The organism is Azomonas agilis (assembly GCF_007830255.1).
GTDB lineage: Bacteria > Pseudomonadota > Gammaproteobacteria > Pseudomonadales > Pseudomonadaceae > Azomonas > Azomonas agilis.
Genome location: NZ_VLKG01000006.1, coordinates 1 through 114,722 on the forward strand (window position 1 = coordinate 1; position 114,722 = coordinate 114,722).

The following is a 114,722-nucleotide window of genomic DNA, read 5'->3' on the forward strand; positions in this document are numbered from 1 at the left end:
CGCTGTGCCGGTGTTTGGACACGCCAGCTTGAGCGGCATAAAACCTGTTTGAGCGCTCAGCCATGATGCGTCTTGGCTTGTATCTCTCTGTGGCGTTGGCCCTTGTGGGGGCAGGCTGGACGCTTAAAAGCTGGAAGGTGGAGAGCGATGCCGCCTTAGCTTTGCGTCACCAACTGGAGCAGCAAGCGCACGACCGCCAGCTCATTGCTGAGATCACGGATAAGACGCTGGCTGCCATTAGCCAAATCCGCGTCACCAACACCACGATTTATCAGAAAACTCGCCATGAAATTACCAAAGAGCCTATGCCTGCTGATTGCCGGATTCCTGCTAGCTGGATGCAGCAGCTCAATACCGCCCGCGCCGCCAAGGCCGATTGAGCAAGTGTGGAATTAGCGGGGCAGTACCGTGAGTGTCAGAGGCTGCATCAGGGGTTGGTGGATGCGCTTAACGCTGGTCGTTACGATTAACAGAAGACGGGATGGAACAAGAGGGACACTTTTTAGTTTTTGGCTGTTACGCCAAATTTACGCCATCTAAACCTGAAAGCCGCTGTATGTATGGGCTTTCAGGTATTTAATGGTGCCCGGAGCCGGAATCGAACCGGCACGGTGTTACCACCGAGGGATTTTAAGTCCCTTGCGTCTACCTATTCCGCCATCCGGGCAAAGGAGGCTAGTTAGCGGGCGTGAAATATAACGATCTATAAGCTTAGGTGCAAGTTTTTTATCCTTATTTTCAAACAGTTCTGGAAAATTGCCCTTTGCCTTTGCTCTCTAGGTAGGCATCAAAAGCCATGGCGATGTTACGCATCATCAGTTGTCCTTGAGGTTGTAAAACCAGAGCCTCTGATTGACGTATTACAAGACCATCCTGCACCGCTTCATCCAATTTAGCTAATGTATTGGAAAAATAGTCTTTAAATACAATCTGATGTCTACGCTCAATCTCCGCATAATCCACGCGGCCATGGCACATCAGCGCAATAATGACATCTCGACGCACGCAGTCATCCTTGGATAAGCGATAGCCTCGATGAATGGGCAATGCATCAGTTTTCAGGCTGGCATAGTAGCCCGAAAGTTCTTTAAGGTTTTGGCTATAACTTTCCCCGACTTTGCTAATGGCCGAAGAACCTAAACCGATCAGATCGCAGTCGGCATGGGTAGAATAACCTTGGAAGTTGCGCTGTAAGGTGCCTTGGGTTCTCGCTTGAGCCAATTCATCTTCAGGCAAAGAAAAGTGATCCATCCCGATATAAACGTACCCGGCAGTGGTTAAATGCTCAATCGTTAGCTCTAAAAGCTCTAGTTTGCGCTCAGGCGGCGGCATATCTTCAGGGCGAATTAAGGTTTGAGCACGAATCAGATCCGGCAGATGAGCATAGCTATAGGTAGCAATACGATCAGGGCGCAGAGCAATGATTTTGTCCAGTGTTACCTTAAAGCTGTCTCTGGTTTGCAAAGGTAGGCCGTAGATCAAATCCACACTGATGGATTTAAAACCTGTTTGCCGAGCCGCGTGCATCAGACTGATGACTTGCTCTTCGCTTTGTACGCGGTTAACGGCCGCCTGTACCTGAGGATCAAAATCCTGAATACCAAAACTCAGACGATTAAAACCTAGGTCATATAAACCTTGGATACGCTCAGGCGTTACCGTGCGCGGGTCAACTTCCAACGAGAACTCGCGCTCATCGCTGCGTTCTAGGGTAAAGGCTTGGTTCAAAGCTTCCATTAAGTCCGCAAGCTGATCTTGAGTGAGGTAGGTTGGCGTTCCTCCGCCCAGATGCAATTGGGTTAATGTGCGGCGGCGGTCAAACAAAGCACCTTGCAAGGCGATTTCACGCTTGAGGTAGGTTAAATACTCAGCGGCGCGCTCGGTTTTATGGGTAACGATTTTATTGCAACCGCAGTAGTAGCACAGGCTGCGGCAGAAGGGGATATGTACATACACCGATAGCGGCTTAGGTTTGGCCTCTTGATTGGTAGCCTGAGCGATTTGGCGATAATCCTCAGCGGTAAATTGCGTATGAAATTGAGGGGCCGTCGGGTAGGAGGTGTACCGAGGGCCGGGACGGTCATACTTTTTCACCAGTGCACGGTCAAAACGGGGCAATTGCAGCATGCAGGGTCACCTTATAAGAATCGTTCTAGCTGGCTGGCATTATCCCTGATTCTGAACCTCTGTGCTGAGGCTATGGCTATCTACTAGGGTTGCCAGATGGGCGTTCCCCCCGTTTGCGGTGGTATTAATGGTCTGCACGCGCTCAACCAGCAGCCATTCCAAAGCAATATCGGTGCAGCCTGACGGGTAATGCTGAGGATTTAAGACAGCACCTTTATACCTAGCAGCTTGCGCACTGGCTTGTTGTATGAAGGCAGTGTCTCCATGCACCAGCAATGCATCCAAAGGAGTCGTTTCCTCAAACCAATTCGCAACCAATTGGATTTGTCCCTGTACTTCGATCGGTAGGATTTCGTACTGCTGGCTGCTGTGTTCACAGGCAGGCCAAACCACCTGTCCGCCACAAGCTAAAACGGCAGCTAATTGGAGCCAACGGTCTTCCGGTTGCTCTGCCAGACACAGGATTTGAGATCTAGGCTGTAGCTCGTAGCGATTGTCTTCCCCTGTTGCGCCTTGTAGCAAGAAAGAGGCTCCAGCAAGGCTGTGGTGTGCATAGCGCTCACAACAGGCCGCAAGTTCGGTTCGTGCTGAGCTTATAGCCCAAGCCTGTAAGCTTTTTAATGCGGTATCGGTGGTTACTGCTGAGGGATAACCCAGTCTATGATGAGTTTTTAAGCCGTCTAAAGGGGCTCCCCAAGGATAACCCGCTAAAAGACGATACAGATATAAGGGGCCACCAGCTTTAGGGCCAGTTCCTGAGCGCCGTTCTCCGCCAAAAGGCTGAACCCCAACGACAGCACCAATTTGGCTACGGTTTACATACAGATTGCCCACAACAGCCCGCTGAGTAATGCGTTGGCAGGTGGTTTCCAGACGGCTTTGAACCCCTAACGTCAAGCCATACCCCAACGCATTAATCTGTGCCACTAATGCGTCTAAATCCTTGGATTTATAACGCACCCAGTGTAATACCGGCCCAAATACCTCTTGTTGCAGCTCTGCCGGGTACTTTAGTTCAATCAGTGTCGGGGGGATGAAATAGCCATCGGCATACTCAAGGCTGTGGTGTTGGAATACAGAGCGCCCCAGATAGCTCTGCTGGTTGATGTAGTCTTCCAATCGTTGTTTGGCCATCGGGTCAATCACTGGGCCGATATCGGTGGTAGCCTGTTCAGGGTTTCCCAGCTCCAGTTGAGCCATAGCCCCCATCAGTTGCTGAATAATCAGATCAGCAACTTCCTCCTGTAAACACAGCAAACGTAACGCCGAGCAGCGTTGGCCAGCGCTGTCGAAAGCTGACAGCACCACATCTTTGACAACTTGTTCGGGCAATGCCGATGAGTCAACAATCATGGCGTTAATCCCTCCTGTCTCTGCAATCAGAGGGATAGGTTTACCATGAGCCCCTAAACGACCTGCCAAAGCTCTTTGAATGCCATAGGCCGTTTGAGTTGAGCCCGTAAAGAGCACGCCCGCAATACACGCATCATTGACTAAAGCGGCTCCAACTTCTGCCCCTGAGCCTGGCAACAATTGCACAGCGGCACGAGGTACGCCTGCCCGATACAGAAGACGTATAGCTTGATCAGCAATCAGATTTGTTTGTTCGGCGGGCTTAGCTAAAACCCGATTACCCGCCGCTAAAGCAGCACTGATTTGGCCTAGGAAGATCGCCAAGGGAAAATTCCAAGGGCTGATACAGACCACAATCCCCAAAGGGGGATGTGTCTCTGAGTTCAGAAAGACAGAGCCTTGTGCGTAATAACGTAGAAAGTCCACCGCTTCACGGGTTTCAGCTACGGCAGCAGCTAAGGTTTTTCCGGCTTCACGCACCAGCAAAGCAATAAAGTTGGGCTGTTCCTGCTCTAAAAGATTGGCGGCACGATTTAATAATGCGGCCCGTACTTTAGGGGCAGGAGGCCACAATCTTTCTAACGGGGTAAGCACTTGAATAGCTTGTGCAATATCGGTTGGAGTGGCTGCTTGATAGTGTCCTAGCAACTCTGTTGTGTTAGCAGGGTTCATGCAGGTGAAGACAGGTGACAGACTGGCACAATGCGCCAAACGAGTCGAGGGCCGAGCACCACAGTAGCTTTGCTTACTGCGCTCAATGACAAACCCTAGCTGGGTACGCACTTCAATATGGCTAAGATCGTACCCTCGCGCGGTGTAACGCCCCTGTGGGCCTTGCAGCAGACGAGGCTTTGGAATCTGTGGATGGGGTAATCCCACACAACCCTCTGTGCTCGCCCGCTGTTGAATCAGATGCAAAGGATCAGCCAGTACCTCGGACAGGGGGCAATCAGCATTGGCTACTCGATTAATAAAGCCCGTGTTAGCGCCATTTTCCAACAAGCGGCGCGCTAGGTAGGCGAGTAGGGCCGTTTGTGGCCCAACGGGTGTATAACGGCGACAAGGACGCTTTAGTTGAGGCAATAGTGATTGATACAGTGGTTCCCCCATGCCATATAAACACTGAAACTCATAAGCTGCTTCTGGGCTGCCTGTGGCCAGATAATGGATTGCTGCGATGCTTTGGGTGTTATGGGTGGCAAACTGTGGATAGATACAATCCGAAGCGGCCAGTAACTGTTGGGCACAGACTAAGTACGATAAATCCGTATGGTATTTGCGGGTATAAACAGGGTACTGAGCTAAGCCCAATACCTGAGCGCGTTTGATTTCGGCATCCCAATAAGCACCTTTAACTAAGCGAATCGTCAAGGGGCGTTGATAGGTTCGAGACCAAGCAATTAGCCGCGCGATGACTTGAGGAGCACATTTTAAATAAGCCTGAACCGCCACACCTAAACCGGCCCAATCCTGTAATGAATCCTCTTGGCACAGACGCTCTACCAGACTCAATGATAGAGCCAGATGTTCGTATTCTTCGGCATCCAGCGTTAAACCAATACCGTAGTGCTTAGCCAGCACCGCTAGCTCCAGCAGCCGAGGGTAAAGCTCTTGATGTACACGCTCTAACTTCCAAGAACTGTACTTAGGATGTAGCGCCGACAGTTTAATGGAAATACCCGGCCGTTCAGATAAATGCTCTGTCGTATCCTGTACGGATTGCCCCACTGTTTGGATCGCCTGTTCATAAGCGGCCCTATAGCAGTCTGCATCTTGTTGCGTCAGTGCCGACTCTCCCAGCATATCGTAGGAGTGCAAAAATACGCGCTCCTGAGCTTGTTGGGTACGCCGTAAGGCTTGCTCAATGGAAGCCCCCGCAATGAACTGTTGGCCTAACAAAACAACCGCGTGTTCTACAGCATACCCCACCAAGGGCTCTAACAGACTTTTGACAGGCTTTGGAATCACTGAGGTTTCCAACAGCCGACTGCTCAGTACCAACCCAAACAGAGCGATATGAGCAGAAAAGGGCCGCTTATGTTCTGAGTCAAAGGTCCATTGTCCTTGACCGAGTTTATCCCGAATCAGTTGTAAGCGCGTCGATGTGTCTGGAATGCGTAGCAGGGCTTCAGCCAAGGCCATCAGTGCTACACCTTCACGGGTGGATAAAGGAAAGCTGTGCAGCAGCACCTGAGTCAAACCTGCTTGATGGCGGCCTAGCTGTTGACGCAAAAGCTCTGTCCAACGTCGAGCATCTTGCTGTACCTGTTCAGGTAATTGTTCCCAAGGGCATTGGTCAACTAGGTAGGAAACGGCTTCAGACTCTGGTTGATCGCCTGCTTGTCGGATGTCGGCATACTGGGCTGCGTTAAAAAACATAATTTATCCACCCCGCAAGGAAACCCTTTGAGCTTAGCCTCGTCTGACTAAAGGTGAAACTAGGAGCAACCCAAGTTACACTCCCCACGGGCCTAAGCCCCAGCCCCGACCTGAATTGGTTTTTAGAAACGAACAGGATTATTCAAGGACTCACATGATCAAGAAATGCCTCTTTCCGGCCGCCGGTTACGGCACCCGCTTCCTGCCGGCGACCAAAGCCATGCCCAAGGAAATGTTGCCTATCGTTAACAAGCCCCTGATTCAATACGGGGTTGAAGAGGCTTTAGAAGCAGGACTGCCCCAAATTGCGATGGTGACAGGTCGTGGCAAACGCTCATTGGAAGATCATTTTGACATCAGTTACGAATTAGAAAATCAGATTCGTAATACCGACAAAGAAAAATATTTGGTCGGTATTCGTAAGCTGATTAACGAATGCACCTTTGCCTATACACGCCAGATCGAAATGAAAGGTTTGGGCCATGCTATTTTGTGCGGTCGCCCCTTGATCGGCGACGAGCCCTTTGCCGTAGTATTAGCCGACGATCTGTGCTTAAACATGGAAGGTGATGGTGTACTGACGCAAATGGTCAAACTGTACAATCAGTTCCGCTGCTCCATCGTAGCCATTCAAGAAGTACCACCCGAAGAAACCAGCAAATACGGCGTTATTGCCGGTGATATGATTCGTGAAGATATCTTCCGGGTAACCAACATGGTAGAAAAACCCAAACCCGAAGACGCGCCTTCCAATCTAGCCATTATTGGTCGCTACATTTTAACGCCAGATATTTTCGACCTGATTGAGCAAACCGAGCCCGGTAAGGGCGGAGAAATCCAAATTACCGACGCCTTGATGAAGCAAGCCAAGCAAGGCTGTGTCATGGCGTATAAATTTAAAGGTCGTCGTTTTGATTGCGGTAGTGCAGAGGGTTATATTCAAGCCACGAATTACTGCTATGAAAATCTGTATCTGACGGGTAAAACCTTTTGATCTGAGTTGATCAACGTATTAAAGGCCACTCTCAGAGTGGCCTTTTGCATTTCAGGGAGGGCATTATGGAATACGATTTTGATTTATTGGTCATTGGCGCCGGTTCGGGCGGGGTTCGGGCGGCCCGTTTTGCAGCCAATTTTGGGGCCAAGGTCGCGGTTGCTGAGAGCCGTTATCTGGGCGGAACCTGCGTTAATGTGGGTTGTGTTCCGAAAAAACTCCTAGTGTATGGCGCTCACTATGCTGAAGAGCTTGGACAGGCAGCAGGCTACGGTTGGACAGTAAAAGGCGCTCAGTTTGACTGGGCGACCTTAATCACCAATAAGGATCAAGAAATCCAGCGTCTCAACGGTATCTACGAAAAACTGTTGCTAGATTCTGGGGTGACACTCTTAAACGGACATGCTCGTTTAGTGGATGAACACAGTGTCAGCGTATCCGATCAAACCTACACCGCTAAACACATTCTGATTGCTACCGGAGGCTGGCCCAAGGTTCCTGATATCCCCGGACGTGAACACATCATCACCTCGAATGAAGCCTTTCATCTGGAGTCTTTGCCTGAGCGCGTTATCGTCGTAGGCGGTGGCTACATTGCGGTGGAGTTTGCCTCCATCTTCCACGGTTGTGGCGCTAAAACCCATTTAGTGTATCGCGGCGATCTGTTCTTACGGGGTTTTGACGGAGGTTTGCGTCAACACCTTAAGGATGAGTTGTTCCGCAAAGGTATGGATCTGCAATTTAATGCTGATATTGAGCGTATTGACCCACTGGCTGAGGGTGGTTTTAAGGCCACACTGGTTGATGGTCGAACCTTAGAGGCCGATTGCATCTTCTACGCGACCGGCCGCCGACCCATGCTGGATGATTTAGGACTAGACTCAGTCGGCATTGAGCTGGATAAGCGTGGGCACATTGCCGTTGACGAGCATTTTAGAACCTCAGTGCCTTCTATTTTGGCCATTGGTGATGTCATCGGGCGGGTGCAATTAACCCCGGTTGCTTTGGCCGAGGGTATGGCAGTAGCGCGTTCTCTATTCCAACCTGAAACCTATCGTCCCGTTAATTATCAGCTTATTCCCACGGCTATTTTCAGCCTGCCTAATATGGCCAGTGTGGGCTTGAGTGAGGAAGAGGCGCGGGTTAAAGGGCATCGGTTGGCCATTTATGAAAGCCGTTTCCGCCCCATGAAGTTGACACTTACTGCAACTCAAGAGCGCACTTTAATTAAGCTCGTGGTTGATGCTGATACAGATATCGTTTTGGGCTGCCATATGGCTGGCCCTGATTCTGGGGAGATCATCCAAGGTTTGGCCGTGGCCATTAAGGCAGGGGCGACCAAGCGGATCTTTGACGACACCTTAGGGATTCATCCCACAGCGGCTGAAGAGTTTGTCACCCTGCGCACGCCAACCCGTGTAGATTCTTAGTGGTTATGCAAAGCTCCGGGCGCTCCTGAAAGGCTTGGAGCTTGCTCTAAAATCGGTACGGATATCTGCTGCTCTGGGGTATGGGCAAATTTCAAGCTCAAGGGGAACTGACTACCCGCAGTAAGCGACTGTTTGAGCCCATTGAGCATCACATGATAACTCCCCGGTTCGAACAACACCTGAGCATGAGCCGGGAGCTCAAGTGAAGTGATTGCCTGCATACGCAGCATATCTTTATGTTGTACATGGGTATGTATCTCTGCGGTTTCAGCAATGGGCGTACTCACCGCTAATAGCTGGTCGGCTGCTCCATGATTATCCAGTTGAAAATAGACCACTCCCGTCGTAGCTGTTGCAGGCATGGCCCGTGACCAGACTTTAGAAATCTGTATGCCGGTTTCAGATTCGGCAGCCATAGCGATAGCGGTTGAAACCCCAATACACAGCCCTAACATCATTAAAGTCATCAAGCGAGATGGCATCATCAGAGGACTCCTCGTATCAGAGATTAGAAAATATTAATCTGTAGTTCTGTATGTCGCTGTTTTTATTTATAAGCATTGAGGGATAAAGTATGTCTGCCCAAGTTACCGAAGAGCAAATTGCTCAACTGGTTCAAACTTTTTACGCTAAAGCGAGGGCCCATAAGGATTTGGGTAAAGTGTTCAACGCAGTGGTCTCTGACTGGGATCACCACTTAGCTTTGGTGCAGGACTTTTGGTCGCATATTCTGTTGGAGTCGGGCCGCTATAAGGGACATCCTTTCCCAGTACATCTAAGCCTCCCCATTCAGCGTCAACACTTTGAGCAATGGTTGGCTTTGTTTAGGGAAACTGCTTTAGAAACCCTACCGGAAGCAGCCGCTCAAAAGGCTATTGATCGGGCAGAGCACATGGCTAAGAGTTTTAAAGCGGGCGTATTCCCGTTTGATCGCTAGCCTGTGGAGGAGTGGGGGCAGCTCATGCGAACTGCCAAGCCACCCGTTTTTAATTGAGCACCAGCAATACTAAAACTTGGCCAATAGCTTGCGGACTTCGTCACGTCTAAAATCGTCCACTTTGGTTTGTCCGGGGCGACTGGGAGCTTTGAGGGCTTTTTCAAGCATGGTGCGTGCTTCTCCATAGCGTTTTTCCTCCATCAGGAAATAGCCATAAAAGTAGTTAGACTCAAAACCATCAGGGTTCATGCTCAGCGCTTGCTTTAGCAGTGCTTCGGCTTTTTTGTCACTTCCAAAGCTTAATGGCCAACTGGGTGTTTGATGGTACAGCCTGCCTAAGCTAGCATATCCGAGCCCCTCTAAAGCTTTGGGGTTAGTACTGATGGATTGTTCTAAAGTGGCTTTGGCTCGCTCTGCTAAAGCCCAGCCATCCGTACCGCCTTGAGCATCGGCCCAACTGGTTAAAATCGTTCCTTTTAAAATCAGCAGTCCTGCGGATGTTGGGTATTGAGCAACAGCCTGTTCCGTTTCTTTGGAAAGCACCTCAAAAGCCGCTAACTTTTCTTTTTTCTCCATGTCGGTGGATTGGTAACTCAAGATAACCCAGCGATTCTGGAGTTCTTGCAAGAGTTGCTCTTGGCTAGCTGCTAGGCTGATAGCGGGTGACAGTAGAAGGCTTAGCAAAGAAGTAATAATCAGTCGATGCATAAGAGACTCTAATTTATGTGATTTAACATAATATATATTATGCGTTAATCGAAAATGGGTAAGGACAGGCAATGGCTAAACCTTGAAAGACTAAGTCCGGTACAGATTGAACGGCAGGCAAATCAGCAACAATTTCCAGATCACCGCCTGTTACTAGAATGGAACACTGAGCACCCAGTTGAGCTTGGGCTGAACCTATTTGTTTTTCTATGTACGCCCTTAACATAAGTAGGCAGCCGCGCTCTACAGCCTGTCCGGTACTGGTTCCCGGTTCAAGACTATGCAAGGCCTGCTGGGCTTCCTCTACAGAATAACGTACTCGACGTGTGTGGAGCTGCAATTGCGTCCGCAACATAGGCAATCCGGGCGTAATAAAACCACCGAGGTGCTGCCCCTGTGGGTCAACCCAATCCACGGTGACTGCTGTGCCTAGATCAATCACCAAGCACGGGCCTTGAGTGTGATGATAAGCCCCCAGTACTGCTAACCAACGATCCATTCCTAAGCGCTGTGGCTCCTGATAACCGTTAGTAACGCCTGCTAATTGTGCAGCCGGTTTAGCCACTGCCATAGCAATGCCTAGTTGCTGGTGCATGGCTTGGATGATGGCTTGAGTTTCCTCATCAGAGCGCACACTGACTAAGCGGCCCCAGTCTAATGAGGTGAGTAGGATGTCCTGCTGTGTTACTTGTGGCAATAATTCTTCAATGCCCCGAATCACTTGCACCGAAGTGGCTTTATGGGTTTTAGGGTTCAGTACACGCCACTTAATCAAGGTATTACCGCAGTCCAGCTCAAGAATCATGATCTAACCTCAAGCTAAGCTCTCCAGCACAAAAACTTTGCTCTTGTCCATTCACCAGCAAACGTAGTGAACCTTCATCATTCACTCCTAGGGCAACCCCTGAAATCTCTTGGTTCGGTGTGCTCAGAATGCAGCGCTGACCTTGCCAAAGATGGTGTTGCTCCCATTCATGACGCAGCCCTTGAAAACCCATCTGCGCTTGCTGAGCCAAATAGTGATGTAGGTTTTGCATCAAGCATATCGCCAATGCAGTACGGTCAATCCGTTGGCCGGTTTCGTAGCGCAAGGAAGTCCAAGGCTGCTCTATGGAGGATTGCGTGTGAGGCATCATATTGAGGTTAATGCCAATCCCAATGACCAAATGGCAAATATCGGTAGGATTTCCGGTCAACTCCAATAAAATGCCTGAGATTTTTCGGTTATTGGTGTACACATCGTTAGGCCACTTTAGACCTGCCTGAGTGAGACCAAAGTAGCGTAATGTGGCTAATACGGCTAATCCCACCACCAAACTTAAACCGGTAAGGCAACGAGTATCCGCTTGCAGACGTAGCCCCAAGCTAAACAGCAGGTTTTGGGCAATGACAGGGCTGACCCACTGTCGCCCTCTTCGTCCACGTCCTGCGGTTTGCCATTCAGCCATCACCACCTGAGGTCTTACATAGTCAGCCTGTTGGATTAACTGCATACAATAGGTATTGGTTGAGTTTAGGCGTTCATGCAACACAAAATTCCAACCCAACTCATTGGCTGTTTGAGTCAGAGGTATGGGGTCTAGCAAGGATAAGGGTTCAGATAAGCGATAACCTCGTCCAGAGATACGCTGAATACTTAAACCATACTCAGCTTCTAAGGATTTTATTTTTTTCCAAACAGCGCTACGACTGATGCCCAGTCGTAACCCTAGGGCTTGGCCCGAGTGGAACTGGCCATCCATGAGCATCAATAAAAGGCTATTCATCACAAGTCCAGCCGAAAACACGCATGTTAGCCAAACCCAGTATGGCTTCCAAGCTGAGAACCTGGAAATTCTTAAGATCTATGGATGGCTTGATCTTTCGACAAGCTCTCTAGGTTGCTTGATATAGAAACTTATACTCATGGAGAATACAGTAGCTTCTTGCTTTAACCTTGCTCAGCCAATAAACAACAAGAATGAGGAATACAATTTTGTATAAGATTTTGATCGCGGATGATCACCCCCTCTTTCGTGAAGCCATTCACAACGTGATTTGTGATGGCTTTTCTCAAGTGGATATTCTGGAAACCTCTAATTTAGAGGATACCCTCAGCTTTGCCTTAACACCTGAACACGAAGATTTAGATCTGATTCTTTTGGATCTGAATATGCCGGGTATGCATGGACTAAATGGATTAATCAGTCTGCGCAACGAAGCCCCGACAATTCCTGTGGTCATCATTTCGGCAGAACAGGACAAACAGATTGTGTTACAGGCCATATCCTGTGGTGCCGTGGGTTTTATCACTAAGTCTTCCCCGCGCCGGCAAATGATTGAGGCGATTGAGCAAATTTTAAAGGGTAACGTTTACCTGCCCTCAGACATTATCCGTACTACAAACCCTTCAGGGCGTAAGACGGCTGCTGAGAGCTCCTCTATTGCCCCTGAGCTACTGCAAGCCCTGACCCGCAAGCAGTTGTTGGTGCTTGAGCGCATGACCCGTGGCGAGTCCAATAAGCAAATCGCGTACAATTTGGACATCGCTGAAACAACGGTGAAGGCTCATGTATCGGCCATCTTACGCAAGCTCAATGTGCATAATCGCGTACAGGCTATTTTGTCGGCCAGTGATATAGATTTCAGCACCTACTTGCGTCGTTGAATCCGTCTAAAGCTTCTAAATAGCTGATCACTAATTGCAGGGTTTCACGACCTCTAAACAGATTAACGTCCAACTGATAGGCCAAGCGCACCTTATTCACCTTGGGCGCTGGCCAGTGGAGGCGATCAACATTGAAGGCGATGCCCTCAATCTGCGCTTGGCCACACTCGGTGGCTAACAAAAGTTTTAAATGACGCTCACCAATGGGGCGTTGCTCCATAATCTGAAAGGTACCGTGAAACACAGGTTCTGGGAAATGCTGTCCCCAAGGCCCTGCGCTACGTAGTGTTTTGGCTAAATCGAGGTTGAACTCATGGGGTTTTAAGTCGCCATCCGAGTACAGATGCCCGCCTAAGTCTTGTTCTGTTAAGTGTCGACGGACTTCTTGATCAAAGGCTTGCGTAAACTCAGACAGATGCTCGGCCGCTAAAGAAAGACCGGCGGCCATCGCATGTCCTCCGAAATGGCGAATTAACCCCGGATGGCGCGTAGCAATGGCATCAATCGCATCACGGATATGCAGCCCTGATACAGAGCGCGCCGACCCCTTTACTAGCCCCTCATTGGCTGTCGCAAAGGCAATGACAGGCCGGTGGTAACGCTCTTTAAGGCGTGAAGCCAAGATCCCAATCACACCCTGATGCCAATGAGGATCAAATAAGCAAAGCCCGAGAGGTAAATGTTCCAGTGAAAGCTCCTGCATTTGGTTCAGCGCTTCTTGCTGCATACCCTGTTCGATCGTTTTGCGCTCTCGGTTAAGCTGCTCCAATTGCGTGGCTATTAAACGTGCTTGATGTAAATCCTCACACAACAGGCATTCAATGCCCAGGGAGATATCGTCGAGACGACCGGCTGCGTTCAAACGCGGGCCAACAATAAACCCCAGATCGGTAGCCGTAAGACGCTGATAATCCCGTCCAGCCACTTCAAGAATGGCTTGAATACCAGGCCGCAATCGCCCTGCTTTCATGCGGGCTAAGCCTTGATGTACCAAAATGCGGTTATTGGCATCCAAGGGAACCACGTCGGCAACACTGCCTAAAGCGACTAAATCCAAGAGCTCTGCTAAGTTGGGTTCAGAGCGTTGTTGAAACCAACCCAGCTTGCGCAACTGAGCTCTAAGGGCCAAGAGCACATAAAAAATCACTCCCACTCCGGCAATGCACTTGCTAGGGAAATCACACCCCTGCTGGTTTGGATTAACCAGTGCATCGGCCTGAGGTATTTGTGCTCCCGGCACATGGTGATCGGTGATTAGCACCTTAATGCCAGCAGCTTGCGCTGCCTCAACGCCTTCAAAGCTGGAAATTCCGTTATCTACTGTGATCAGTAAGTCAGGCTGCCGCTCTAAAGCTACTTGGACAATTTCTGGAGTTAAGCCATAACCGTATTCAAAGCGGTTGGGAACCAAATAATCGACATGGGCCGCTCCCAAGCTACGCAGCCCTAAGACCCCTACTGCACTGGCCGTTGCCCCATCCGCATCAAAATCCCCAATGAATAAGATGCGCTGCTTTTGCGCTAAAGCCTCAACCAGTAACTGAACTGCAGGCTCAATTCCTTTTAGCCATTGATAGGGCAATAATCGGCTTAAACTACGATCTAACTCTATCGCGCTCTGAACGCCCCGAGCGGCATAGAGTCGAGTCAATAAAGGAGGAATATCGCCAAGATTGGGTAAGGGATGAGGCACATCACGCAGGCTAATACGCATAACACATAGGATTTTTTAGAAAAATGAGAAGAGTTTAGAGAGCTTATCAAGCAAAACCTGAGACTAGTAACGCGCACCGAGCAGCCAATGCAAAGGGATTTCGTGTTGCCCCTGTTCATCGGTTACAAAGAGTGTTCCATCACTCAACATGATGTCCCATTGGATACTACGAGGCAGGTTCTGTGTCAGCTTAGCCAGTGCCTCCACATCCAATGCGGCCACCGAAAGATTTTTCAGGGTCTTAACGTTGGGTAAAACCCGATCTTGCCAAACACGAGTAGAACCATACATCAGTAAGCTAAGTCGCTCGGTGCGACGAGAGCACCACTGTAAACGATCAGCATCTGGCTGCCCTACTTCGATCCAGTGCAGAATGCGATCATCCAAGCTTTTTTCCCATACGGCGGCTTCGTCTACATCAGAAAGTCCCCGACCAAATTTAAGCAACTCGCTGTACCATAACGCATAGGCAATTAGACGAGTACCTAGGCGCTCTTCTGTTTCCGAAGGATGTCGTGCCAGAGTAAAACGTAAATGCTCGTAAACTCCACGATCCATATCAGTTAAATTGCAATCCACTTTATAAGGTGTTGCTTGTAAAGCCATATTTAGAGTCCCGTAAAAACCCTTAGTCTACTCTAATCTTGGCTGTAATCCTGAAAAGCCCCAATCAAATTCGGGGCCTTTTTGCTCACAAAAACTCACAAGGTGTTTAAACCATTAGCTCTACATCTGCCTGCGCGCATCGATGGTGTACTGGGTGAGCAATACTACGCTCTAAATAAATCCGCATCGTTTTTGCTGTAGAGAGCAGCTTCATATTTAAATTACGCTCTGTTTCTGTTTCCAAAACAGACAGTAAATGTTGCACTTCATTGGCTGAGTGAATCTCAGAACGTCCTAAAGCAATTAGGACTAATAACTCCTGCTTTTGAGCTTTAGATAGACTGTCAATTTCCTCAGTAAATGCAATTTCTTCGGGAGTTACATCAAAATAATTATACAGGTCATGACTGGTGAAATCGGCACCCTCTGAACGTCCAGCTCTAATGGATTTGGATAAAGAAATAATGCTTTTTATTTGCCCCATAGATAAGTGGCTTAGCTTATAAAACATAGTAAACTCCTTTTAATTATCCTATTCTATTTCTAATTTAGTCTTTGCAACTAAATCAACTTAGCCCGTATCAAAGCCTGATATAAATCAAAAATATTTTACCTAAGCCAATCGCAATAAGTTAACCACGCCTAGTGCATGAAGCCGGGTATGACCGTTACCCTTGAGAATACATACCCACTTTAGTGTAGTACCTAAGGCTGCCTCAATCCTCATTTAAATATCAACTAATCGTTAATCCTTTCTTTTTATTCAAAAAAACGAATTATTTATAAATAAATATTTCTTTTTCTTATAAGAGTTACCTGATATCTTTTCAAGTATTCTGGCCCATTTTGTTAAGCAATTTAGTCGCTCGTGTGTCAGAAAACGCAGCACTCCCTACCTTTATTAAGACTGGGATGACGTTAAGACAGGATCATTCATGTATCAATACGACCAGTACGACCAAAAAATCGTAGATGAGCGCGTCCAACAATTCCGTGATCAGACTCGCCGTTACCTAGCCGGTGAGCTGCCAGAAGAAGAGTTTCGCCCTCTACGCCTCCAAAACGGCCTTTATGTACAGCGCCATGCCCCTATGCTGCGGGTAGCGGTTCCTTATGGACTTTTGTCCTCAGCTCAGGTGCGCGTACTGGCCAAAATCGCCCGTGATTACGATAAAGGCTACGCCCACATCAGTACACGTCAAAACGTCCAATTCAACTGGCCTAAGCTAGAGGACGTTCCTGATATTTTGGCGGAGCTAGCCAAAGTACAGATGCATGCTATTCAGACCAGCGGTAACTGTTTGCGTAATACCACCTCGGATCAGTTTGCCGGGGTTGCCCGTGATGAGCTGGTTGATCCGCGCCCTTGGTGTGAAATTATTCGTCAGTGGACTACTCTGCACCCTGAGTTCGCCTACCTACCGCGTAAATTCAAAATTGCGGTTAATGGCGCTCAGCAAGACCGGGCGGCGATTGAGGTGCATGACATTGGCCTAGAAGTCGTTAAGGACTCTGCTGGCCAAACCGCGTTCCAAGTGATTATTGGTGGAGGCTTAGGTCGTACTCCCATCGTTGGTAGCCTGATTAAAGAAAACCTGCCTTGGCAACATTTACTCAGCTATCTGGAGGCTGTACTACGGGTTTATAACCGTTTAGGTCGCCGTGATAACAAGTACAAAGCCCGGATTAAGATTCTGGTTAAAGCCTTAACGCCCGAAGTCTTTGCAGAGCGCGTAGATGCCGAATGGGCTCACCTAAAAGATGGGCCTCTGACGCTGACTGAGGCTGAAGTAGAGCGTGTTGCCCAGCACTTCATCGATCCTGATTATAAAGTGTTGGCTGATGAGGATTTTAGCGCTCTGGATGCGCAATATCCTGACTTTGCCCAATGGCGCTCCCGTAACGTCATGCTGCATAAAAAGCCGGGATACGCAGCCCTCACCCTGTCGCTAAAAACCAACACGCGCGCTCCAGGTGATGTCACCCATGAGCAACTGGATGCCATCGCCGGATTAGCCGATCGCTACAGTTTTGGCGAGGTGCGTAACAGCCACAATCAGAACATGATTCTGGCAGATGTAGAGCAGGCTCAGTTGCTGACTTTATGGCAAGAGCTTAAAGCCCTTGAGTTAGCAACCCCCAATATTGGCTTGCTGACCAACATCATCTGCTGCCCCGGCGGGGATTACTGCTCTTTGGCCAATGCTAAATCCATCCCGGTGGCTCAGGCTATTCAGCAGCGCTTTGATGATTTGGACTATCTGTTCGATATTGGCGACTTGGATCTGAATATCTCCGGCTGCATGAATGCTTGTGGTCATCACCACGTAGGGCATATCGGCATTCTAGGCGTCGATAAAAAAGGCGCTGAGTTTTACCAAGTCTGCTTGGGTGGTAACTCAGAGCGCAATGCCAGCTTAGGGGACATCCTAGGCCCATCCTTTGCTCAGGATGAAATGCCTGAAGTGATCAGTAAAATCATTCAGGTCTATTTGGATCAGCGTATAGAAGAGGAGCGCTTCATTGACACCTACCGCCGCATCGGCATTGACCCCTTCAAGGAGCGCGTCTATGCAGCAGATCATTAAGGACGGTGCGTTAGTACCAGAGTCTTGGCATCTGTTACCTAAAGAAGCCACGCTCGAACACTTACCTAACAGCGATGACATCATCATCCCTCTGGGTTTGTGGTTAGAGCATAGCCATGCCCTAAAGGCTCGCGATGGTGGTTTAGGCGTTTGGTTGGACAGTGACGAAGAAATCGAAGCGATACAGGAAGATTTAACCTTATTTCAAGTGATTGCCTTAAACTTCCCTGCCTTTACCGATGGTCGCCACTACTCCACAGCACGTTTGCTGCGGGAGCGCTACGGTTATCAAGGTGAAATTCGGGCCATTGGTGACGTGCTGCGCGATCAGTTGTTTTATATGCAGCGTTGCGGCTTTGATGCCTTTGCTGTTCGTCCAGATCGTGACCCACAGGCTGCGTTGGCAGGTCTAAAAGACTTTAGCCTTGCTTATCAAGGGGCCGCAGACAATCCTCTACCGCTGTTTCGCCGCCGCTAAACAGCTCAGTTGCCGCATGGAGTAGAATCCGTGCGGCTCGGCTCCTTACCCTCATTGTTCTGATACTTAAGATGAAAGCGTTGACATCCTCCCCGCCCTAAAGGACGGGGATTCCCACTACTGGACGGCCATGCCCGACCGCAAGCATGTTCTTAGCCGCGTTGATATCGCGGTCGTGCCTGACACCACAGGCACTGCATGTCCATTCTCTTATTCCAAGCCCTGCGATACCTTTCGGCCTTGAATCGGGCAATGCGCCACAATTCGAGCAGGTTTGGGTGGTGTACGCCTCGTTCACTGCTTTAAAAACAATGCCTGCGCCCGCGCACTTGTATTCCAACATGGTTTTGAGCAGGCCCCATCCCGCATCCAGTACGGATTTGGCCATCTTGGTTTGAGTGAGTGAGGAAGATTTCACATTACCAACGTAGATTGCACCGGCACGGTTCACCAGTTGCCGCGTGAATTTGTGTAATGCATCTTTACGTCGGTTGGCGATTTTGACGTGGATCGCCTTCACGCGCTTTTTATTTCTGGCGCGTTGGGCAATGGCTAGCTTGGGCTCTAAGTCACGATAGAAACGGCCCGCTTCCAATTTTGTACCATCGGAACAGGTAGCCGTATCTTTTAAGCCCAGATCAATCCCAATTTTGTCCTGACCCGCTGGAACAACAGCCTCTACTTCAACCACCACATTGAAATACCAGCGGCCTCGGGCATCTTCGTTAAAACTGCCTGAACGAAAAGAGTACTGGCTCAGGCCATAGGAGTCCCACACTTTGAAGTAATGGCCGTTGTGGTAGACCTGCCCGTTCTTCCAGCGTGCCGCGCCGGTATTGATCGGTATCCAGCCCAGTGAACGCCGAACCCCGCCCGATTTGCGCCAATTCAGGCGAGACTTTTTAAACTGCTTACGGCGTGTGACGTATTCGCGGGTGATTTCTTGCAGCGTTTGAGAGTGCAACCCCAATTCTTTGTTCGCGCCTTTGGTGTAAGGATGCAGGTCAAAAGCAGACAAAAACCGACCCCGCTCCCGAATGGATCGGGCGCTGAGTTCGTTCAGGTAGTTCCAGACACAGTTCACACTCCGAGCCATCTGTTGCAGGAGCGCAGCATGCTTATCTCGAACCCGAACTTTGAGGGTCTTGGTCTGTTTCATAAGTCACTGCTAACTGAATTAAAGCCACTTTAGGGAGGCCTCGCCTCCCGCGCTATCCATCCCCGTATTAGAAGTACGGGGTTTTTCGCGCAAGACTGATAAAGGGGCTTTGACAATAATTATCATTGGTATTATCTTCGACATCAGGCAAGCGTTCGGAGTAGCTGAGATGTATGTCTGTTTGTGTCATGGTATTACTGATGGGCAAATCCGTGAAGCCATTACGGACGGCTGTTACAGCTTTAGAGACGTACGCGTCACCCTTGGGGTAGCAACACAGTGTGGCAAATGCGCCTGTGCTGCCAAAGCTTTGGTTCATGAAACCCTAAACAACGGTTGTTCTGCACAAGCGGTTACTAACAATTGTCCGGCGAGCTGCCCCGCAGCTTGAAGCTAGTTACTAAATAAATATCGAGTAGTAAGCCTAGAAATGCGAATACACCCGTTTTAGATTACGGGTGTATAGGGTTTAATTGCCTTCAATAAGGGTTTGACAGTTGTTATTGAACTGGCCAGACTTTAGGGTATCTTTACCCTATCAGGCAGATAGAACATGAAAGGCGACAAGCAAGTCATCCAACATTTAAATAAAGTTCTTGCTAATGAACTGATTGCAATCAATCAATACTTTTTACATGCCCGTATGTATGAAGATTGGGGACTTGAGAAGCTAGGAAAACACGAATACAAAGAATCCATTGATGAAATGAAACACGCTGACAAAATCGTTAAGCGTATTTTGTTTCTTGAGGGACTACCCAATCTGCAAGAGTTAGGCAAGCTCTTGATCGGTGAAAACACCAAAGAAATGCTAGAGTGCGATTTAGCCTTAGAAAACAAGGCTATTCCAGATTTACGCACTGCTATCGCCTACTGTGAATCGGTTAGTGACTACGCTACTCGCGAGCTACTGGAAGATATCCTAGAGTCAGAAGAAGAGCATGTTGATTGGTTGGAAACTCAACTAAGCCTTATTGATAAAATTGGCATTGAGAATTACCTGCAGTCACAAATGGAAAGCGCTGATTAAATCTAAACCTTTGCTGCCCATATAAGGATAAAAAGAAGCCCTAGTTATTAGGGCTTCTTTTTTTATCGCTTATTAACAAAGCAAAATCCGCACTTATACTGATTTTTCGACAGCAGCTTTAATAAGCGGTTGTAACTCACCTTTTTCAAAGAGCTCCAACATAATATCGCTACCACCCACTAATTCGCCATCAACCCAAAGTTGCGGAAAGGTAGGCCAGTTAGCATAGGTAGGCAAAGCAGCGCGAATGTCTGGATTTTGCAGAATATCTACATAAGCAAAACGAGCGTCACATTCCACCAGTATCTTGGCCGCCCGAGCAGAGAAACCGCATTGGGGGGCATTAGGCGATCCTTTCATGTACAGCAGCACTGGATTTTTAGCAATTTGATCTTTAATGGTTTCAATAATTTCCATGACAACCTCTATCAGCACTGGGATGAATGCTTGGATTGTAGCGAAAGCCCTAACATGGAGCACTTAAAATTCAGTAATTCAGCATGGCACAAAGCGGGTATTTGCACCTTAGAAGTATTTCCCGATAAGATCGGAGTTTTCCGTCCAATTGCTTACCAAACGACCTACTTTGTCGATTGGCTGGTTTTTTCTTACTTACTCAAGAGATGACCTCAGTTGGCGGCCATTAACAAGGTATTCAAAGAATGAGCGTCAGACACTTTCTTTCTCTGATGGACTGCACACCCCAGGAGCTAAATACCCTGATCCGTCGCGGCATCGAGCTGAAGGAACTGCGCAAACGAGGCGACTTATTTGAGCCGCTCAAAAATCGCATCCTTGGGATGATTTTCGAAAAAGCTTCGACAAGAACCCGTCTTTCCTTCGAGGCGGGAATGATTCAGTTAGGCGGCCAAGCTATTTTCTTGTCTCCCCGTGACAGTCAATTGGGGCGCGGAGAACCCTTAGCTGATACTGCTATTGTGATGTCGAGCATGCTAGACGCGGTGATGATCCGTACCTTTTCACATTCAACACTCACCACCTTTGCAGCCCACGCTCAGGTTCCCGTCATTAATGGGCTATCGGATGATCTGCATCCCTGCCAAGTCTTAGCGGATATGCAGACGTTTTACGAGTTACGCGGTGACATTACCTCCAAAACAGTGGCATGGGTCGGTGATGGGAATAATATGTGTAACACCTACATCGAAGCGGCAATACAGTTTGGTTTTCAGTTGAATATTGCCTGCCCTGACGGCTATGGCCCCAATGCGGCTTTAATGGCTAAAGCAGGTGATCGGGTTCACTTGATGACTGACCCTAAACAAGCTGTTGCAGGAGCTCATTTAGTCAGTACTGATGTTTGGGTTTCCATGGGGCAAGAGGAAGAGCAAAAGTCACGTTTGGCGCTCTTTGCTCCCTATCAAGTCAATGCCGAACTGTTGGATTTGGCGCATCCAGATGTTTTGTTTATGCACTGCTTACCCGCCCATCGCGGTGAAGAAATCAGTGACACCTTGATTGATGAGGATCCGCGCTCTGTCGTTTGGACACAAGCAGAGAACCGTTTGCACGTGCAAAAAGCTTTACTGGAGTTTTTAGTACCACACTAAGAAGTAGCTTTATTTTTGCGGCGCTGTTGGAAAAATTGACTCAATAAAGCGCCGCTTTCCTCAGCCAATAACCCGCCCTCTAAAATCACTCTATGGTTAAGGAAGTTTTGGCTAAAAAATTGGCCCTGACTGACAACCGCCCCTGCCCTTGGTTCAGCAGCCCCATAAACCACACGCTGGATGCGCGCATGCACAATAAGTCCTGCACACATGCTGCAGGGTTCTAAGGTAACGTAGAGGACAGTGCCTGGTAGCCGATAATTGGCACAGTGTTGGGCGGCGGCTCGGATGGCTATCATTTCAGCATGGGCACTGGGGTCTTGCGTCGAAATGGGACAGTTGAAGCCCTCTCCAATCACCGCTCCTGCCTGAACTAAGACCGCCCCAACCGGAACCTCTCCTAAGCTAGCACCTTGTCGAGCTTGCTCTAATGCTCGTCGCATGAAGTATTCATCCTGAGTGCGATCAATAATCAGAGGTTTCATGCTAGAGCTCGTTCTTGGATATAGCAGAGATTGTGGCATTTTGCCGGATAATTTGCTCTGTCCATATCACATCGGTATACACTCTAGGTTCAGTAGCATGTGCGGGATTATAGAACATATGGATAGAGACAATTACATTACCTATGATCATACGCTGGAAACAATAGTCAAGCCCCTCAAGGTTCAGGTTCGATACCAGCATAAACATGCAACTTAAGCACAAAATCGTCGCTCTTAGCGTAACGCCTTTGTTATTGGCGGTTACTCTTATTTGTGTTCTTGTTCTGACTCAAAACCAACGTCTTGGAGAGCAACAAGCTGCTTTGCTGGAGTCTGCCATTTTGTCCAGCAAACGAGCGGAACTTAAGAATTATGTGGCTCTGGCTCTGAGGGTTATAGAGCCCATGCGCAATAATCTAAAACTGCCCCAAGAGACTTTGCATCAACAGACGTTGGCCGCGCTTGCCCGTCTCGATTTCGGTAAGGACAACTACTTTTTTGTATACGACAAACAGGGGCGCAATTTAATGCACCCCCGCCAGCCTGATTTGGTGGGTAAGAGCCTCTGGGATATGACCGATGCCGATGGCTTTCCCATCGTACAAGCTTTGGTGTCCGCCGCTACTCAGGGCGATGGCTTTCAACGCTATCGTTGGCTGAAACCCTCGACCCAACAAACCACCGATAAGCTGGCCTATGTAGTGATGTTAGAACCTTGGGGTTGGCTATTGGGGATTGGGCTGTATTTAGAGGACGTGGATCAGGCTTTACAGCAAGTGCGTACTGAAGTGACCACTGGAATTCATACTACGATGGTGGCAATTACCAGCATTGTTTTAGTCGCGGTATTACTGGTTTTTATTGCAGGTTTAGCATTAAACGTCCGGGAGCATCGACTGGCCGATACTAAATTACAGACCCTAAATCGCCGCTTACTAAATTTACAAGAAGAAGAGCGCTCACGGGTTTCCCGAGAATTACATGATGGCATTAGCCAACTTTTGGTATCCATAAAGTTTCAGTTTGAGTTGGCCAGCCATCAATTAGAAACGGGAGCACCTGCAGGACAGATCAGTCTGAACCGTGCTATTCAACAACTGGGTGAGGCCATTGGGGAAATACGTCGAATATCCCACGATTTACACCCTTCTCTATTGGATACCCTTGGCTTAGCCGCAGCCATCGGACAACTCACGAGTGAGTTTGAGCAGCGCTGCAAACTCAGCCTAGATTACACCAATGATCTGGGTAGCATCTTGCTTCCCAATACCTTAGCCGTCGCTCTATTTCGCATTGTCCAAGAAGCACTGACCAACATTGAACGGCATGCCCAAGCAGATCAGGTCATATTGAACCTATCGTGCGTTGATGAAGGCATACAGCTTATCGTAGAAGACAACGGAATAGGTTTTAATCCAAAGGCTCTGGAACAGGGTCAAGAGGGCATTGGACTGCGCAATATCCGGGATCGAGTGGAACACCTTAGCGGGCGCTTTGAGCTATCGTCCAATGCGAAAGGGACACAGATCCGTGTAGTATTGCCTCTTCACGAAGCGGCCTAGAATAATAAGCATGACCTCTGCGTCCCCTATCCGTCTGGCACTGATTGATGACCATGCTCTAGTTCGGGATGGTTTGCGGGCTTTACTCAGTGTCATGCCGCAAATTGAAATTGTGGGTGAGGCTGAAGACGGAGCCAGTGCACTCAAGCTGATGCGTGACCAACTCTGCCCCGACCTGATTCTGATGGATATCGGTCTTAAAGATACCAATGGTTTGGAGTTAACCCGCCAGCTCTGTCAGCAATATCCGGGAATTCGGATCTTAATTTTAAGTATGTACAATAATGACGAATACGTGCGCACCTCTATTCGGGCGGGTGCCTGCGGCTATGTGCTTAAAGATGCTTCTGCTCGCGAAATCGTAGCAGCTATTGAGGCTGTAGCAGCGGGAGGCAGTTTTTACAGCACTGAAATCGCCCGCAAGCTGGCAGAGCGCTCCGCCCAGTCTGACCCTTTAACCCCACGTGAAACGGATATTTTGCACAGTTTGGCTAAGGGGCTGGATAATAAAACCATTGCTCGTGATCTCAACATCAGCGTGCGTACTGTGGAAACCCATCGCTTGAGCATCAGACGTAAGTTAAAACTGGAGAGTACATCCGCTTTAATCAAATATGCTCTGGATCACTTCAAGACCTAAATGCAAATGGGTAAGCAGCTACTACTTACCCAGTATACGGGTATAAGAGCTAGAGATTGATCGCCTCAAAATCCGCTACGGTTGTGTGTCCTTCTAAGATGCCACCTTGTCGGGCTAGACCTATGGTCTGCATACCGGCTTGCCGAGCGGCATCAAGTTCTTCTTTAATATCAGAAAGAAACAAAATTTCACTCGCCGCAAACCCTATGGCTTTAGCAATCCCTTGATAAGAGGTAGTGTCGCGTTTTCCGCCGCTGGTGGTATCAAAATACCCCGAAAATAACGGCGTTAAGTCACCGACTTCAGCGTAACCAAAAATCAATTTTTGCGCTTGGATGGAGCCGGAGGAGTAAACATACAAGCTATAACCCGCAGTTTTCCAACGCCTTAATGCCCTTACTGCATCGGGGTATACGTGGCCCTTTAGTTGGCCCGCCTCATAACCCTGCTGCCAAACCATACCTTGCAGCACTTTCAAGGGTGTTGCTTTACGGTCAGCCTCAATCCAGTCCAGCAGAATGCTGATGACATGTTCCACATCTGCTTGTGTCTCACCCGTTTCCTGCCGTACAGCTTCTAACTGTAGGGCTACTTCAGGTTGCTCAGCATGGGTGCGAACAAAATCTGGTAGATGAGCACGGGCATAGGGAAAAAGTACATCAAATACAAAGCTGACCGCACTGGTAGTACCTTCAATATCGGTGAGGATGGCCTTGAGGGTCACACCAAATCCTCCAGTCGAGGAAAATTATCTGCAATAGGGTCGCCCGTGTACTGAGCTACCCAGCCTTCAGGGTTATTGAACAGGCGGATGGCAATGAATTCTGGATGTTCGCCCATATCAAACCAGTGGCGGGTTCCTGCGGGTACTGAAATCAGGTCGTTACGCTCGCAGAGAATGCAATAAACGTATTCATTAATATGTACGGAAAACAGGCCACGACCTGCTACGAAGAAACGTACTTCATCTTCGCCGTGGGTGTGCTCCATCAAAAATTTATCGCGCAACTCATCCTTTTGTGGGTGCTTACGATCCATGCTGATCACATCGACCGTAATGTAACCGCGTTCTGTTTTCAAACGATCAATCTGGGTTTGAAAGGCAGCAATGACTTCCTCAGCCGGAGTACCTGCCACCAAACGACGTTCAGCAGGCCAGCGCTCATAACCAATACCTGTGGTTGCCAAGGTCGCACTGATGTCTTCTGCATGGGTCAAAAGCTTGATGGGCTGTAAAGGCGCATCCGCACGATACACGGCTAAAATGGTCATACATTCTCCTCAAAACAGGCATCAATCAGGAATTAGCGGGGCTGTACGGCTTTTAGTTTTAGCTCGCACTCAAATAAGAACTCAAAAGCTTCCACTTGGCGTAAAACGTCGTTCATCTTAGCGCCCCAAGTGTAAAGACCATGTCCGCGAATGAGGTAGCCTACGCATTCTGAATGGTTTTCAAGCCAAGGTTGAACTTTAGCTGCTAAGCGCTCGATATTCTGATCGTTATCAAAAATCGGGACGCAGACTTGGGATTCATGGGTGGTAATACCGGTGAATGCCTTTTGTAGCTCGTAATCTGCAAACACCAAGGAGTCGCTCAAGGTTAGGCGGGATAACACCGTTGCACCCACGGAATGGGTATGTAATACGGCTCCTACTTCGGGCTGCCAACGGTAAATTTGCAGATGAAGTCCTGTTTCTGCGGAAGGCTTTTTACCGGGCTCTAGGCTGTTCCCGTCCATATCTACGGCCAGCAAATCTTCGGTAGTTAGCTGTCCTTTATGCTTACCCGATACGGTGAGCAGCACTTCTGAACTGGTTAAGCGTGCGGAGTAGTTGCTACTGGTGGCCGGTGACCAACCCCGTCCATATAGAAAACGCCCTGCCTCAATGATGGTTTGAGATAAGTGCTCGCGTGTGGCTGTCATGCTGGCTCCTCCTGCAATCGGGCCCACATGATAACGGCTGCAATCAAGGTTGCCAGCGCTGCAAGAGCAAAAGTCACCGCAGGCCCGAGGGTATTCCAACTATAACCCGCGTAGAGTGCCCCCAGGGCCCCTCCTATACCCGATACAGAGGCATAAAAGGCTTGGCCTTGACCTTGGTATTTAGCTCCCACGCGATGCTGTATAAAATGTACTGCTGCAATATGGAAACTGCCAAACGTAGCAGCATGGAGTATCTGAATAACCAGAAGCCACAGCAAGTTATCAGCGGCAGACGACCCTAACAGCAGCCACCGTACAGTAGCCAATACAAAGCTAGCCAGTAGGATCTGACGCAAACTAAAGCGCTCCAATACGCTAGACATGACCCAAAACAGCACAATTTCTGCAATGACTCCTAATGACCACAGTAAGCCCACAGCGGTTCGGCTATAACCCAACGACTCCAGATAAAGGCTTAAAAAGGTGTAATAAGGCCCGTGGGATAACTGCATCAATCCGGCACATAGGTAAAAAGCTAACAAGCTGGGTTGTTGGAGTTGCTGCCAAAAACTGTCGCTAGAGTATTGGACTTTAGGCGTTACAGGCCGTGCATTAGGTACCCAAAGACTGGCCAAAACAATGCCGCTCATAATAAGCACTATGGCCACAGGCCAAGCATCCAGACTCAGATGTTCAAAAAGTCCGCCCAACCCCACCACGGCCACAATAAAACCAATGCTGCCCCACAGTCGTATGCGGCTGTATCCTGAGGCTCGGTCTCGTAAATGCGCTAGGGTGATGACCTCAAATTGAGGGAGCACGGCATGCCAAAAAAAAGCATGCAGCGCCATGACCATGACAAGCCAGCCATAATTCTGATCAACAAAAATCAGCAGGAAAGCCAACAGGGTAGCTAAAGCCCCTAGACGCACGATAAGCAGCCGTTGCCCCGTAATATCGCCCAGCCAACCCCATAAATTGGGTGCCACGCAACGCATAAGCATTGGGATGGCTACTAGCTCGCCAATGCGTTCCGCCGAGAACCCTAAATGGGCAAAATACAGCCCAAAGAAAGGTGCAGTACCTCCCAGCAGGGCGAAATAGAAAAAGTAAAAACTGGACAGCCGCCAGTAGGGTAAGGCCGCAGTCATTACTACAAGGCTCCGGCTACTAAAGCACAGTCAGTCACAATTGCGGCAGTACGGGGGTGGTTACGCGTACTTCAGCATTTTGGGCTCTATGGCGCAGTAAGTGATCCATTAACACTAAGGCCATCATCGCTTCAGCGATGGGCGTGGCACGAATGCCAACACAAGGATCATGACGACCTTTAGTCACCACCTCCACCGGATTGCCATGTACATCAATAGAACGACCGGGCGTGGTGATACTGGGTGTAGGCTTTAAAGCCAAATGAGCCACAATAGGTTGACCCGAGGAAATACCGCCCAAAATTCCGCCCGCATGGTTGGAGACAAAGCCCTCTGGCGTTAGTTCATCGCGGTATTGGGTACAGCGTTGGGAAACAGCCGCAAAACCATCACCAATTTCCACCCCTTTCACCGCATTAATGCTCATCAAAGCGTGGGCTAAATCGGCATCCAGTCGGTCAAAAATGGGCTCACCCAACCCAGGCAATACACCTTCAGCGACTACAGTGATTTTAGCGCCTACGGAGTCTTGATCGCGGCGTAGTTCATCCATATAGGCTTCCAGCTCCAATACCTTGGCAGGATCAGGGCAGAAGAACGCATTTTGTCCCACGCTTTCCCAGCTTTGGAAGGGAATTTCAATGGGGCCAAGCTGGCTCATATAGCCCCGCACTTTAATACCTTGGGTTGCCAAATACTTTTTAGCAATAGCTCCAGCAGCCACGCGCATGGCTGTTTCTCGTGCAGAGCTGCGCCCACCACCACGATAATCCCGAACTCCATATTTATGGTGGTAGCTGTAATCCGCGTGGGATGGACGGAATAAGTCCTTGATGGCGGAGTAATCCTTAGATTTTTGATCAGTATTGCGGATCAATAACCCAATAGGACAGCCTGTGGTTTTACCTTCAAAAACGCCGGACAGAATTTCGACGGCATCCTCTTCCTGACGTTGGGTTGTGTGGCGGCTGGTGCCGGGTTTACGACGATCCAAATCCTGTTGCAAATCTTCAGAACTTAGGGGCAATCCCGGTGGACAACCATCCACGATGGCCACTAGGGCTGGGCCATGACTCTCGCCGGCCGTGGTGACAGTAAACAGCTTGCCAAAGGAGTTACCGGACATGCACATGCTCCGCTGATAGGCCTGGAATAGAGAGGGATTATACCTGAGCCGCCTTTGTGTCCGCTGAACATCCTAAACCTCAGCACATTTTTTAAAATTTTAGACCTAGCTCACTAATTGATAATTTGTTGCATTTCTTGTGGCGCTATTTAACTACTTAAGCCATTATCATCCAGTATCCAGCCCTAGATTGATTGAGATCTATGCCCTCCATAAAAAAATGTGCATTAGCACTTGGTGGTATCACTGGGCTTTTAAGCGCTGCCTTATTGAGTGAGGCTCACGTCTTAAAGTCTGCTCCCCAAGAACAATCCATTCAAACCCTTGTATTTTTGCGTCATGCCGAAAAGCCAGCGGAGGGCTTGGGGCAACTGAACTGCCAAGGACTCAATCGAGCCATCAGCCTGTCACACATGCTGCCGGAGCGTTTTGGAGCGGCGCACTATATCTTTGCTGCAAACCCCACGCGCAAAGTTGAAGAAGGCCCGAAAGATGAGTCTTACCATTATATTCGTCCTTTAATGACTATTGCACCGACAGCCATTCGCCTCGGATTGCCCATCAACATTGAGTTTGAGGCCGATGAGGTCGATGACTTTGTGGATGAAATACTTGAGTCTAAATACCGCGATAAGACCATTTATACCGCGTGGTCCAGAGGTTATTTGCCTGATGTAATCAATGAATTGCTGTCGGAAACTAAGGCCGACTCTAATCTGAATGTAGGTCATTGGTCACGGGATGACTTCGACAGTATTTTTATGGTCAAGCTGCATTGGAATGGGCATGGAAAACCCAGCGTTACCCTATTGGATAGCGACCAAAAGCTTGATGGCGGAGAGCGTGATTGCCCAACTCCTGAAGTTTCTCAGTCAGGTTTATCCATTGATTCTGAAGCTTAAGGCAGACTCCCCTGCTTGTGTGTGTATTAAGCAGGGGAAATTTACTGAACTACTAGGCGTTACCTGCTAACTTCAAGCGGGCTGACTGGGTAAAGTTCAGCATCCGTTGCAAAGGCTTAATTGCTCGGGGAATTAGAGCAGGATCTACAAAAACCTCGTTCTGCCCTGTGCGTAAGGTCTGAAGCACAGACTCTAGGGTATTCATCGCCATCCAAGGACAATGGGCACAACTGCGGCATGTAGCTCCCTGTCCTGCGGTAGGTGCTTCAATAAACTGTTTATTGGGGCAGAGTTGCTGCATTTTATAGAAGATGCCGCGATCCGTAGCTACGATGAATAAAGGATTGGGCAAGGTCTGGGCTGCTTTTATCAGTTGGCTGGTAGAGCCCACTGCATCGGCTAATTCAATTATCGACTCTGGCGACTCTGGGTGTACTAATACAGCCGCTTCAGGGTACAAGGCTTTCATGTCCGCCAATTGCTTAGCTTTAAACTCTTCGTGAACGATGCAAGCACTGTCCCACAACAACATATCGGCCCCAGTCTCGCGCTGAACATAGCGGCCTAAGTGCTGGTCTGGAGCCCAAATGATTTTTTCGCCATTATCCATTAGGCTTTCTACAACCTCTACGGCGCAGCTGGAGGTCACGACCCAATCAGCTCTAGCCTTCACAGCGGCTGAGGTATTGGCATAAACCACTACTGTGCGGTCAGGATGTTGGTCACAAAAAGCGGAAAACTCATCCACGGGGCAACCTAAGTCCAAGGAGCAAGTGGCCTCCAGAGTTGGCATTAGAATGCGCTTTTCCGGGCTGAGGATCTTAGCTGTCTCACCCATAAAACGTACCCCCGCTACCAGCAGGGTACTAGCCTTGTGATTTTTACCAAAGCGGGCCATTTCTAGGGAGTCAGCCACACAGCCGCCGGTCTGCTCTGCTAAAGCCTGAATCACCGGATCTGTGTAGTAGTGGGCTACCAGTACAGCTTTTTGGCGGGCTAATTCTTGGGCTATTTCATGACGCAACTGAGCCTCCTGCTCTGGGGACAACAGTCTAGGCTGCTGAGCAGCCAGATGCGCCTGGACAAGAATGCGTTCGGGAATCTGCGACATGTCTATTCTTTCAACCTATCTGGGACGCTATTGCGAGCCGTGATTATACACAGCCGCCTCTTTTCTGTTCGTTGGTTACCGCTAAAGAACAAGATTACTCAAACCGAAGTGCTATAGACAAAAGCACCACCCATAAAAAAGGGATGACACGAGGTCATCCCTTTGAAATCAGCACACCCTGAGTAGATAAAACTCAGGATGCTAGTGCCTTATTTCTTCAGCATGTGACCGTTTTTCTCAAGGTTCACGTGCCAAGATAGGGCTTCTTCAATAATGTGCGGAGTTTGGCCGCCACGAGCACAGGCGCGCTCGAAGTAGTCATTCATGGCATCACGGTAGGAAGGATGCACGCACTTGTCGATGATCAGGCGGGCGCGCTCACGAGGAGCCAGACCACGCAGGTCAGCCAGACCTTGCTCGGTAACTACCACGTCAACGTCGTGCTCGGTGTGGTCAACGTGGCCGACCATAGGCACTACGCTGGAGATCGCACCGTCTTTGGCTAGAGACTTGGTCACGAAGATGCCGATTTGGGCGTTACGGGCGAAGTCACCGGAACCACCGATACCGTTCATCATCTTGGTGCCACCCACGTGTGTGGAGTTGACGTTACCGTAGATGTCGAATTCCAGCGCAGTGTTGATACCGATGATGCCCAGACGGCGAATCAGCTCAGGATGGTTGGAGATTTCCTGAGGACGTAGAACCAGCTTGTCTTTGTACTTCTCGATGTTGCCGTAAACGCGCGCACCACACTCTTCAGACAGAGTCATGGAGCTGGCGGAAGCGAACTTCAGCTTACCGGCATCCATCAGTTCGAAGGTGGAGTCTTGCAGCACTTCGGAGTACTGAACCAGATCCGTAAACGGAGAGTTCAGAAAGCCACTGGTTACTGCGTTGGCGATAGTACCGATACCTACTTGCAGCGGGGCCAAGCTGTTGGGCAAACGGCCAGCGGCTACTTCTGCGAGGAAGAAGTCTTTCAGGTGGTCAGCGATGGCTTGGGTTTCATCGTCTGGCGGCAGAATAGTAGAGGGAGAGTCTGGGATGTCGCACAGCACGATGGCCGCGATCTTAGCCGGATCGACTTTGATGTAAGGGGTGCCGATGCGGTCATCTGGGTTGATGAGTGGAATAGGGCCACGACCGGGACGGGCAGCAGGGACATAGATGTCGTGCAGACCTTCTAGGTTAGTGCTGTGGGTGCTGTTGATTTCAACAATCACTGCATCCGCAAATTCAACCAAGTTTGCCGAGTTACCTACTGAGGTACTGGGAACAATGTAGCCTTCTTCGGTGATGGCAACCGCTTCCACGATGGTGACGTTCGGCTTTTTCAGTTGGCCGCAACGCATCATTTCCATAGTGTGGGACAGGTGTTGGTCAATAAACATGACCTTGCCAGCGTTGATGGCTTTACGCAGAGTGGCATCGGCTTGGAACGGCATACGGCGAGCCAGTACACCGGCTTCAGTCATCAGCTTGTCCAGATCGTTACCCAAGCTGGCACCAGTGATCAGAGTGATGTGAACAGGCTCTTTCTTAGCGCGCTCAACCAGAGCCAAAGGCACAGCTTTGGCTTCACCGGCACGGGTAAAACCACTCATGCCGACAGTCATACCATCTTTGATCAAGGATGCGGCTTCTTCAGCGCTTTTTATTTTGCTCTGCAAAGATGCCAGCCGAATGCGGTCAGAACTCATAGGGGCCTCGGTACTAGTTACTACAGCCTGTAGGAGGCCACAGTCTAGTCGCTTCTGATTACGCCGTTGCTCCTACATAGGTCGTATGGGCGAACGGATATTAAGAATATCTTGCATCTTATTGAGATCCTTTTAGGCGGATGAAGATTTTCCCAAACCATTCTGGTCTTTTCTTGGCACCTTTGACCTTAGATCACTGCCGTACCTCTCGTTTCTATTTGTATCACCTTAAAAGCACTTTTTAGATTGAGCGCTAAAGTCAATCTCATTGCCTTGAGTATTTGTAACAAATTATGTATTTTTGTTACAAATACTCACAGTCAATCAGGGCGTTTAAGTCAGTTAATTAGCCCGATGGAGATGACTAAACCATGCGTAGTCTGATTGTAAGAAGCTTTTCTCTAGCTCTACTTGTAGCGCCTGTATTAAGCCAAGCAGCATTTTTAGAAGACTCTAAGACATCTCTTGAGCTTAGGAACTTTTACTTCAATCGGGATTTCCGGCAACCGGGAGGGTCAGCAGGTCAGTCCAAGCAAGACGAATGGGCACAGGGTTTTATCATGCGTTACAGCTCGGGATTTACTGAAGGCCCAGTGGGATTAGGTATTGATGCCTTAGGACTTTGGGGTGTGAAACTGGATTCTGGGCGTGGAGAACGTGGGACAGGTCTATTACCCGTGCACAATAACGGCGATGTTCCTGATGAATACGGCAAATTGGGTGCTACCTTAAAGATGCGCCTTTCCCAAACGACGTTTCGTTATGGCACTTTAATACCTGATTTGCCTACGGTCTCCTCCAGTGACTTGCGCCTTCTCCCCCAGACTTTTCGTGGTGGCCAAATTACTTCCAATGAAATTGCTGGGCTTACCCTTAATACGGGACGTTTAACGCGCAATGTACAACGTAACTCTAGTAGCACTGAAAAAATTACTCTGACTAATAAAGGTATGACGGGGCTAACTCCTGACGATCAGTTTGATTTTTTTAGTGTTAGTTATAAGTGGTTTGATAATTTAACTGTTTCTTATAATTATGCGAATTTAGAGGATAACTACCGCCAAAATTATTTCACCCTGCTGCATAACCTTGACCTGGGGACTGGCAGGTTCTTAAAAACAGACGTGCGCTATGCAAGATCCAGCGATGATGGTCGCACCAACGTAGATAACCACGCTATGCAAGGTATGTTCACCTACCGAGTGGACTATCAAGCCTTTGGTCTTGGCCTGCAAAAAATGACCGGAGATACGGGTTTTGCTTACCTAGCGGGTACCAATCCCTATCTAGTCAACTTCGTTCAAATTAACGACTTTGCTAACCCCAACGAAAAATCCTGGCAAGCTCGTTATGACTACGATTTCGCGGGTATGGGGATTCCGGGGCTTAGTTTCATGACCCGCTATGCCAAAGGCTGGGATTTTAAACGCAGCCTTACTGGCACAGACAACGGTACTGAATGGGAGCGCGATATGGACATTGGCTACGTGGTGCAAGAAGGTGTTGCTAAAAATCTGGGACTGAAGTGGAGAAATGCCACTTTTAGAAGTAATAAAAGTGGCAATGACTTAGACGAAAACCGAGTGATTTTGAGCTATAGCATTCCGCTGTTGTAGTTATTTTAAGTAGGGTGGAAACGCTACACATAGCGGTATTCCGTCCTACTATCGCCCTATCCAAAAACATGATTTATTACGAGCCCCGCAATACACAAACCATTTCAATTTTCGTGACTACTTTGCCGTCTACCCCCTCAAAACCTTCTGCCTGAAGCTCATCCACAACTATGAACCCTAGTTTTGCAAAAACAGCGGGATTGCCAGTTTCTTTAATGGTGTGCAAAACAAGCTTTAACCGTTCACGCTGAATCGCTATATCCTTAACAGAACTTATCAGTGCCCTCGCAACTCCAAACCGCCGCCATAATGGATGAACGGCAAGCCCCTGCACATATATCGAATCAGACCCTATAAAATACTCAACAGTCCCAACAAGCTCCTCACCGATAATAGCTACCAATATTTCTGGTTCACGCTCATTGGTCTGATTGACTGGTCTTATTCCCCTAGAGCGCCGATAAACTGATCTAAGATCAGCCGTTGCAAGGGCAATCACATCAGCGACTTTACTGTGATCACTTACTTTTTTCTCCCGAATCCTGATCACACTCAACTCCATATTTTCTCTATTTAATTGCTGCCAGCTTCTCCACTGCCTTTGCTGCCGCAGCCATACCAAAACTGGCAGTAACCATCGTCACTGCCCCAAAACCTCCAGCGCAATCCAGCTTAACGCCCTCCCCAACAAAGCTTTTGTTCTGACACACAGTGCCATCGGGTTTGGGGTAACGCAGTTGCTCGCTAGAGAACACACAGGGCACGCTGTAGTGGCGGCCCGGTGTGCGGGAGAAATTGTAATCACGGCGCAAGGTGGCCCGCACTTTAGCCGCCAAGGGATCATTAAACGTCTTATTTAGATCAAGGATTTGGATTTTAGTGGGATCAATTTGCCCGCCTGCTCCGCCGGTGGTGACAATGCCAATCTTGCGCCTTTTGCACCAAGCAATCAGCGCCGCTTTGGCCGCTACGCTGTCGATGCAGTCGATAACAAAATTCAATCGCTCGGTAATGAGTTCGGGCAGAGTTTCACGGGTCACAAAATCGGCAATGGCATGTACGGTGCAGTGCGGGTTGATGGCCCGCAGCCGCTCGGCCATCACTTCTACCTTAGGGCGGCCAATGTTGTCGCACAGGGTATGCAGTTGACGGTTGGTATTGGTGACGCAGATGTCGTCCAGATCAAACAGGGAAATTTCGCCCACCCCTGTGCGTACTAGTGCTTCCGCGGCCCAAGAACCTACCCCACCGATGCCCACCACCGCTACATGGGAAGCTGCTAGGCGTTCTAAGGCTTGCCGTCCGTACAAACGGGCAATGCCGCCAAAGCGTTGTTCGTCAATGGTCATCATGGGGCGCACTCCTCGTCAGCAAGGAGCGGATTATAGGAGATGCCCGCCCTTCTGTGCCGCCATCCAGTAAACTGTAGGTCGCGTTTTTACCTCTGTGAGCCTCCCATGCCCATTCACCATTGCATCCTGCACTTTATCGACAAAAAACCTGATGGCAGCCCTGCTATCCTGCATCGCCGTGAAGCCGAGCTGGCCCAATCTGAGGCCATCGAATATCTGTTAGCTGATCTGAACGACAGCTACAACGCCAAACCGGGCAAGGGTTGGGGTTACTTTCAGGAAGAAAGCCAAACTTATCCCTTTAAGGGCTGGCTGGAAGCTTATTTAGCTCAGTCGCAGGACTTTCCCGCTTTTACCACTCAAGCAGTGCAGCATTTACAGGCTTTAATGGAACAATCCAACCTCGCCACCGGTGGCCATGTGTTGTTTGCCCACTACCTGCAAGGGATGACCGAGTACCTAATCACTGCCCTTTTGCATCAAACACAGGGCATCGGCATCAGCGAGTCCTTAGAATTGGTAACGGGCGAGCATCTGGACTTATCCCAACTGCACTTAGCGGCGCGGATTAACCTGTCCGAATGGCAAAACAACGCCCAATCCAAGCAGTACATCTCCTTTATTAAGGGCCGTAACGGGCGCAAGGTATCGGACTACTTCCGCGACTTTATCGGCTGTCAGGAAGGTGTGGATGCACCCACGGAAACCCAAACCCTGCTCAAAGCGTTCAGCGATTATGTGGACAGCAGCGACCTTCCCGAGCAACAGGTACGGGAAAAAACCGAGGCTTTGATGGATTACGCCAGTACTCAAGCGCGCCTTGGCCAGCCCATTAGCCTAGAGGAACTGTCCGAGGTATTGGACGAGGAACAGCCACGGGGCTTTTACCAGCACATCCGCAACAGCGATTACGGATTGGCTCCAGAAATCCCAGCCGATAAGCGCACTCTAAGCCAATTTAGGCGCATCAGCGGGCGGGCTGATGGCCTATCCATCAGCTTTGAAGCTCACCTGCTCGGGTCACAGGTGGAGTACGACGACAGCCGTGAGGTGCTAATCATCCGTCAATTACCCAGCCAACTGCGTGAGCAGCTTAAAAAGCGCAAAAGCTAGCTGATCTCACGGCGAAACGGCGGCAGACTGTCCAAAATGACTCGGCCATAACGCTGAGTCACCACCCGCCGATCCAATAGCGTGATGGTTCCGCGATCCTGCTCCGAACGCAGTAAACGACCGCAGGCTTGCACCAGCTTTAATGAGGCATCGGGTACAGTAATCTCCATAAAGGGATTACCACCCCGCGCCTCAATCCATTCGGCCAAAGCAGCCTCGACCGGATCATCAGGTACCGCAAAAGGAATGCGGGCAATTACCACATGCTCACAATAAGCCCCCGGTAAGTCGATACCTTCGGCAAAGCTGGCTAATCCAAAAAGCACGCTCGGTTCATGGTTATCTACACGGGCTTTATGGCGGTTCAGGGTTTCTTGCTTGGACAGGTCGCCCTGCACCAGCACTCGTTTACGCCAAACCTCATTTAGCCCTGTGAACACCTCTTGCATCTGCCGCCGTGAGGAAAACAGCACCAGCGCGCCACGCGCTTCCTCCAACAACTTGGGCAACTCACGGATAATGGCCGCACTATGGGCAACCTGATCACGCGGATCGGCTTGCAGATCAGGCACACGCAATAGACCCGCTTCCGCATGCTGAAAAGGACTGGGCACCGCCAAACTAGCAGCCATGCTGGGTAAACCCGCTCGCTGATACAGCCGATCAAAACGGTTTAACGCCGTCAAAGTCGCCGAGGTGATGACCGCACCATGTGCCGGTAGCCACAAACTACGGCGTAGAGTTTCAGCGGCTAAAATGGGGCTGGCGTGTATCTCAAGGTCTTGATGTTCGGTTTGAGTCAGCCAACGAGCCATCGGTGGCCCCTGTTCGGAATCCTCTGCTACAAAGGCTCCCCAAAGCTCCGTATTCGCTTGCGCGCGGGTGAGCATCCCACCAAATAAGGGATACCACTGCTCTGCCTGATAGCTATTAATTCCAGAACTGATATCGCCGTTCATGGCTTGGCGCAAAATATCGGTGAGACGGTTAAGGTTGTCCGCACTGCGCTGAAAATGCCCTTTCAGCTCTTGACCTATAACCTTTAAAGGATCGGGAATTACTCCCCCGACAAAACGGTGACTGGGCCGCTCTTGGGTTTCAGGAGACTCTGGAGGCCTAAAATTTGCTAACTGCTCACAGAGACTCAGTAAAGTCTGTTGCACCGTCCGGCCTTCTTTAAGCTGCTCAATCAAGCGCTCCAATATCCGCCCCGTTTCCCCCGGAAAGGCATGTTGGGCCAACAGTCGGCTCAGTTGTTTTTCAGACTGGCCCATCCAATCCGCTGTGGCCCGAATACGAGCACTGTGGGCAAAGTGATTAATGGCTTTATCCGGCAGATGATGCCCTTCATCGAAGACATAAAAGGTTTCCGCAGGGTTTGGCAAAATCGCTCCACCACCCAAGGCCAAGTCAGCAAGCACCATATCGTGGTTGGTGACAATAACATCCGCCTTAGTCATGCCCTCCCGTGCTTTATAAAAGGGGCATTGCTGAATATTAGGACAGTAACGCCCTGTACATTGCCCATGATCTACAGTGACCAGCGACCAAACCCCATCTTCAATACTCTGTGGCCAGCTATCGCGGTCACCATCCCAACGGTTAGTAGAGAGCTGTTCTAACATTTGAGTAAACAGCTCAAGGCGTTTCTCATCCACCTCTAAGCGAAATCCTTCCTCCAGAAAAAGCTGGGCGGTCGCATTTTGGGCTTGGGAGTCTTGCAACAGCACATCCAGTCGCGACACGCACAGATAACGCCCGCGCCCCTTGGCCAAGGTAAAGCTAAAGCTTAAACCGCTGTGTTGCATCAGGTCGGGTAAGTCCTTATGCACAATCTGTTCTTGCAAGGCCACGGTAGCAGTAGAAATTACTAGCCGTTTTTCGGCCGCTTGGGCAATGGGGATGGCGGCTAATCCGTAGGCTACGGTTTTACCCGTACCTGTACCGGCTTCCACAGCAACGATGGCAGGGTCACTGGTTCGCTGACCTTCCTCGTCGGTTTCTATACCCCCCAAGGTTTTTGCGATCTCGGCAATCATCAGCCGTTGACCATAACGAGGCCGTAATCCCTTGGACTCTAAAAAATGACGATAAGCGCCTTGAATACAGGCTTTAAGTTCGGAGCTGAGCATGTACGCCAACAGAGTCCCAAGGGTTAAAAGATTCCTATGATAGCCTGTGAATCATCAGGACGAAAAAAACCCGATGTATAAACACCGGGCTTAGATCAGTTGCCTATCTAAAAGAAACTAGCGCTGTACGTCGATTTCTACTCGACGGTTATAAAGACGGCCTTCGTGCGTAGAGTTATCCGCGATGGGACGAGCTTCACCCATGCCCCCCACATGCACGATACTGGCCCTTGGAATCCCCACTTGGATTAGGTAATCCGCAACGGCTTGAGCTCGGCGTTCTGAGAGTTTCTGGTTATAAACCTCAGCTCCCGTATTATCCGTGTGCCCCGTAATAACTAAACGGGTTGAGGTGGCTTCATTACGCAAACGACTGGCAGCCTCATCCAGAATCAGCATATCTTTTGGAGAAAGCTTGGCCGAATCCACCGCAAACAACAGATTGTGGATGACAATGCGCTCTTGGGCGGGTAATGGCGCAGGTGGTGGTACAGGCGCTGGAACCACAGGGACAATCACAGGACAGCCCGTAGCATCAACGAGTTGGCCTTTTGGGGTATCAGGGCATTGATCATGCCGATCCAGTACGCCATCGCCATCACTGTCCGCGTAGAACCAGCAATATCCCCCCGCAATTGCTGCTAGACCTACACCACCCCAAGCCGCTGACTTGCTGTCATCTAATGCCCCCAACAAAGCCCCTGTACCACCACCAATAGCAGCACAGGTAGGCCAACTGGGTTTTTGCACCGCACAGCCGCTTAACACAAGACTTGCTAGGAGCAAGGGAGCGGCCATTTTCATAGTTTGAATCTTCATCTGTATTTCTCCATCCATGCTGGGCACAAAAGCTACCCCTTAGGGCCCTCAAGAGGGGCAAACCAATGGATTAGACCTAAACATCAACAACTTGTTCTTTTCTTTATAGCCAACCCCCTGTGAAAATAAGGAGATTATTTTGTATCTACCGTTACAATTCTCCATCTCTAAATAACGCCACAGCAGTATTTATTGCGCTCTGTTAACTTAGCATAGACGCAAAAACCTCCTCTGCGGCTCATTTCCTATTCGCATTTACCTTGAGGATGAACTGAGTGAGCAATACGGCCTGTACCCCGCAGCAAGCAGTAGCTACCCTGCTGGAGCAATACGCCCCAAAACACTTGCTGTATGTGGGCCACAGTAACCTTCCCGCCTTAAGTGCTTTTTGTCAGACCCACGATGATTGTCATCTCGATCAGACTACCGAAGTCCCCCTTCCTGCGGCGTTAAACAGCCAACGCTATGACCTTGCCCTAGTCGCAGACTGCCTTGAGCACATCCCCAAACGCACAGGACTAGAACTGTTGGGAGGACTGCGTAATCTCAACAGCCGTCGCCTGATCGTACTGGTTGATCTACAAGCTACCGAGTGGCAGGCTACTGATTTTTACGCGCTCGCCTTACACAATGCAGGAGAGTTCCAGCGTGATGAGCAGAAACTGACCCTATTCAGTTACGATCTACTGGATTACAAGCAAGCTCCAGACTGGCTCAATGCAAAGTTTTGGGCCAATCCTTCCTTGTTCGGTAAGTTTTGGTGGTAGCTATGTCGGAGATACCCTGCCCTTGTGGGCAACCACTCCTGCTTACTCAATGTTGCGGCCTACTGCATGCAGGGCAAACAGCCGCCAGCGCTGAGCTTTTAATGCGCTCACGCTACACCGCCTATGTGTTAGGTAATGTCGATTACCTAATACGCACCACATTGCCCATTCAGCAATCTGCTTTGGATTTAGAGGCTATACGAACTTGGAGCCAAACCAGCCAGTGGTTGGGGTTACAGGTCGAGTCCGTTCAAAAGCTGGGGGAACAACACGCTCGCATAAGTTTTCGAGTCAACTGGATGGATGCTCAGGGTAACTCACACCAACATGCGGAAACCTCCCTCTTTGTGCATCTGGCTCAGGGTTGGTTCTTTATTGATCCATCTTATCCACTTAAAGCCAGCCGTAACGATCCATGCCCTTGCAACAGCGGCCAAAAGTTTAAAAAGTGCTGCGCGCCTTATCTGTAAACTTATGAACTCAGGTACTCAATCTCAGCTCCAAACGGGTATTTTCCGTACCAACTCCCTTAGATTTTCCTGCGGACTACTCCTACTGGCAGTGGGCATTTTTTTGAGTCTACAACTGGGGCTTAAATGGCCTGCTCAGGAAGCATTCTGGGAGCTGGGTCTTTGGGCTCATCAAGCCTCATCTCAAGAGTTACTTAACACGCTACGCTACCTTCTCCCAGCGCTGGGCTCTGGCCTGACACTGTATGGACTGCAACAAAGCCTACAGGGTAAGACCTGCTTTGTACCTTGGTGGCTCAGTTTGGGCTTAACCATCGGCAGCTATTGGCTATTGGAGCAATTGATCCAAATACCCCAAGAGCAGCTCATAGACCTTCGCGTCTTCGCATCTACACTGCAACAGCCAAAGCTCAGCCGATGGTTAGAACCTTTATCCTACATTCTGCCCCTAGTGCTGATTGTTTTAGCCTTCATACGCCGCCCCCATTTAGGCGATCCAGTACACGCCGCACTTTTTGATTCCATAGCCAACCCCAAAACCGGTAAAACCCTCGAAAACATCACATGGCAAGAGTTTGAACAGCTTGTGGGGGAAACCTTTCGACGGCGCGGATTTTCCGTAGCGCCCACTCAAGTTGGAGCCGATGGCGGCGTGGATTTGGTACTACGTCAACGAGGCAAAACCTACCTTGTGCAATGTAAACAATGGCGGGCGTTCAAAGTGAGCGTCAATGTAGTCCGCGAACTGTACGGCGTGATGGCCGCAGAAGGGGCTATTGGTGGCTATGTGGTTACCTGTGGCACCTTCACAGAACAAGCCTATACCTTTGCTAAGGGGTTAAATTTACACCTCATAGATGGGGCACAACTCAATCAGTGGATCACAGGAACCACTGAGGCCCCCCAACCCTCAACAAAGGCTAGAAAGACCACCAAGCCAGCCGATCAAATAACGCAAACCACCCCAAAATGCCCAAGTTGCGGAGCCTCCATGCAAAAGCGCCAAGCCAAACGGGGTAATAACCTCGGTAAAAAATTTTGGGGTTGTTCTCAGTACCCACAGTGCCGAGGAACACGACCGCTATAGCTTTAACTTCATAAATTTTGTATGAATGAAAAGGATTTTCACTGCACTAGGTATGAGCTGAGATGAAACTGGTCATAGACCGTCCCTATGTCGAAGCCTTGGTCGAGCGTTTTCCCGACCTTGCCTTCTTAGGGCAACAACTTAAATTCGGCAATCGCGTCGAAATACAGCTAGAGCAACTGTCTTTGGCACAACTGGACTTCCTGCGCCAAAGCTACGAAAACGTAGGCCCAAGTATGAGAACACGGGCCGCACAACTGTCCACCATTCAAAAAGCCCTAGCTGATGGTGGACGGCGTTTTGATGAGGATGATCTTGAACACCTAGTCCCCGGCATTGCAGAGTTTTTGATTCAAAACGCCGTGCGCGGTTGGCTGTTCAAGCTCAACATCTCTGGCAAACCGATTGCGTACTTAGTCTCACGCATCGACTTTACCCCACCCAGTGACGAAGAAACCGGGCGGATTTTGTTGGATCTTAAAGCCAACTCCATGGCAAAGATCACCACCCTGACCCTCACCTTATTTGAGCGAGACATCGTCGGCAAAACCTTACCCGAAATTTTATTGGCCAAGGGTTTTGTTAAAGAAACTCCCGAACTGATTCAAGCCTACGACTACTCAACCCAACGTTTTTTTGAGCTACGGGCAGAGTATGGCCGTCAATTCTCAGGGCGAGGCACAGGGATTTTTGCTGAAGACCCAACCGCCACCCACCGCAATACCGACTGGGGCCGTAAAGAGCTGATCGTGCTCTCCTCCTCAGGCGGCTGGGCCAAATTGGTGAATGATGAAGAAATCATCAAAGACCGCGATCTGGTATTAGAGGTTACGGGAGACGTACTCGCCAAATATCTGCGCAAAGCAGATCGCAGCGTCAAATACAATGATCGGGTGGAAAAAGAGGTCGCCAAAGTTCGGGACAATATGCCCGAAGGAGCCTTCTCAGCCTTACCCATCCACGGCTATATCTTGATGTTCCACCTCGATCTGCATCATCACTTATGGGTGCATGTGGATGACGTGAAACCTTACCTTTACCAGCCTGAACTTAAACAAAAACTGATTCTTCCTCCTGAGCAAACCGACCTGATCGACATTCTGACCGCCGAAATGGATGTGCTGATGGACGATATTGTGGACGGTAAATCCGGTGGCACCACCGTACTCTGTGCAGGCCCACCCGGCGTAGGTAAAACCCTAACTGCCGAAGTGTATTCAGAGATTATCAAACGGCCCCTGTACCGCGTTCACTCAGGACAATTGGGGCTAAATGTTGGAGAAATGGAACAAATCCTCAAAAAAACCCTGACCCGCGCTCAACGTTGGGGTGCGGTGATGCTGATTGACGAGGCTGATGTCTACATCCGTCGCCGTGACGACAATATGACAGCGAATGCCGTTGTAGGCGTATTCTTGCGGGTTTTAGAGTATTTCAACGGCCTACTCTTCCTCACCACCAACCGCATGGACGATATTGACGAGGCCGTTGTGTCGCGTTGTATTGCCTTGATTCGCTATCACCAACCAGACCTAGAGGATCGGCGCAAAATATGGGCGGTGATGACGGAACAATTCGGCCTATCCATCGAACCCAAGATGGTCGACACCTTAGCTGAGCTATTCCCTAAGGCCAGTGGCCGTGACATCAAAGGCTTAGCAAAATTAGTGTCTAAATACTGCCATCACAAATCTGTCCTACCCACCCTAGAGGTTTTTGAGCGGTGCAGTATGTTCCGAGGTATGGATATGGGTAGTCTGATTAGCACCCACCAAGACACCTGATCTAACCCGAACTGTCAGAGCCTTAAACCAGGCTCTGACAATTCGCGAACCACCTTACTTAACGAGCACAACCGGAACCGGTACTTCGTGAATCACCTGAGTGGCCACAGAGCCAAGCAACAGACCTTTCAGACTTCCCAAACCTCGTGTTCCCATTACCACCGTATCGCAGCCTAACTGAGTCACTGTTTCCCGCACTTTTTCTGGCACATTCCCCAGCATCACATGGGTTTTGCAGGACAGACCGGCGGACTCAACATAATTGCTAGCTTCTTTCACGATCTCAGAGCCCTTAGATAAAAACCCCTGAGTCATTTGATCAATCATTTCCACGGTAACGTATTCACCGAACATCACTGGCTCTTGCTGCACATTCAGCACATGCACCTCTAGGCTGGCTTTATGTTCTTTAGCAAAGTCGATCACATACTGGAGTGCCCGATGAGCACTGGCTGAACCATCAAATGCAATCAATACGTTGCGCATCTTTTTCTCTCCTTTGAACCAGAGTCTGCCAATGTAACATCTCTATGGATTGAACGCCTTCTCTAACGCTAGAAAACTCAACTGCCTAGAACCACAGATGCTTGCCGTACATATAGAGTAACGACTAAGCTGAATGACGCTTCAGTAAAGCTTTTTGAGACTCTTGCGCATAAGAATTTCGCTCTTTCCCGTTCCTATCATGCCAAAAGTATAGCTTATAAGCTGATGACTGCTTAACAGACTTGTCTATGTCTGCTGATTCTGGCCCCTTAGTTTTAGTGCAAGCAATCTGAATTCTCTTAATAAAACGTCGTACATATCCTATGGGAGTACGAACTCGGATAAACCAACGCCGCACCAGTAACAAACGGCTTTGAACCTGTGTTAAAGGTTGTGTCGATATTTGCTTCTTTAACTTAACGATACGTGCCAAATTAAGCGCACGTAATGCGCGCCGCACTGGAGAGCATATTTTCCAGTTCGGTACAATTAACGAGGCACCATAGTCAATAAGAACTAATCGTCCTTGATCACTAATCAAAATATTGGTACTACGCAGATCATTGTGAAATACACCTTTGCGGTGTAACTCACCAACAACCCGTAGCAAGGTAACGAAATGAGCCGGATAAGAGGGCTCTACACGGTTAACTCTACGCCCCTCAACATATTCCATGCTAAAAGCGTACTGGCCATTGAAACTAAGAAAGTCAGGTACATGAGCCCAACCTTTTAACTTTTGAAGCACTTTGGCTTCTCTTCGCATTAAATACCGTGCGACAGGAGCCCAAATAGTTCCTGCATAATGACTATAATCTTTAATAATTATAGTTTTATTCTGTTTTCTCTCTATACGTACTTCTGCTTTTAAAAAAGGTTGTGCAGATTGCAGGATAGTAACAGTATCTTCGGTAGGCTCGTTTTTATTTTTTTTATCAGACCCATGCTCAAATTGCCGTTTTACTTTGGCTAATGACATGTTTAATTATCTCTTAATGACAGCAAAGGCAAGAAAAACAACTTTTATATAAAACCAATTTAGAGAGTTGCTTTTCGTCTTTTGAGTATCCGTTCTCGAGCTTTTATCTCCTCACGGTTATAAAAAATTTATACTAAGATAATAACTCATAAATCAATTTGCAACATTGGGCATCAAAAGTGCTCCTAAGCTTTTACAGTACCCACTCCCACCAGCAAGGTTAAATCGAAACAAATACGAACAAAAAGACATAAAAAAACAAAGCAATGTCAAAAAAATAATATATAAATACCAGCAAATGAGATTATTTCTCACAAAAAACCGGAAACTCCACTAAAGTATGCCGATGGCGACCTCGCTCATTAATTATCCCGTCAGATAGACCCAGCAACAAAAAAAAGCCCGGATCTTTACGAGATCCGGGCTTTTTGTTTAAGCCGAAAATTGATTCAATTTAGAGCAAAGGCACTGTGTAACTGACAATCACACGGTTTTCGTCGATATCATTACCGGTCATATTGCTACGGAAAGTAGCATTACGCCATTTGAAACCTAGGTTTTTCAGCACACCATCCTGGAAGACATAGCCGATATCGGTGTCACGTTCCCACTCTTTTCCCTTACGACTAACACCGCGATCAATATCATGACCACTGAGGTAACGAGTCATGAAGGTCAAACCGGGAATACCCAAAGCAGCAAAGTCGTAGTCATAGCGCAGCTGCCAAGATTTTTCATCCGCGTTGGCGAAATCACCAATTTGAACGTAGTTGACCAAGTAGGGATCTGAAATCCCTAGATAGGCAAAACCAGTATCTCCGGTCATTTTTTGCAAGCCTAAGCTGAACTTATGGCTGTACATTTGGTAGGTAAACATAGCGCCCATGGCATCGTTATCCACGTTGGTACGGCCATCATCCGTAGAACGTGCGTAGCGCAAATCTGTCTTAATGGAATGCCCCGCCATGATAGGCCAAGTGTGAATTAAGTTCAGCAAGTCTTGGCGATAGTTACCATCCAACTTAGCGTAGCTGTAAGAGGTTGATAAATTGCTGGTCCATTTATAATTGAAGCTAGCAAAGTCAAAACGGTCAGAAGGGTTAGCTCCTGTCACTCGCTTGCCTGCATTGTTCATATTAATTTTTTCAGAGCTGCTCTTATCGCGAGGAACCTCACGGTTTAAACGTCCGATATTGATAGTAAGGTCTTTAATGTCTGTAGAGGTTAATTGAGCACCACGCCACATTTGCGGTAACAGACGACTATCGTTTGACATTAAAACCGGTACTTTAGGTATCAGTGTACCCACACGGAATATACTATTGGCATAACGCGCTTTCAGCGTTGCACCAAACTTACCGTATTCGTCTTTAGGATCACCGTCATTATCTACCTGTAATAGACCTGTGCCCGTATCCCCACGACCACTGTCTAACTTGACCCCTAATAGGCCGATAGCATCAATACCAAAGCCAACTGGGCCTTCAGTAAAGCCTGACTCATAGCGCAACAGGAAACCTTGCGCCCACTCAGCCGCTTTATTTTTAGTGGCTGTATCCTGACGAAAATCACGGTTGAAATAGAAATTGCGTAACTCTAGTGTTGCTTTGCTGTCTTCAAAAAACGCAGCTTGAGATACAGAGGGAACGGCTAGAGTCATTCCCAAAGTCGCTAAAGCGATACCTCGGGCGATAGGGGTCTCGAGCATTTATATACTCCTATTATTATGATGAATTCTCGTTGTCGCTCAAAACGAGCTAGGGAGAATGAATAAAATCTGATAACGAAACAAGCTTTTTCAGACTTTAGTATTTATACCCTGCTCGATAGATAGTAGCACTTATTTAGTAATACCATCTAAAAATAGCACTGCTTAAGTCACTCATGATTAACATGTTGATTTTAAAGGATATCCACCAAAAGATCAAAAATTGATCAACCAAAATGGTTTTTATATGAATAAAAAACAACAATACTTCATCTGCTCTAAATCAGTAGATAGAGCCAATATTTAGGGCTTAACGAACATATAAATCAACTCAAACCCATAACAAGAGTTAAAAGTCAATTCTGCAAAGGATTCAAGCAAAGAACATGTACCGACATATACCCATAGACCCTATGTGTCCCAGAAGCTAATCCTATAGTCCGGTAACGAGGATCAAAGACATTCTTGCGATGTCCGCGTCCTGAAACACCGTCATCAATCAGTAATTGAATAACGATGTCACGTACATTTTGGGGGCCATAACTGATATTTTCCCCACAATAGGGCAGCACTCCGACTAAGAACTTTTGGGCTCGCTCAGTTGCCTGACTACCGTCCTTACCCTGATGACCCACCGCCCCTGTTTTGCTTTGATCTTGAACATGATACAAGGCCGATAAGGACAAACAGCGCGATAAACTCAAGGGCATGACGGGTTTAACCTGTTTTAAAAATGCTAAGGTTTCCTCAATAACTGCCCGGCCCTCTTGAATTTTATAGAGCTTACCTGAACTGCGATAAAGGCCATCTGCCCCCAAATTAGAAAATTTATCCGCTACAATTTGCGCATAACTCATCGGCTGAGTTCTTGCTAGATTCAATTCAGCTAACATTTCCTGCTGTTGCTTATTGATAATTGCAGAGCACTGAGGATGTTGATCCTGAATAGGAGATAATGCGGCCTGCGCACCAAAGGCAACCCATGCCAACAAGAACAGCCAGAAAACGCTCAAACAATGCATAAAATCAGCAAAGGTCGGTTAAACAAGCGGCTTACTGTACTGGGCTTTAACTGTAAAATACAGTTATAAAGCAATGAGTTACACTTAAACCCTAGCTCTACGCCGGTACGAGGCATCCTATCAGCCTCTAGCACCCAAGCTACATCGTTCATTCGCTCCAGTCTGAGGTTGGAACATGACACACCGCGAAGCGGTCATTGCGCTTAAGCTCCAGTTATCCAATCGAATTTTAGGCCAAGAGCGGCTGGTGGAGCGTTTACTGATTGCACTATTGGCGGATGGCCATTTGTTGGTGGAAGGAGCTCCCGGATTAGCCAAAACCCGTGCGATTAAAGAATTAGCCGAAGGAGTTGAAGCTGAGTTTCACCGCATCCAATTCACCCCGGACTTGCTGCCTGCCGACATCACTGGCACCGAAATCTATCGGCAGGAAACCGGTAGTTTTGTCTTTCAGCCGGGGCCCATCTTTCATAACTTGCTGCTGGCGGATGAAATCAACCGCGCTCCTGCTAAGGTACAATCTGCACTCTTAGAAGCTATGGCAGAGCGGCAAGTCAGTGTAGGGCGCACCACCTATAACCTCTCGCCCTTATTCTTAGTCATGGCTACCCAAAACCCCATTGAGCAGGAAGGAACCTACCCCCTGCCCGAAGCACAGATGGATCGGTTTCTATTACACGTCAAAATCAGTTATCCCGATGCCAGTGTAGAACGACGTATTTTGCAGCAAGCCCGTCAAGAAGCCTTGCAAGCGTCCAAGACCTCCGAGCCACTGCTGAGCCAATCCACCATCTTTGCCGCCCGCCACGAGGTGCTGAATTTGTATATGGCCGATGCCGTGGAAGAATATTTAGTGCAACTGATTATGGCCACTCGCACCCCTTCAAAATTCGATGCTGAATTAGCCGAATGGATTGATTACGGAGCCAGCCCACGCGCTAGTATTGCTTTAGATCGCTGCGCTCGTGCCCACGCTTGGCTAGCTGGTCGTGACTTTGTCAGTCCTGAAGACATTCAGGCGATGCTGTTTGACGTACTCCGCCACCGTTTGATCTTATCCTTTGAAGCCGAAGCTTCTGGTATAGATCAAGACCGAGTGGTGCAACGCATTTTGGACGTGGTTGCCGTGGCATGATGACTCCCTGCATTGAGGGTGTTACCACCAACTTGAGTGAACTCATTGCCCTACGCCAACACATACATAAGATTCCTCTGTTTTCCACCCCGCAGCGCCGTAGTCTGCTGCTGGGCCATCACCATGCACGTTTACGCGGACGAGGGGTAGATTTTGATCAGGTTCGACCCTATCAGGTGGGGGATGATGTTCGTCACGTTGATTGGCGTGTTACAGCCAGAACCCGTGAACCCCATACCAAAATCTTCCATGAAGAGCGGGAGCGCCCTATTTATTTGCTGGTGGAACAAAGCCCTCGTTTATTTTTTGGGACGCAACGGCAGTTTAAGTCAGTCTTAGCTGCCCAAGCCGCAGCGCTCATCGGTTGGGTTGCTTTAGAGCACTGTGATCGTGTCGGCGGGCTGGTATTTTCTCAGCACCAGCATCAGGAGGTTCGCCCTCGTCGTCGCCAACACAGCTTATTGCAGTTTCTGCAATGTCTGGCCCAAGCAAATCAGCAGTTAGCCCAACCGCTCTCCTCCACTACAGCATCCAGTACAACGGATAGCCTAAGCTTTGCCCTGCATCGCACCCGGGAAGTGTTACGTCCCGGCAGTTTGGTCGTTCTTTTGTGTGACGAAAGAGCATTAACAGATTTGGCAGAACAACAACTCAAACTGCTTGGCCGACACCTTGATCTTTTGCTATTGCCCTTATCCGATCCTCTGGATCACAGATTACCTAGAGCCGGTCTCTTAGACTTCACCGAGCAGGATTCTTACCTATCTTTAAATACACATGATCGTAGTGTACGCAACCGCTACCGCCGATACGCAGAAGCGCGTCAGCAGCGTTGGGTACAACTGGCCCACCAACTCAATACGCCCCATCTGCCCCTAAGTACCCAAAGAGGTGTCATTGAGCAGCTACACGACTATCTAACCTCTACTTTGGGAGCCTAACGCTTGGACAGGACGACCCAATTAGCGCCCCTGATCATACCTGCTCCACCTGGCTTTTGGCCTTTAGCGCCCGGTTGGTGGCTATTAATTTGCATTGCGCTGTTTAGCGTGGCTGGGTTAGGTATGATTTATTATCGAAAACGGCATAGGGATACACTGCTGGTTGAGACAACCTCAGAGGCTCAAACGCTCGTTGACCCCTTAGAGCAACTACGCCAAACCGCCCTAGAGGAATTCCACCAACTTGATCGCCCCTTGGCTGGAGCACCAGCCAGTCAGTGGCTACAACAGATTAATGCCCTATTAAAACGCATCAGCCGTATCCGTTACCCCAATGCTAACCCCCATACCCTCAGCGGGCGTGCTTGGTTGGCATTCCTAGATAGCCGCTGCCCTGCGGCAGGTTTAACCCGTTGGATGATTTTGGTTGAAGGCGCTTATCGCACCGAATGTCGCCTCGATCAACGATCTATTGATGGGTTGTCACAAGCAATCTGCACTTGGATACAGAAACATGCTTGAGTTCGCTTGGCCTTGGATATTGTGTGCCCTGCCGCTACCTTGGATACTGCGAACACTGCTTCCTGCAGCTCAGGAAAGACAGGCCGCACTACGCATCAGCTTTTTAGCTGAGCTGGAGCATATCAGTAGGCACAATAAGCAGCGTCGATCCTCATTTCGTTATCTATGGCGTAAACACCTGCCTTTCATATTGGTTTGGACTCTGCTCGTACTGGCAGCAGCTCGACCTCAAATTTTAGGCGAATGGTTACCGCGCAACACCACAGGACGGGATTTGCTACTGGCTGTTGATATCTCTGGCTCAATGGATACTCCGGATCTGCTGTGGCAAGGAGAGTCGATTACGCGCCTAGAATGGGTTAAGCAACTTTTTGGGGACTTTATTGAAAGTCGCTTAGGAGATCGAATCGGTCTTATCCTGTTTGGCAGTCAAGCCTACGTACAAGCTCCCTTAACTTTTGACCATACAACCCTGCGGCGTTGGTTGAGTGAAGTTCAAGTGGGATTAGCAGGGCAGAATACGGCTATTGGTGAGGCTATTGGTTTAACCGTTAAAAGATTACGCGAAGTATCAGAACATCAGCGCTTAGTTATTTTGATCAGTGATGGAGCCAATAACGCTGGTCAAGTAGATCCTATACGAGCCGCTCGATTCGCAGCCGCAGAACAAATACGCATCTATTGCATCAATATTCTGCCCCCTGCCGCTCCTAACGATGAGTCATATCTGGATGAGGCTTTATTACAGAACATAGCCACTTTAACGGGTGGTCAGTACTTTAGCGTTCAATCCACTGAAGATTTACAAGATGTCAATGCCCTCCTCAATCAATTAGAACCCGTCCTTAAGCAAAGTTTAAATCAACGGGCTATTCAGCCTTTGTATCACTGGCCTTTAGCGATTGCTTTCCTGAGCAGTATGCTATTAGCAGCTCAGTACCTTTGGCTTCGGCGAATTAAGACCTCATCAAAAATATGATCAATCTTGGCTATTCATTCAGTCGCCCAGAGTGGTTGCTGATGTTACCTCCGAGCCTATGGCTACTCTGGCATCTGAACCAAGCTAAACCCCAGAACAGCCCTTGGTATCAGTTGTTACCTCCCCACAGCCAAGTCATGCTATTAACGGGGGCAACAGACCAGAATCATCGCCGCTGGTCTGTACTTTTACTGGGTTTAAGCTGGTTGCTGAGCCTAATTGCACTGGCAGGCCCAAGCCAACAGCAAGCAAATTCCGGACAAAAGGTTAGCCAAGCTGATCCTTTAGTCGTGATTTTAGAAATGACTCCTGAACTGTACGCCACTGATACCCTGCCAACCCGTTTACAACGAGCACAGCATAAGCTGTTGGATATACTGCGTCTTCGTCAGGGGGCTCAAACAGGCATTGTCGTGTTTGCTGGAAGTGCCCATACCCTAGTTCCACTCTCCAACGACATCGCAACCATCCAAAACTTGCTGGAAGGCCTAACCCCTGAACTGATGCCTGTCCCTGGGCATCAGGCTGATTTGGGCATACAAAAGGCCCTCGAATTGCTGGATCAGACACAACTAGGGCAAGGACGTTTGCTATTAGTAACGACAAGCTTGAACAGCCAAGAGCGTAACCAGATTCGCAAACTACTCAAAAACCGCCCCGAGTCCTTGAGTATTTTAGGAGTAGGTACTGAGCAAGGAGCGCCCATCCTAGCCAAAAAAGAGGGACATTTTCAGCTAGACCCTCAGGGAAATGTCCTAGTTTCCCGTTTAGATGCTCAGGGGTTGGAACGCTTTGCCCAAGAGCATCAGGGCCGCTATCAAAGCCTATCCCTAGATGATCGTGATCTACAGGGGCTTAATGTCTTATCCAGCTCTCCCTTAAGCGCAGCACCCCAAAAGACTTCAGGGAGTGGATGGCAAGATCAAGGGCACTGGCTGCTCTTACCTCTATTGGTCATCGCCGCTTTGGGGGCACGCAAAGGTTGGCTGTTTTGCCTCCTGCCGCTGTGTGTACTGATGCCAGCCTCTGCTAAAGCTTCCGAATGGTCTTGGCAGCACCTATGGCAACATCCTGATCAACAGGCATACCAACTACTGCAACAGCACCAACCTGAGGCAGCCGCCTCAGTATTTGAAAATAGCCAATGGCGAGGAATCGCTTATTACCAAGCTGGACTCTATGCCCAAGCAGCGGCTGCTTTTGCCCAAATGGATACAACTGATGCCCATTACAATCGTGGTAACGCCCTAGCCCTAAGTGGACAACTGGAAGCGGCGTTGACAGCCTATGACCAAGCCTTAGCACAACAACCTGATCTAATACCCGCTCGCTACAACCGCAAAATAGTGGAGCAATGGATTCAAGTGTCTGCTGACCCCGCCAATCAAATGGCTTTAGAGTCGCCTATAGAGTCTGTCAGCAACAGCCCAAATACCCTCTTTCCTTCAACCCAAAGGTCAATCAGCCAAGCTCAAGCCTCAGACTCAAGCTTGACTGCTCAGACTAAATCCGCACAGCTCGCCCTTGGCCTCATGGATGGCCCAGTCAATAGCCTAAACGCAGAAACACCTCTCTATTCCTCTGAATCGCAATTGCCACAACAGCAACAGAGTTTGGAACAGTGGCTACGCCGTATTCCCGATAACCCCAGTGAACTGCTGCGGAGAAAATTTTTGTATGAGCAGCAAGAACGCCAACATCCTTAATAGCCTCTTGCTCACGCTGATCTTGGCTATAAGCACAGACTCCAGCATAGCGGCCAGCCCGCCAGAAACACAGGACACCAAGTCCAGTGCTGCGAAGCACGATACGCCCCAAAGCCCAATCTGGATGGAGCGGGATTTAGATCTAACCTCGGTGTATGTACAACAACAGGCGATTTTGCGGGTCAGGGTTTACCATGCCATTCCTCTATACGATGACAGCCAACTCAGCCCTTTGCGCCTTGATCATGCAGAGATTGAACCTCTAGGCTCAGCCATAGCCTCAGAAACCCTAGTCAATGGGCAGCGCTATGGCATGATCGAGACCCGTTACAGTATTTTTCCACAGGAGCCGGGTGTACTGAACATCAAGGCCCAAACCTTTACCGGCACAACTCCAGACAGCACCCGCAATACATTACAGCGTATTCAGCTTAATAGCAGTGACTTAAAGCTTATCGTACGACCTAAACCTACAGAGTATCCAGCCCAAGCCCCTTGGCTTCCTGCACGCCACATCACATTGGAAGAAGCATGGAGCCCGACCCAAGAGTCTCAGATATTGGGGACAGCTTTTAGCCGCCGCTTACGCCTTCAAGCACAAGGGTTAACAGCAGCTCAATTGCCGAGTTTAGATACTCCCGAACTGCCCGGTGTTCGTTACTACCCCGATCAACCGCGTCTAACTAATCAGGTCACAGAATACGGAGTACTCGGTGCGCGGGAAATGCGCTCGCTCCTGATTCCGATTCGAGCAGGCTCTTTCAGTACCCCAGCCACTGAATTAATCTGGTGGAATACTCAAGAAGATCGCTTAGAACGCATCCAAATCCCCAACCGCCACTGGAATATCCGCGACAACAATCCCGTTGTAGCACAGACTATTGTGCCCCCCCCCACTCCTCAAGCACTGGCCACTTCTAAAGGATCTGGCTTGGCAGAGAACACTCAGATTTGGATGTGGCAACTAAGTACATTGCTTTTTGCCTGCACCAGCATTTTAGGATTTGGACTGTGGTGGCGGGCACGCCATCAACCCGCCATCAGTACCCGATTGATCTCCGATGAGGCACCTAAGCAACTGCTGTTGGAGGCACTGCGCTTAGCCTGTCTGCGTAATGATCCCCAAGGTTCACGACAGGCTTTGGATGCTTGGGCACGGCAACAGCCAGAAACCTTAGCCAATATGGCCGCCCGCTTTAGCCCACTGTCTGAGGCATTGAACGCCTTAAATGGCGCACTCTACAGTGAAGCTGGACAGCGTTGGCAGGGGGATGCCTTATGGGAAGCCATCAACGGCCTTCCCCCTAGACTTCAAGAAGGGCAGGAGCAAACTCAAAGCACCCTCCCCCCCCTGTATCCCCAATAGGCTCAAGCCAGACTTTTGGTCACTACTTCATAAACATCCGGTGATAAATTCCCGGAGTTTAAAATCCGCTCCAGTTCGGCTTTCATTTGTTGCTGGCGCTCTGGAGCATACTTGCGCCACTTGGTTAAGGGTGTCAGTTGACGAGCAGCAATTTGTGGATTAGAGCCATTCAACTCAATCACCCGATCGGCCAAGAAACGATAGCCCGCACCATCAACACGATGGAAACCGGCATGATTCTGCCCAGCGAAAGCACCGATCAGCGCCCGCACCTTGTTGGGATTTTTTAACGTAAAGGCTGAATGGCCCATCAAACTCTGCACCCGCTCCAAAGCTCTAGCCAAGGGAGAAGTCGCTTGCACACTGAACCACTGATCCATAACCAAAGGATTGTCTTTAAACTCATGGGCAAAATCAGCCAAGGCGGTTTCACGCTCCGCCTCAAAGGGTGATTGAACCAGTGCAGCCAAGGCGGCAAAACGCTCAGTCATGTTATCAGCCGTTTGGAACTGTACCAGACAAGCCGCCAGTACCTCTGGCCGCTCGGTCAGCATCAGATAAGAGAGCGCGGCATTTTGCAACGCACGGCGGGCAAAGTGCTCAGACTCCGCCACATAAGGCGTTTGGCGCGACACTTCGCGATTGTGCTGATAACGCAACCATAGAGAGTCAAATAGTGCCTCAGCAATCGCCTGACGCGCCGCCTGACGCGCTGCATGAATGGCCAAAGGATCAGCCACCGTAGCGATTTCAGCCAAATAGGCTTCAGCGGGTAAATTCAGCATTTCCGCCAACATCGCCTGATCCAACGAGGTATCTTGGAGCAAGGCATCATAAGCCTGAATCAAACGCTGATTGAGGATAGGCGTTTCCTTGCGCTGCACCTGCGCAATCATGGTCTGTAAAGACTGCACTGCCAATTGCTGGCCCGCCTCCCAACGATTAAAACCATCGCTGTCCTGCTGCATCAAAAACAGTAGTTGGTCTTGAGTATAGGGAAAGCTAAGCTTAATCGGGGCCGAAAAACCACGCAGCAGCGAAGGTACAGGCTCCTCGGGGATATTGATAAACACCAAGGACTGCTCCGCCTGATCAATACTGAACACAGCATGACCGCCTCGTGGAGCGGATTCCCCCGCCAAGTGCAGCGGCAATTCTTGACCTTGAGCATCCAAAAGCCCCAGAGCAACAGGAATCACAAAGGGGAGCTTTTCTGGTTGACCGGGCGTTGCGGGGCAGCTTTGGCTAAAATTCAGGGTATAGGTTTTAGTCTGAGCATCGTATTGTCCCGTAACCGCTAGTCTTGGGGTTCCCGCCTGACTGTACCAGCGCTTGAACTGGGTTAAATCTAAGCCGCTGCTGTCTTCCATCGCCTTGACGAAATCATCACAGGTCACGGCCTGTCCATCGTGGCGCTCAAAATACAAATCCGTTCCCTTGCGGAAGGCTTTTGGGCCAAGCAGGGTATGCAGCATCCCCACCACCTCTGAGCCTTTCTCATACACGGTCAGGGTATAGAAGTTGGAGATCTCAATAAAGGACTCAGGGCGTACTGCATGGGCCATGGGGCCTGCATCCTCAGCAAACTGATGAGTACGCAGAAAAGCTACATCCTCTATACGCTTCACCGTGGCGGAGTTCATATCCGCTGAGAAAGCAGCATCCCGAAATACGGTAAAGCCCTCTTTTAGGGAAAGTTGGAACCAATCCCGGCAAGTCACGCGATTGCCCGACCAATTGTGGAAGTATTCGTGGGCAACAATAGCCTCCACCCGCTGGTGAGCGGCATCAGTGGCGGTTTCTGCCTTAGCCAACACGGCACTGGAGTTGAAAATATTGAGGCCTTTATTTTCCATTGCCCCCATGTTGAAGTCATTTACCGCCACGATCATGAAGATATCCAGATCGTATTCGCGGCCATAAACTTCTTCGTCCCAACGCATGGATTTTTTCAGGCTATCCATCGCATGCTGGCACTTGTCGATGTTTTCCGGCTCAACATAGATGCGCAGAGCCACCTTGCGGCCACTGCACGTAGTAAAGCTATCCTCCACACACCAGAGATCACCGGCTACCAAGGCAAATAAGTACGCAGGCTTTTTGAACGGATCTTCCCAAGTGACCCAATGACGACTGCCTTCTTCGCCTTGAGCAATGGGATTGCCGTTAGATAGCAGCACCGGATAACGCTTACGCTCGCCTTTTACCTTGGTGGTAAACAGGCTCATCACATCGGGGCGATCCAGATAGTAGGTAATCTTACGGAAACCCTCTGCCTCGCACTGAGTACAGAACATGCTACCTGATTGATACAGCCCTTCCAGCGCTGTATTGCTCTCAGGGTGAATGCGTACCTGAGTTTCTAAGGTAAAAGCTTCGGCATTAGGCTGTAGACTGAGATGATCTTCATCCAACTGGTAATCCAGAAACGGCTTACCATCCAAGACCACTGAGAGTAACTCAAGGTCTTGCCCGTCCAGCATCAGCACGGGTAATCCATCACCTGCAGCCGGGTTGCGGCGCATCACCAACCGAGCCTGCACGAGGGTGTGGTCTTCGTGCAGATCAAAACTGAGATGGGTTTCATCAATCAGGTAATCAGGTACCTGATAATCCGCAAGGTGGATCACTCGTGGCTGTTTAGTAGACATGATAGGCCTCGCTGGGGCCCATAGATGGCCCGTTACGGACTGCAAAAAAAGAAAAGGAATGACTCCTACCCATCACATCAATGGCGGGTTTCTGAAGTCTCAGTCAAAAACAGATCAGGAAACTCGCGGCGCTTATTTTTTGAAGAGGAGCAAGTCTGCCCTCCCATATAGCCTGTGCGCTGCTCTTCAGGTAAGTTTTTGTTTTCCCATGCGATCATTGCTTGCATGCATAGGTCGCGCTGCTCTGGAGTCAGTTTATTGCCGTTTTCCCACTTACCCAGCTCAACCGCCTGCTTCAGACTCTCGTAAATTTCTGGGGTGATCTGTTCGATCGCAGTTAAAAATGACGACATGGACAACACCTCAATACCTTAGATGCCTTGTTTTCGCACAGCCTAGCTTCAGCCTGCTCGGTAAAGCTTCTGCATCGAGCTCCTGATAACCATATCACAAGCGTCCCGAGTGTCTGCGGCCTGTTTTACCAAGATACGCTGAAAGTCGATATCTAATTATTTATAGGTATAATCCATAAGGAAAGCAGGGATACACAAACTAGGCATAGACAACCAGAAACAACAAAGCCCGCACAGGGCGGGCTTTTGCGGCTGTTTCTGGTACTACTTGAAACTACCAGAAACAAGGGTCTGGTCGGAGCGACTGGATTCGAACCAGCGACCTTCTCGTCCCGAACGAGACGCGCTACCAAGCTGCGCTACGCTCCGAATTTGGCGCGCATTTTACACAAACTGCAATCCGTCACAAGATATCAAGCTGAATTTTTACCCCGATCAAATGCCCTAATCGCTTAAAAACATCCGCAATTGCCGTGCATCAAAAGGCCAATCTAGCTCAGCCCCTGTATCCAGACGTTGCAGTACAGGAATGCGCTGTTCATAGCGCTCATAGTGAGCGAGTATCTCAGTAATATCGACACACTCAACCTGTAATCCATAAGCAACCCAAGGCATCAACAGAGCCTCCGCCTGCTCACACAGATGGCAGCCCACAGTGCCCAATAATTGGCAATTAGGCCATGCCTGATTAACCCAACCCGAAACCATCATCTCACTCCTCAAATCGGTACACTGACCCGAATAAACCGATCAGGAGCCCAACTGATGCTACGCTGCATCCTTGTATTCATTTTACTATTCCTCAGCCTATCTACTCAGGCCGACAGCTTTATCAATCGCCTACTCAACAAACCTGTTCCCGGCGGAGTTGCGGTTATTCCCCTACCTGAAGGGCCTGCACCCAGTGTCCAGTATCAAGGTAAGCCCGTATTAGTAATTTCAGATAGCGCAGGCTGGTTGGCCATCGTAGGGATTCCACTGTCTGTACAAGCAGGCAGTCAAAACATCTCCGTGACCCAAGGAAGTCAGCAACAGCAACTCGCTTTTAACGTGCAACCTCGTACCTATAAGGCACAGCACATTACCCTCAAAAACCAGCAGCAAGTTAGCCCAAACCCTGAAAACCTTAAACGTATTGAGCGGGAATTAGCGCTACAAAACCAAGCCTACCGCCAGTTTGACCCACGCCAACCTAGCAATCTACTGTTCGACAAGCCAGTGGATGGCCCCCTATCCAGTCCTTTTGGATTGCGGCGTTTCTTTAACGGCGAAGAACGCAATCCACACTCAGGCTTAGATTTTGCGGTTCCTCAAGGCACTCCGATTAAAGCACCCGCAGCGGGACGAGTGACGTTAATCGGCGACTTCTTCTTTAACGGCAAAACGGTATTTGTCGATCACGGCCAAGGCTTAATTAGCATGTTCTGCCACCTATCACGCATTGATGTGCAACAGGGTGATGAGCTAATCCGAGGCGCTGTAGTGGGCCAAGTAGGCGCAACCGGACGGGCCACAGGGCCACATTTGCACTGGAATATCAGCCTAAACGATGCCCGTGTAGATCCAAGCATTTTCATCGGAGCCTTCAAGCCCTAACCCAAAATGCACGGCCCTAAATAGATTCCCTGTGTTCGGCAGGGATCTCTAAAAACCCCATAACAATTTATCTGAAGCTTTCTTCAGATCATCAGCATAAAATTTCAAAAAATTAACAATTTGTGAGTTAAAATTGCTTTTTTAAATAACAAGTTGAAATTTTTATCCAATAAAAATAATGTTTCCAGCATAAATACTCAATTAATCCTCAGTTGGAGCAATGTTTAACCAACTCCAACGACCTGATTAAGGATTGACCTCATGTCTATGCTCAAAGATCCATCGCGTAAATACCAAGCCTTCCCCCCGATTCGTCTCACCGATCGGACTTGGCCTGATAAAACCATCACCCAAGCCCCCATTTGGGCCAGTTCAGACCTGCGCGATGGCAATCAGTCTCTGATTGAGCCTATGGACACTGAGAAAAAGTTACGCCTGTTCAAAACCTTGGTGCAGGTAGGTTTTAAGCAGATTGAGGTAGGCTTCCCATCCGCTTCCCAGACCGATTTTGACTTTATTCGTACCCTGATCGACGACAAGTTAATCCCTGATGATGTAACCATTCAGGTATTGACCCAAGCCCGTGAGGACTTAATCAGCCGTACTTTTGAGTCTTTAAAGGGCAGCAAACAAGCCATCGTCCATGTCTACAACGCGGTTGCCCCTGCGTTTCGGCGCATCGTTTTTAACCAAGAAAAACAGGGTGTGGTACAGATTGCCGTTAAAGCAGCGCAATTAATGAAGCAACAAGCGGCTGCCTATCCAGATACGCACTGGACGTTCCAATATTCACCCGAGGTCTTTAGCTCTACCGAGTTGGATTTCGCAGTGGAAGTGTGTAATGCCGTGCTGGATGTCTGGCAACCAACGCCAGAACATCGAGTGATTTTGAACCTGCCCGCCACCATTGAGGCAGCTACGCCCAATGTATACGCCGATCAGATCGAATGGTTCTGCCGCCATATCAGCCGGCGTGACAGTGTGTGGATCAGTTTGCACACCCACAATGATCGTGGTACAGGCGTAGCCGCTAGCGAACTGGGCTTAATGGCCGGTGGCGATCGTGTCGAGGGATGTTTGTTTGGTAACGGTGAGCGCACAGGTAACGTCGATCTGGTGACGATGGCCCTGAACCTCTACACCCAAGGCATTGATCCTAAACTGGATTTTTCTGACATCGACGGCTTGCGCAAAATTGTGGAGGACTGCAATCAGTTGCCCGTACACCCACGCCATCCTTACGTGGGCGATTTGGTACACACAGCCTTCTCAGGCTCACACCAGGATGCGATTCGCAAAGGCTTCACCCTGCAACGTACTAATCCAGAAGGCCTTTGGGAAGTTCCTTACTTACCCATTGACCCCGCTGATATTGGGCGCAGTTATGAGGCGGTAATTCGGGTCAACAGCCAATCCGGGAAAGGCGGCATCACCTATTTGCTGGAACAAGAGTATGGCATCAGCTTACCCCGTCGCCTGCAAATTGAGTTCAGCCAAGTGGTACAAAAAGAAACCGACCGCTGCGGCTTAGAGATGACCGCGCCTCAAATTTACGCCTTATTGGAGCAAGAATACCTGCAAGCCAACAGCCCTTATCAACTGAAAAGCCACCGCTTACAGGAAGAAAACGCGCGCTGCTCTGTCGATGTGGAAGTAGGCTTTAATAGCGATTTGTGCCATTGGCAAGGTGTAGGCCAAGGCCCCTTGGAGGCTTTAGTCGCTAGCCTGCCAGTTCAAGTAGAAATTATGGACTACAGCGAGCACGCCATTGGCAGTGGTACTCAAGCAAAAGCAGCCGCTTACATTGAGTTGCGCGTAGAGGGTGGTCGGGCGATACACGGCATTGGTATTGACTCTAACATCACCACAGCCAGCTTCCGGGCTCTGTTTAGCGCTCTGAACCGTACCTCACACCAACAATAATGAGTTAGCCCAAGGCCGTACTGCCACCCAGTACGGCCTTGTTTGGCCTAAAGCATCCGTTTGTGCTTTTCTTCTAACATGGCATCCATCTCTTTCAACAGCACATAACTCTCTTCTTCAGCTTTGGACATTGCCTTAATAATTTCGTCTTTGATACTAGCGTTGTGTACCCAGTCTTCATGACGCAGGCCAACTGCCTTTTGTACTGCTTCATGAACGCGAATATGCGGTGCTTCCATCGCTTTATAGCCTTGGGTCTGGCTGAAGGTTTTACTGCCTGCTCCCTCGTAATACCATTTACCCAATCGACACTGGTGATGAGTCACTCCAACAGCCTGCACAGCCTCATCCTGTTTGATGGACGTATCTAGGGACACATAGCCATTTTGTTTGTAGATGATGTGATCCACCTTAACCAAGGCATTCAGCGCCTGATCCTTAGCCACAGTCACCAGCTTACTGGTCTGCTGCGAGCGCCCTGAAAACACATCGAACTGCTCTCTAAAACCCGAAATCATCTCTCCCACTTTTTGGGCCGAATCATTCGAGTGATTGGCTTGTACCACCATGTCATCCACTCGACTGCTAAAGCTGTTAATGGTGCTGGTCACTTCAATGGCGGCATCCTTGGTACGACGTGAAAGGGCTTTTACCTCATCGGCTACTACAGCAAACCCACGCCCTTGATCCCCGGCCCGAGCCGCTTCAATGGCGGCATTTAGGGCCAACAGATTAGTCTGATCAGCAATGTCTGTGATGATGGATAAGGCTTCTTGCACTTTACGGCTGTCTTGCCCTAATTGCGCGACCGCATCCGTCACGGTCTGAATCGTGCGGGAAATCACCTCTAAGGAAGAGACAATCTGCTGTACCCCCTGCCGACTCTCTTGCGCTGCTTGCCCTGTCTCAAGCGTGATGGACTCGACTTGAGCCATCCGCTCGCCAATTTGAACTAAGTTAGTCTGAGTATCACGTAAATTAAGGATTAAATTACGGCTATTGAGCGAATGCAGCGCAGAGTGCATTTCATTGGCTGCCAGCAAGCTGACGTTTCTGCTCATGGTTTGTATCGAGTGATTAATATTGACCAAGGATTGCCGCAGTAGACCTGGCATACCACTGAGCATTGCAAACCGTTGATATTTCCCTTGGGCAACATTATCAAAGCAGGAGTTAACCTCTTTAAAATAGGACTCGACCTTATCCAAAAAGTCGTTGATTTCCCAAGCGATCTTACCCACCTCTCCCAGTTTTTTGGTGTTAGTGATCCGGCGGTCAAAAGCCCCTGTATTAGCCTCATGCACCGTTTCAAAAATAACCTTTAGGGTCAGCAACACCCGCTCAGCACGCTGCAATAAGATCAGTAGAGGAATGAGCATCAAAGCGGGATTGAGCAGCCACCAAAAACTGGCATCGTATAACCCAATCCCAATCCCCGTGGTTAGCACAGCAATAGCCAACATACTGACCGCTAAAATCTTGATACCTGTCGCTAAAAATGGCGCTCCTGCGCTTACACCCTGCGTCTGAGATTGATGGGCGCTCATGATGAAATATCCTTACGAACCAAGTCCAAAACAAAGGAGGTGTAATCAGTATTTTTAGTCTTCAACAATTCAGCCAAATAGGTTTGTGAGCGCTGTATCGCCTCTTGTCCCTTAGCTTGTTGCTCCAAAGCCGCCATCTGTTGGTATATGGGAATCAAAATAGCCAAGTTTTCGGGAGAGGGTTTACGGCGTACCGAGTAGTAACCACGCAAGTGGCCTGCGGCATCCCGATCTGGCGTAACGTTGGCCAAAACCCAGTAAAAAGACCCGTCTTTACACAGGTTTTTAACGTAACCAAAAAACTCTTCGCCGGCTTGTAGGGTGCTCCACATCAACTTAAACACCCCACGCGGCATATCCGCATGCCGCACAATATTATGGGGCATACCCAATAACTCTAACTCCGAATAGCCCGCGATCTTCATAAAGGTGCGGTTCGCGTAGGTGATCACGCCTCTAGTATCTGTTTTAGAGACGATAAACTCGCTTGCATCCAGCCTAATCTCACGATTGTTAGGCACAATCTCTCGCCTCATGCTACCTCCGGCCTGCTTTAGAGCACTAACCATCGTTGTATGGTATTGATACCGATCTGTATACGAAGTCTGTGTCCGAAAAAGGCACCGTAACGGAGGACTAAGCCATCGGTATTCTGATTATTTTCCTTGAACGTCATAATCACACAAGCCCGGTTTTAAGGTAAAAAACATGAACATAGCCATCCTTGACGACTATCAACAAGTCGTCCAGCACCTTCCTTGCTTCAATCTGCTTAAAGGGCACAAAGTTCAAATCTTTAGCGATACGCCCGATACACGCGAACAACTCATAGCGCGCTTACAGAATCAAGAAGCCTTAGTCTTGATTCGTGAGCGCACCCTCATTGATCGAGCTTTGCTGGAGCAACTGCCTAATCTGCGCCTCATCAGCCAGACGGGCCGGATCAGCGGTCATATTGATGTCGAAGCCTGCACAGAATTGGGGGTTGCCATTGCCGAGGGACAGGGTTCTCCCGTCGCCCCGGCTGAACTTTGCTGGGCGCTGGTGATGGCCGCTAGCCGACATATTGTACCCTACGCCATGCACCTACAAGCAGGCATGTGGCAAAACAATGGCACACTAGGTCTAGGTCGCAGCGTACAGGGGCTGACCTTTGGCATCTGGGGCTACGGAAAAATTGGTCAGCGGGTCGCCCGTTATGCTCAGGCCTTTGGCATGCAGGTTGTTATCTGGGGCAGTGAACAATCCAGAAATCAAGCCGTACAAGATGGCTTTACAGCCGCTCCAAGCCGATCTGCCTTCTTTGAGCAGTCTGACATTTTATCCTTGCATTTACGACTCAACGAGGCCACTCGTGGGCTGATCACCCAAGAAGATCTACTGCTGATGAAAAAAGATGCCCTATTAGTCAATGTCAGCCGCGCTGAACTCATAGCCCCCGGTGCATTGATCGCATCTTTGGATCAAGGACATCCCGGATTTGCAGCCTTGGATGTATTTGAATCCGAGCCTGCGAACCTAGACAATGACCCCTTGCTTAACCGACATAACGTGCTCTGCACGCCCCATATTGGTTATGTAGAACACAACAGCTATGAGCTGTACTTCAGAACAGCTTTTGAAAACCTGCTCTCCTTTACTCAAGGGCAGCCACAAAATATTGCCAACCCTCTAGCGCTTTAGTCAGCCCGTTAAACTCCGAGCCACAAGCGTGATAAGGATCGTCCAAAACCCTGATACAGTGCGATGAGTACGGAGGATATTCATGCAAGACGATGATTTTGATCTGTTTCGCGCCAATGTGCGGGGCATTAAGCCGATCTCAATTGACCGAGCAGACACAGGCAAACCCCGCCAAGACCGGCAACAAGTTACCTATAAAAGAACACAAGCCTCTAGCCCCACGGCACAACAGCGCATACAGGTAGATGGGCTGTCTGATCAATTTGTCATTGATGTTGCTGCCGAAGAAGAGCTGTTCTGGGCCCGTGAAGGTGTTCAAGAGGGACAGATGCGCAAGATGAAGGCCGGTCAAATCCCTTTTGAAGGCAACCTTGACCTGCACGGTCTGAGTGTAGAAAAAGCTCGCGAACAACTCTGGGCCTTTTTAGCGGAAGCCCTACGCTTCGAAATTCGCTGTACCCGTGTTACCCACGGTAAAGCCGCTCGAACCGATGGTAAACGCCCTATGCTTAAAAGCCACGTCAACACTTGGTTGCGCCAGCATCCTCAGGTACTGGGCTTTACCTCATGCCAAGCGAAGCACGGAGGCACAGGCGCTGTTTATGTACTGCTCAAACGTACTATGTTAGAGGGCCGTGATGAAGATTAACCGCACCTCTCTCACTGCTATAAGCACCCTGAGCCTCTTTTCTCGTCTGCATACTTATGGGCAGACTTTTTCTCAGACAGGTTTACCCCATGTCTCTTGAACAACATTACTCCGCAATCCTCCAACACCTTGGCGAAGACATTACCCGCGAAGGATTGATTGATACGCCCAAACGGGCAGCCAAAGCCATGCAGTACCTCTGCAAAGGCTACCAACAGACTTTAGAGGAAGTCACCAACGGGGCACTCTTTAGCTCAGATACCAGCGAAATGGTTCTGATCAAAGATATAGAGCTGTATTCACTGTGCGAACACCACATTTTGCCCTTTATTGGTAAAGCCCATGTCGCCTACTTACCCGCCGGGAAAGTGCTGGGACTGTCTAAAGTGGCACGCATTGTTGATATGTACGCTCGACGCTTACAAATTCAAGAAAATCTGACCCGACAAATTGCCGAAGCCATACAGCAAGTTACCGAGGCTGCTGGCGTTGCTGTGGTTATAGAAGCACAGCATATGTGCATGATGATGCGTGGTGTGGAAAAGCAAAACTCCTCCATGGTCACTTCGGTCATGTTGGGACAGTTTCGCGAAAATACTGCAACCCGCAGTGAGTTTCTCAGCCTAGTGCGGGCTCGCTGATCTCCTGCAATTAAATTACCCGGCCTCGGTATCGTGCCGGGTAATGCCGTATTTGCGCATTTTTTCAACCAAAGTGGTACGCCGAATCCGTAAGCGCTCCGCGGCATGGGCAACAATGCCTTCCGCCTCGTTCAAAGCTTGCTGAATCAGCCCCTGCTCCAATTGGTTTAGGTATTCCTTTAAATCCAAACCCTCTTCGGGTAATGGCTTTAACTTATGACTTATGAGCGACTCGTCTTCAACGGACTCATCCTCCTCGCTGAAGAAGGTATCAAATAAGGCTTGCTGCTCCTGCTCCAACTCATCCAAAACCCCTTGCACATCCTCCTGCACACAGGATTCCTCCTGACGAAATTTCCAAGGTAACTCAGCGACACCCACGACACGCCCTGGATACATAATGGCCATACGCTCAACCAAATTAGCCAGTTCGCGCACATTACCAGGCCAAGGGTAACGACTCAGAGCGCTTACTGCCGCCGGATTAAAACGTACAGAGCCGCGTTTATCCCGCTCAAGTCGCACCAGCAGGTCACAGATGAGGGCGGGAATATCCTCGGCGCGCTCCCGTAAGGGGGGCATTTCAATGGGGAATACGTTTAGCCGATAATACAGATCCTCCCGAAAGCTGCTTTGAGTAATCATCTGCTCCAGATCTTTATGGGTAGCGGCGATAATACGCACGTCTACATTCTGAGTTCGATTACTCCCCACCCGCTCAAAGGTACGCTCTTGTAACACGCGCAACAGTTTGACTTGCATGAATAAAGGCATATCGCCGATTTCATCCAAAAACAGCGTACCACCTTGGGCTAACTCAAAACGCCCAGCTCTTGAGGTAATAGCTCCGGTAAAGGCTCCTTTTTCGTGGCCAAACAGCTCGCTTTCTAAAAGCTCACTCGGAATAGCACCGCAGTTAACCGGCACAAAGGGGGCTTCTGAACGGCGAGAGTGCAAATGCAGATTACGGGCAACCACCTCCTTCCCGGTTCCAGACTCGCCCAAGATCAGTACATTAGCCTCAGTATCTGCCACTTGGTACATCATTTGCCGGATGACCTGCATAGGGCGGCTGTTGCCCACTAAAGAGCGAAACAGCAAAGGATCACGCCCACCCAAAGAGGGACGGATGGACTGTGTACTCCAATAAGTATGGCTCTGATAGAGGGCATCCCAAAGACTGGCATACCCAAAAGGCGTTTCTAATTGAGCCAACACACGCAACCGCAGAGCCTCTGGCCAATAACTAGGTGCGGGCTCTAAAAGAATAATGGGGAGAATACGACCTTGCTTTTGTAAAAACTCAGATAACCCCCTAAAACTGTCTAAATCAAGGCAGCCTAGAATCAAGGTTGTAGGTATTGGATGAGTAGCCCAATGATTCATCCATACCGACCAATCCCAACTCCCAAGGCTCTGACAGGACTCGCCTAAAAAAGCCAGAATAGCTGATAAGTCACGACAGCGATTTTCATTGTCGTCGATCAATAAAACGTTACTTTCATGCCTCATTAAACTTTTTACCCATGCATCTTCAAAGGGCATCTCTTTTTAAAATGCACACTAGTTAAAAAAAGAATGCAGGATCAAACACAATATAACAAGTTTAGTACCTAAGCTAAGATTTAACGCCACGATAACAATCTATACCTTGTTGAGCGTGATTCATCTGTATCAATTCTATAGCCAGTTGCTTTCGCTCAGCTTCACAGACTGGAATAAGCTTTTGATACACCGCTTGTAGTTGTTGTAAAGCGGCAACCAAGTCTAAATCCCTAGAGTAGTCTGATGACAAACTGGCTACCAGCATACGACAATCTTCGTCTAAAACCTTGATCTGATCCCAATTTTGAACGGCCATCGCTTCATTGAACGCCTGAGTCAAACGAATAATCTGATTCGCAGATACCGCCATAGCAAACAGCCTCATCAGCTCATTGGGTTTTAGACTGAAACTAGTCAGTTTTCTTACTGTAACCGATAAAACTCAAATTAACGCATGTATTTATCAAGGTTAGTCTATTTGTTTCCTCTAATTAAGTGTCCTTAATTAGAGGCTGCCCTAGACTGTTCAATCAATAAATGCTGCGTCAGCTTTGAACCTTTATTAAGCGATAATTCCGAAGTTTCTACCGCCCAATCACCCTGTAAAGCATTTCCTGAACGGGAGATACGAGCGACTAAGATAACTTTTTCAAACCCTGACAGCCGCAACTGAGGCAACATGGCATCGGCATCACTTAATACCACCTCAGCGGGCAAGTCCGCTAGGGTGAGACGTTTAACCGCTAGGGGCATTGGCATAGGTAATTGGGCACCCGAAGCCTTGGCAAATATGAATACACTGTCTTCCGGCTTGGCTTGAGCCCGTACTTCAGGGGTGACATCTACTGTTACTCGAATGCCTACAGTCTGAGCGCCGCCTGTGGAACTTTGGTGTTGCAGTTCTGCTTTAGCCCGAGCAATGCCACCTAAAATAGCAGCCCGTGATGGATTCTGCTCCGGCAGTAAGACTTCCATCCGTGTCCAAAAATACACCGCATCTTGAAAACGCTTGGCTTCAAATGCAACAGCTCCTAGCAACCCTAAGGTCGTTAACTCCTTGGGATCAGCCCGTAATACCTCTTCAGCCGTCTGTTGCATTTCTTCAGACCAAGTGCGTCCCGGAGAGAAATAACGCGCCTGAAGCCATTGCCCTAATAACTCTGGCTGACGGCCCGTCACTTGAATCGCGCGCTCAAAAGCAGCAGTGGCCTGCACTGGCTTATCTTGATCCATGTAAGCACGACCCAAGCTGTACCAAATGCCACCGGCCTCGGGTTGTAGTTGAGTGGCGCGCTGTAGCCGATCAATCAATTCATCAGCATTAGCAGGAGGTGTTGCCATCTCGCGAGTTAGTGCCAGCTTGGCTTGACTCCCCCAGTGTTGATACAGATAAACCGCAGCCAGAGGAATCAAAATCGCCAACAATACCAACAACCCTTTCCCCAAAGGCTTAAAGGCTGAGTTGGAGACTGCGGTTGCTGCAACTGCATCCGTATCGGCTAACAACTCTCGTGCCGCCTCTGTACGCGCTTGCTCCCATTGCGCGCCGGACAACACACCCGCCGCTTGCTGAGCTGATAAAGTAGCCAAGCGCTCTTGATAAAGTTCGACATTCAGGGCCGTACGATCAGAGTGAGTGGTTTGGGATACTTTACTGCGCCATACCGGAATCAAGATGCAGGCTGAAGCCAGTAACAATAAGGGCGTGGCAGCGATCCAGAAATCAATCATGCTTTTTACGCTCCAATAAAGAAGCCAACCGCTGATGCTCTGCATCAGTCAGAGGTAGTGCCGAAGTATCCGTTTTTTGTTGCCGCTGCCGCACCATCCAGCGCACCCCAACCACCCCTCCGAGCAACAAGAACAAAGGCCCAAACCACAGCAAGAGAGTGTTAAAACTCAAGGGTGGGTTGTAGCGCACAAAGTCCCCATAACGCGCTACCAGATACTCAATGATTTGCTCATCCGTTTGGCCTTCTTGAATCAGGCGGTAAATCTCCTGACGTAAGTCCATCGCAATGGGCGCATTGGAGTCAGCAATATTTTGATTTTGGCATTTGGGACAGCGCAGCTCTTCCACCAATACTCGATAGCGGGCACGCTCGGCATCGGTGGAAAACTCGTAGGTATCAATGGCTGCCCAACCCACACTGACCCACAGTAATAGAGTGATTGCAATCAGCCGCTTCATTCGCCCTGCAACTCCTGATACAAAGGCGCTAACTGCTCACGCCATACTTGATCGGTGATTACGCCTACAAACTTGTGCCGAATGATGCCGTTTTTGTCGAGCAAAAAGGTTTCTGGTGCCCCATACACACCTAAATCAAAGCCTAAGCGCCCTTCAGCATCCTGAATATTGAGGCGATAAGGATTTAAAAAGTCTGCTAACCACTGACGGGCCATAGCGTTGTCGTCTTTATAGTTAACCCCATAAATCAGTACGCCTTGGGCTGCCAGACGATTCAGTACAGGGTGCTCCACCCTACAAGCGACACACCAAGTGGCCCAGACATTCAGCAAAGCCGGACGACCTAATAAATCTTTGTCGGTAATTAGGCTCTGCCCTTCTACTGCGGGCAGGGAAAAAGCCGGTATAGGCTTACCAATCAGAGCAGAGGGTAATTCTTCGGGCTTTAAAAAAAGTCCTCGGTATAAAAACAAGGTTAAGAGTAAAAAGGCGACCAAGGGCACCAGCAAGACAAGCCGTTTCATGCGTTTAAGCTCCTTGAGGTGCAGGTTCTGAGGCGGTTAGCTTTGGAGTTTTAAAAACACGCCGATAACGAGCATCCAAGGCGGCCAATAAGCCACCCAGCGCAATGATTAAGCCCCCCAACCAAATCCAGCGGATAAAGGGTTTAATATGAATGCGTACCGCCCAAGCCCCATCGCCCAAGGGCTCGCCTAAGGCAACATAGAGGTCACGGGTAAAACCCGCATCAATACCAGCCTCAGTCATGGGCATTTGTTGCACGAGGTAAAGGCGCTTCTCTGGATACAGTCGGGTAATCAGCTCACCTTGATCATCCAAAACACTTAGGGTGGCGCGCTCTGAGCGATAGTTTGGCCCTTGAATACTTTGGGTTCCTTCAAAGACGAAACGGTAACCACCTAAGCTCACCTGCTCAGTAGGAGCCATACGTAAATCGCGCTCTACGGATTCTTGGCTGCTCAGCACAATCCCCAAGGCACAGACCACTAACCCCAAATGCGATAAGTGCATTCCCCAATAGCTCAGAGGCAAACGAAACACGCCCCAAAACCCTGTATGGCGTAGCTTATCCAACAGCTCCCGCACAACACCTAACACCACCCAAGCCGCCAATAGATAAACCAGCAGCGAACCCCAATGGAAAGACTCTCGCATAAGCTCCAAACCACCGCCTAACACCAATGCACCCAAGCCGATAGGCCAGAGCATTTGGCGCAACCAAGGCCAAGGGGTTTCTTTCCAGCGCACCAGAACCCCTACCGTTAAGCTAAATAGCAGCACCGCCATTAAGGGTAAAAACAAGGCATTAAAATAGGGTGGTCCCACGGAAAGCTTGGCTCCCGTGAGTGCATCCAGCAGCAAGGGATACAAAGTACCCAGCAAAATAGTGGCCGTAGAAACTACCAAGAGTAGGTTGTTAACCAATAACAGGGTTTCCCGCGACCAAAGTCCAAAACGCACCTGACTGGCTACTACGGGGGCTCGGATGGCAAATAGAGCTAAGGAGCTGCCCACTACTATCAGCAAGAACACCAGAATAAAGGTGCCGCGCTCTGGATCAGTGGCAAAAGCATGTACTGAGGTGAGCACCCCAGAACGGACTAAGAAAGTACCTAACAAGCTGAGCGAAAACGCAGCTACGGCTAATAACACCGTCCAGCTTTTAAACACACCACGCTTTTCTGTCACCGCTAAGGAATGCAGCAATGCCGTTCCGACCAACCAAGGCATCAAGGAGGCATTTTCGACTGGATCCCAAAACCACCAGCCGCCCCAACCCAGTTCGTAATAGGCCCACCAAGACCCCAATACGATGCCTACGCCTAAAAAGCACCAAGCAACCAGTGTCCAAGGACGAGACCAACGTGCCCAAGCAGCATCCAATCTTCCACCGAGTAAGGCAGCGATGGCAAAGGCAAAGGCTACCGAAAAGCCTACATAGCCCATATACAGCATGGGTGGATGCACAATCAGGCCAAAGTCCTGCAATAAAGGATTTAAATCGCGGCCATTATCAGGTGAATAGGGCAATAGGCGTTCAAAAGGATTTGAGGTGTGCAGCAAAAACAGTAAAAACCCCACGCTGATCAAGCCCATTACCGCTAATACACGCGCTAACACTTCTTCGGGTAATTGGCGTGAGCCCAGAGATACCGCCACACTCCAGCCACTGAGCGTCAAAGCCCAAAGTAACAATGAGCCCTCATGGGCAGCCCACACCGCGCTGAACTTGTAATACCAAGGCAAGGCCGTATTAGAGTTATGGGCCACATAGGCCACTGAAAAGTCATCACTCAAAAACGCAAACGCCAAGCACAAAAACGCAAACAAGACTAAAGCACTTTGGCCCCAAACCAGTGGACGTGCCAATCTCATCCATTGGTGAGCGCCTAACCAAGCCCCCACTAAGGGTACGGTTCCCTGTACTACCGCCAGACAGAGCGCCAAAATGAGCGCCAAATTCGCCAGCTCTGGAATCACGGAGTCGCTCCCTTTTTCTCGTAATGCTTGAGCATGCCCGTTTCCTCCAAGGCTTTAGTCACCTCAGGAGGCATGTATTGTTCATCATGTTTGGCCAATACCTCGTCTGCTATCAGCAAACCCGGAGCCCTTAGACGACCTAAAGCCACAATACCCTGCCCCTCACGGAATAGATCCGGCAAGATACCTTGGTACTGAATATTGATACTGTGCAGACCATCCGTTACCCGAAAGCTCACCGCTAGAGACTGAGCATCTCGCACCAATGAGCCCTTCTCCACCAAGCCACCGGCCCGAATCCGGGTATCCTTAGGGGCTTCGCCAGTGGCAATTTGGGTTGGGGTATAAAACAGATTGATATTCTGTTGTAAGGCCAGCAGAGCCAAGCCCACAGCAGCCCCCACACCCAAGACAATCAACAAAATAATCAGTAGACGTTTTTTACGCGCAGGATTCATACCTGAGCCTCGCGACGCAGACGGCGGGCTTCATCCTTTACATAGCGGCGCTGGGCATGCATTGGCAACGCCAGATTTAACGCCAGTACCAACACACTGATCCCAAAAGCCGACCACACATAGAGGCCATGCTGCCCCATGCTCAAAAAGTCTTCCCAAGAGGCAAAGCTCATGCATTGTTCCCCACTAAGGTTTTAAGTGCAGCCTGAACCCAACTCGTGCGGGCTTCACGTTTAAGTATCTCTAGGCGCATGCGCATCAGTAGCACCACGGCAAAAAAACAGTAAAAAGCCAACACCAAAATAAGCAATGGCCACCACATTTCGGCGGGCATACTGGGCTTTTCCGTCAATTTGAAAGTGGCGGGCTGATGCAGGGTATTCCACCACTCCACGGAGTATTTGATGATGGGAAGGTTCACCACCCCCACAATGGCCAATACGGCACAGGCTCTGGCGGCGCTTTCTCTATTACTGATGGCTTGTCCCAAAGCGATGATGCCAATATAGAGAAACAGCAGAATCAGCATAGAGGTTAGGCGAGCATCCCAAACCCACCAAGTCCCCCAAGTGGGTTTACCCCAGATGGCCCCCGTAATCAGGGCCAGCGCACACATCCAAGCACCTATGGGCGCCGCTTGCTGTAAGGCTACGTCTGCCAGCTTAATCTTCCACACCACTCCAACTAAACCTGCGACAGCCAGCATGAGATAAACAGATTGCGCCAAAAAAGCGGCAGGCACATGGATATAGATGATGCGAAAACTATTCCCTTGCTGATAATCCGCCGGAGCAAATACCAAAGCCCAGAGCAACCCCGTCAGCATTAAGACCAGCATGAGGCCCGTCAACCAAGGCAACCAACGACCACTGACCTCATAAAAGCTCTTAGGAGCACTGAGTCGGTGAAACCATGTCCAATTCATTGTTATCCCACTCGCCTGCATGAACCTTAAAAGCAGCTAATAGTTACTCGCTTAAGCCAATGCGCAACCCAGCAGCAATGGCAAAGGGTGTTAAAGTCACCGCCAATACCGTCAAACTGGCCAACCACAGTAAATAACCTAAGGGTGAAAAACCCTGTAACTCAGCCTGTAATGCTCCACTGCCAAAAATCAGAACTGGGATATACAAAGGCAGGGTCAACAAAGCCAACAACAGCCCGCCCCGCTTTAGTCCCACGGTTAACGCTGCCCCCACAGCGCCCAACAAACTGAGCACCGGCGTACCCAATAGCAACGACAGCACCAGCACCGGAATATGCTCACTCGGCAGCCCCAACATCAGCGCCAATAGAGGCGATAACAAAACCAGAGGCAAGCCTGAAAATAACCAGTGCGCCAATACCTTTGTTAGAACCAGCCAAGATAAAGCCCGCGATGACACCGCCCACTGCTCCAGTGATCCATCTTCAAAGTCACTACGAAACAATGCATCCAGCGATAACAACACCGCTAACAAAGCGGCCACCCAAATTAATCCGGGCGATATGCTTTGGAGTAAACGAGACTCTGGGCCTACCGCCAACGGAAACAGCACCAGCACTAAGCTGAAAAATACCAAGGGATTGATCAGCTCTGCTGGGCGACGACATAACAAACGAGCTTCACGCTGCACCAAACTAAAAAAGATGCTCGTCATAGGATTAACTACCCAAAGCCAAGGTAGTAAAGCGAGCAGGAGTCAAGGTTAAGGTATGGTGTGTGGTTAAAATCACTAGGCCACCCGCCTCACAATGCCGTACCAAATGCTGCTCCAACTGCGTCACACCTTGAGGATCCAAGGCGGTAAAAGGCTCATCCAAAATCCATAGTGGTGGGGGATTAAGGTATAAGCGCGCTAAAGCTACCCGTCGTTGCTGACCTGCTGACAGGCTATAACAGGGCACATCCTCAAAGCCTCGCAAGCCCACGGCGGCCAGCGCCTGCCAAATCTGGGACTGGGATTGGGGCTGCTGATGTAAGCTACACAGCCAGCTTAGGTTTTCCTCAGCCGTCAACAGCATCTTGATTCCCGTGGCATAGCCCATCCATAGCAGCATCTGATTCAGTGGCATTACGCTTGAGCCTGAATTGGACTCCAAGCGCACCGCCCCTTCAGAAGGTGGCATTAACCCCGCCAATATACGCAGCAAACTGGTTTTACCACTGCCATTAGGCCCCATTACTTGCAACATGCTGCCAGAAGATAAATCTAAGCTCAGATGTTCAAACAATAAGCGGCTATCACGCTCACAGGATAAAGTGTCCAGTTTCAAGCCATAGGAGATCGGAACCTCACATGCGTTTATAGGCTTGCCTGCATGAATGATCTGTTCCAATCTGTTACCTGCTTGAGCTAAATCGCCACGGGTTTGGATTATACATAGGCTGATTTCAAGCCCGCTCGTCTCTTAGCTATTAGGTTGTAAGAGCATTTTCATTCTATGACCGACATCAAGGGTTCCTTCCCTATCTCCCCACTGAGCTCAACACCCAGCACAGCTCATAGGGCGTTCGGCTTGATTAACCTGCGCCCGAGTACCTCTTTAGAGACACTACTCGCCTCCATCTCCATACCCACTAAAGCTACAGTAATAGAAACTCGACCCAATACTCAGCCAGCAGGACAAACCACATTTAATACCCTGCTCAATCTGTCCTTGGCTAATGGGCAACAGATATCTGTACGGGTGCAAAGCCCAATTCCTTTGTTGCTGGGTGCTCAATACCAACTGAGTTTAAGTTCGGATCAACAGTCTCTTCAGGCACAGCTCGTGGCTCAAGAAGCACCGCTGGAACACTTAGACCCCGAAACCTGGCCTCCCGGTACAGTCCTTCAAGGACGGGTGACTGCTACTCAGCAACTCTCGGCTGAAGCTCGTACCACACAACACCTTGTCAAATTGATCCACAGTCCCAGTGCTCAAACTTTGATTGTGGAATCGGAGTCCCCCCTATCCATTGGTACACTCATCAGTGCTCAGGTCAAAAACCCTCAAGCCTTGCAATGGCTACCGCTGAACCAACAACTCAATCAAATACGGCTTGAGCAACAGCTTAAAACCCAGTTTAACCAGCAGGCATCACTACAGACTCTGGTAGATCATTTGCAAGAAGCCCTGCTCAGTTTGCCTAAATTACGCCCCTTGATTGAGCAGTGGCTGGCACTGTTGCCTGAAGTGGCGCAACTGACCCGACCTCAATCCCTAGCTCAAAGTCTGCGTAACAGCGGCCTATTGCTAGAAAACCAACTGCTAGCCGCCATCACAGATGACCTCCCGGATGACTTAAAAGCTGGTTTACTGCGCTTACTGCAACACCTAAAGGCTCAAGACAGTCTGTTACCTACATTGCCTACTGCCTTGCCGCAATCATCCTCTGGCTCTACCTCTGCGGCTGTACCCTTACCACAACAGGCCCAACAACTCATCAAACAACTAAGCATGGACAACGCTCAGGTGGCCTTAAATTTTCCCTTAACCAGAACGACATACCGTGTTAACCCAACTCAGGGCAAGTTAGAACAACTCATTGGATTGCTCACCGCCGCCATTGCGCGCTTACAAACACACCAGTTAGCGAGCCTCGCTCAAAACCAAACTGATGAGCGGGGACAACAGATAACCACTTGGCAACTGGAGTTGCCCGTGCGTTTGGATACTGAAATCAGTGTCCTGCAAATACGCCTACAAGCCTACATAACACCTGAGGAGCACTCCCCTAAACCTGAAAAACCCAACCCCATGTCCATCCGTTGGCAAATTGACTTAGCCTTTGATTGGCCGAGTTTAGGGCCATTACAGGTACAGACTGTAGTACAGCCTACAGGGGTTTCCAGCCAGTTTTGGGCAGAGCGCGCTACCACGGCTCAGATCATTCAACAGGAGTTAGGCTATTTACGGGAACAACTACAGGCCGCAGGTTTATCGGTAACCACCTTAAATTGTTATCAGGGAGTATCCCCTGCTCGAAAAACTCATACGGCAGTTGCCGCCTATTTCGTTGACGAACAAGCATGAACTCACCATCCGACCCACCACGTCGTGCGATTGCACTCAGCTATGACGGTCATCAAGCCCCCATATTGACAGCCAAGGGCGATGAACAATTAGCCGAAGCTATCTTAGCCATTGCCCGCGAACATCAGGTGCCTATCTATGAAAATGCCGAGCTGGTTCAGCTATTAGCCCGCCTAGAGTTAGGCGACAGCATCCCAGAACACCTCTATCGCTGTATTGCCGAAATCATCGCCTTTGCTTGGTATTTGAAAGGCAAATATCCCCCGGGATTCGCCCCCACCAAAACCGAAACAGAAACTTCAGCGCCTCCTATTCCCTTATTAAAACCCCCAAAGCCTAAGCTTTGAGGGCTCTATACACAGGTTTGCGACCGACTACTTCAGAATTTCGCCCTGATACTCACCGTTCAAGGTGCGCAAGAAGGCTGCAATTTTACCCACGTCTGCTTCGGAGAGTTTCACGCCCACTTGGTAGACCGCCATTTTATCCACGGCTTCCTCCAAAGTCTTAGCGTTGGCATCGTGGAAATAAGGCGGAGTCAGCTCGACGTTACGCAGGGTTGGAACTTTAAAGCGGTACATATCCTTAGGATCTTTGGTCACGCCATAACGCCCATGATCCACTTCGGTAACATTACCCCGATCCGCAAAGTAGTCTTTCTTGACCCCCATCAGCTCGAAAGACTGGCCACCCATAGCCTCACCCACATGGCAGGTATCACACTTAGTGGCTTTGAACAGGGCATAGCCTTCTTTTTCAACCGCCGTGATGGCTTGCTCATCTCCTTTCAGGTAGAGATCAAAACGGCTGTTTGGAGTCACTAAGGTCTTTTCAAACTCAGCAATCGCATCCGTAATGCTGTTTTGGGTGATACCTTCTTGAGGATAAACCGCTGCAAATTCAGCCCTTAAGCTTTGATCTTGAGCCAATTTACTGACAATTTGCGCCCAAGAGGTAGAAGCCATTTCCAAAGGGTTCATGGGTGGGCCACCGGCTTGCTCTTGCAAATCGCGAGCACGCCCATCCCAGAACTGATGAATATTAAATACAGCGTTGTAAACGGTTGGCGCATTAATCGGGCCTTGAGCACTCTTAACCCCTGTTGACACAGGAAGCCGATCAACACCACCCGTATTTAGGGCATGGCAACTGGCGCAAGAAACGCTGTCATCTCCTGACAAGCGCGCGTCGTGGTACAGCTTGTTGCCCAAGGCAACCTTCGCCTCATTTACCGGGAATGTAGTGGTGATTGGTTGTACGGGCTCGTACTTGAAGGCTTCGCTCACTATGCCTACGGGATGGTGTTTCAAACGCTCGGCTTTCACCCAGCTTTTCAGGGTTGAGCGTTCTTCATCCGAGAGCTTCGAAGCCCAGTGCATGCTTAGGTACAAACTTGGGGGCATGCTAGCATCATCCAGAACGGATTCAACCTTGGCCAAATCCACTTCTGAGATCGGCTTACCCGCTTGAGCTTGCTCCAACAGAGCACTGATGTTGAATTGGCGCTGGGCCATATTCACGTCATGCTCCATCAGTTGCTTAGCCAAGGGGAAATTGGCGTAAAAAGGCATTTCGCTATCTTGCGTATGGCAATAACGGCAGCCGTTTTCGTTAACGATAGTTAACGCTTTGAGGGTAAGACTATCCAATTTTGTGCTATCTAACTTTGCCAGCCGTTGCTCACTCAACTGCTGGTCAAAGTGGTTCACCGCGTACACCGTGGCTAGATAGCCTGCGATACAGGCACCCAGAGCGCCAATAACAACAGGAACTTTTTTCACAACCTAATTCCTTTCTTTTCTTTGCGACTTAATTGCTAATCCGTACCCGTAGATACATCCAGAGAATCAATCCCAACCAAAGATTGGAAGAGAACGAGTACACCACAAAATAAGGTCACTACTGTATGTCTGGAATCAGTGTTGTGGAAATCTTTATGACTAATACAGGTTATAGAAAGTCGCTATGACGCAGCTATCCAACCTATTCACTGATAGAAGCTGAATTAGCATCACGCAATTGTTGCAGACGGCTCATCAATTCGGCCTCCCCTTGAGTTAGCCCGCAACTACGCACCAACTCCTCTACAGAAGCGCCCATAGTAGCCATCCGAGCGGCTTGGCTAAAGGAGTGCTCCGTTCCCAGATCCCGTTGTTCCTGACGCAGTAAGCGCTCAGCCTGAACACTGAGGGTGGTGCGTAAAGCCTTCAGTTCCTCTCCCATGCGTAAGCTGCTAATGCGTTGTGCCTCAGCACGATCATCCAGCTTTCGAACCAACTGCTCCAAATGTGCTAGGTGAGTTTCTTGGCGTTGCTCTAGGGTGCGGTGCTGACGTAACAGCCACAAAAACAAACCAATTAGCGAGACGTAACAGAGTACCGCCAAGAGCACAAAATGGGTCAGCATGGGTTAGATATTCTCCAGCTCAGACCACTCATCATCTGTCATCATTTTTTCAAGATCGACCAAAATCAGCAGTTCTCCGCCTTTATTGCATACACCCTGAATAAACTTAGCGGACTCCTCATTGCCTACATTGGGTGCTGTTTCAATTTCAGATTGGCGCAAGTAAACCACTTCAGCCACGCTGTCAGCCAAAATGCCCACCACTTGACGATCCACTTCGATAATCACAATCCGCGTATTATCGGTCACAGGCGCAGGATCTAAACCAAAGCGCTGGCGAGTATCAATCACGGTCACTACGTTACCGCGCAAGTTAATAATACCTAAAACATAACTGGGTGCGCCGGGCACAGGAGTAATTTCGGTATAGCGCAAAACCTCCTGCACTTGCATGACATTAACGCCATAGCTTTCATCGTCTAAACGAAATGTAACCCACTGCAACACCGGATCATCAGAACTTTGACCTTGGGCAGATATCGAGTTTTTCATGGAAACATCAACCTTTTTATAGAACCAGCGCAATAACTCTCGTTTTAATCATTAATCTGACCGCGGGTAGCTTGCATAGAACGCGAGCCAGAAGCAATTAACTCTGCCAGTGCTCGAACATCAACCAAAGCACACATGTGTTCAACCACGGTACCCGCCAACCAAGGACGTTGCTGGCGCTGTGCCCGCCACTTAACATTCTTAGGGTCGATCCGTACTGAGCGATTCACTTGGTGGACAGCTAGTCCCCAATCATAGCCTTGAATCGACAGCACATAGCGTAACCCTTGGCGAAACTGGGCATCATAGCGTTCAGCCATTAGCCAGCGCGCACTCTCTAATACTTTAAGATTACCCACAGGGCAAGACAGTATCCCCATAAACCAGTTTGGCTGGCCAAAAATAGGCGTTAGATGCTCTTCATTGAGTAAGTAAATGGAGCCCAAGGTAATCAGCGGCACAGCCAAAGTTAAACCGGCCACCTCAAATAATAGACACTCAAAAGGGGCTTCAGCCCAGTCTAGGGACTCTTCAACCCGTGCTGCAGGTATATCTGGGACAGGTGGTTTAGCTATAACCTGATCTTGCAGAATAATAGAGGGTGGCAAAACCTCTGATTCAGCGCCTATTTTTTCTGCTGAACTAGCCTCTAAGATCGGGACTGTAGTAAACAGAGACTTTTCATCAATGCAGGGGATATCCAAAGCCTGATGCTGAAGCGCCTCATCAGCCACCTTGGTAGCTTTAGACTCAGAGTCTGTTAGCTCAGGCATATCTGTTTCAAGGCTTACATCCCGCAACAGGTCATTGAGATAAGACTGCAATACCTCTTGAGGTGGCGTTAGAGTTGGGACTGAGCGACTCATGGATACCCCCTAGCTCAAATTATTCAATGGAGCTACCACTAATGGAGCTACTACTGCCCAGCAGCTTCTATAAAAATTATCTACGGATGCACACTAAAACATAGATCATCTATCAAGCCACCATCGAGGGTGTTTTGGATTCCAGTAAGTATTTCAGCAATAAACGATAGGCTTGTACACCTCGACTACTGGGGTCTTGCTGGGAAGGCATAACACCGATGCGACTGGCATCCCTTAGGCGAGTGTCAACGGGAATAAAACCTGACCACAATTGCTGCGGGTAAGTATCGCGCAGAATTTGCAATGCTCCCAAAGAAGCCTGAGTACGCCGATCAAATAAGGTAGGCACCACCGTATAGGGCAGAGCCTGATGTCGCCTTGAATGATTAATAAGATTCAAGGTACTGATCATACGCTCCAATCCCTTAAGGGCCAGAAACTCCGTCTGTACGGGAATTACCAAATGCTGGCTAGCCGCCAGTGCATTCACCATCAACACCCCTAGTAAGGGAGGACTGTCGATAATGGCATGATCATAATCCCCCCAAAGCTGAGCTAAGCTACGTGCAACGACCAAACCTAAGCCATTTTGGTTGGGAGAGTGGCGCTCTAAGGTAGCCAATACCGTACTCGAAGGTAACAGAGCCGCTTGCTCGTGACTGGTGGGCAATAGCAAGTCTTTAATATCAGACACACTGGTTTGAGCATGCCGAAACAGGTCAAAAACACTGTACTCTAGGTGATCCGGATCGTAACCAAAGTAGCTGGTCATTGATCCATGCGGATCTAAATCCACCATGATGACACGCTTACCGCTGGCCGCCAGTAAACCAGCTAATGCTACCGAAGTCGTGGTTTTCCCTACCCCCCCTTTCTGATTGGCCACGGCCCAAACTCTCATGAGTATTTGTTTTCCTGTATGTTCAAAGTCTACAAACCTGATCTAGGCGCACTGTGCCAAAGAGCTATAGGGTTCTGGGCAGTCTGGCGGCGTTGACCTGCCCTGTGGTAAAGGTCGTCATATTACGACGTACATCGGTATCCCGTGCAACCGCCAACACCACTCTACGATTACGCGCTCGTCCAGTTCCCGTTGCATTATCGGCAATGGGTCGGTACTCACCATAGCCCACAGCAGACAGACGCTGAGGATCAACACCATGCATAGCTAATAGGCGCACAATGCTGGCGGCTCGTGAAACGGACAGCTCCCAGTTTGTTGGATAATTGGCACTTTTAATGGGCTGATCGTCTGTAAAACCCTCGACCCGAATGGCATTTTGATAAGGAGCTAAAATAGCAGCAACCTTATCAATTAAGGCAAAGGCATTATCGTTAGGAATAGCCCCTCCACTGGGAAAGAGCAAGTTTGAACTCAGCTCTATCTCCAACCACATTTCATTGCCTCTTAGACTGATCTGCCCCGTACCTACCAAATCACTAAAGGCTTGTTGCACGCCTTGACCAATCAGCTCCAAAGAGTCTGTGGGTGTACTGGATGACCCACCAGGAACCCCAGGGGCCAAAGAGCTTGGACGATCCTCTCCAATAGGAATGGGTCTAAATGAGCGTACAGGTTCACTGAAGATTCCCTCTAAAGATTCTGTTAATACCTTATATTTACCTTCATTGAGGGAAGACATGGCGTACATAACCACAAAAAAGGCAAACAACAGCGTAATAAAATCAGCATAAGAGACTAACCAACGCTCATGATTTTCGTGCTCCTCAGGATGGGAGCGCCGGCGGTGACGAGGCATAGGATTAATCCATGAAGCCCTGTAGCTTCAACTCGATGGAACGTGGATTTTCACCCTCTGCAATAGAGAGCAGACCTTCCAAAATCATCTCCCGATATCGGGATTGACGCTGCACAATACTCCGAAGTTTATTACTAATCGGCAGCATCAACAGGTTTGCAAAAGCAACCCCGTAAATAGTGGCAACGAAAGCTACAGCAATTCCCGCCCCTAGCTGACTGGGATCTGCAAGGTTTTCCATGACATGGATTAGCCCCATCACCGCCCCGATAATGCCAATGGTCGGTGCATAACCGCCCATGGACTCAAACATCCGAGCCGCCCGCAAATCGCGCGCCTCTTGGGTTTCTATATCTACTTCAAGCACATTACGGATTACAGCAGACTCTGTGCCATCAACCAACAATTGCAGCCCTTTACGCGCATAAGGATCACGTTCAATATCGGCTACCGCTTCAAGTCCCAACAAACCTTCTTTACGGGCTAACTGACTCCACTTGATTACATTAGCAATGCCTTGGACGAGATCAATACGCGGCGGAAACAATACCCAGTGCAACATTAGCAACCCGCGTTGAAATACGGAAAATGGGGTTTGCAGCAAAACAGCTCCGAAGGTGCCACCCAGTACAATCAAAGCCGCGGGGCCATTGATGAGCGCACTGATGTTGCCGCCCTCCAGCAGATTACCACCTACTACGGCACCCAAGCCTAACGCTAACCCCAATAGACTTAAGAAGTCCATTATTCAACCTACTGGCACGCGTCTATAAGGCGTGAACCGATTTCCTCAAGGCTGTATACCGCATCACTCAGATTGGCTTTAAACACAGCCATCGGCATACCGTAAATAACGCAGCTTGCTTCATCTTGAGTCCATACTTGACTGCCATTTTGTTTCAACAGACGAGCTCCCTCGCGGCCATCAGCGCCCATTCCCGTTAAAACAACGGCCAACACTCGATCCTGAAAGGCTTTCGCTGCAGACCCAAAAGTGATGTCAACACTAGGCTTGTAATTTAAACGCTCATCCCCCGGAAGAATACGCACCACACCCCGAGCATCTACCATCATTTGCTTGCCTCCCGGTGCCAATAGCGCCAAACCCGGTCGTAAAGCATCACCATCCTCAGCCTCTTTAACCTGTATTTGGCACAGTTTATCTAAGCGTTCTGCAAAGGCTTTGGTAAAGGTTGCTGGCATATGCTGAACCAGTACCAAAGGGGCTGGAAACTGCGCGGGTAACTTAGTAAGTACATGCTGCAATGCCACTGGCCCTCCGGTGGATGTACCAATCACCACCAAGCGGTAATTTCGCCGTTTAGGTGGCGTAGAAAACACAGGAGCAGTGGTCGGCACAGAAGTTGGGGCTGCGACTGGTACTGGGTTGGATTTCCAAGTGTGAATACTGGGTGCTGCGGAAGTCTCAGTTGGTAACGGACTATGATGGGTTACAGTACGGGTTGTTACTTTAGGCGCAGGAGAAACCACGGGGTTTCCCGTACCCCAATGGCTCGAAGTATGGTGATAACGGCTGCGAGCAATGCCCTTGATTTTCTCACACAGCAGTTGCCGAAGCTTATCGGGGTTCTTAGAAATATCTTCAAAGTTTTTGGGTAAGTAATCTACAGCACCAGCATCCAATGCATCCAAAGTCACCCGAGCTCCCTCATAACTCAGAGACGAAAACATCAATACTGGAGTTGGACAGCGCTGCATAATTTGACGCACAGCAGAAATTCCGTCTAATAACGGCATTTCGTAATCCATAGTAATCACATCAGGACGCAGAGCCACCGCTTGATCAATGGCTTCCCGCCCATTACTGGCCGTACCTACTACCTGAATATCGGCATCTGATGAAAGTATTTCTGTAAGACGACGGCGAAAAAATCCCGAATCATCCACCACCAAAACTTTAAGCGACATGAAGCGTTACTCCTTACACAACGAGGTATAGCAGCTTGTTTTGGCTTATTACGCTCGTCGTGCATAACGCTTGAGCATACTGGGTACATCTAAAATCAATGCAATTCGACCATCTCCGGTAATGGTAGCACCCGACATTCCCGGCGTTCCCTGTAGCATCCGGCCTAAAGGTTTAATCACTACTTCCTCTTGTCCTACCAGTTGATCTACTACAAAACCAATACGTTGTGTACCGATGCTAATAATCACCACGTGCCCTTCATGCTGCTGCTCATGGCCCATGCCCTGCACCAGCCAACGCTTGAGGTAAAACAACGGCAACGCCTTGTCACGCACGATGACTACTTCTTGCCCATCCACCACATTGGTTTTGGACAAATCCAGATGGAAAATCTCGCTCACACTCACCAAGGGAAATGCAAAAGCTTGTCGCTCCAACATCACCATAAGGGTGGGCATAATGGCCAGCGTGAGAGGCACTTTAATAATAATTTTTGAACCGCTGCCTTTTTTTGAAGATACAGTAACCGTACCGTTGAGCTGGGAGATTTTGGTTTTCACCACATCCATCCCCACTCCGCGCCCAGATACATCGGAAATTTCGGTCTTAGTCGAAAATCCGGGCGCGAAAATCAGGTTAAAGCAGTCCACCTCCGTTAAACGATCGGCGGCATCTCGATCCAAAATTCCTTTTTCTACTGCTTTATTGCGCAAAACCTCAGCATCCATACCTTTGCCGTCGTCGGTAATCATCAGCAAAATATGGTCGCCTTCTTGCTCAGCGGAGAGCACTACATGACCAGCCCTTGATTTGCCTGCGGCTGTACGCTCCTCAGGGGACTCAATGCCATGATCGACGGCATTACGCACCAAGTGCACTAAAGGATCTGCTAAGGCTTCTACCAAATTTTTATCAAGGTCTGTTTCTTCCCCTACCAACTCAAGGTTGATTTCTTTATTAAGGTTGCGGGCCAGATCGCGTACAAGACGTGGGAAACGCCCAAAAACCTTTTTGATGGGCTGCATGCGGGTCTTCATCACTGCGGTTTGCAGATCAGCAGTGACCACATCTAAATTAGAAACCGCCTTGGCCATAGTTTCATCGCCTGTCGTCATCCCTAAACGAACTAGGCGATTACGCACCAATACCAGCTCCCCCACCATATTCATGATTTCATCCAACCGTGCGGTATCCACCCGTACAGTGGTTTCGGCTTCTGAAGCAGCGGCAGTGCTTGATTTTTCCCCTGTAGGCGATGAAGAAGGAGCAAGGCGCTTCTTCTCAGCCGCAACGGGAGGCTCGGGCTCGGGCTCAGTCTTTTTCGGCGTAGGGGCTTTGGATACTACTGCCGACTTGCTTGCTGGCTTTTTACTGTTATCAGCCCCGACAGGTGCTGAGGTGACTGGCGTATCCTCTGGCTTGGATACCGTCACACCACTATCAAAACGACCTTTGCCATGCAACTGATCCAGCAACGCCTCAAACTCTTGATCTGAAATAAGGTCGCTGTCTTGAGCTGCAGCTACAGGAAGCTCGGGGACTTCGCTGTTTAAGGCTTCTGGATTCGGCGAGGTTTCCTGTGGTTGATTTGAGGCAACAAATTTTCCTTTGCCATGCAGTTGATCTAGTAGAGCCTCAAACTCATCATCGGTAATTTCATCAGCTGCCGTTGAGTTAGCTGAAGGTGAATCCACCTCATGGATCTGAACAGGTTTAGGCAGCTCACTCTCTAAGCCTGCTACATGCCCCTGTTCTTGTAGCTGATCCAACAAAGCGTGAAATTCTTCGTCTGAAATTTCTTCCGAATGAACAGCCTCTTCCTGTGAGGAGCTGGAGGTATTGTGTTTACCCACAGCAGCATCCAGCATCTGCTCAAACTCTCGATCTGCCGTATCTAACGCAGGAGCTGCTACTGGAGCGGACACTGGTGGCACCACAGGGGCCGAGGCACCGGGTACAGCCAGTTGTGCTAAAGCTTCTAATAAAGCAGGATCGGCCGGCTGAGGGTCTTGGCGCTCGCGTACTTGGTTAAACATTTCATTGATAGCATCCAGCGCTTGAAGCACCACATCCATCAAAGCTGCATCTACCCGGCGCTCACCCTTGCGTAGAATATCGAAAATATTCTCAGCAGTATGGCAGCACTCCACCAGAGCATGCAGTTGCAAGAATCCAGCGCCACCTTTTACCGTGTGAAAGCCTCTGAAAATAGCATTGAGCAGAGCCATATCATCGGGAGCACCCTCTAACTCCACCAATTGCTCAGACAGCTGCTCGAGAATTTCACCTGCTTCAACTAAAAAATCCTGCAGAATCTCTTCGTCAGCGTCAAAGCTCATACTCAATATCCCCTACTAAAACCCAAGACTAGACAGCAAATCATCAACATCATCTTGCCCTGATACGACATCTTCACGCTTATCGGCCCGCATTTGTGGGCCTTCCCCTCGCGCTAAAGAGGCGGCAGCATTTTTCTGGTGCTCAGCCCGCAATTCGTCTTGATCATGGCTAATACCCGCAAACTGATTGACTTTGCTGGCCATCAAAACTAGCTCAAGCAGACTGCTTTCCACTTCAGTAATCAGTTGAGTGACTCGTTTAATGACTTGCCCGGTTAAGTCTTGGAAGTCCTGTGCTAACAAAATGTTATTTAAATTATCTGACAGCTTATCGCTACTTTCTGTAGTACGACCTAAAAAGCTGTCAATGCGCTTGGTAAGCTCTCGAAACTGCTCCGGTGTCAACTCCCGACGCATAAAGCACCGCCAATCTTCTGACAAACTTTGGGCTTCATAATTGATATAGCCGACTAGGGGGGCACAATCTTCCACTAAATCCATAGTTCGATTGGCCGCCCTTTCTGTCACTTCTACAACGTAAGAGAGGCGTTGGGTTGCGTCCGTGATTTGTGAAGCTTCTCCTTTAAGGCCATTGCAGCTAGCATCCATTTCCAGTTTGACAATTGCACTGTGCAACTGCCTCGTCAGACGACCCACCTCTAAATAAAGCCCTTGATCTCGCGTCTGATTGATCTGCTGGATGGACTCAACGGCCTCGCCGAAGCAACCCCGTTCCAGGCTGTCGATCAGGTGTTTTGCATGATCTTTGAGCCTAAGCTCAAAATCTGCCATTCCATTCTCATCGTGCGCCATATCGCCCTCTTGGCTTTATATTCAGCCGCTTACACGCTGGAAGATTTTTTCGATCTTTTCCTTAAGCACTTGAGCTGTAAAGGGCTTTACTACATAGCCATTCACACCCGCTTGGGCGGCTTCAATAATTTGATCCCGCTTAGCTTCAGCGGTCACCATCAATACGGGCATATTCTTTAAACGCTCATCAGCCCGAACGGCGCGCAGCAGCTCAATACCAGTCATACCCGGCATATTCCAGTCAGTCACTAAAAAATCAAAGTGACCGTTTTGCAACATCGGCAAGGCTGTCGCCCCATCATCTGCTTCTGCTGTATTAGTAAAGCCTAGATCCCGCAGCAAATTTTTGATGATTCGCCTCATTGTCGAGAAATCGTCCACAATGAGAATTTTCATGTTTTTATCCAAGGCAACCTCCAAAAGTCTCACAGTTTCCTGAGCCTGATCTATCGTTCATCAGTCGATGCGCCATGCTTCAAGACGGGCCCGCAATCGAGCGGCACATTGACTGTGCAGCTGACTCACGCGCGATTCACTGACCCCTAAAACCTGACCAATTTCTTTCAGGTTTAATTCTTCATCATAATAAAGGGATAACACTAATTTTTCGCGCTCTGGTAATCCATCAATAGCTTCAGCTAAGGCTTGCCGAAAACGCTCATCTTCAAGCGTACCAGAGGGGCCAGAATGTACACCTTCTAGCACATCATCTACAGCGTCTTGGTCTTTTGATTGCAGCAAATGATCAAAACTAAATAATCGGGCTCCTTGAGTGTCACTGAGGAGCCCGTAATATTCATCCAGATCCAACTTCAGTTCGGCAGCTACTTCCTGATCTTTAGCATCTCGCCCTGTACGAGCTTCCACTACGCGAATCGCATCGCTCACCATGCGTGCATTACGATGCACCGAACGCGGGGCCCAATCCCCTTTGCGAATTTCATCCAGCATGGCTCCCCGAATACGAATTCCTGCATAGGTTTCGAAACTCGCGCCTTTATCTGCACTGTATTTAGCGGCTGCCTCCAAGAGGCCAATCATGCCCGCTTGTACTAGATCATCCAGTTGCACACTGGCAGGCAGGCGTGCGATCAAATGATAGGCTATGCGTTTTACAAGAGGGGCATATTGTTCAACCAGCCGATACTGGGAGTCTTTAGGACGTGTCTTGTTATAGTACATACAGTACCCGCTCAGGCTTTACTTTACGCGGAAGTATCTGCGACGGGCTGAATGAGGCGCTCAATAAAAAACTCAAGTTGCCCTCGTGGGGCTGTAGGTAGAGGCCAAGTATTTATTTTTTGTGCTACTGCCCGAAATGCTAAAGCACACTTAGATTGCGGGTATGCCTCATACACTGCTGAACGCTTCTGAACGGCCTTTCGCACCATCTCATCATAAGGAATAGCACCTACATACTGTAACGCCACATCTAAAAAACGGTCGGTCACTCGTGTGAGCTTAGCAAACAAATTTCGCCCCTCTTGGGCTGAGTGGGTCATATTAGCCAACATACGAAAACGGGTGATCCCGTAGTCTCGATTCAGGAGTTTAATCAAGGCATATACGTCAGTAATAGAAGTAGGCTCATCGGTCACTACCAAGAGAATCTCTTGGGCTGCTCGGGTAAAATTTACGACCTCGTTACCTATTCCAGCGGCAGTATCCACAATTAACACATCAAGATCATTGGCCAGCTCGCTGAAGGCGTTAATTAAACCCGCATGCTGCATGGAGCTCAGGTGCACCATGCTTTGAGTCCCTGAGGCCGCTGGGACGATATAGACTCCAGACGGCCCCGTCAGTACCACATCCCGTAACGAGCAGCGCCCAGCGACCACGTCAGCTAAGGTTCGCTTTGGACGTAGGCCTAACAAAACGTCTACATTGGCTAGGCCTAAATCGGCATCTAACAGCATCACGCGCTGCCCTAAATCGGCTAAAGCCAAAGCTAGGTTAACTGCGACATTCGTTTTGCCAACCCCACCTTTGCCACCCGTTACGGCAATAACTTGTACGGGACTTATTCCCATGTGCTTGCTACCTTAATTGCCAGAGCTGGCCTAGGGTTCTGGCCTGCTTGATCCAGCCACGTCACGCTTTCAACCAATACGACACGCGGAGTTGCCATTTAAGCTGGCAAATACATCGGCCATAATTTCTTCAGTGGGCTCATCTTCTGCTTGCAGACTTACGGCTCGACTGACTAACCGATGATTACGCGGCAGGTGAAGATCGTCAGGAATTCGTGGACCATCAGTTAAATAAGCAATGGGTAATTGTTGAGTAATAGCCAAGCCTAATAAATCTCCTAAAGATCCCGCTTCATCCAATTTTGTGATAATACAGCCCGCTAAACCACAGCGCTTGTGACTATGCCAAGCAGCTTTAAGCACCTGAGTTTGAGTAGTTGCCGCCAATACCAAATAATTCCTAGCGCCGACTGTTGGATCTGAGAGCGCATCCAACTGTGCCCGTGCTCCTGCATCATTCACAGGCAACCCAGCCGTATCAATTAGAATCATCCGTTTATCTGCCAAAGAGGCCAAGACTTTAGGCAAAGATTGATCTGGCCCCATGGCAGTCACCGATACATCTAAAATACGCCCTAAGGTTTTCAGTTGCTCTTGTGCCCCAATCCGAAAGTTATCCATGGTCACTAAAGCAATATTCTGACTGCCGTACTTCAAGACATAACGTGCGGCAAGCTTAGATAGAGTTGTGGTTTTACCAACACCCGCTGGCCCTACTAAAGCAATGATACCGCCCTCTTCCAGAGGCTCATCATCCAGTGTTTTGATCGTTTGAGCGAGGTGGGCTAACAATAAACGCCATGCCTGCTGAGAATCCTCTACACGCTCAACTTTTTGTAATAAATCACGGGATAAATCAGCCGGTAGTCCCAGCCGCTGCAATCGCCGCCATAAAATGGCTTGATTCGGTTGCTGATTTTGTACACGCCCCCAAGCCATGGAGCCTAGCTGAACCTCTAATAGCTCACGCAAACCGTTTAACTCAGAGCGCATGGCATCAAAGGCCCGCTGATCTAAACTTGCAGTGGCTGAGGGGTTTGGCTCCATCTCGAAAGGAGTCTGAGAACGGCGCTCCTGTTCAGGTTGTACCGTCGTTTCAGGAGCGGTCGGAATGGGCTCCTTTTCTCGGTCAGGCAGTTGCAGTTTTTTCTCAAAACGATCACTAACATCAGCAGCTACTGATAATAATGTTTGAGCACTGGTACCCAATTGGGCCGTAGCCCGACTTTTACGCAACTCAGCCTCTAAGGCTAAGTTAGGACGGGCTTTCCGAGTCGAGGGCATGGGGTAATTCAGGGCGGCCGTTAATTCTATGCCCCCAGCGACCCGACGATTGCCAATAATGGTTGCATCACAACCAAACTGATCCCGAATCAGTTTCATGGCTTGTCGCATATCCGCTGCGAAAAAACGCTTGACCTGCATGGTCTCACCCCCAAATTACTTTTGTCCCACCGTCGCTACGATGGTGATCTGCTTGTTATCCGGAATTTCCTGATAAGCCAATACATGAATGCTGGATACAACTTGCCGTGCAAAACGCGACATCATCGTTCTAATAGGCCCGGCTACCAGCAATACAACGGGTTTACCCAAGATTTCCTGATGCTGTGCTGCTTCGATTAAGGATTTTTGCAGTTTATCGGCCATACCAGGCTCCAAAACAGGCCCATCATCAGCGGTTTGTCCAGGCTTTTGCAAACTACTTAATAAAATTTGTTCCAAACGTGGCTCTAAGGTAATGACAGGCAACTCTGGGTCAGTACCCACAATCCCCTGCACAATGGAGCGAGACAGTGCCACTCGCACTGCGGCCACTAAGGTGGATGCATCCTGCCCCTTAGTGGCGGTATTAGCAATAGCTTCTGCAATCGTTCGGATATCTCGGATAGGTATTTGCTCTTGCAGCAGGCTTTGCAGCACTTTTAAGAGTGTGGATAACGGCACTATGCCCGGAACCAAATCTTCAGCCAGCTTAGGCGATAACTTAGCCAGTAATTTAAGCAACTGTTGAACGTCTTCATGGCCCAACAATTCGTGAGCATGCCGACTTAATACTTGGTTTAAGTGTGTAGCAACTACAGTGCTAGCATCTACCACAGTATATCCTAAAGATTGAGCCTGATCGCGCACACTGTGCTCAACCCAAACCGCATCTAATCCAAATGCAGGATCTTTAGCCTCAATACCTTTAACCGTACCAAACACTTGCCCAGAATTAATGGCCATTTCTCGGTCAGGATAAATTTCAGCCTCAGCAATACAAACGCCCATTAAAGTCAGACGATAGGCGTTAGGCAGCAAATCTAAGTTGTCTCGAATATGCACTGAGGGCATCAAAAAGCCCAGATCCTGAGATAGCTTTTTACGCACCCCCTTGATCCGCGTTAACAACTGCCCTCCTTGGTTGCGATCTACCAGCGGAATCAAGCGGTATCCCACCTCTAGCCCCACCAAATCGACGGGAGTTACATCATCCCAGCCCAGTTCGCGTGTTTCGGATGCTTGCTGAGTAGCCGGTAAACTCTCTTGCTGCTTTCTTTGCAAAGCCTGCTGTTCATTACGCTGGGCTTGTTGCTTGGCATGCCAAATCCAATAAGCACCGGCAGCAGCAATAACGCCTAAACCGATGAAAGGTACATGGGGCATACCCGGTATTAGGCCCATGATGATCAGAATAGCTGCCGTGACGGCTAAAGCACGGGGGGAAGCAAACATCTGGTTATTGATTTGCTGCCCCATATCCTCAGAGCTAGTAACCCGAGTCACCATAATGGCCGCTGCGGTAGACAGTAACAACGCAGGAATCTGGGCCACCAGACCATCACCGATGGTCAGTAGTGCATAGATACGTCCCGCCTCGGAAAAACTCATGCCGTATTGGAAGATACCTATGGCTATACCACCAATCAGGTTGATAAATAGGATGAGCAATCCGGCCACTGCATCACCCCGCACAAACTTACTGGCACCATCCATAGAACCATAAAAGTCTGCCTCAGAGGTTACTTCAGCTCGGCGCTTTTTGGCCTCTCCCTGATCAATCAAGCCTGCATTTAAGTCGGCATCAATCGCCATCTGCTTACCGGGCATAGCGTCCAAGGTAAAGCGGGCACTAACTTCGGAGATACGTCCCGCACCCTTGGTCACTACCACAAAGTTAATGATCATCAAGATGGCGAAAACAACGATCCCCACCACATAGTTTCCACCGATCACCACCTCACCGAAAGCCTGGATAACTTTACCTGCTGCGTCATGTCCGTCTTGTCCGTGCAGCAGCACTACACGGGTGGAGGCCACGTTGAGCGACAAACGCAATAAGGTTGAAATCAGCAAAATGGTGGGAAAAACAGCAAAATCCAGAGGGCGTAAGGCATACACCGAAACGAGGAGCACCACAATGGATAGGGCGATGTTGAAGGTAAAAAATACGTCCAGCAAAAAGGGGGGCAACGGCAGCATCATCATGCCTAGCATGATCATAACTAACAGCGGCACACCTAAACTGCCCCGACTGGCTCCAGCCAATCCCTCACGCAGATCTACGAATTGTGCACGGCTTAGGTTCACAGAGCCCCCTTTTCCACAAAGCTTTGACGCATTACTGGCTTTTTAATGGGCTTGCAAAAACTAAACCGTTTTGAATCAAAAGCTAATCATCTCGCCGTAAATCATCGGGAATGGGAAGGTCGCGCAATGGGTCTGGTTTTTGGCCTTTTCCGGCCTGATAGCGGCGTAATTGGTAAACGTAAGCCAATACTTGAGCAACAGCTACATAAAGCCCTGCAGGAATTTCCCGATCCAGCTCTGTAGAAAAATAAATCGCGCGCGCCAATGTCGGTGATTCTAACAAGCTAACCTGATGTTCTTGGGCAATTTCACGAATCTTAAGCGCCAAAAAATCGCCGCCCTTGGCAACAACTATTGGAGCCTTGGCTTTTTCAGGATCGTATTTCAGTGCTACGGCAAAGTGCGTGGGGTTGGTGATCACCACATCGGCGGTAGGAATGGCTTGCATCATGCGCCGCTCTGCCATTTCTCGCTGCATACGCCGAATCCGGGCTTTAACTTCTGGCTTTCCTTCAATGTCTTTATATTCGTCGCGCACTTCCTGCTTGGTCATCATGAGTTGCTTACGGTTTTCCCACCACTGAAAAGGCACATCTAGCGCCGCAATCACAATCAAGCCACAGGCCATCCACAGAGTACACCAGCCTACAATTTCCATACTGTGAATGATGGCCATTTCCAGCCCTTGCTTGGAAATGGAGATCAGCTCTTTTTCGTAGCTCAGCAGTACCAATAAGGCAACCCCTAGCACTATTAGGAATTTACCAAGGGCTTTTAGCAACTCTACTAAAGACTTTAAGGAAAACATTCGAGCCAAGCCGCTCAAAGGATTCATTCGGCTGGGTTTAGGCATCAAAGCCTCCCCGGAAAAAAGCCACCCTCCCAAAGCAATAGAGCCCAATAATCCACTCAAAACCAAAGCCAGTAGTAGAGGTAAAAGCGCTTTAAAAGCGACCAGCCCCGCATTGAGGAGTAACCAGAACATGGCATCTTGGGCCAACATAGCCTCTCGGCTAAGATCGAAGCTAGTACGCATAGCAACCATCAAAGCATGTCCTAGCTGCCCCCCTGTAATCAACAAAGCGATAATGCCACCTAAAGTAACCATTACCATGCTCAGTTCGCGGGAGCGAGCAAGCTGGCCTTTTTCACGGGATTCTCGGTGACGTTTCTCGGTGGGCTCTTCACTTTTTTCGGCCCCATCTTCATTTTCTGCCACGGACTTAAGCTCCTTAACTTAGGGGGCTTGCGCTAGCTCTCGTAACCACTGTAGTGCTTCTGTGGCAGCCTGTTGGTATTGACTCAACACATCCGCGAGCCCTACCCAAGTGATCAGAAATCCCAACACCAGTGTTAAGGGGAAACCCACACTGAAAATATTGAGCTGAGGAGCCGCACGGGTCATCAGGCCAAAAGCCAAGTTCACCACCAAAAGTGCGGTTATCGCCGGTAACACAAGGAGCAACCCAGCACCCAACACCCACCCCAAACGCCCCGCAATTAGCCAAAAATGATTGGTGGATAGACCTTCCCCAATGGGCAGAGTGATAAAGCTTTCTGCCAAAATATCCAAGGCCACTAAATGCCCATTCATCCCTAGAAACAGTAAGGTGGCCAGCATATTCAAAAATTGCCCCAACACAGGCACGGTAATCCCATTGGCAGGATCAACCATTGAGGCAAAGCCCAAGCCCATTTGCATCGCTAGCAATTGACCTGCCACAAGAAAGACTTGAAAAAACAGTTGTAGAGCCAAGCCCAACATAACTCCGATCAGCACCTGCTCAAGCACTAATAAAAACGCTGATAGAGTCAAAGCATCAACCGTAGGGACATCGGGAAGGATGGGCACCAATACCAGACTGACCGCCACCGCCATCAGCAAACGAATACGCATGGGGACTAGCTGAGTACCAATAATCGGCATGGTCGCAAGAAGAGAGGCCACCCGAAAAAAGGGCAACGCAAATTGCCCAACCCAACCACCAATTTGCGCATCACTGAGCTCAAGCATTAATCCGACATCCCTATTAACCAATCAGCTGTGGGATGCTCTGAATCAGATTTTGAGTAAACTCTATCAGTTGCCGAGTTAACCAAGGGCCCGCCAGAATTAAAGTAATCAGCATAGTGAGCAGACGGGGCAAAAAACTTAGGGTTTGTTCGTTAATCTGGGTCGCTGCCTGAAAGATCGCAACAACCAAGCCAACGAGAAGACTGGGCAACACCAATATGGCTACCAAAAGGGTGGTTAACCACAGTCCTTCACGAAAGAGATCAACCGCCAACTCAGGACTCATATCGCCCCATCCCTAAAAAGTGCCAAAGCTACTGGCTAGTGTACCCATGATCAGCCCCCAACCATCCACCAACACAAACAGCATGATTTTAAAGGGCAGCGAAATAATCATAGGGGACAGCATCATCATGCCCATCGCCATTAATACGCTGGCTACCACCATATCAATGACTAAAAAGGGGATAAAAATCATAAAGCCAATTTGAAAGGCTGTTTTTAACTCCGAGGTCACAAAAGCCGGAACTAAGATACTCAGGGGTGTGGCTTCTGGTGACTCAATATCCGTGCGTCTGGATAATCGAATGAAGAGATCTAAGTCCGCCTCACGGGTTTGGGCCAGCATAAAATCCTTTAGGGGCACTTCCGCCCGTGCTAATGCATCCTGAGCAATCAATTGCTCGTTCAAATAGGGCTGTAGCGCATCACGATTAATGCGATCAAAAACGGGAGCCATGATAAAAAAGGTCAAAAATAGCGTCAGACCAATTAAGATCTGATTAGAAGGCGTTTGCTGTAAACCCAAAGCCTGCCGCAAGATCGAAAACACAATAATGATGCGGGTAAAACTGGTCATCATAATGACAAAGGCTGGGATGAAACTCAGCGCAGTCATGATGAGCAGTATTTGCAAGCTCACCGAATACTCTTGTCGCCCCTGTGCATCTTGGGTCAGGGTAATCGCAGGAATCGACAAAGGATCGGGGGCAGCCAAAGACCAAGAACTAAATGCCGCCAGCAGCAACCCCAAGATCAAAATAGGCCATAGCCTCACGATGAAGCCCCTTTCCCTTTACTTGAACCACGATGGGCTAAGGCTTCGACTAAACGCTGGGCAAAGTCCGGTGATGCGTTCATCACCTCCTCAGAAACAGAAACAGGTGTTGTCAATACATGCACAGGCGTGATTTGCCCCGCCGCTACACCTAATAGAATTTGCTGCTCTCCCACCTGAATCAATACCAAACGCTCCCGAGGCCCCAAGGACTGACTGGCCAGCACTTGGATGATTTGCCCAGAGCGCGGCTGCCAGCGTTGAACTTGGCGCAGTAGCCAAGCCAGCAATACCACCAACCCCAGAACAAGCAACAAACCTAGCACCAAGCGCCCGACTGAGGGTTGCCAATCCAATCCTACAGTTTGAGCCACTGACTGCTGTGCCTCTGAAGCCTCAACTAAACAGGGGACTAGCGACAACAGCCCCATCAGCATGTGCAGTAGTCGCATATTAGCGCAGCTTCCGAATACGCTCACTGGGACTGACTACATCGGTCAGGCGAATGCCGAATTTTTCATTCACTACGACTACCTCACCATGAGCAATCAGCGTCCCATTGACTAATACATCTAAAGGCTCGCCAGCCATACGGTCTAGCTCAATAATGGAGCCTTGGTTCAGTTGCAGTAGGTTACGAATGTTGATTTCCGTACTGCCCACTTCCATAGAGATAGTGACGGGAATATCTAAGATAACCTCTAAATTTGGCCCCTCCATGATTTTGGGCATGGGCTGCTCAAACTTTGAGGCACCACTGGGAAAATCCTCCATCGGCATAGGCACAGGGTTGGGCTTTGCTGTTTTAGCGCTAGGCGGCGGCTCCACATCATTCAGTAAAGCATCAATATTGTCTTGGCTTGCTGTACCTGCTTCCTCTAAGGCTGCTGCCCACTCGTCCGCCAGTGCTTGGTCATTAATGCCGCTGTCGGGCTGTTGTTTTTCATCCATCATTACCAATCCCCAACTGCTTCAGCAAAATATCAGCGAGCCGGCCCTAATATCTGTAGGGCCAGATTACCTTTAGTTGATCCTAGTTTTACTTTAAAAGCGGGTACACCATTGGCGTACATGACCATGTTTTCAGGTAGTTCGATGGGAATAATATCCCCCGGCTGCATACTTAAAATCTCACGCAAGCGTAGCTGCCGACGTGCCACTGTAGCCGATAAGGGAACTTTCACATCTAAAATATCTGAGCGCAGGGCTTTATTCCAACGTTCATCTTGATCGGTAGTGTCTGCTTTAAAACGAGCATCCAGCATATCTCGGATAGGCTCTAGCATCGAGTAAGGTATGGCGACATGCATATCGCCTCCCCCGCCATCAAGCTCTATATTGAAAACAGAAACCACCACCACTTCACTTGGGTTAATGACATTGGCCATAGCTGGATTAACTTCAGAGTTAATGTATTCAAAGCTAATAGCTAATACGGCTTTCCAAGCTTCTTGCATATCAATAAAGGCCTGATCCAACACCATGCGTACAACACGCAACTCTGTTGGAGTGAACTCGCGCCCTTCAATTTTTGCATGCCGCCCAGCACCACCGAAGAAATTATCAACCAGTTTAAATACTAACTTGGCATCTAAAATAAAGAGGGCGGTACCCCGTAATGGTTTTAACTTAACTAAGTTCAAACTCGTAGGAACATAGAGAGAGTGCATGTAGTCACCAAACTTCATGACTTGCATTCCACCTACGGCAACCTCGGCAGAGCGACGCAGTAAGTTAAATAAACTAACACGCGTATAGCGGGCAAACCGCTCGTTAATCATCTCTAGGGTTGGCATCCGACCCCGGACAATACGGTCTTGACTGGTCAGATCATAAGAATGCACGCCCTCATCGTCCATTGGGGCTTCTGGCTCGACCAAGCCATCGTCTACACCATGCAATAAGGCATCAATTTCATCTTGGGAGAGCAAGTCTTGAACGGCCATCTACATAACCTTCGCTTACTGCAACACTAAATTAGTAAATAACACTTGCTCTATAACCACCTTCCCCACCTCTTTTTGTGCCAACTCCTGCACGCTGGTGGTTGCTTGTTGGCGCAGAATTTCTTTACCCGCAGGTGTAATGAGGTTTCCAAAATCCTGGCTGGAGAACAGCATGACTAAACGATTACGCAGTATGGGCATGTGCTCTTTTAAGGCCGCCAAAGCCACAGGGTCACGCGCCATCAGTGCCACACTCACCTGCATGTAGTGGGATCGGCCCTCGTACTTGTAATTCACGACGAAAGCTGGGGCCAATACCTCATAAACAGCCTCTTGCCGAACGGGTGCAGCAGGCTCGGCGGGCGCATGTTCAGCAGGAGCCTCTCCTGCATTCTTAGACAGTAAAAACCAAGTGGCTCCGATAGAAGCACCCGCGACCAACAGTAAAGCTAGCACGATGATTAAAATCATCTTGAGTTTACTTTTACCGCCGCCTTCAGAATTGCCTGCCGCTACGGCAGCCTTGGGGATGGGTTGCTTAGCCATAAAACCTATTCGCTCTTAAAAATACTTGCGATTACACCACCATGGCCTAATTAATCAAGCGTAGTAATCAACCAGCCTCTTCTGCCCACCGATGATAGAATGTCCAGAGGATACGAGGGTTGATGCAGTATCCACCTCTGAATCTAAAGAAGATGCCTGCTGTGTACGCTGAGCATCCTGCTCCCCTTTACCCTTGCCTGCAAACTGACTGGCAACATTAACATCCGCTAAATTCAAACCCTGTTGGTTAAAAAGCTCCCGCAAGCGTGGGAGTTGCGACTCCAAAGCCTCACGCACTCCAGCCTGTCCACTGATAAAAACCACCTGAGCCTGATCCCCAGTCATATCTATGCGTACGGCCAAACGCCCAAGCTCTGCAGGCTCTAAATTAATTTCGGCGGCCTGTATATTTTGACTGGACATCCACAACACACGATCCACTACCGCTTGAGACCAGCCGGGTTGTCGTAACGCAACCGAAGCGCCAGGAACAGGGGATTGAGCAGACTGAGTCCCTCCTTTACCTGAGGCACCTTCAGTCTGACCCCATTGGCCCGTAAGCGTGTCTGAAAAACTCTGTGTAGAACCCGCTTCGGATTGTGCCAGTCCGGCGGAAATCAACTCCCTATACTGCGGCAAGAGTGCGGGGGCTTCTAAATCGTCCTCCAGTGTTTTAACCAAAGGCTCTGAATCCAGCCCTACAGCAGCATTATTCTGCTTTAAAGCCAATTTTTGCATCAGTGTTGCGAATTTTTGCTGAGTGGATTGAGGGTTTAGTGTTTCTTCAGCCATAAAAGGCATCAGACCCGCCCCCAATTTTTGTAACTCCGCATCGGGATCTGAGCTTTCTAAGGCTAACTGTGCCGCAAAATCTAACTCCGTTGGAAGCGAATCTGCTTCTACATCCTCTCCCTCAGTACCCTGATTAAGATTCAAATTAAGGTTTAAAGCGGGGGTTGCTGCAGCAGGATTAGGCGGTACAAGATCAGCCCCCATAGAAATCAGTAAAGGCTCTACATCCTGCATAGTATCTGAGGGATTTTCCTGCGAGGCCTCTGAAAGCTGATCCTGCTCAGACTGTTCCGCAGTCTGTTGAGACTCCACAGGCCCTTCAGCAGGCTGTACCGAATTAGCTTGGCTATTTTGCTTCTGAGCTTCTTGATGGGCACTTAACTTACTGGAAGGCTTCGCTTGCTGATAGGACTGCTCTTGGGCATAAAGCTGCGCAAAATCAGCCTTTGCAGCGGCTGTATTACTTGCCTCCACTCCCTCAGCCTCAGCTACATTGCTATGAGTCGATGAAGGTGACGCGCTAACGGTTGTTGTCAAAGACAGATTAAGAGCCATAGTCCCATTCCCAAGCCTATCAAGGGTTAGCCGCTGCTAACGCCGTCCCCTTCAGTTTGTTTAGCAAGCTTTGCACCATACAAAGCGCCATTTATTTGACGGTCAGTCCTCTGCTTTATAGGAATTTATTCGACGCTGACTCAGCTCATCTAACTGCTTTTGCTCTCGCAACTCTAGTTTTTTACGCATCTCAGCCTCCTTACGAGCTACCAGTTTACGCAAGCCATCCAAACGCGCTTGTTTTTGTAGCCACTGCTGCCTTAACTTTTCCAACGACTCCCGATACCAGTTCACACTACGCTGTTGTTGGTTAATGGCTGTATCCAGTTGGGTCATAAAGTGTTGGTAATTCACCAACCAGCGCGCCGATACACCTTGCTTTCCCTGCTCCAGCCAACGCTTTTGGTAGTCTTCTCGGTAATGCTCCAGATCCGTTAACTTGGCAGCCGCCTGTGCTAACTGAGCCTGCCCTTGGCCAAGCCGTTTTGCGGCTTCACGCTCTGCACGCTCAGCCATCAAGATGACCGGCTCTAAACGCTCTTTGAACGACCCGGCCATAAGTTTTAACCAGTGCGCCCTTCAACAAGCTTAGCCAAGCGTTGCACACTTTGAGGCAAATGCTCACTTTCATCCAAGCTTTGTTGCAGGTAACGCGCCATATCAGGCTGACGACTGATGGCTAAGTCTGTTTCCGCATCTCCACCCGGCACATAAGCGCCCACACTAATCAGATCTCGGCTTTGTTGATAGCGTGACCAAAGCTGCTTAAAACGCTGGGCGTAACGCAAATGCTCAGGGGAAACCACAGCAGGCATCACACGACTGATGGAGGATTCTATGTCTATAGCTGGATAGTGCCCTTCTTCGGCCAGATGCCGTGACAATACAATATGTCCATCCAAGACCCCACGAGCCGCATCTGCGATGGGATCTTGTTGATCATCACCTTCAGACAATACGGTATAAAAAGCGGTAATAGAGCCTCCTCCCTTTTCAGCGTTTCCAGCACGTTCAACTAATGCTGGGAGTTTGGCAAATACTGAGGGCGGATATCCTTTAGTAGCTGGAGGCTCACCAATCGCTAAAGCAATTTCCCGCTGGGCTTGGGCAAAGCGCGTTAGGGAATCCATTAGCAACAACACATTACATCCCTGATCTCGAAAATACTCCGCAATGCGGGTGCAATACATGGCCGCACGCAAACGCATTAAGGGTGACTCATCGGCTGGGGAGGCCACGACTACAGAGCGCTTAATACCCTCATCCCCCAAGATATTCTCAATAAACTCGCGTACCTCACGCCCCCGTTCACCGATCAGCCCCACTACGATGATTTCGGCCTCAGTAAATCGAGTCATCATGCCCAGCAAGACGCTTTTACCCACCCCCGTACCGGCAAACAACCCCAATCGTTGACCTCGGCCCACAGTCAACAAGCCGTTAATGCTACGGATACCTACGTCTAGGGGCTCTTCTATAGGGTGTCGCCTGAGCGGATTGATACTAGGGCCATCCATGGGAATCCAATCTTCCGCCCGAATACTCCCTTTACCGTCTAAAGGCCGCCCAGCGCCATCCAAGACGCGGCCAAGCATGGAGTATCCCATCGGCAATAAACCCGCTGTCCCTTGGGGAATCACACGGGCACCGGGCGCTATGCCAACCAAACTACCCACTGGCATTAAATAGAGTTTATTCCCTGAAAACCCCATGACTTCAGCTTCCACCTGTATCGGGTGGCTGCTGTCTTCATTCAAAACTAAGCAACGACTTCCGACGGCAGCTTTTAGTCCTTCAGCCTCTAGGGTCAAGCCCACCATACGCAGCAATCGCCCTTCAACTACCGGCTGTACGGGTAGGCTTAAGGCATCTTGATAAGCGCTTAGGCGGCGCGCAAAACTGGTACGCTCAAGGCGCATGGGGTTGATCCAAGTCCAACTGAATATCAGGGGTAGGCGGATGCAGACTTTGCTGTTTCCACTGCTCCCACAACTGTTCAATCGCTTGGCTTAAGCGCGTTTCTATGCTGGCATCTAAACGGCTGTATTCGGTTTCAATGCGGCACCCGCCCGGCAGCAGTTGCTCGTCCTCCAAAATGCGCCACTGTTCTTCGTGGCGCTCCCGGAGGGCTTTAATTTGGGCAAAATCCTGTGGATTAATATGGATACGCACCTGATCACTTCCCACCGGCAGGAGTTTAAGTGCTTCACGCACCATCAGCGTAATTTGGCTAGAATCCAAGATTAATTCGCGTCGAATTACCTCTTTCGCCAAGTCTACCAAGAGCCTCAGTAAAGCCTTTTCGATGGCTTGATCCTGAGCGGCTATAGGCTCAAATAACTGCTGCATGAGCTGATCTAAATGGGCTAGTTTTTGGGCTAATGCCTGCTCGGCCTCTTGCTGGGCTTTCTGTTGCCCTTTTAACTGGCCACTGTGAAATCCTTCTTTTTCCCCTGTCGCAAAGCCCTCGTTATAAGCCTCTTGATAAGCTTCATGACGGATGCGCTCCAACTCCGCTAGGGTTGGAAATGAAAGCTCCTCTTCAGATACCTCATTGATAGGCTCAAGAGGAGCAGTAGGTATAGACTCCTCAACGTCTTCGGCAAGGTGAGCTGCTAAGACTTCATCCTCTACTAATGAGGCCGGAGTCTCTGTTGGCTGATCAAAATTGGGCAACGGCCAGCGACCAAAAGCCTGAGTTTTTTCTCCTCGAATCAACTCATCCAGAACGGTCTCTTTGCTCATAACAGCCCCATTAGACCATTTCCTCGCCACCTTTACCGCCGAGGACTATCTCACCCGCATCAGCCATACGACGTGCAATTGCCAACACTTCTTTCTGGGCGTTTTCCACTTCGCTTAAACGTACTGGGCCTCGGGAATCCAAATCGTCCTTAAGCAGCTCGGCGGCACGTTTGGACATATTTTTGAACACCTTCGCCTTCAGACGATCATCCGCTCCTTTCAGCGCCAACACCAAAATATCTGAGGAGATTTCGCGCAACAGTGCTTGAATGCCACGATCATCCACATCGTTAAGGTTATCGAACACAAACATAAGGTCTTCGATTTTACCCGACAGATCCGGATCAACGGATTTGATGGCCTCCATCAAGGGCGCTTCCATAGAACTTTCAAGGAAGTTCATGATGTCTGCGGCACGCTTCACACCACCCAAGTTAGTACGACTGGTATTAGTGTTGCCTGCAAATTGTTTCTCTAAAATCGCATTCAGCTCTTTTAAGGCAGCAGGCTGCACGGTGTTGAGTGATGACACCCGCAAAATTACTTCCAGACGGGTTTTCTCATCAAAGTGCGACAATACCCCTCCCGCTTGGTCGGGATCTAAATAAGCCACCACAATGGCTTGGATTTGCGGATGCTCATAACGAATGATGTCGGCTACATCACGGGCTTCCATCCACTTCAGACTATCTAAACCGTTGCTGCTTTCCCCTGTGAGAATACGGTCAATAACCCCCCCCGCTTTGTCTTCACCCAAAGCCTTGGTCAACATGCTACGAATATAGGCATCTGAACCCACGCCTAAGCTGGTCTGGTCACGCACCAGCTCTACAAAATCAGTCATAACGGATTCAATCTGCTCACGATGCACATTGGTCATTTGTGTCATAGCAATGCCGACCTTCTGAACCTCTTTAGGGCCAAGGTGACGCAATACCTGCGCAGCATCCCCCTCACCCAGCGATAACAGTAGGATGGCTGCCTTATCTATCTTGGTTAGTTTGCCATTATCAGTCATCGGCATTGATCCACTGTTTTACAACCAGCGCTACTCGACCTGGGTCTTCTGCAACCAATCCCTTAATAGCATTTAACTGAGCTTCATAGCTGTCTGAAGGGCTAGGCAACATTATGCTGTTCGGCGGCCCGGTTAAACTGATCCGATCCTCTCCTAAGCCTTCCTCATCCGTATCATGATGCAGTTTTTCTCCATCCAACCCTTCGGTCAGCTCACGGGATGGATTACCGGATAGGTTTTGCAATACAGGACGCAATACGCCAAAGACAAGCACTAATACAAATAGGATACCCAATAGCTGTTTGACAATATCCCAAAACCAAGGCTGGGCATAAAAAGGCACGTCTAGATCTTCCTCAACCACAGGAGAGAAGCGGCTATTAATCACACTCACACTATCGCCGCGACTGGCATCAAAGCCCACTGCATCCTGCACTAAGCGCGTAAAACGCGCTAAATCCTCCGCTGACCAAGGCTCATGAATAGGCTGACCCTGTGCATCAAGGCGTACCTGGTCATCCACCACTACCGCAACCGATAGACGCTTCAGACGGCCTTGCTGCTGACGGGTGTGGCTAATCGCACGGTCAAGTTCATAGTTGCGGGTCGCCTGCTCTCGTTTATCGGAGGGATAGGGAGCCAACATAGGCTGCCCAGTTTTGGGGTCAGTAATCTGTAGGCCATTAGCATCAAGCAGGGGCTGACCGGGTGCAATCGCACCTGCAGCGCCAGCCCCCTGTCCTGCTGCCTGCTGAGGTGCATTAGCAGCACCCGGCGGCTGATTACTTAAAGCCCCCGGAATCCCCTGAGGTGAGCTACTGCTCTGACGTTGCTCATTAACATTTTGCTCACTACGCAACGCAGGCTGATCAGGGTTAAAGGTTTCTGCCGTAGACTCAACGGCAGAAAAATCCACATCGGCTGAAACTTCCGCCTTATAACGCCCAGCCCCTAGCACAGGTTGTAAAATGTTATGCACCCGCTGGATATATACCCCCTCAACACGGCGCGCATAGTCAAACTGCCGCCCGGCAATGGTCAGCTCAGACAGCTCTTGCTGATCAGACAGCAAGTTACCCTTCTGATCCACCACAGTGACTTGAGATTTTGAGAGCTCAGGTACACTGGTTGCCACTAGGTTGACAATAGCCATCACTTGGCTAGGTTCTAGGGTGCGCCCCGGATACAGCTCCAGCAGCACGGAGGCACTGGGCTTACGTTCGTCCCGAACAAAGACGGAGCTTTTAGGGATCGCTAAATGGACACGCGCCCCCTTAACATTATTTAGACTGGAAATAGTGCGCGCTAACTCACCTTCCAACCCACGGCGATAGCGAGCAGCCTCCATAAATTGGCTGGTACCTAGTCCTTGATCCTTATCGAGGATTTCAAACCCTGTATTAGTATCTGTTGGAGTAATACCCGCGCCGGCAAGACGTAAACGAGCCCGCCCAAAGTCCTCGGACTTGACCAATAAAGCGCCAGAGTTTGGCTCTACACGGTAAGGAATATCCGCCTGGGCCAAGGTTTCCATTACTTGGTTTACGTCCATGCCGCTCAAACTGCCCAGCAAAGGACGATAGTCAGGCTCTTGTGACCAGAGCACGACAGCAAAACCCAGCGCAATACTAGCCGCCAAGCCAACCAGTAGGCCGATCTGCCGCAACACGGACATTTCGGCTAGATTTTCCAGAATTGACAGACCAAACAGAGGCTTTTTAGGCTCGCCCTCTGGAACGGCTGGAATACTGCTCGTTTCCGATTCAGCCATGAATCAATTTACCTCAAACGGGCATTTGCATAATATCTTGATAAGCTTGAACTAACTTATTACGAACTTGTGTCAGCGCCTGAAAAGAAACACTGGATTTTTGCGAGGCAACCATCACTTCGGTCAAATCTACGGAACCCTGCCCCAACTCAAAAGCCGTAGCCATATCGCTGGCGGTTTGTTGAGTCACATGCACTCGCTCAATAGCCTGACTGAGTAAGTCAGAAAACCGGGGGGTAGCCTGAGTAGGATCTACCACCTCAGTGCTTGGTTGCTGCGCCGTGGCCATTTGGGCTTGCAGACGACGCATTTCCGATAAAATCTGGTTCACAGGCATTCCCTGATCACTCATGGTAATCTCCTTAACAACGCCGGATATTTTGACATGGAGACAAAAGCATGAGTCCTGTGCAAATAAAACGCCAATGAAAACCGAAACCCGCTACACACCCCAGTAAACAATTTACTAAATATAAAATTAGCTTCCCAAATTCCGCAAAATGTCCTGTAAAACTTGGATGGGCTGACTTGCCTGAGTGATCGGTCGTCCAATCACCAAATAATCTGAACCCGCCGCTATAGCCTGAACCGGTGTTAATACCCGCCGCTGATCATCTTGAACCGATCCGACAGGCCGAATACCTGGTGTGACCAGTTGCAGACTTGGGTACTCCCGCTTTAATAAGCTGGCCTCTTGAGCCGAACACACCAGTCCATCTAATCCTGCGTGTTGGGCTAACCCTGCTAAACGCAATACTTGCTGCTCTGGAGTTACGCTTAACCCCAGTTCAGCCAAATCAGCTTGTTCTAAGCTCGTCAAAACCGTAACCCCAATCAGCAAGGGACGATTGTTCGTTGACTGATCCAAAATCTCACGACAGGCGGCCATCATCCGAACGCCGCCGGAACAATGCACATTTACCATCCATACCCCTAAATCTGCCGCTGCTTTAACAGCTTGTGCGGTAGTGTTTGGAATATCGTGAAACTTTAAATCCAAAAAAACCTCAAACCCACGAGCCTGAAGGGATTCAACCACGGAAGGGCCACAACGCGTAAAGAGTTCTTTACCCACTTTAACGCGGCACAAACGCGGGTCTAATTGGTCAGCTAATGCCAACGCCTCTTGGGCAGACGAAAAATCCAACGCCACAATGATTGGGGTTTGGCAAAGCATGGGGTACCTCAAGCGAAAAGGTTGCATTGTCGCAGAAACACCACAGATAACAAAAGGCTATGAGTTATACTCTGTCTATCACAGACTACAGAAATCAAACAGCCTATGCCTTGGTATATCTGGTTATTGATTGCAATTGTTATAGGTTTCGTCATTGGAGGGCTGCTGAATTTACTCAGTGCAGCCCGCCCTATTCCTTTGACTGAAGAACAAAAAAAACGTATTGCCCAACGCAATGCACAACTGGATGAAGAAGAAAAACAAGAACGGAAAGACTAGCCGCGTCAAAGCTTTGGCGGTCACTCCTTAACACCCAATTTTCGTGTACTTCACAGCTTAATCTGGGTACCCAATAAGGCTAAGAATCCCGCCAACCACACAGGATGGGCAGGCCAAGCGGGCGCGGTCACTAAATTACCCTCTAGGTGGGCTTGATCGACGGGAATATCTACATAAATCCCACCGGCTAACTGCACCTCTGGAGCGCAGGCAGGGTAAGCACTGCATTCTCGTCCTTTTAAAATACCGGCGGCAGCCAGCAATTGAGCCCCATGACATACAGCGGCAATGGGCTTACGTGCCTTATTAAAGGCTCGTACCAGCTCAAGAACCGACTCATTTAAACGCAAGTACTCAGGCGCTCGACCACCAGGAATCAAGAGTGCGTCATAGGCTTCAGAACGCACCTGATCAAAGTCGAAGTTCAACTGAAAATTATGGCCCGGCTTCTCGCTATAGGTTTGGTCGCCCTCAAAATCATGCACCGCAGTACGGACTGTTTCACCGGCTTTTTTCCCCGGGCACACGGCATGCACTTGATGCCCAACCATCTGTAGGGCTTGAAAGGGCACCATAGTTTCGTAATCTTCGGCGTAGTCACCAACCAGCAGCAGGATTTTTTTGGCAGCCATCATTCATTCCTCTTAGAGGGGCAGCGAGTGTATTCAATAGCGTCTTTATTGGGAACGCCTGTCAGATAGTTTTATCAACAGGCGGTCGAAATAACCCCAAATATACTGGGTCAAGCGCCAAAACCAAGGGCGAGCTTGCCATTGGTTTAAATCAATCTCTCGACTCTGGGCAAAATCTTCCTCAAAGCAGGCGCGCACGGCAGCATTCAATTGAGGATCCATCACTTCTAAATTAGCTTCGAGGTTCCAACGCAAATTCCAGTGATCAAAGTTACAGGAACCTAAAGTCACCCAGTCATCGACCAAGGCCATCTTCAGATGTACAAAACGAGGTTGATACTCGTAAATACGCACGCCCGCCCGTAGCAGCCGACTGTAATGGCGCTGACCGGCATAACGCACTTGGGGATGATCCGTATGTTGTCCACTAAGCAGTAAGCGCACATCTACTCCACGACGTGCAGCCCGTACTAAAGCACGCCGTACTTTCCAACTGGGTAGAAAATAAGGGGTAGCCAGATAAATGCGCCCCTTGGCACGCTGCAAATGACGCAATAGGTTATGCAAAATATCTCGATGTCTGTGGCTGGCCGCATAGGCCACACGCCCCATCCTCTCATTACCTAAGGGCGTAGCGGGAATTCTGCGCACGCGCAAGGGAATGGGAAAAGGCCAAGTCATCCAGCGTTTATGGTGCCGCCACTGATGCTCAAACAAGACTTGCCAATCATTAACGATAGGCCCACGCATCTGAACCATAACTTCATGCCAAGATTGTTCAGGATGGCGCTTATTCCAAAATTCGTCGGTGATCCCTGTTCCACCCACAAAACCAGAACGTCCATCAATTAATAGAATTTTTCGATGATCACGGTGGAAATTGCGTAAATAACGCCTTAAAGCCAAAGGATTGTAAAAGCGCAGCAACACGCCGGCTTGGGTCAAGCGATCGCGCTGTGCTTGGCCAAGACCTAAACTTCCAAAAGCATCAAATAAGCAACGAACCTGCACTCCACGTTGGCTGAGCCTAATCAGGGTCTCAATGAGCTGCTCGGCACACTGGCCACTTTCTACCAGATAAAACTCCAAATCCACCTGAATTCGGGCCTGTCGAATAGCCTCTAACATCCGAGGCATAAACACATCGCCATCAATCAGCAATTCGAAATCATTACCTTCACGCCAAGGGAAAATAGGGCCAGCGGTTCCCACGCACACACCTCGCTTTTATTAGCCATATCTGTGCATTTTTTGATCAGCCTTCAGTGGCTCACCCTGTAGGCTTCAAGCTCTAACAGAGTCATTTGACAAGCTATAGACACCCTATACCCAGATTAGGCGCTGTCATACAAGCATCATGCTTCAGCCACAAGTCTGAAATCCCTCCTGCCTACCCTGAGCTCAGAGCGCGAAACATCACGAAAAACTGTCGCCTACATAGATGCCATGCCCTGAATACAACGGGGGAGCCCCCCAAGGGAGAGATCGCATGACCATTGGTTCTAATGTCAAAGCCCCTCGCCGCCTGCAAGCTGAATATTTACTGGGCGACAATGCCCTACGCGAAGCCCAATCCTTACGTTATCAAGTATTTAGCCACGAGTTTAATGCCCGTCTTGATGGTGCTGAACAGGGACTAGATACTGATGAATTCGATCTTTACTGCTCTCATATTGGCGTGCGTGACTTAGACAGCGGTGTTCTAGTCGCTACCACTCGCTTACTGGACTATCGGGCAGCGCGTCACTTAGGCCACTTTTACAGTGAAAAAGAATTCAGCCTAGATGGATTATCCCAAGTGGCCGACCGAGCCTTAGAAATTGGCCGGACTTGTGTTCATCCCGACTACCGCAACGGCGCGCCTATTGCCATTTTATGGAGTGAGTTGGCGGAAATTCTGAACGAAGGGGATTACCAATATTTGATGGGCTGTGCCAGCATCCCCATGCAAGACGGTGGTATCCAAGCCCGTGCGGTGATGCAGCGTTTAAGTGATCATCGCTGCAATCGCTGGTTACGCGCCGAACCTAAAAACCCACTGCCTGCGTTAGAGTTACCCAGTAACGTCACCGCTGAAGTTCCTCCTCTGTTAAAAGCTTATATGCGCTTGGGCGCTCGCATCTGTGGCGAACCCTGCTGGGATCCCGATTTTCAGGTAGCTGATGTATTTATTCTGCTCAAACGTGATGAGCTGTGCCCACGTTATGCGCGCCACTTTAAAGCGGCGGTTTAGTGATGTTTTGGCTAACCCGTAGTCTGCGCTTCATGCTGTTATTCGGGGCAATTGTGTTTTGCCTGATGTTGGCCCTATGGGTAGCCATGCTACAGGGGTTAAGGTTGGCCAGCCTGCACCACCGCCAATTCTTAACGCGGCTTGGGCTGGCCAGCATGAGCTTTGCGTTACCCTTTAAAGTGCAGATCATAGGGTCTATTCCTAAGCAACCTGCACTTTGGCTGGCCAACCACATCTCGTGGACAGATATTTTACTGCTGGGCCGCCTCACTCCCTTATCTTTTCTATCTAAGATTGAAGTACGTCGCTGGCCTGTAGCGGGCTGGCTCGCACAACAAGCAGGTACGGTGTTTATTCGCCGTGGTAGCGCTAGCCAAGACAATATCCACCAACAACTGACTCAACACTTGCTGAGTCAGCAGCCGTTACTGATTTTTCCAGAAGGAACTACTACCGATGGCCGAAGTGTAGGGCTCTTTCACTCACGGCTACTGGAGTGCGCCCTTGCGACCCAAACTCCCATCCAGCCTGTAGCCATCTGCTATCGACGCAACGGAGCTACCGATCCTATCGCACCTTTTATCGGTGATGATGATCTGCTGGCTCATCTAAAGCGCTTGTTCGCTCATCCATCCGCTGAAGTGGAAATTCATCTGCTGCCCCTAATCGATACCAGAAACAGCAGCCGAACTCAGATCGCCCGCCAAGCACGCCAAGTGATCTGTCAAAAAGTTGAACATAACAGCGACGAAACACCGCCGATCAAGACTGAGTGGGCTCCTAGCTTCCCCAGCCGCGAGTTATCTTAGACTCTAACTTGGTGCCGAGCCTGTCCTTGCAGCCAAGCGCTTAAAATACCGCTACACATCACAACCCCCATCCCCAATAAAGCGCCCCAGTCCGGAATATGGTTAAACAACAGGGCGCTCCAAATGACTGCAAATAGGATTTGCAGATAACTAAAAGGAGCCAGCAATACAGGAGAGCTGTATTGAAAGGCTAAGGTCAACAGGGTATGTCCTACTACGGCCAACACACCCAAAGTAGCCATAGCCAGTAGTTCCCGAATGGGAGGCCAACCCTCCCAAAACCAAGGCAACAGCAAACTTACCCCTAAAGTACCTACTAGGCCGCTCATCAAATTTGTAGTAGCAGCACCATCCTGCGTACCAATTAAACGGGTAATTAATTGGTATAGGGCAAAACAGGTTGCAGAAGCGAGGGGAAACAACATATCCAGCGTTAGTAGCCCACCGCCTGGCCGTACAATAATCAGTACCCCCATAAAACCAATCAATACGGGGATCAGATTCCGAGCACTAAACACTTCCCCTAAGATCAAGGGTGCTAGCGCTACCACCAACAAAGGAGCCACAAAGTGCACTGCTGTGGCTTCAGCCAAGGGCAAGCGGCTTAAGGCAATGATGAAAAATAAACTAACCCCTAATAGGGATAAACCGCGCAAAAACTGCAGCCTAGGGCAGCGAACCTGTAAAACCCCTAAGCCATAGCGAGGGATAACCCAGCTTGCCAGCAAAGTTGCCTGAGACAGATAACGCACCCAAAGCAACATGATGATGCCGTGGCTGCTGGCCAAATATTTGGACAGACTATCGAACGAAGCAAAGATCATCACGGCCACACAAGCCAGCAAGATGCCTTTGAATGGAGATTGGGTGAGCACAGCGAATATCTCATGGGATGGGGATAAAAGCGCAACGGGTACGGCGATTACGCGGACTCAGTATGCGCTTACCTAAAAACTTAGCAAAGTGCAGTAAAATTTCGCCCCCTCATGCCCTCAGCTTTGCTTTACACAAGGGAGATACCGTGTCTGAAGCTCATACCCAGCAGGCTCAACTCGATTGGGATGCACAAGGACAACCCATATCGCGTCAATTCGATGATGTGTATTTCTCCAAAGAAAACGGTCTCGCGGAAACCCATCACGTCTTTTTAGAGGGCAACCAGCTCAGCCAACGCTTTGCTGAGCTATCTTCTCACCAGCGTTTTGTGATTGGCGAGACAGGTTTTGGCACAGGACTGAATTTTCTGTGCGCATGGCGGCTATTTGAGCAACAAGCGCCCAGTGAAGCGAAATTGCACTTTATCAGCGTGGAAAAATACCCGCTGAGTCTCGATGATCTACAGCGCGCTCTGAGTCTGTGGCCAGAATTGAAAAACTGGGCTGATGCTTTGGTGCAGCAATACCACGCTATTCATTTAGGGATGCAGCAACTCGTCTTCGCACAGGGCCGCGTAACCCTCAACCTATTAATTGGCGATGCCTTAGATATGCTGCCTCAACTTGAGGCGCGTGTGGAGGCTTGGTTTTTGGACGGCTTTGCCCCCGCCAAAAACCCACAGATGTGGAACCCGAACCTATTCCGTGAGCTGGCTCGCCTCTCCGCCCCACAGGCAACACTAGGCACTTTCACCAGCGCGGGGTTCGTGCGCCGAGGATTGATCGAAGTGGGCTTTCAGATGCAGCGAGTACCCGGCTATGGGCACAAGCGGGAAATTTTACGCGGTGTATTTAATCCCACAATTCCCACCTCCTATAAGCAAGCCCCTTGGTACAGCTACCCCACGCCCACTTCTACTGAACGCAAAGCGCTAATTATTGGGGCTGGGTTGGCAGGCTCTGCTACGGCTTATAGCCTTGCTATTCGGGGCTGGAAGGTGAAAATTCTAGACCGAAACCCTGAGGCCGCTCAAGAGGGATCAGGCAATCCCCAAGGCGTGCTCTACCTTAAATTATCCTCCCACCACACACCGCTTTCTCAATTGGTACTCAGCGGCTTTGGCTACACACGCCGCCTGCTGCAACAACTACCTCAGGGTACAGACTGGTCAGCCTGTGGTGTTTTACAATTGGCCTTTGACGAGCACGAATACCAACAACAGCAAAAACTACTGACCGCCTTTCCCAAAGAACTCTTGCACGCATTGAACCAGGCAGAAGCTGAAACTTACAGCGGCGTGCCTTTAGAAATGGGCGGACTCTTATTTCCAGAAGCAGGCTGGCTACATCCTCCGGCGCTATGCCGCTGGCTATTAAGCCACCCAAACATTCAGTTTAAACCGAATCAAGAAGTAACCGATTTACAGCGGGTCGGCAAATACTGGCGCGCCCTGTCCTACGGAACTTTGATTGAGGAGGCTCCTATCGCCATCCTTACTTGCGCAACGGATAGCCTGAACTTCATTCCAGGCGCTAAGCCTCCGCTAAAAAACATTCGAGGGCAAATCACCCAACTGGCTGCGACGGCTGACAGCCGTAAACTCAATACGGTTCTCTGTGCTGGAGGTTATGTAGCCCCAGTGCGCCAAGAAACCCATACTCTAGGTGCTAGCTTTGCCCTTAAGGCTACGGATCTTGAGCTCTCAACGGAGGAACACCAAAGCAATTTGGCGCTGTTGCAAGAAATCTCACCTCAACTGCACCAAGAGTTACAGGCAGAACAGCAACCTCTTGATCAATTGCAAGGACGAGCAGCTTATCGCTGTACGAGCCCAGACTATTTGCCGCTGGTTGGCCCCATTGCGGATGCTGATCTCTCAGCTCAGTTGTATGCCAAGTTACGCCAAGATGCGCGCCTGCGTCCTAATACACCCTGCCCTTGGATTGAAGGCTTATATTTAAATACTGCCCACGGTTCACGAGGATTGATTACCGCACCTTTGGCCGGAGAGTTACTGGCTGCTTGGTTAGAACATGAACCACTGCCACTGCCTCGCCGCATCGCTGAAGCCTGCCACCCCAATCGCTTTTGGCTGCGGCGTATTATTCGAGGCCAATAAACCTATCTAATAAAACCACAGAAACAAAAAGGGCGACTCCAAGAGCCGCCCTTTTTTTAACTAAGAAGGAAATTCCTAATTAGTTTTGGCTTTCCATCTGAGCACGGATCAAGTCACCGATGGTAGTTGGGCCAGGAGCATCAGTTTCTTGCTTACGCAGTTCTTTGATCGCGTCCTTCTCGTCGTCCACATCTTTCGCCTTAACAGACAGGCTGATGACACGGCTCTTACGATCAATACTGATGATTTTAGCTTCAACTTCGTCGCCGACCTTCAGCACGTTACGCGCATCTTCGATGCGATCACGGCTGACTTCGGAAGCTTTGAGGGTCGCTTCAATGTCGCTGCCCAGATCGACAACGGCACCTTTGGCATCCACTTCTTTGACGATGCCGCGAACGATGCTGCCTTTCTCGTGGGCAGAAGCGTAGCTGGAGAAAGGATCGTCTTCCAATTGCTTGATGCCTAAGGAGATACGCTCACGCTCAGGATCAACGGACAGGATAACGGTTTCCAGCTCGTCACCTTTCTTGAAGCGGCGTACGGCTTCTTCGCCCACTTCGCTCCAAGAGATGTCGGACAGGTGAACCAGACCGTCGATGCCACCGTCCAGACCGATGAAAATGCCGAAATCGGTGATGGATTTGATGGTACCGGAGATACGGTCGCCCTTGTTGAAGTGACCAGAGAACTCTTCCCAAGGATTAGGCTTGCATTGCTTGATGCCCAAGGAAATACGACGGCGCTCTTCGTCGATGTCCAGAACCATCACTTCCACTTCGTCGCCCACTTGAACGACTTTGGATGGGTGGATGTTTTTGTTGGTCCAGTCCATTTCAGAAACGTGAACCAGACCTTCAACGCCTTCTTCCAGCTCAGCGAAGCAGCCGTAATCGGTCAGGTTGGTCACGTGAGCAGTGACGCGAGTGCCTTCTGGGTAACGCTGCTTGATAGCAACCCATGGATCTTCGCCCAGTTGCTTCAGACCCAGAGAAACGCGGTTGCGCTCGCGGTCGAACTTCAGCACTTTAACATCAACTTCATCGCCTACGTTGACGATTTCAGACGGATGCTTGATGCGCTTCCAAGCCATGTCAGTGATGTGCAGCAGGCCGTCAACGCCGCCCAGATCAACGAAGGCGCCGTAGTCAGTGAGGTTCTTAACGATACCTTTAACTTGTTGGCCTTCTTGCAAGGACTCCAGCAGAGCCTCGCGCTCAGCACTGTTTTCAGCTTCCAGCACGCTACGACGAGAAACTACAACGTTGTTGCGCTTCTGATCCAGCTTGATGACTTTGAATTCCAGCTCTTTGCCTTCGAGGTGGCCGGTGTCACGCACAGGGCGTACATCAACCAAAGAACCTGGCAGGAAGGCACGAATGCCGCTGATGTCAACGGTGAAGCCACCTTTGACTTTACCGTTGATGATACCTTTAACGATTTCTTCGGCGTTGAAGGCGGCTTCCAGAACTTGCCAGGATTCAGCGCGTTTGGCTTTTTCACGAGACAGTTTAGTTTCGCCAAAACCATCTTCTACCGCATCCAGAGCAACCTGAACTTCATCCCCGACCTTGATGGTCAGCTCGCCTTGTTCATTATAGAACTGCTCGATTGGGATGATGCCCTCGGATTTCAGGCCGGCATGCACTGTAACCCAGTCACCGTCGATGTCAACAACCAGACCGGTGATAATGGAGCCTGGCTGCATGTCGAGGGACTTCAGGCTTTCTTCAAAGAGTTCTGCGAAGCTTTCGCTCATATGTATTCCTGCTGTTTTCGGGCGCTAACCCGTACTACTACATTCCAGACAATGTAGGTTCGTTATAAAAGGCCGCCGCAGGTTAGGTCTGGTTTTCTGTCGGCGTTCTTAGGGTATCGATTTAGACTTGACGC

At 49.4% G+C, this 114,722-nt stretch carries 115 protein-coding genes and 2 tRNA genes (1 of these 117 running past the window's edge); 36 read left to right on the forward strand and 81 right to left on the reverse strand.

Annotated features, from left to right (window positions below; translation table 11 throughout):
- Nucleotides 1–62: 62 nt before the first annotated feature.
- Nucleotides 63–380 carry a hypothetical protein gene (locus LX59_RS08880; RefSeq protein WP_144571508.1) on the forward strand — a complete coding sequence of 106 codons (318 nt, stop codon included), beginning with the start codon at nt 63–65 and terminating at the stop codon, nt 378–380.
- 200 nt (nt 381–580) lie between these two features.
- On the opposite strand, the gene LX59_RS08885 is transcribed toward LX59_RS08880, so the two are convergent.
- From LX59_RS08885 to putA, 3 genes are all read right to left on the reverse strand, one after another.
- Nucleotides 581–667: transfer RNA gene (locus tag LX59_RS08885), tRNA-Leu, on the reverse strand.
- Nucleotides 668–738: 71 nt separating this feature from the next.
- On the reverse strand, nt 739–2,127 hold the full coding sequence (gene hemN / locus LX59_RS08890; RefSeq protein ID WP_144571509.1) for an oxygen-independent coproporphyrinogen III oxidase: 1,389 nt from the start codon (nt 2,125–2,127) through the stop codon (nt 739–741).
- A gap of 39 nt (nt 2,128–2,166) precedes the next feature.
- Nucleotides 2,167–5,859, reverse strand: a complete 3,693-nt coding sequence (gene putA / locus LX59_RS08895) for a bifunctional proline dehydrogenase/L-glutamate gamma-semialdehyde dehydrogenase PutA (protein WP_144571510.1) — start codon at nt 5,857–5,859, stop codon at nt 2,167–2,169.
- 154 nt (nt 5,860–6,013) lie between these two features.
- Here putA and galU point away from each other — a divergent pair, with 154 nt between their 5' ends.
- Together galU and gorA are read left to right on the forward strand one after the other, a co-directional pair.
- A complete protein-coding gene (gene galU, locus LX59_RS08900; RefSeq protein ID WP_144571511.1) occupies nt 6,014–6,853 on the forward strand; it encodes a UTP--glucose-1-phosphate uridylyltransferase GalU in 840 nt (279 codons plus the stop codon).
- Nucleotides 6,854–6,918: 65 nt separating this feature from the next.
- Entirely contained in the window at nt 6,919–8,283 is a 1,365-nt protein-coding gene (gorA, locus tag LX59_RS08905; RefSeq protein ID WP_144571512.1) for a glutathione-disulfide reductase, read from the forward strand.
- On the opposite strand, the gene LX59_RS08910 is transcribed toward gorA, so the two are convergent.
- Nucleotides 8,280–8,768 carry a copper chaperone PCu(A)C gene (locus LX59_RS08910; RefSeq protein WP_144571513.1) on the reverse strand — a complete coding sequence of 163 codons (489 nt, stop codon included), beginning with the start codon at nt 8,766–8,768 and terminating at the stop codon, nt 8,280–8,282. The two genes, gorA and LX59_RS08910, sit on opposite strands and share 4 nt — an antisense overlap.
- Before the next feature lie 89 nt (nt 8,769–8,857).
- Between LX59_RS08910 and LX59_RS08915 the strand changes: the two genes are divergently transcribed.
- Nucleotides 8,858–9,220: a group III truncated hemoglobin gene (locus LX59_RS08915; protein WP_144571514.1), complete on the forward strand. Its 363-nt coding sequence runs from the start codon at nt 8,858–8,860 to the stop codon at nt 9,218–9,220.
- Between the two features lie 69 nt (nt 9,221–9,289).
- Here the strand turns inward: LX59_RS08915 and LX59_RS08920 are convergent, their stop codons facing one another.
- From LX59_RS08920 to birA, 3 genes are read right to left on the reverse strand one after another with little or no spacing between them, the layout of a single operon-like run.
- On the reverse strand, nt 9,290–9,928 hold the full coding sequence (locus LX59_RS08920) for a tetratricopeptide repeat protein (protein ID WP_144571515.1): 639 nt from the start codon (nt 9,926–9,928) through the stop codon (nt 9,290–9,292).
- Nucleotides 9,929–9,965: 37 nt separating this feature from the next.
- Nucleotides 9,966–10,733: a type III pantothenate kinase gene (locus LX59_RS08925; RefSeq protein ID WP_144571516.1), complete on the reverse strand. Its 768-nt coding sequence runs from the start codon at nt 10,731–10,733 to the stop codon at nt 9,966–9,968.
- Nucleotides 10,723–11,694, reverse strand: a complete 972-nt coding sequence (birA, locus tag LX59_RS08930; RefSeq protein WP_144571517.1) for a bifunctional biotin--[acetyl-CoA-carboxylase] ligase/biotin operon repressor BirA — start codon at nt 11,692–11,694, stop codon at nt 10,723–10,725. The genes LX59_RS08925 and birA overlap by 11 nt, the downstream gene beginning before the upstream one ends.
- Nucleotides 11,695–11,903: 209 nt before the next feature.
- On the opposite strand from birA, the gene LX59_RS08935 reads away from it, so the two are divergent.
- The gene (locus tag LX59_RS08935; RefSeq protein WP_144571518.1) at nt 11,904–12,575 is read left to right on the forward strand and encodes a response regulator; all 672 of its coding nucleotides are present in this window, start codon (nt 11,904–11,906) and stop codon (nt 12,573–12,575) included.
- On the opposite strand, the gene recJ is transcribed toward LX59_RS08935, so the two are convergent.
- The 3 genes from recJ to LX59_RS08950 all read right to left on the reverse strand — a co-directional run bounded on the left by recJ (nt 12,553) and on the right by LX59_RS08950 (nt 15,406).
- Nucleotides 12,553–14,289, reverse strand: coding sequence for a single-stranded-DNA-specific exonuclease RecJ (gene recJ, locus LX59_RS08940; protein WP_144571519.1), 1,737 nt, complete (start codon nt 14,287–14,289; stop codon nt 12,553–12,555). The two genes, LX59_RS08935 and recJ, sit on opposite strands and share 23 nt — an antisense overlap.
- A 63-nt stretch (nt 14,290–14,352) precedes the next feature.
- Nucleotides 14,353–14,895 carry a YaeQ family protein gene (locus tag LX59_RS08945; RefSeq protein ID WP_144571520.1) on the reverse strand — a complete coding sequence of 181 codons (543 nt, stop codon included), beginning with the start codon at nt 14,893–14,895 and terminating at the stop codon, nt 14,353–14,355.
- 106 nt (nt 14,896–15,001) lie between these two features.
- Nucleotides 15,002–15,406, reverse strand: coding sequence for a hypothetical protein (locus LX59_RS08950; protein WP_144571521.1), 405 nt, complete (start codon nt 15,404–15,406; stop codon nt 15,002–15,004).
- A 424-nt stretch (nt 15,407–15,830) separates the two neighbouring features.
- Here LX59_RS08950 and LX59_RS08955 point away from each other — a divergent pair, with 424 nt between their 5' ends.
- Nucleotides 15,831–17,483, forward strand: coding sequence for a nitrite/sulfite reductase (locus LX59_RS08955; protein ID WP_144571522.1), 1,653 nt, complete (start codon nt 15,831–15,833; stop codon nt 17,481–17,483).
- Entirely contained in the window at nt 17,467–17,961 is a 495-nt protein-coding gene (locus LX59_RS08960; RefSeq protein ID WP_144571523.1) for a DUF934 domain-containing protein, read from the forward strand. Before LX59_RS08955 ends, LX59_RS08960 begins: the two co-directional genes overlap by 17 nt.
- Nucleotides 17,962–18,058: 97 nt before the next feature.
- Here LX59_RS08960 and LX59_RS08965 read toward each other — a convergent pair whose 3' ends face one another.
- Nucleotides 18,059–19,120 (reverse strand): RNA-guided endonuclease InsQ/TnpB family protein, encoded by a 1,062-nt coding sequence (locus LX59_RS08965; protein WP_144571524.1) that lies wholly within the window; start codon nt 19,118–19,120, stop codon nt 18,059–18,061.
- 169 nt (nt 19,121–19,289) lie between these two features.
- Between LX59_RS08965 and LX59_RS08970 the strand changes: the two genes are divergently transcribed.
- Together LX59_RS08970 and bfr are read left to right on the forward strand one after the other, a co-directional pair.
- Nucleotides 19,290–19,511: a bacterioferritin-associated ferredoxin gene (locus LX59_RS08970; RefSeq protein ID WP_144571525.1), complete on the forward strand. Its 222-nt coding sequence runs from the start codon at nt 19,290–19,292 to the stop codon at nt 19,509–19,511.
- Nucleotides 19,512–19,673: 162 nt separating this feature from the next.
- Nucleotides 19,674–20,150: a bacterioferritin gene (gene bfr, locus LX59_RS08975; RefSeq protein ID WP_144571526.1), complete on the forward strand. Its 477-nt coding sequence runs from the start codon at nt 19,674–19,676 to the stop codon at nt 20,148–20,150.
- Between the two features lie 93 nt (nt 20,151–20,243).
- On the opposite strand, the gene grxD is transcribed toward bfr, so the two are convergent.
- The gene (gene grxD / locus LX59_RS08980) at nt 20,244–20,567 is read right to left on the reverse strand and encodes a Grx4 family monothiol glutaredoxin (protein WP_144571527.1); all 324 of its coding nucleotides are present in this window, start codon (nt 20,565–20,567) and stop codon (nt 20,244–20,246) included.
- A 245-nt stretch (nt 20,568–20,812) separates the two neighbouring features.
- On the opposite strand from grxD, the gene argF reads away from it, so the two are divergent.
- Nucleotides 20,813–21,721, forward strand: coding sequence for an ornithine carbamoyltransferase (gene argF, locus LX59_RS08985; protein WP_144571528.1), 909 nt, complete (start codon nt 20,813–20,815; stop codon nt 21,719–21,721).
- Here argF and tadA read toward each other — a convergent pair.
- Nucleotides 21,718–22,206 (reverse strand): tRNA adenosine(34) deaminase TadA, encoded by a 489-nt coding sequence (gene tadA, locus LX59_RS08990; RefSeq protein ID WP_144571529.1) that lies wholly within the window; start codon nt 22,204–22,206, stop codon nt 21,718–21,720. The two genes, argF and tadA, sit on opposite strands and share 4 nt — an antisense overlap.
- Nucleotides 22,207–22,412: 206 nt before the next feature.
- Here tadA and LX59_RS08995 point away from each other — a divergent pair, with 206 nt between their 5' ends.
- Nucleotides 22,413–23,768, forward strand: coding sequence for a cache domain-containing protein (locus LX59_RS08995; RefSeq protein WP_144571530.1), 1,356 nt, complete (start codon nt 22,413–22,415; stop codon nt 23,766–23,768).
- Nucleotides 23,769–23,778: 10 nt separating this feature from the next.
- The gene (locus LX59_RS09000) at nt 23,779–24,408 is read left to right on the forward strand and encodes a response regulator (RefSeq protein WP_144571531.1); all 630 of its coding nucleotides are present in this window, start codon (nt 23,779–23,781) and stop codon (nt 24,406–24,408) included.
- Nucleotides 24,409–24,457: 49 nt separating this feature from the next.
- Here the strand turns inward: LX59_RS09000 and mtnC are convergent, their stop codons facing one another.
- From mtnC to aroC, 5 genes are read right to left on the reverse strand one after another with little or no spacing between them, the layout of a single operon-like run.
- Nucleotides 24,458–25,132 carry an acireductone synthase gene (gene mtnC, locus LX59_RS09005; RefSeq protein WP_144571532.1) on the reverse strand — a complete coding sequence of 225 codons (675 nt, stop codon included), beginning with the start codon at nt 25,130–25,132 and terminating at the stop codon, nt 24,458–24,460.
- The gene (locus tag LX59_RS09010; protein ID WP_144571533.1) at nt 25,129–25,680 is read right to left on the reverse strand and encodes a 1,2-dihydroxy-3-keto-5-methylthiopentene dioxygenase; all 552 of its coding nucleotides are present in this window, start codon (nt 25,678–25,680) and stop codon (nt 25,129–25,131) included. The genes mtnC and LX59_RS09010 overlap by 4 nt, the downstream gene beginning before the upstream one ends.
- Nucleotides 25,681–25,712: 32 nt before the next feature.
- Nucleotides 25,713–26,333 (reverse strand): methylthioribulose 1-phosphate dehydratase, encoded by a 621-nt coding sequence (locus tag LX59_RS09015; protein WP_144571534.1) that lies wholly within the window; start codon nt 26,331–26,333, stop codon nt 25,713–25,715.
- Nucleotides 26,330–27,484 carry an MFS transporter gene (locus LX59_RS09020; protein ID WP_144571535.1) on the reverse strand — a complete coding sequence of 385 codons (1,155 nt, stop codon included), beginning with the start codon at nt 27,482–27,484 and terminating at the stop codon, nt 26,330–26,332. The genes LX59_RS09015 and LX59_RS09020 overlap by 4 nt, the downstream gene beginning before the upstream one ends.
- 34 nt (nt 27,485–27,518) lie before the next feature.
- A complete protein-coding gene (aroC, locus tag LX59_RS09025; protein WP_144571536.1) occupies nt 27,519–28,610 on the reverse strand; it encodes a chorismate synthase in 1,092 nt (363 codons plus the stop codon).
- Nucleotides 28,611–28,879: 269 nt separating this feature from the next.
- Here aroC and LX59_RS09030 point away from each other — a divergent pair, with 269 nt between their 5' ends.
- Entirely contained in the window at nt 28,880–29,512 is a 633-nt protein-coding gene (locus LX59_RS09030; RefSeq protein WP_144571537.1) for a histidine phosphatase family protein, read from the forward strand.
- Nucleotides 29,513–29,564: 52 nt separating this feature from the next.
- Here LX59_RS09030 and nadA read toward each other — a convergent pair whose 3' ends face one another.
- The gene (nadA, locus tag LX59_RS09035; RefSeq protein WP_144571538.1) at nt 29,565–30,623 is read right to left on the reverse strand and encodes a quinolinate synthase NadA; all 1,059 of its coding nucleotides are present in this window, start codon (nt 30,621–30,623) and stop codon (nt 29,565–29,567) included.
- Between the two features lie 209 nt (nt 30,624–30,832).
- Nucleotides 30,833–32,326, reverse strand: a complete 1,494-nt coding sequence (scpC, locus tag LX59_RS09040; RefSeq protein ID WP_144571539.1) for a succinyl-CoA:acetate CoA-transferase ScpC — start codon at nt 32,324–32,326, stop codon at nt 30,833–30,835.
- A gap of 371 nt (nt 32,327–32,697) precedes the next feature.
- Between scpC and LX59_RS09045 the strand changes: the two genes are divergently transcribed.
- Complete coding sequence (locus LX59_RS09045) at nt 32,698–33,942, forward strand: OprD family porin (protein ID WP_144571540.1); 1,245 nt, start codon at nt 32,698–32,700, stop codon at nt 33,940–33,942.
- A gap of 76 nt (nt 33,943–34,018) precedes the next feature.
- On the opposite strand, the gene LX59_RS09050 is transcribed toward LX59_RS09045, so the two are convergent.
- Nucleotides 34,019–34,492 (reverse strand): GNAT family N-acetyltransferase, encoded by a 474-nt coding sequence (locus LX59_RS09050; protein ID WP_170234358.1) that lies wholly within the window; start codon nt 34,490–34,492, stop codon nt 34,019–34,021.
- A 19-nt stretch (nt 34,493–34,511) separates the two neighbouring features.
- A complete protein-coding gene (gene tcdA, locus LX59_RS09055; RefSeq protein WP_144571707.1) occupies nt 34,512–35,291 on the reverse strand; it encodes a tRNA cyclic N6-threonylcarbamoyladenosine(37) synthase TcdA in 780 nt (259 codons plus the stop codon).
- Between the two features lie 108 nt (nt 35,292–35,399).
- Here tcdA and yejK point away from each other — a divergent pair, with 108 nt between their 5' ends.
- Nucleotides 35,400–36,407 (forward strand): nucleoid-associated protein YejK, encoded by a 1,008-nt coding sequence (yejK, locus tag LX59_RS09060; RefSeq protein WP_144571542.1) that lies wholly within the window; start codon nt 35,400–35,402, stop codon nt 36,405–36,407.
- Here the strand turns inward: yejK and dinG are convergent.
- On the reverse strand, nt 36,404–38,539 hold the full coding sequence (gene dinG, locus LX59_RS09065) for an ATP-dependent DNA helicase DinG (RefSeq protein ID WP_144571543.1): 2,136 nt from the start codon (nt 38,537–38,539) through the stop codon (nt 36,404–36,406). The two genes, yejK and dinG, sit on opposite strands and share 4 nt — an antisense overlap.
- A 117-nt stretch (nt 38,540–38,656) precedes the next feature.
- Complete coding sequence (locus tag LX59_RS09070; protein WP_144571708.1) at nt 38,657–39,352, reverse strand: PA1041 family peptidoglycan-binding anchor lipoprotein; 696 nt, start codon at nt 39,350–39,352, stop codon at nt 38,657–38,659.
- Between the two features lie 281 nt (nt 39,353–39,633).
- Here LX59_RS09070 and LX59_RS09075 point away from each other — a divergent pair, with 281 nt between their 5' ends.
- The 4 genes from LX59_RS09075 to LX59_RS09090 all read left to right on the forward strand — a co-directional run bounded on the left by LX59_RS09075 (nt 39,634) and on the right by LX59_RS09090 (nt 43,466).
- Nucleotides 39,634–40,125: a DUF6231 family protein gene (locus tag LX59_RS09075; RefSeq protein ID WP_144571544.1), complete on the forward strand. Its 492-nt coding sequence runs from the start codon at nt 39,634–39,636 to the stop codon at nt 40,123–40,125.
- Between the two features lie 2 nt (nt 40,126–40,127).
- On the forward strand, nt 40,128–40,595 hold the full coding sequence (locus tag LX59_RS09080; RefSeq protein WP_144571545.1) for a YchJ family protein: 468 nt from the start codon (nt 40,128–40,130) through the stop codon (nt 40,593–40,595).
- A 103-nt stretch (nt 40,596–40,698) separates the two neighbouring features.
- Complete coding sequence (locus LX59_RS09085) at nt 40,699–41,682, forward strand: restriction endonuclease (RefSeq protein ID WP_170234359.1); 984 nt, start codon at nt 40,699–40,701, stop codon at nt 41,680–41,682.
- A 62-nt stretch (nt 41,683–41,744) separates the two neighbouring features.
- Nucleotides 41,745–43,466 carry an ATP-binding protein gene (locus LX59_RS09090; RefSeq protein ID WP_144571547.1) on the forward strand — a complete coding sequence of 574 codons (1,722 nt, stop codon included), beginning with the start codon at nt 41,745–41,747 and terminating at the stop codon, nt 43,464–43,466.
- 54 nt (nt 43,467–43,520) lie between these two features.
- Here LX59_RS09090 and LX59_RS09095 read toward each other — a convergent pair whose 3' ends face one another.
- The 4 genes from LX59_RS09095 to LX59_RS09110 form a co-directional block, all read right to left on the reverse strand.
- Nucleotides 43,521–43,952 carry a universal stress protein gene (locus tag LX59_RS09095; protein ID WP_144571548.1) on the reverse strand — a complete coding sequence of 144 codons (432 nt, stop codon included), beginning with the start codon at nt 43,950–43,952 and terminating at the stop codon, nt 43,521–43,523.
- Nucleotides 43,953–44,076: 124 nt separating this feature from the next.
- Complete coding sequence (locus tag LX59_RS09100) at nt 44,077–44,931, reverse strand: protein kinase domain-containing protein (protein ID WP_144571549.1); 855 nt, start codon at nt 44,929–44,931, stop codon at nt 44,077–44,079.
- 454 nt (nt 44,932–45,385) lie between these two features.
- A complete protein-coding gene (locus tag LX59_RS09105) occupies nt 45,386–46,639 on the reverse strand; it encodes an OprD family porin (protein ID WP_144571550.1) in 1,254 nt (417 codons plus the stop codon).
- A gap of 356 nt (nt 46,640–46,995) precedes the next feature.
- Nucleotides 46,996–47,628 (reverse strand): CAP domain-containing protein, encoded by a 633-nt coding sequence (locus tag LX59_RS09110; RefSeq protein WP_170234360.1) that lies wholly within the window; start codon nt 47,626–47,628, stop codon nt 46,996–46,998.
- Nucleotides 47,629–47,836: 208 nt separating this feature from the next.
- Here LX59_RS09110 and LX59_RS09115 point away from each other — a divergent pair, with 208 nt between their 5' ends.
- From LX59_RS09115 to LX59_RS09140, 6 genes are read left to right on the forward strand one after another with little or no spacing between them, the layout of a single operon-like run.
- The gene (locus LX59_RS09115; protein WP_144571552.1) at nt 47,837–48,796 is read left to right on the forward strand and encodes an AAA family ATPase; all 960 of its coding nucleotides are present in this window, start codon (nt 47,837–47,839) and stop codon (nt 48,794–48,796) included.
- A complete protein-coding gene (locus LX59_RS09120; protein WP_144571553.1) occupies nt 48,793–49,737 on the forward strand; it encodes a DUF58 domain-containing protein in 945 nt (314 codons plus the stop codon). Before LX59_RS09115 ends, LX59_RS09120 begins: the two co-directional genes overlap by 4 nt.
- A 3-nt stretch (nt 49,738–49,740) precedes the next feature.
- Nucleotides 49,741–50,259, forward strand: a complete 519-nt coding sequence (locus LX59_RS09125) for a DUF4381 domain-containing protein (protein ID WP_144571554.1) — start codon at nt 49,741–49,743, stop codon at nt 50,257–50,259.
- Nucleotides 50,252–51,238, forward strand: coding sequence for a VWA domain-containing protein (locus tag LX59_RS09130; RefSeq protein WP_144571555.1), 987 nt, complete (start codon nt 50,252–50,254; stop codon nt 51,236–51,238). Before LX59_RS09125 ends, LX59_RS09130 begins: the two co-directional genes overlap by 8 nt.
- Entirely contained in the window at nt 51,235–52,944 is a 1,710-nt protein-coding gene (locus LX59_RS09135; RefSeq protein WP_144571556.1) for a VWA domain-containing protein, read from the forward strand. Before LX59_RS09130 ends, LX59_RS09135 begins: the two co-directional genes overlap by 4 nt.
- Nucleotides 52,916–54,310: a BatD family protein gene (locus tag LX59_RS09140; RefSeq protein WP_144571557.1), complete on the forward strand. Its 1,395-nt coding sequence runs from the start codon at nt 52,916–52,918 to the stop codon at nt 54,308–54,310. The genes LX59_RS09135 and LX59_RS09140 overlap by 29 nt, the downstream gene beginning before the upstream one ends.
- A 2-nt stretch (nt 54,311–54,312) precedes the next feature.
- On the opposite strand, the gene pepN is transcribed toward LX59_RS09140, so the two are convergent.
- The 4 genes from pepN to LX59_RS09160 all read right to left on the reverse strand — a co-directional run bounded on the left by pepN (nt 54,313) and on the right by LX59_RS09160 (nt 58,025).
- Nucleotides 54,313–56,961 (reverse strand): aminopeptidase N, encoded by a 2,649-nt coding sequence (pepN, locus tag LX59_RS09145; RefSeq protein ID WP_144571558.1) that lies wholly within the window; start codon nt 56,959–56,961, stop codon nt 54,313–54,315.
- A 77-nt stretch (nt 56,962–57,038) separates the two neighbouring features.
- Nucleotides 57,039–57,314, reverse strand: coding sequence for a YeaC family protein (locus LX59_RS09150; protein ID WP_144571559.1), 276 nt, complete (start codon nt 57,312–57,314; stop codon nt 57,039–57,041).
- A 292-nt stretch (nt 57,315–57,606) separates the two neighbouring features.
- Nucleotides 57,607–57,683: transfer RNA gene (locus tag LX59_RS09155), tRNA-Pro, on the reverse strand.
- A gap of 75 nt (nt 57,684–57,758) precedes the next feature.
- Nucleotides 57,759–58,025: a glutaredoxin family protein gene (locus LX59_RS09160; RefSeq protein ID WP_246118724.1), complete on the reverse strand. Its 267-nt coding sequence runs from the start codon at nt 58,023–58,025 to the stop codon at nt 57,759–57,761.
- Between the two features lie 54 nt (nt 58,026–58,079).
- On the opposite strand from LX59_RS09160, the gene LX59_RS09165 reads away from it, so the two are divergent.
- Together LX59_RS09165 and leuA are read left to right on the forward strand one after the other, a co-directional pair.
- Entirely contained in the window at nt 58,080–58,910 is an 831-nt protein-coding gene (locus tag LX59_RS09165; protein WP_144571560.1) for a M23 family metallopeptidase, read from the forward strand.
- Between the two features lie 261 nt (nt 58,911–59,171).
- Nucleotides 59,172–60,833, forward strand: a complete 1,662-nt coding sequence (gene leuA / locus LX59_RS09170; RefSeq protein WP_144571561.1) for a 2-isopropylmalate synthase — start codon at nt 59,172–59,174, stop codon at nt 60,831–60,833.
- 47 nt (nt 60,834–60,880) lie between these two features.
- On the opposite strand, the gene LX59_RS16160 is transcribed toward leuA, so the two are convergent.
- Together LX59_RS16160 and LX59_RS09180 are read right to left on the reverse strand one after the other, a co-directional pair.
- A complete protein-coding gene (locus tag LX59_RS16160) occupies nt 60,881–62,380 on the reverse strand; it encodes a methyl-accepting chemotaxis protein (RefSeq protein WP_144571562.1) in 1,500 nt (499 codons plus the stop codon).
- A complete protein-coding gene (locus tag LX59_RS09180; protein ID WP_144571563.1) occupies nt 62,377–62,916 on the reverse strand; it encodes a PAS domain-containing protein in 540 nt (179 codons plus the stop codon). Before LX59_RS09180 ends, LX59_RS16160 begins: the two co-directional genes overlap by 4 nt.
- A 172-nt stretch (nt 62,917–63,088) precedes the next feature.
- On the opposite strand from LX59_RS09180, the gene LX59_RS09185 reads away from it, so the two are divergent.
- From LX59_RS09185 to folE, 3 genes are all read left to right on the forward strand, one after another.
- Nucleotides 63,089–64,063, forward strand: coding sequence for a D-2-hydroxyacid dehydrogenase family protein (locus LX59_RS09185; protein WP_144571564.1), 975 nt, complete (start codon nt 63,089–63,091; stop codon nt 64,061–64,063).
- Nucleotides 64,064–64,145: 82 nt separating this feature from the next.
- Nucleotides 64,146–64,712, forward strand: coding sequence for a Smr/MutS family protein (locus LX59_RS09190; protein ID WP_144571565.1), 567 nt, complete (start codon nt 64,146–64,148; stop codon nt 64,710–64,712).
- Between the two features lie 89 nt (nt 64,713–64,801).
- Nucleotides 64,802–65,353: a GTP cyclohydrolase I FolE gene (folE, locus tag LX59_RS09195; RefSeq protein WP_144571566.1), complete on the forward strand. Its 552-nt coding sequence runs from the start codon at nt 64,802–64,804 to the stop codon at nt 65,351–65,353.
- A 15-nt stretch (nt 65,354–65,368) separates the two neighbouring features.
- On the opposite strand, the gene LX59_RS09200 is transcribed toward folE, so the two are convergent.
- The 11 genes from LX59_RS09200 to ccmA form a co-directional block, all read right to left on the reverse strand.
- Nucleotides 65,369–66,865 carry a sigma-54 dependent transcriptional regulator gene (locus tag LX59_RS09200; protein ID WP_144571567.1) on the reverse strand — a complete coding sequence of 499 codons (1,497 nt, stop codon included), beginning with the start codon at nt 66,863–66,865 and terminating at the stop codon, nt 65,369–65,371.
- A 106-nt stretch (nt 66,866–66,971) separates the two neighbouring features.
- On the reverse strand, nt 66,972–67,268 hold the full coding sequence (gene fliT, locus LX59_RS09205; RefSeq protein ID WP_144571568.1) for a flagellar protein FliT: 297 nt from the start codon (nt 67,266–67,268) through the stop codon (nt 66,972–66,974).
- 131 nt (nt 67,269–67,399) lie between these two features.
- On the reverse strand, nt 67,400–68,629 hold the full coding sequence (gene ccmI / locus LX59_RS09210) for a c-type cytochrome biogenesis protein CcmI (protein WP_144571569.1): 1,230 nt from the start codon (nt 68,627–68,629) through the stop codon (nt 67,400–67,402).
- Complete coding sequence (locus LX59_RS09215) at nt 68,622–69,089, reverse strand: cytochrome c-type biogenesis protein (RefSeq protein ID WP_144571570.1); 468 nt, start codon at nt 69,087–69,089, stop codon at nt 68,622–68,624. The genes ccmI and LX59_RS09215 overlap by 8 nt, the downstream gene beginning before the upstream one ends.
- Complete coding sequence (locus LX59_RS09220; RefSeq protein ID WP_144571571.1) at nt 69,086–69,613, reverse strand: DsbE family thiol:disulfide interchange protein; 528 nt, start codon at nt 69,611–69,613, stop codon at nt 69,086–69,088. The genes LX59_RS09215 and LX59_RS09220 overlap by 4 nt, the downstream gene beginning before the upstream one ends.
- Nucleotides 69,614–69,617: 4 nt before the next feature.
- Nucleotides 69,618–71,591, reverse strand: a complete 1,974-nt coding sequence (locus tag LX59_RS09225; protein WP_144571572.1) for a heme lyase CcmF/NrfE family subunit — start codon at nt 71,589–71,591, stop codon at nt 69,618–69,620.
- Entirely contained in the window at nt 71,588–72,049 is a 462-nt protein-coding gene (gene ccmE / locus LX59_RS09230) for a cytochrome c maturation protein CcmE (RefSeq protein WP_144571573.1), read from the reverse strand. Before ccmE ends, LX59_RS09225 begins: the two co-directional genes overlap by 4 nt.
- Complete coding sequence (gene ccmD, locus LX59_RS09235) at nt 72,046–72,222, reverse strand: heme exporter protein CcmD (protein WP_144571574.1); 177 nt, start codon at nt 72,220–72,222, stop codon at nt 72,046–72,048. Before ccmD ends, ccmE begins: the two co-directional genes overlap by 4 nt.
- Nucleotides 72,219–72,974, reverse strand: a complete 756-nt coding sequence (locus tag LX59_RS09240; RefSeq protein ID WP_144571575.1) for a heme ABC transporter permease — start codon at nt 72,972–72,974, stop codon at nt 72,219–72,221. The genes ccmD and LX59_RS09240 overlap by 4 nt, the downstream gene beginning before the upstream one ends.
- 43 nt (nt 72,975–73,017) lie before the next feature.
- Nucleotides 73,018–73,689, reverse strand: coding sequence for a heme exporter protein CcmB (ccmB, locus tag LX59_RS09245; protein WP_144571576.1), 672 nt, complete (start codon nt 73,687–73,689; stop codon nt 73,018–73,020).
- Between the two features lie 4 nt (nt 73,690–73,693).
- Nucleotides 73,694–74,317, reverse strand: coding sequence for a cytochrome c biogenesis heme-transporting ATPase CcmA (gene ccmA, locus LX59_RS09250; protein ID WP_144571710.1), 624 nt, complete (start codon nt 74,315–74,317; stop codon nt 73,694–73,696).
- Between the two features lie 156 nt (nt 74,318–74,473).
- Here ccmA and fliK point away from each other — a divergent pair, with 156 nt between their 5' ends.
- Together fliK and LX59_RS09260 are read left to right on the forward strand one after the other, a co-directional pair.
- The gene (gene fliK, locus LX59_RS09255; protein ID WP_144571577.1) at nt 74,474–76,048 is read left to right on the forward strand and encodes a flagellar hook-length control protein FliK; all 1,575 of its coding nucleotides are present in this window, start codon (nt 74,474–74,476) and stop codon (nt 76,046–76,048) included.
- Nucleotides 76,045–76,395 carry an EscU/YscU/HrcU family type III secretion system export apparatus switch protein gene (locus tag LX59_RS09260; protein ID WP_144571578.1) on the forward strand — a complete coding sequence of 117 codons (351 nt, stop codon included), beginning with the start codon at nt 76,045–76,047 and terminating at the stop codon, nt 76,393–76,395. Before fliK ends, LX59_RS09260 begins: the two co-directional genes overlap by 4 nt.
- Nucleotides 76,396–76,422: 27 nt before the next feature.
- Here LX59_RS09260 and LX59_RS09265 read toward each other — a convergent pair whose 3' ends face one another.
- The 31 genes from LX59_RS09265 to pyrF form a co-directional block, all read right to left on the reverse strand.
- Nucleotides 76,423–77,829 (reverse strand): cytochrome c peroxidase, encoded by a 1,407-nt coding sequence (locus LX59_RS09265; RefSeq protein ID WP_144571579.1) that lies wholly within the window; start codon nt 77,827–77,829, stop codon nt 76,423–76,425.
- A 202-nt stretch (nt 77,830–78,031) separates the two neighbouring features.
- Nucleotides 78,032–78,454 (reverse strand): DUF2802 domain-containing protein, encoded by a 423-nt coding sequence (locus LX59_RS09270; protein ID WP_144571580.1) that lies wholly within the window; start codon nt 78,452–78,454, stop codon nt 78,032–78,034.
- A gap of 3 nt (nt 78,455–78,457) precedes the next feature.
- A complete protein-coding gene (locus LX59_RS09275) occupies nt 78,458–78,946 on the reverse strand; it encodes a chemotaxis protein CheW (RefSeq protein WP_144571581.1) in 489 nt (162 codons plus the stop codon).
- A 44-nt stretch (nt 78,947–78,990) separates the two neighbouring features.
- On the reverse strand, nt 78,991–79,812 hold the full coding sequence (locus LX59_RS09280) for a chemotaxis protein CheW (protein ID WP_144571582.1): 822 nt from the start codon (nt 79,810–79,812) through the stop codon (nt 78,991–78,993).
- 112 nt (nt 79,813–79,924) lie between these two features.
- Nucleotides 79,925–80,713, reverse strand: coding sequence for a ParA family protein (locus LX59_RS09285; protein ID WP_144571583.1), 789 nt, complete (start codon nt 80,711–80,713; stop codon nt 79,925–79,927).
- A gap of 64 nt (nt 80,714–80,777) precedes the next feature.
- A complete protein-coding gene (gene motD / locus LX59_RS09290) occupies nt 80,778–81,572 on the reverse strand; it encodes a flagellar motor protein MotD (RefSeq protein ID WP_144571584.1) in 795 nt (264 codons plus the stop codon).
- Nucleotides 81,573–81,576: 4 nt separating this feature from the next.
- Nucleotides 81,577–82,317, reverse strand: coding sequence for a flagellar motor protein (locus tag LX59_RS09295; RefSeq protein ID WP_144571585.1), 741 nt, complete (start codon nt 82,315–82,317; stop codon nt 81,577–81,579).
- Nucleotides 82,318–82,325: 8 nt separating this feature from the next.
- On the reverse strand, nt 82,326–83,501 hold the full coding sequence (locus LX59_RS09300; protein WP_144571586.1) for a protein-glutamate methylesterase/protein-glutamine glutaminase: 1,176 nt from the start codon (nt 83,499–83,501) through the stop codon (nt 82,326–82,328).
- A 48-nt stretch (nt 83,502–83,549) separates the two neighbouring features.
- Nucleotides 83,550–85,841, reverse strand: coding sequence for a chemotaxis protein CheA (locus LX59_RS09305; RefSeq protein WP_144571587.1), 2,292 nt, complete (start codon nt 85,839–85,841; stop codon nt 83,550–83,552).
- A gap of 15 nt (nt 85,842–85,856) precedes the next feature.
- Nucleotides 85,857–86,654, reverse strand: a complete 798-nt coding sequence (locus tag LX59_RS09310) for a protein phosphatase CheZ (RefSeq protein ID WP_144571588.1) — start codon at nt 86,652–86,654, stop codon at nt 85,857–85,859.
- 21 nt (nt 86,655–86,675) lie between these two features.
- Nucleotides 86,676–87,050, reverse strand: coding sequence for a chemotaxis response regulator CheY (locus tag LX59_RS09315; protein ID WP_211354840.1), 375 nt, complete (start codon nt 87,048–87,050; stop codon nt 86,676–86,678).
- A gap of 60 nt (nt 87,051–87,110) precedes the next feature.
- A complete protein-coding gene (locus tag LX59_RS09320) occupies nt 87,111–87,836 on the reverse strand; it encodes an RNA polymerase sigma factor FliA (RefSeq protein ID WP_144571590.1) in 726 nt (241 codons plus the stop codon).
- Between the two features lie 23 nt (nt 87,837–87,859).
- Nucleotides 87,860–88,687 carry a flagellar synthesis regulator FleN gene (gene fleN / locus LX59_RS09325; RefSeq protein WP_144571591.1) on the reverse strand — a complete coding sequence of 276 codons (828 nt, stop codon included), beginning with the start codon at nt 88,685–88,687 and terminating at the stop codon, nt 87,860–87,862.
- Between the two features lie 69 nt (nt 88,688–88,756).
- Nucleotides 88,757–90,112 (reverse strand): flagellar biosynthesis GTPase FlhF, encoded by a 1,356-nt coding sequence (gene flhF, locus LX59_RS09330; RefSeq protein ID WP_144571592.1) that lies wholly within the window; start codon nt 90,110–90,112, stop codon nt 88,757–88,759.
- Between the two features lie 15 nt (nt 90,113–90,127).
- Nucleotides 90,128–92,230 (reverse strand): flagellar biosynthesis protein FlhA, encoded by a 2,103-nt coding sequence (flhA, locus tag LX59_RS09335; RefSeq protein WP_425457490.1) that lies wholly within the window; start codon nt 92,228–92,230, stop codon nt 90,128–90,130.
- Nucleotides 92,231–92,342: 112 nt separating this feature from the next.
- Nucleotides 92,343–93,479: a flagellar biosynthesis protein FlhB gene (flhB, locus tag LX59_RS09340; RefSeq protein ID WP_144571594.1), complete on the reverse strand. Its 1,137-nt coding sequence runs from the start codon at nt 93,477–93,479 to the stop codon at nt 92,343–92,345.
- 18 nt (nt 93,480–93,497) lie between these two features.
- On the reverse strand, nt 93,498–94,274 hold the full coding sequence (gene fliR, locus LX59_RS09345) for a flagellar biosynthetic protein FliR (protein WP_144571595.1): 777 nt from the start codon (nt 94,272–94,274) through the stop codon (nt 93,498–93,500).
- A gap of 16 nt (nt 94,275–94,290) precedes the next feature.
- Nucleotides 94,291–94,560 carry a flagellar biosynthesis protein FliQ gene (gene fliQ / locus LX59_RS09350; RefSeq protein ID WP_144571596.1) on the reverse strand — a complete coding sequence of 90 codons (270 nt, stop codon included), beginning with the start codon at nt 94,558–94,560 and terminating at the stop codon, nt 94,291–94,293.
- A gap of 12 nt (nt 94,561–94,572) precedes the next feature.
- A complete protein-coding gene (fliP, locus tag LX59_RS09355; RefSeq protein WP_425457491.1) occupies nt 94,573–95,316 on the reverse strand; it encodes a flagellar type III secretion system pore protein FliP in 744 nt (247 codons plus the stop codon).
- A gap of 11 nt (nt 95,317–95,327) precedes the next feature.
- Nucleotides 95,328–95,783 carry a flagellar biosynthetic protein FliO gene (fliO, locus tag LX59_RS09360; protein ID WP_246118725.1) on the reverse strand — a complete coding sequence of 152 codons (456 nt, stop codon included), beginning with the start codon at nt 95,781–95,783 and terminating at the stop codon, nt 95,328–95,330.
- Nucleotide 95,784: 1 nt separating this feature from the next.
- A complete protein-coding gene (fliN, locus tag LX59_RS09365) occupies nt 95,785–96,285 on the reverse strand; it encodes a flagellar motor switch protein FliN (protein WP_144571598.1) in 501 nt (166 codons plus the stop codon).
- A gap of 29 nt (nt 96,286–96,314) precedes the next feature.
- Nucleotides 96,315–97,277: a flagellar motor switch protein FliM gene (gene fliM / locus LX59_RS09370; protein WP_144571599.1), complete on the reverse strand. Its 963-nt coding sequence runs from the start codon at nt 97,275–97,277 to the stop codon at nt 96,315–96,317.
- A 15-nt stretch (nt 97,278–97,292) separates the two neighbouring features.
- Nucleotides 97,293–97,823 carry a flagellar basal body-associated FliL family protein gene (locus LX59_RS09375; protein ID WP_144571600.1) on the reverse strand — a complete coding sequence of 177 codons (531 nt, stop codon included), beginning with the start codon at nt 97,821–97,823 and terminating at the stop codon, nt 97,293–97,295.
- A gap of 54 nt (nt 97,824–97,877) precedes the next feature.
- Nucleotides 97,878–99,170 (reverse strand): flagellar hook-length control protein FliK, encoded by a 1,293-nt coding sequence (locus LX59_RS09380; protein WP_246118726.1) that lies wholly within the window; start codon nt 99,168–99,170, stop codon nt 97,878–97,880.
- A 102-nt stretch (nt 99,171–99,272) separates the two neighbouring features.
- Nucleotides 99,273–99,728: a flagellar export protein FliJ gene (fliJ, locus tag LX59_RS09385; protein ID WP_144571601.1), complete on the reverse strand. Its 456-nt coding sequence runs from the start codon at nt 99,726–99,728 to the stop codon at nt 99,273–99,275.
- Nucleotides 99,729–99,733: 5 nt separating this feature from the next.
- Entirely contained in the window at nt 99,734–101,089 is a 1,356-nt protein-coding gene (fliI, locus tag LX59_RS09390) for a flagellar protein export ATPase FliI (protein WP_144571602.1), read from the reverse strand.
- Entirely contained in the window at nt 101,079–101,915 is an 837-nt protein-coding gene (gene fliH / locus LX59_RS09395) for a flagellar assembly protein FliH (protein WP_144571603.1), read from the reverse strand. The genes fliI and fliH overlap by 11 nt, the downstream gene beginning before the upstream one ends.
- A gap of 10 nt (nt 101,916–101,925) precedes the next feature.
- Nucleotides 101,926–102,933 carry a flagellar motor switch protein FliG gene (gene fliG / locus LX59_RS09400; protein WP_144571604.1) on the reverse strand — a complete coding sequence of 336 codons (1,008 nt, stop codon included), beginning with the start codon at nt 102,931–102,933 and terminating at the stop codon, nt 101,926–101,928.
- A complete protein-coding gene (gene fliF, locus LX59_RS09405; RefSeq protein WP_144571605.1) occupies nt 102,926–104,704 on the reverse strand; it encodes a flagellar basal-body MS-ring/collar protein FliF in 1,779 nt (592 codons plus the stop codon). The genes fliG and fliF overlap by 8 nt, the downstream gene beginning before the upstream one ends.
- 13 nt (nt 104,705–104,717) lie before the next feature.
- Nucleotides 104,718–105,056 (reverse strand): flagellar hook-basal body complex protein FliE, encoded by a 339-nt coding sequence (gene fliE, locus LX59_RS09410; RefSeq protein ID WP_144571606.1) that lies wholly within the window; start codon nt 105,054–105,056, stop codon nt 104,718–104,720.
- Nucleotides 105,057–105,182: 126 nt separating this feature from the next.
- Nucleotides 105,183–105,881 (reverse strand): orotidine-5'-phosphate decarboxylase, encoded by a 699-nt coding sequence (gene pyrF / locus LX59_RS09415; protein WP_144571607.1) that lies wholly within the window; start codon nt 105,879–105,881, stop codon nt 105,183–105,185.
- 105 nt (nt 105,882–105,986) lie between these two features.
- Here pyrF and LX59_RS09420 point away from each other — a divergent pair, with 105 nt between their 5' ends.
- A complete protein-coding gene (locus tag LX59_RS09420; protein WP_144571608.1) occupies nt 105,987–106,160 on the forward strand; it encodes a DUF2897 family protein in 174 nt (57 codons plus the stop codon).
- 50 nt (nt 106,161–106,210) lie between these two features.
- On the opposite strand, the gene LX59_RS09425 is transcribed toward LX59_RS09420, so the two are convergent.
- Together LX59_RS09425 and LX59_RS09430 are read right to left on the reverse strand one after the other, a co-directional pair.
- Entirely contained in the window at nt 106,211–106,795 is a 585-nt protein-coding gene (locus tag LX59_RS09425) for a DJ-1/PfpI family protein (RefSeq protein ID WP_144571609.1), read from the reverse strand.
- Between the two features lie 42 nt (nt 106,796–106,837).
- Nucleotides 106,838–108,004 (reverse strand): phospholipase D-like domain-containing protein, encoded by a 1,167-nt coding sequence (locus LX59_RS09430; RefSeq protein WP_246118727.1) that lies wholly within the window; start codon nt 108,002–108,004, stop codon nt 106,838–106,840.
- A 277-nt stretch (nt 108,005–108,281) separates the two neighbouring features.
- On the opposite strand from LX59_RS09430, the gene olsB reads away from it, so the two are divergent.
- Together olsB and LX59_RS09440 are read left to right on the forward strand one after the other, a co-directional pair.
- On the forward strand, nt 108,282–109,025 hold the full coding sequence (gene olsB / locus LX59_RS09435; protein ID WP_144571610.1) for an L-ornithine N(alpha)-acyltransferase: 744 nt from the start codon (nt 108,282–108,284) through the stop codon (nt 109,023–109,025).
- A 2-nt stretch (nt 109,026–109,027) separates the two neighbouring features.
- Nucleotides 109,028–109,834, forward strand: coding sequence for a lysophospholipid acyltransferase family protein (locus tag LX59_RS09440; RefSeq protein WP_144571611.1), 807 nt, complete (start codon nt 109,028–109,030; stop codon nt 109,832–109,834).
- On the opposite strand, the gene LX59_RS09445 is transcribed toward LX59_RS09440, so the two are convergent.
- The gene (locus LX59_RS09445) at nt 109,831–110,709 is read right to left on the reverse strand and encodes a DMT family transporter (RefSeq protein WP_246118728.1); all 879 of its coding nucleotides are present in this window, start codon (nt 110,707–110,709) and stop codon (nt 109,831–109,833) included. The genes LX59_RS09440 and LX59_RS09445 overlap by 4 nt on opposite strands.
- Nucleotides 110,710–110,855: 146 nt before the next feature.
- Here LX59_RS09445 and mnmC point away from each other — a divergent pair, with 146 nt between their 5' ends.
- Complete coding sequence (gene mnmC / locus LX59_RS09450) at nt 110,856–112,829, forward strand: bifunctional tRNA (5-methylaminomethyl-2-thiouridine)(34)-methyltransferase MnmC2/FAD-dependent 5-carboxymethylaminomethyl-2-thiouridine(34) oxidoreductase MnmC1 (RefSeq protein WP_246118729.1); 1,974 nt, start codon at nt 110,856–110,858, stop codon at nt 112,827–112,829.
- 79 nt (nt 112,830–112,908) lie between these two features.
- On the opposite strand, the gene rpsA is transcribed toward mnmC, so the two are convergent.
- On the reverse strand, nt 112,909–114,588 hold the full coding sequence (gene rpsA / locus LX59_RS09455) for a 30S ribosomal protein S1 (protein ID WP_144571613.1): 1,680 nt from the start codon (nt 114,586–114,588) through the stop codon (nt 112,909–112,911).
- Between the two features lie 121 nt (nt 114,589–114,709).
- Nucleotides 114,710–114,722: the final stretch of a (d)CMP kinase gene (cmk, locus tag LX59_RS09460; protein ID WP_144571614.1), read on the reverse strand. 692 nt of this gene lie beyond the right edge of the window; the window shows 13 of its 705 coding nt (coding positions 693–705); the start codon falls outside the window, past its right edge — the gene reads right to left on this strand; it ends in the stop codon at nt 114,710–114,712.

What these genes read in the sequence shown, in the direction of transcription:
- LX59_RS08880 (WP_144571508.1), top strand. Translation starts at nt 63, where the DNA reads ATGATGCGTCTTGGCTTGTATCTCTCTGTGGCGTTGGCCCTTGTGGGG.
- hemN (WP_144571509.1), bottom strand. Translation starts at nt 2,127, where the DNA reads ATGCTGCAATTGCCCCGTTTTGACCGTGCACTGGTGAAAAAGTATGAC.
- putA (WP_144571510.1), bottom strand. Translation starts at nt 5,859, where the DNA reads ATGTTTTTTAACGCAGCCCAGTATGCCGACATCCGACAAGCAGGCGAT.
- galU (WP_144571511.1), top strand. Translation starts at nt 6,014, where the DNA reads ATGATCAAGAAATGCCTCTTTCCGGCCGCCGGTTACGGCACCCGCTTC.
- gorA (WP_144571512.1), top strand. Translation starts at nt 6,919, where the DNA reads ATGGAATACGATTTTGATTTATTGGTCATTGGCGCCGGTTCGGGCGGG.
- LX59_RS08910 (WP_144571513.1), bottom strand. Translation starts at nt 8,768, where the DNA reads ATGATGCCATCTCGCTTGATGACTTTAATGATGTTAGGGCTGTGTATT.
- LX59_RS08915 (WP_144571514.1), top strand. Translation starts at nt 8,858, where the DNA reads ATGTCTGCCCAAGTTACCGAAGAGCAAATTGCTCAACTGGTTCAAACT.
- LX59_RS08920 (WP_144571515.1), bottom strand. Translation starts at nt 9,928, where the DNA reads ATGCATCGACTGATTATTACTTCTTTGCTAAGCCTTCTACTGTCACCC.
- LX59_RS08925 (WP_144571516.1), bottom strand. Translation starts at nt 10,733, where the DNA reads ATGATTCTTGAGCTGGACTGCGGTAATACCTTGATTAAGTGGCGTGTA.
- birA (WP_144571517.1), bottom strand. Translation starts at nt 11,694, where the DNA reads ATGAATAGCCTTTTATTGATGCTCATGGATGGCCAGTTCCACTCGGGC.
- recJ (WP_144571519.1), bottom strand. Translation starts at nt 14,289, where the DNA reads ATGCGTATTAGCCTGCGTGATGTGCCTCATCCCTTACCCAATCTTGGC.
- LX59_RS08945 (WP_144571520.1), bottom strand. Translation starts at nt 14,895, where the DNA reads ATGGCTTTACAAGCAACACCTTATAAAGTGGATTGCAATTTAACTGAT.
- LX59_RS08950 (WP_144571521.1), bottom strand. Translation starts at nt 15,406, where the DNA reads ATGTTTTATAAGCTAAGCCACTTATCTATGGGGCAAATAAAAAGCATT.
- LX59_RS08955 (WP_144571522.1), top strand. Translation starts at nt 15,831, where the DNA reads ATGTATCAATACGACCAGTACGACCAAAAAATCGTAGATGAGCGCGTC.
- LX59_RS08960 (WP_144571523.1), top strand. Translation starts at nt 17,467, where the DNA reads ATGCAGCAGATCATTAAGGACGGTGCGTTAGTACCAGAGTCTTGGCAT.
- LX59_RS08965 (WP_144571524.1), bottom strand. Translation starts at nt 19,120, where the DNA reads ATGAAACAGACCAAGACCCTCAAAGTTCGGGTTCGAGATAAGCATGCT.
- LX59_RS08970 (WP_144571525.1), top strand. Translation starts at nt 19,290, where the DNA reads ATGTATGTCTGTTTGTGTCATGGTATTACTGATGGGCAAATCCGTGAA.
- bfr (WP_144571526.1), top strand. Translation starts at nt 19,674, where the DNA reads ATGAAAGGCGACAAGCAAGTCATCCAACATTTAAATAAAGTTCTTGCT.
- grxD (WP_144571527.1), bottom strand. Translation starts at nt 20,567, where the DNA reads ATGGAAATTATTGAAACCATTAAAGATCAAATTGCTAAAAATCCAGTG.
- argF (WP_144571528.1), top strand. Translation starts at nt 20,813, where the DNA reads ATGAGCGTCAGACACTTTCTTTCTCTGATGGACTGCACACCCCAGGAG.
- tadA (WP_144571529.1), bottom strand. Translation starts at nt 22,206, where the DNA reads ATGAAACCTCTGATTATTGATCGCACTCAGGATGAATACTTCATGCGA.
- LX59_RS08995 (WP_144571530.1), top strand. Translation starts at nt 22,413, where the DNA reads ATGCAACTTAAGCACAAAATCGTCGCTCTTAGCGTAACGCCTTTGTTA.
- LX59_RS09000 (WP_144571531.1), top strand. Translation starts at nt 23,779, where the DNA reads ATGACCTCTGCGTCCCCTATCCGTCTGGCACTGATTGATGACCATGCT.
- LX59_RS09010 (WP_144571533.1), bottom strand. Translation starts at nt 25,680, where the DNA reads ATGACCATTTTAGCCGTGTATCGTGCGGATGCGCCTTTACAGCCCATC.
- LX59_RS09015 (WP_144571534.1), bottom strand. Translation starts at nt 26,333, where the DNA reads ATGACAGCCACACGCGAGCACTTATCTCAAACCATCATTGAGGCAGGG.
- LX59_RS09020 (WP_144571535.1), bottom strand. Translation starts at nt 27,484, where the DNA reads ATGACTGCGGCCTTACCCTACTGGCGGCTGTCCAGTTTTTACTTTTTC.
- aroC (WP_144571536.1), bottom strand. Translation starts at nt 28,610, where the DNA reads ATGTCCGGTAACTCCTTTGGCAAGCTGTTTACTGTCACCACGGCCGGC.
- nadA (WP_144571538.1), bottom strand. Translation starts at nt 30,623, where the DNA reads ATGTCGCAGATTCCCGAACGCATTCTTGTCCAGGCGCATCTGGCTGCT.
- scpC (WP_144571539.1), bottom strand. Translation starts at nt 32,326, where the DNA reads ATGAGTTCTGACCGCATTCGGCTGGCATCTTTGCAGAGCAAAATAAAA.
- LX59_RS09045 (WP_144571540.1), top strand. Translation starts at nt 32,698, where the DNA reads ATGCGTAGTCTGATTGTAAGAAGCTTTTCTCTAGCTCTACTTGTAGCG.
- tcdA (WP_144571707.1), bottom strand. Translation starts at nt 35,291, where the DNA reads ATGACCATTGACGAACAACGCTTTGGCGGCATTGCCCGTTTGTACGGA.
- yejK (WP_144571542.1), top strand. Translation starts at nt 35,400, where the DNA reads ATGCCCATTCACCATTGCATCCTGCACTTTATCGACAAAAAACCTGAT.
- dinG (WP_144571543.1), bottom strand. Translation starts at nt 38,539, where the DNA reads ATGCTCAGCTCCGAACTTAAAGCCTGTATTCAAGGCGCTTATCGTCAT.
- LX59_RS09080 (WP_144571545.1), top strand. Translation starts at nt 40,128, where the DNA reads ATGTCGGAGATACCCTGCCCTTGTGGGCAACCACTCCTGCTTACTCAA.
- LX59_RS09090 (WP_144571547.1), top strand. Translation starts at nt 41,745, where the DNA reads ATGAAACTGGTCATAGACCGTCCCTATGTCGAAGCCTTGGTCGAGCGT.
- LX59_RS09095 (WP_144571548.1), bottom strand. Translation starts at nt 43,952, where the DNA reads ATGCGCAACGTATTGATTGCATTTGATGGTTCAGCCAGTGCTCATCGG.
- LX59_RS09100 (WP_144571549.1), bottom strand. Translation starts at nt 44,931, where the DNA reads ATGTCATTAGCCAAAGTAAAACGGCAATTTGAGCATGGGTCTGATAAA.
- LX59_RS09105 (WP_144571550.1), bottom strand. Translation starts at nt 46,639, where the DNA reads ATGCTCGAGACCCCTATCGCCCGAGGTATCGCTTTAGCGACTTTGGGA.
- LX59_RS09115 (WP_144571552.1), top strand. Translation starts at nt 47,837, where the DNA reads ATGACACACCGCGAAGCGGTCATTGCGCTTAAGCTCCAGTTATCCAAT.
- LX59_RS09120 (WP_144571553.1), top strand. Translation starts at nt 48,793, where the DNA reads ATGATGACTCCCTGCATTGAGGGTGTTACCACCAACTTGAGTGAACTC.
- LX59_RS09130 (WP_144571555.1), top strand. Translation starts at nt 50,252, where the DNA reads ATGCTTGAGTTCGCTTGGCCTTGGATATTGTGTGCCCTGCCGCTACCT.
- LX59_RS09135 (WP_144571556.1), top strand. Translation starts at nt 51,235, where the DNA reads ATGATCAATCTTGGCTATTCATTCAGTCGCCCAGAGTGGTTGCTGATG.
- LX59_RS09140 (WP_144571557.1), top strand. Translation starts at nt 52,916, where the DNA reads ATGAGCAGCAAGAACGCCAACATCCTTAATAGCCTCTTGCTCACGCTG.
- pepN (WP_144571558.1), bottom strand. Translation starts at nt 56,961, where the DNA reads ATGTCTACTAAACAGCCACGAGTGATCCACCTTGCGGATTATCAGGTA.
- LX59_RS09150 (WP_144571559.1), bottom strand. Translation starts at nt 57,314, where the DNA reads ATGTCGTCATTTTTAACTGCGATCGAACAGATCACCCCAGAAATTTAC.
- LX59_RS09160 (WP_246118724.1), bottom strand. Translation starts at nt 58,025, where the DNA reads ATGATGGTTTCGGGTTGGGTTAATCAGGCATGGCCTAATTGCCAATTA.
- LX59_RS09165 (WP_144571560.1), top strand. Translation starts at nt 58,080, where the DNA reads ATGCTACGCTGCATCCTTGTATTCATTTTACTATTCCTCAGCCTATCT.
- leuA (WP_144571561.1), top strand. Translation starts at nt 59,172, where the DNA reads ATGTCTATGCTCAAAGATCCATCGCGTAAATACCAAGCCTTCCCCCCG.
- LX59_RS16160 (WP_144571562.1), bottom strand. Translation starts at nt 62,380, where the DNA reads ATGAGCGCCCATCAATCTCAGACGCAGGGTGTAAGCGCAGGAGCGCCA.
- LX59_RS09180 (WP_144571563.1), bottom strand. Translation starts at nt 62,916, where the DNA reads ATGAGGCGAGAGATTGTGCCTAACAATCGTGAGATTAGGCTGGATGCA.
- LX59_RS09185 (WP_144571564.1), top strand. Translation starts at nt 63,089, where the DNA reads ATGAACATAGCCATCCTTGACGACTATCAACAAGTCGTCCAGCACCTT.
- LX59_RS09190 (WP_144571565.1), top strand. Translation starts at nt 64,146, where the DNA reads ATGCAAGACGATGATTTTGATCTGTTTCGCGCCAATGTGCGGGGCATT.
- folE (WP_144571566.1), top strand. Translation starts at nt 64,802, where the DNA reads ATGTCTCTTGAACAACATTACTCCGCAATCCTCCAACACCTTGGCGAA.
- LX59_RS09200 (WP_144571567.1), bottom strand. Translation starts at nt 66,865, where the DNA reads ATGAGGCATGAAAGTAACGTTTTATTGATCGACGACAATGAAAATCGC.
- fliT (WP_144571568.1), bottom strand. Translation starts at nt 67,268, where the DNA reads ATGGCGGTATCTGCGAATCAGATTATTCGTTTGACTCAGGCGTTCAAT.
- ccmI (WP_144571569.1), bottom strand. Translation starts at nt 68,629, where the DNA reads ATGATTGATTTCTGGATCGCTGCCACGCCCTTATTGTTACTGGCTTCA.
- LX59_RS09215 (WP_144571570.1), bottom strand. Translation starts at nt 69,089, where the DNA reads ATGAAGCGGCTGATTGCAATCACTCTATTACTGTGGGTCAGTGTGGGT.
- LX59_RS09220 (WP_144571571.1), bottom strand. Translation starts at nt 69,613, where the DNA reads ATGAAACGGCTTGTCTTGCTGGTGCCCTTGGTCGCCTTTTTACTCTTA.
- ccmE (WP_144571573.1), bottom strand. Translation starts at nt 72,049, where the DNA reads ATGAATCCTGCGCGTAAAAAACGTCTACTGATTATTTTGTTGATTGTC.
- ccmD (WP_144571574.1), bottom strand. Translation starts at nt 72,222, where the DNA reads ATGAGCTTTGCCTCTTGGGAAGACTTTTTGAGCATGGGGCAGCATGGC.
- LX59_RS09240 (WP_144571575.1), bottom strand. Translation starts at nt 72,974, where the DNA reads ATGAATTGGACATGGTTTCACCGACTCAGTGCTCCTAAGAGCTTTTAT.
- ccmB (WP_144571576.1), bottom strand. Translation starts at nt 73,689, where the DNA reads ATGACGAGCATCTTTTTTAGTTTGGTGCAGCGTGAAGCTCGTTTGTTA.
- fliK (WP_144571577.1), top strand. Translation starts at nt 74,474, where the DNA reads ATGACCGACATCAAGGGTTCCTTCCCTATCTCCCCACTGAGCTCAACA.
- LX59_RS09260 (WP_144571578.1), top strand. Translation starts at nt 76,045, where the DNA reads ATGAACTCACCATCCGACCCACCACGTCGTGCGATTGCACTCAGCTAT.
- LX59_RS09270 (WP_144571580.1), bottom strand. Translation starts at nt 78,454, where the DNA reads ATGCTGACCCATTTTGTGCTCTTGGCGGTACTCTGTTACGTCTCGCTA.
- LX59_RS09275 (WP_144571581.1), bottom strand. Translation starts at nt 78,946, where the DNA reads ATGAAAAACTCGATATCTGCCCAAGGTCAAAGTTCTGATGATCCGGTG.
- LX59_RS09280 (WP_144571582.1), bottom strand. Translation starts at nt 79,812, where the DNA reads ATGAGTCGCTCAGTCCCAACTCTAACGCCACCTCAAGAGGTATTGCAG.
- LX59_RS09285 (WP_144571583.1), bottom strand. Translation starts at nt 80,713, where the DNA reads ATGAGAGTTTGGGCCGTGGCCAATCAGAAAGGGGGGGTAGGGAAAACC.
- motD (WP_144571584.1), bottom strand. Translation starts at nt 81,572, where the DNA reads ATGCCTCGTCACCGCCGGCGCTCCCATCCTGAGGAGCACGAAAATCAT.
- LX59_RS09295 (WP_144571585.1), bottom strand. Translation starts at nt 82,317, where the DNA reads ATGGACTTCTTAAGTCTATTGGGGTTAGCGTTAGGCTTGGGTGCCGTA.
- LX59_RS09300 (WP_144571586.1), bottom strand. Translation starts at nt 83,501, where the DNA reads ATGTCGCTTAAAGTTTTGGTGGTGGATGATTCGGGATTTTTTCGCCGT.
- LX59_RS09305 (WP_144571587.1), bottom strand. Translation starts at nt 85,841, where the DNA reads ATGAGCTTTGACGCTGACGAAGAGATTCTGCAGGATTTTTTAGTTGAA.
- LX59_RS09310 (WP_144571588.1), bottom strand. Translation starts at nt 86,654, where the DNA reads ATGGCGCACGATGAGAATGGAATGGCAGATTTTGAGCTTAGGCTCAAA.
- LX59_RS09315 (WP_211354840.1), bottom strand. Translation starts at nt 87,050, where the DNA reads ATGAAAATTCTCATTGTGGACGATTTCTCGACAATGAGGCGAATCATC.
- LX59_RS09320 (WP_144571590.1), bottom strand. Translation starts at nt 87,836, where the DNA reads ATGTACTATAACAAGACACGTCCTAAAGACTCCCAGTATCGGCTGGTT.
- fleN (WP_144571591.1), bottom strand. Translation starts at nt 88,687, where the DNA reads ATGGGAATAAGTCCCGTACAAGTTATTGCCGTAACGGGTGGCAAAGGT.
- flhF (WP_144571592.1), bottom strand. Translation starts at nt 90,112, where the DNA reads ATGCAGGTCAAGCGTTTTTTCGCAGCGGATATGCGACAAGCCATGAAA.
- fliR (WP_144571595.1), bottom strand. Translation starts at nt 94,274, where the DNA reads ATGCTTGAGCTCAGTGATGCGCAAATTGGTGGTTGGGTTGGGCAATTT.
- fliQ (WP_144571596.1), bottom strand. Translation starts at nt 94,560, where the DNA reads ATGAGTCCTGAGTTGGCGGTTGATCTCTTTCGTGAAGGACTGTGGTTA.
- fliO (WP_246118725.1), bottom strand. Translation starts at nt 95,783, where the DNA reads ATGCGACTACTGCACATGCTGATGGGGCTGTTGTCGCTAGTCCCCTGT.
- fliN (WP_144571598.1), bottom strand. Translation starts at nt 96,285, where the DNA reads ATGATGGATGAAAAACAACAGCCCGACAGCGGCATTAATGACCAAGCA.
- fliM (WP_144571599.1), bottom strand. Translation starts at nt 97,277, where the DNA reads ATGGCCGTTCAAGACTTGCTCTCCCAAGATGAAATTGATGCCTTATTG.
- LX59_RS09375 (WP_144571600.1), bottom strand. Translation starts at nt 97,823, where the DNA reads ATGGCTAAGCAACCCATCCCCAAGGCTGCCGTAGCGGCAGGCAATTCT.
- LX59_RS09380 (WP_246118726.1), bottom strand. Translation starts at nt 99,170, where the DNA reads ATGGCTCTTAATCTGTCTTTGACAACAACCGTTAGCGCGTCACCTTCA.
- fliJ (WP_144571601.1), bottom strand. Translation starts at nt 99,728, where the DNA reads ATGGCCGGGTCGTTCAAAGAGCGTTTAGAGCCGGTCATCTTGATGGCT.
- fliI (WP_144571602.1), bottom strand. Translation starts at nt 101,089, where the DNA reads ATGCGCCTTGAGCGTACCAGTTTTGCGCGCCGCCTAAGCGCTTATCAA.
- fliH (WP_144571603.1), bottom strand. Translation starts at nt 101,915, where the DNA reads ATGAGCAAAGAGACCGTTCTGGATGAGTTGATTCGAGGAGAAAAAACT.
- fliG (WP_144571604.1), bottom strand. Translation starts at nt 102,933, where the DNA reads ATGACTGATAATGGCAAACTAACCAAGATAGATAAGGCAGCCATCCTA.
- fliF (WP_144571605.1), bottom strand. Translation starts at nt 104,704, where the DNA reads ATGGCTGAATCGGAAACGAGCAGTATTCCAGCCGTTCCAGAGGGCGAG.
- fliE (WP_144571606.1), bottom strand. Translation starts at nt 105,056, where the DNA reads ATGAGTGATCAGGGAATGCCTGTGAACCAGATTTTATCGGAAATGCGT.
- pyrF (WP_144571607.1), bottom strand. Translation starts at nt 105,881, where the DNA reads ATGCTTTGCCAAACCCCAATCATTGTGGCGTTGGATTTTTCGTCTGCC.
- LX59_RS09420 (WP_144571608.1), top strand. Translation starts at nt 105,987, where the DNA reads ATGCCTTGGTATATCTGGTTATTGATTGCAATTGTTATAGGTTTCGTC.
- LX59_RS09425 (WP_144571609.1), bottom strand. Translation starts at nt 106,795, where the DNA reads ATGATGGCTGCCAAAAAAATCCTGCTGCTGGTTGGTGACTACGCCGAA.
- olsB (WP_144571610.1), top strand. Translation starts at nt 108,282, where the DNA reads ATGACCATTGGTTCTAATGTCAAAGCCCCTCGCCGCCTGCAAGCTGAA.
- LX59_RS09440 (WP_144571611.1), top strand. Translation starts at nt 109,028, where the DNA reads ATGTTTTGGCTAACCCGTAGTCTGCGCTTCATGCTGTTATTCGGGGCA.
- rpsA (WP_144571613.1), bottom strand. Translation starts at nt 114,588, where the DNA reads ATGAGCGAAAGCTTCGCAGAACTCTTTGAAGAAAGCCTGAAGTCCCTC.